Annotated in this window: 102 protein-coding genes and 3 pseudogenes; 52 read left to right on the top strand and 53 right to left on the bottom strand. The window is 66.9% G+C overall.

Annotation, left to right across the window (positions count from 1 at the left end; all coding sequences use genetic code 11):
• Positions 1 to 118: 118 nt before the first annotated feature.
• Entirely contained in the window at positions 119 to 676 is a 558-nt protein-coding gene (locus AC1DKV_RS11640) for a flavin reductase (protein WP_441623595.1), read from the bottom strand.
• A gap of 196 nt (positions 677 to 872) precedes the next feature.
• Between AC1DKV_RS11640 and AC1DKV_RS11635 the strand changes: the two genes are divergently transcribed.
• Together AC1DKV_RS11635 and AC1DKV_RS11630 are read left to right on the top strand one after the other, a co-directional pair.
• Entirely contained in the window at positions 873 to 1820 is a 948-nt protein-coding gene (locus AC1DKV_RS11635) for a LysR family transcriptional regulator (RefSeq protein ID WP_441643257.1), read from the top strand.
• 165 nt (positions 1821 to 1985) lie between these two features.
• The gene (locus AC1DKV_RS11630) at positions 1986 to 2855 is read left to right on the top strand and encodes an FAD synthetase family protein (protein WP_441623591.1); all 870 of its coding nucleotides are present in this window, start codon (positions 1986 to 1988) and stop codon (positions 2853 to 2855) included.
• Between the two features lie 48 nt (positions 2856 to 2903).
• Here AC1DKV_RS11630 and AC1DKV_RS11625 read toward each other — a convergent pair whose 3' ends face one another.
• From AC1DKV_RS11625 to AC1DKV_RS11615, 3 genes are all read right to left on the bottom strand, one after another.
• Positions 2904 to 3149, bottom strand: coding sequence for a hypothetical protein (locus AC1DKV_RS11625; protein WP_441623589.1), 246 nt, complete (start codon positions 3147 to 3149; stop codon positions 2904 to 2906).
• A 45-nt stretch (positions 3150 to 3194) separates the two neighbouring features.
• Positions 3195 to 3635 carry a MarR family winged helix-turn-helix transcriptional regulator gene (locus AC1DKV_RS11620; RefSeq protein WP_441623587.1) on the bottom strand — a complete coding sequence of 147 codons (441 nt, stop codon included), beginning with the start codon at positions 3633 to 3635 and terminating at the stop codon, positions 3195 to 3197.
• Positions 3636 to 4145: 510 nt separating this feature from the next.
• Positions 4146 to 4469 carry a hypothetical protein gene (locus AC1DKV_RS11615; protein WP_441623585.1) on the bottom strand — a complete coding sequence of 108 codons (324 nt, stop codon included), beginning with the start codon at positions 4467 to 4469 and terminating at the stop codon, positions 4146 to 4148.
• A 536-nt stretch (positions 4470 to 5005) separates the two neighbouring features.
• On the opposite strand from AC1DKV_RS11615, the gene AC1DKV_RS11610 reads away from it, so the two are divergent.
• Positions 5006 to 5638 carry a copper resistance protein CopQ gene (locus AC1DKV_RS11610; protein ID WP_477137607.1) on the top strand — a complete coding sequence of 211 codons (633 nt, stop codon included), beginning with the start codon at positions 5006 to 5008 and terminating at the stop codon, positions 5636 to 5638.
• 285 nt (positions 5639 to 5923) lie between these two features.
• Entirely contained in the window at positions 5924 to 6490 is a 567-nt protein-coding gene (locus AC1DKV_RS11605) for a TetR/AcrR family transcriptional regulator (RefSeq protein WP_441619841.1), read from the top strand.
• A gap of 214 nt (positions 6491 to 6704) precedes the next feature.
• Here the strand turns inward: AC1DKV_RS11605 and AC1DKV_RS11600 are convergent, their stop codons facing one another.
• On the bottom strand, positions 6705 to 8438 hold the full coding sequence (locus tag AC1DKV_RS11600; protein WP_441619839.1) for an MBL fold metallo-hydrolase: 1734 nt from the start codon (positions 8436 to 8438) through the stop codon (positions 6705 to 6707).
• 310 nt (positions 8439 to 8748) lie between these two features.
• Here AC1DKV_RS11600 and AC1DKV_RS11595 point away from each other — a divergent pair, with 310 nt between their 5' ends.
• Positions 8749 to 9012, top strand: coding sequence for a hypothetical protein (locus AC1DKV_RS11595; protein ID WP_441619837.1), 264 nt, complete (start codon positions 8749 to 8751; stop codon positions 9010 to 9012).
• 65 nt (positions 9013 to 9077) lie between these two features.
• Here the strand turns inward: AC1DKV_RS11595 and AC1DKV_RS11590 are convergent, their stop codons facing one another.
• The 3 genes from AC1DKV_RS11590 to AC1DKV_RS11580 are packed head-to-tail and all read right to left on the bottom strand — an operon-like array spanning position 9078 to position 11161.
• The gene (locus tag AC1DKV_RS11590; protein ID WP_441619835.1) at positions 9078 to 9515 is read right to left on the bottom strand and encodes a rubredoxin; all 438 of its coding nucleotides are present in this window, start codon (positions 9513 to 9515) and stop codon (positions 9078 to 9080) included.
• A 37-nt stretch (positions 9516 to 9552) separates the two neighbouring features.
• Positions 9553 to 10320, bottom strand: a complete 768-nt coding sequence (locus AC1DKV_RS11585) for an alpha/beta hydrolase (protein WP_441619834.1) — start codon at positions 10318 to 10320, stop codon at positions 9553 to 9555.
• A 13-nt stretch (positions 10321 to 10333) separates the two neighbouring features.
• The gene (locus AC1DKV_RS11580; RefSeq protein WP_441619832.1) at positions 10334 to 11161 is read right to left on the bottom strand and encodes a dioxygenase family protein; all 828 of its coding nucleotides are present in this window, start codon (positions 11159 to 11161) and stop codon (positions 10334 to 10336) included.
• Between the two features lie 158 nt (positions 11162 to 11319).
• On the opposite strand from AC1DKV_RS11580, the gene AC1DKV_RS11575 reads away from it, so the two are divergent.
• The gene (locus tag AC1DKV_RS11575; RefSeq protein ID WP_441619830.1) at positions 11320 to 12255 is read left to right on the top strand and encodes a LysR family transcriptional regulator; all 936 of its coding nucleotides are present in this window, start codon (positions 11320 to 11322) and stop codon (positions 12253 to 12255) included.
• Positions 12256 to 12260: 5 nt separating this feature from the next.
• On the opposite strand, the gene AC1DKV_RS11570 is transcribed toward AC1DKV_RS11575, so the two are convergent.
• Complete coding sequence (locus AC1DKV_RS11570; RefSeq protein WP_441619828.1) at positions 12261 to 13430, bottom strand: zinc-binding metallopeptidase family protein; 1170 nt, start codon at positions 13428 to 13430, stop codon at positions 12261 to 12263.
• Positions 13431 to 14096: 666 nt separating this feature from the next.
• On the opposite strand from AC1DKV_RS11570, the gene msrA reads away from it, so the two are divergent.
• On the top strand, positions 14097 to 14615 hold the full coding sequence (gene msrA / locus AC1DKV_RS11565; protein ID WP_441619826.1) for a peptide-methionine (S)-S-oxide reductase MsrA: 519 nt from the start codon (positions 14097 to 14099) through the stop codon (positions 14613 to 14615).
• 118 nt (positions 14616 to 14733) lie between these two features.
• Here msrA and AC1DKV_RS11560 read toward each other — a convergent pair whose 3' ends face one another.
• Entirely contained in the window at positions 14734 to 15564 is an 831-nt protein-coding gene (locus AC1DKV_RS11560; RefSeq protein WP_441619824.1) for a DNA-binding transcriptional regulator, read from the bottom strand.
• 152 nt (positions 15565 to 15716) lie between these two features.
• Here AC1DKV_RS11560 and AC1DKV_RS11555 point away from each other — a divergent pair, with 152 nt between their 5' ends.
• From AC1DKV_RS11555 to AC1DKV_RS11530, 6 genes and pseudogenes are all read left to right on the top strand, one after another.
• Positions 15717 to 16646: an alpha/beta fold hydrolase gene (locus AC1DKV_RS11555; protein ID WP_441619822.1), complete on the top strand. Its 930-nt coding sequence runs from the start codon at positions 15717 to 15719 to the stop codon at positions 16644 to 16646.
• Between the two features lie 23 nt (positions 16647 to 16669).
• Positions 16670 to 18535, top strand: a complete 1866-nt coding sequence (locus tag AC1DKV_RS11550) for a bifunctional 3-(3-hydroxy-phenyl)propionate/3-hydroxycinnamic acid hydroxylase (RefSeq protein ID WP_441619820.1) — start codon at positions 16670 to 16672, stop codon at positions 18533 to 18535.
• Positions 18532 to 19539, top strand: coding sequence for a 3-carboxyethylcatechol 2,3-dioxygenase (locus AC1DKV_RS11545; protein WP_441619818.1), 1008 nt, complete (start codon positions 18532 to 18534; stop codon positions 19537 to 19539). The genes AC1DKV_RS11550 and AC1DKV_RS11545 overlap by 4 nt, the downstream gene beginning before the upstream one ends.
• Entirely contained in the window at positions 19523 to 20323 is an 801-nt protein-coding gene (mhpD, locus tag AC1DKV_RS11540) for a 2-keto-4-pentenoate hydratase (protein ID WP_441619816.1), read from the top strand. The genes AC1DKV_RS11545 and mhpD overlap by 17 nt, the downstream gene beginning before the upstream one ends.
• Positions 20324 to 20453: 130 nt before the next feature.
• Complete coding sequence (locus AC1DKV_RS11535; RefSeq protein ID WP_477137606.1) at positions 20454 to 21464, top strand: Bug family tripartite tricarboxylate transporter substrate binding protein; 1011 nt, start codon at positions 20454 to 20456, stop codon at positions 21462 to 21464.
• Positions 21465 to 21534: 70 nt separating this feature from the next.
• Positions 21535 to 21663: pseudogene (locus AC1DKV_RS11530) on the top strand (4-hydroxy-2-oxovalerate aldolase); the annotation flags it as partial.
• Between the two features lie 186 nt (positions 21664 to 21849).
• Here AC1DKV_RS11530 and AC1DKV_RS11525 read toward each other — a convergent pair.
• Positions 21850 to 22926 carry a porin gene (locus AC1DKV_RS11525; RefSeq protein WP_441619812.1) on the bottom strand — a complete coding sequence of 359 codons (1077 nt, stop codon included), beginning with the start codon at positions 22924 to 22926 and terminating at the stop codon, positions 21850 to 21852.
• A 293-nt stretch (positions 22927 to 23219) separates the two neighbouring features.
• On the opposite strand from AC1DKV_RS11525, the gene AC1DKV_RS11520 reads away from it, so the two are divergent.
• Positions 23220 to 24515: a tetratricopeptide repeat protein gene (locus AC1DKV_RS11520; protein ID WP_441619810.1), complete on the top strand. Its 1296-nt coding sequence runs from the start codon at positions 23220 to 23222 to the stop codon at positions 24513 to 24515.
• Between the two features lie 73 nt (positions 24516 to 24588).
• On the opposite strand, the gene AC1DKV_RS11515 is transcribed toward AC1DKV_RS11520, so the two are convergent.
• Both AC1DKV_RS11515 and AC1DKV_RS11510 read right to left on the bottom strand, forming a co-directional pair.
• Positions 24589 to 25305, bottom strand: a complete 717-nt coding sequence (locus AC1DKV_RS11515; RefSeq protein WP_441619808.1) for a TetR/AcrR family transcriptional regulator — start codon at positions 25303 to 25305, stop codon at positions 24589 to 24591.
• Between the two features lie 154 nt (positions 25306 to 25459).
• A complete protein-coding gene (locus tag AC1DKV_RS11510) occupies positions 25460 to 26353 on the bottom strand; it encodes a LysR family transcriptional regulator (protein ID WP_441619806.1) in 894 nt (297 codons plus the stop codon).
• A gap of 86 nt (positions 26354 to 26439) precedes the next feature.
• On the opposite strand from AC1DKV_RS11510, the gene AC1DKV_RS11505 reads away from it, so the two are divergent.
• The 4 genes and pseudogenes from AC1DKV_RS11505 to AC1DKV_RS11490 all read left to right on the top strand — a co-directional run.
• Complete coding sequence (locus tag AC1DKV_RS11505) at positions 26440 to 27216, top strand: NAD(P)H-dependent oxidoreductase (protein ID WP_441619804.1); 777 nt, start codon at positions 26440 to 26442, stop codon at positions 27214 to 27216.
• Positions 27217 to 27480: 264 nt separating this feature from the next.
• Positions 27481 to 27828 carry a DUF4148 domain-containing protein gene (locus tag AC1DKV_RS11500; protein ID WP_441619802.1) on the top strand — a complete coding sequence of 116 codons (348 nt, stop codon included), beginning with the start codon at positions 27481 to 27483 and terminating at the stop codon, positions 27826 to 27828.
• 363 nt (positions 27829 to 28191) lie between these two features.
• The gene (locus AC1DKV_RS11495; protein ID WP_441619800.1) at positions 28192 to 28986 is read left to right on the top strand and encodes an alpha/beta fold hydrolase; all 795 of its coding nucleotides are present in this window, start codon (positions 28192 to 28194) and stop codon (positions 28984 to 28986) included.
• Positions 28987 to 29341: 355 nt separating this feature from the next.
• Positions 29342 to 30265: pseudogene (locus AC1DKV_RS11490) on the top strand (heavy metal sensor histidine kinase); the annotation flags it as partial.
• On the opposite strand, the gene AC1DKV_RS11485 reads toward AC1DKV_RS11490, so the two are convergent.
• From AC1DKV_RS11485 to AC1DKV_RS11475, 3 genes are read right to left on the bottom strand one after another with little or no spacing between them, the layout of a single operon-like run.
• Positions 30240 to 31724 carry an efflux transporter outer membrane subunit gene (locus AC1DKV_RS11485; RefSeq protein WP_441619798.1) on the bottom strand — a complete coding sequence of 495 codons (1485 nt, stop codon included), beginning with the start codon at positions 31722 to 31724 and terminating at the stop codon, positions 30240 to 30242. The pseudogene AC1DKV_RS11490 and the gene AC1DKV_RS11485 overlap by 26 nt on opposite strands.
• Positions 31721 to 32989, bottom strand: coding sequence for an efflux RND transporter periplasmic adaptor subunit (locus AC1DKV_RS11480; protein WP_441619796.1), 1269 nt, complete (start codon positions 32987 to 32989; stop codon positions 31721 to 31723). Before AC1DKV_RS11480 ends, AC1DKV_RS11485 begins: the two co-directional genes overlap by 4 nt.
• Entirely contained in the window at positions 32986 to 36228 is a 3243-nt protein-coding gene (locus tag AC1DKV_RS11475) for an efflux RND transporter permease subunit (RefSeq protein ID WP_441619794.1), read from the bottom strand. The genes AC1DKV_RS11480 and AC1DKV_RS11475 overlap by 4 nt, the downstream gene beginning before the upstream one ends.
• Before the next feature lie 357 nt (positions 36229 to 36585).
• Here AC1DKV_RS11475 and AC1DKV_RS11470 point away from each other — a divergent pair, with 357 nt between their 5' ends.
• From AC1DKV_RS11470 to AC1DKV_RS11460, 3 genes are all read left to right on the top strand, one after another.
• Positions 36586 to 36915, top strand: a complete 330-nt coding sequence (locus tag AC1DKV_RS11470; RefSeq protein ID WP_441619792.1) for a DUF4148 domain-containing protein — start codon at positions 36586 to 36588, stop codon at positions 36913 to 36915.
• Positions 36916 to 37261: 346 nt separating this feature from the next.
• A complete protein-coding gene (locus AC1DKV_RS11465; RefSeq protein WP_441619790.1) occupies positions 37262 to 38374 on the top strand; it encodes a catalase family peroxidase in 1113 nt (370 codons plus the stop codon).
• Positions 38371 to 38916: a cytochrome b gene (locus AC1DKV_RS11460; protein ID WP_441619788.1), complete on the top strand. Its 546-nt coding sequence runs from the start codon at positions 38371 to 38373 to the stop codon at positions 38914 to 38916. Before AC1DKV_RS11465 ends, AC1DKV_RS11460 begins: the two co-directional genes overlap by 4 nt.
• Positions 38917 to 39124: 208 nt before the next feature.
• Here AC1DKV_RS11460 and AC1DKV_RS11455 read toward each other — a convergent pair whose 3' ends face one another.
• From AC1DKV_RS11455 to AC1DKV_RS11425, 7 genes and pseudogenes are all read right to left on the bottom strand, one after another.
• Complete coding sequence (locus AC1DKV_RS11455; RefSeq protein WP_441619786.1) at positions 39125 to 39361, bottom strand: hypothetical protein; 237 nt, start codon at positions 39359 to 39361, stop codon at positions 39125 to 39127.
• Positions 39362 to 39865: 504 nt separating this feature from the next.
• Positions 39866 to 39997, bottom strand: a pseudogene (locus AC1DKV_RS11450) (AraC family transcriptional regulator); the annotation flags it as partial.
• 84 nt (positions 39998 to 40081) lie between these two features.
• A complete protein-coding gene (locus AC1DKV_RS11445) occupies positions 40082 to 41071 on the bottom strand; it encodes a Bug family tripartite tricarboxylate transporter substrate binding protein (protein ID WP_441619784.1) in 990 nt (329 codons plus the stop codon).
• A gap of 40 nt (positions 41072 to 41111) precedes the next feature.
• A complete protein-coding gene (locus AC1DKV_RS11440) occupies positions 41112 to 43064 on the bottom strand; it encodes an acyl-CoA synthetase (RefSeq protein ID WP_441619782.1) in 1953 nt (650 codons plus the stop codon).
• A 2-nt stretch (positions 43065 to 43066) separates the two neighbouring features.
• Positions 43067 to 43873 (bottom strand): enoyl-CoA hydratase/isomerase family protein, encoded by an 807-nt coding sequence (locus AC1DKV_RS11435; protein ID WP_441619780.1) that lies wholly within the window; start codon positions 43871 to 43873, stop codon positions 43067 to 43069.
• A 29-nt stretch (positions 43874 to 43902) separates the two neighbouring features.
• Positions 43903 to 45087: an acetyl-CoA C-acyltransferase gene (locus AC1DKV_RS11430; RefSeq protein ID WP_441619778.1), complete on the bottom strand. Its 1185-nt coding sequence runs from the start codon at positions 45085 to 45087 to the stop codon at positions 43903 to 43905.
• A gap of 280 nt (positions 45088 to 45367) precedes the next feature.
• A complete protein-coding gene (locus AC1DKV_RS11425; protein WP_441619777.1) occupies positions 45368 to 45976 on the bottom strand; it encodes a TetR/AcrR family transcriptional regulator in 609 nt (202 codons plus the stop codon).
• 313 nt (positions 45977 to 46289) lie between these two features.
• Between AC1DKV_RS11425 and AC1DKV_RS11420 the strand changes: the two genes are divergently transcribed.
• The 5 genes from AC1DKV_RS11420 (at position 46290) to AC1DKV_RS11400 (ending at position 51934) form a co-directional block, all read left to right on the top strand.
• Positions 46290 to 46796, top strand: coding sequence for an SRPBCC family protein (locus AC1DKV_RS11420; RefSeq protein ID WP_441619775.1), 507 nt, complete (start codon positions 46290 to 46292; stop codon positions 46794 to 46796).
• Between the two features lie 150 nt (positions 46797 to 46946).
• Positions 46947 to 47447, top strand: coding sequence for a (2Fe-2S)-binding protein (locus AC1DKV_RS11415; RefSeq protein WP_441619773.1), 501 nt, complete (start codon positions 46947 to 46949; stop codon positions 47445 to 47447).
• Positions 47440 to 49815 carry a xanthine dehydrogenase family protein molybdopterin-binding subunit gene (locus AC1DKV_RS11410; RefSeq protein ID WP_441619771.1) on the top strand — a complete coding sequence of 792 codons (2376 nt, stop codon included), beginning with the start codon at positions 47440 to 47442 and terminating at the stop codon, positions 49813 to 49815. Before AC1DKV_RS11415 ends, AC1DKV_RS11410 begins: the two co-directional genes overlap by 8 nt.
• On the top strand, positions 49812 to 50741 hold the full coding sequence (locus tag AC1DKV_RS11405) for an FAD binding domain-containing protein (protein ID WP_441619769.1): 930 nt from the start codon (positions 49812 to 49814) through the stop codon (positions 50739 to 50741). Before AC1DKV_RS11410 ends, AC1DKV_RS11405 begins: the two co-directional genes overlap by 4 nt.
• Positions 50742 to 50746: 5 nt before the next feature.
• A complete protein-coding gene (locus tag AC1DKV_RS11400) occupies positions 50747 to 51934 on the top strand; it encodes a thiolase family protein (protein WP_441619767.1) in 1188 nt (395 codons plus the stop codon).
• Positions 51935 to 51972: 38 nt separating this feature from the next.
• Here the strand turns inward: AC1DKV_RS11400 and AC1DKV_RS11395 are convergent, their stop codons facing one another.
• Positions 51973 to 52776, bottom strand: coding sequence for an SDR family NAD(P)-dependent oxidoreductase (locus AC1DKV_RS11395; RefSeq protein ID WP_441643433.1), 804 nt, complete (start codon positions 52774 to 52776; stop codon positions 51973 to 51975).
• Positions 52777 to 53160: 384 nt separating this feature from the next.
• Here AC1DKV_RS11395 and AC1DKV_RS11390 point away from each other — a divergent pair, with 384 nt between their 5' ends.
• The gene (locus AC1DKV_RS11390; protein ID WP_441619763.1) at positions 53161 to 53415 is read left to right on the top strand and encodes an RNA-binding protein; all 255 of its coding nucleotides are present in this window, start codon (positions 53161 to 53163) and stop codon (positions 53413 to 53415) included.
• A 124-nt stretch (positions 53416 to 53539) separates the two neighbouring features.
• Here the strand turns inward: AC1DKV_RS11390 and AC1DKV_RS11385 are convergent, their stop codons facing one another.
• The 3 genes from AC1DKV_RS11385 to AC1DKV_RS11375 form a co-directional block, all read right to left on the bottom strand.
• Positions 53540 to 54175 carry a 3'-5' exonuclease gene (locus tag AC1DKV_RS11385; RefSeq protein WP_441619761.1) on the bottom strand — a complete coding sequence of 212 codons (636 nt, stop codon included), beginning with the start codon at positions 54173 to 54175 and terminating at the stop codon, positions 53540 to 53542.
• A 315-nt stretch (positions 54176 to 54490) separates the two neighbouring features.
• Entirely contained in the window at positions 54491 to 56014 is a 1524-nt protein-coding gene (locus AC1DKV_RS11380; RefSeq protein WP_441619759.1) for an amidase, read from the bottom strand.
• A gap of 57 nt (positions 56015 to 56071) precedes the next feature.
• Entirely contained in the window at positions 56072 to 57067 is a 996-nt protein-coding gene (locus AC1DKV_RS11375; RefSeq protein WP_441619757.1) for a Bug family tripartite tricarboxylate transporter substrate binding protein, read from the bottom strand.
• Positions 57068 to 57240: 173 nt separating this feature from the next.
• Here AC1DKV_RS11375 and AC1DKV_RS11370 point away from each other — a divergent pair, with 173 nt between their 5' ends.
• The 5 genes from AC1DKV_RS11370 to AC1DKV_RS11350 all read left to right on the top strand — a co-directional run bounded on the left by AC1DKV_RS11370 (position 57241) and on the right by AC1DKV_RS11350 (position 61907).
• Positions 57241 to 58149, top strand: coding sequence for a LysR family transcriptional regulator (locus AC1DKV_RS11370; RefSeq protein WP_441619755.1), 909 nt, complete (start codon positions 57241 to 57243; stop codon positions 58147 to 58149).
• A 130-nt stretch (positions 58150 to 58279) separates the two neighbouring features.
• Positions 58280 to 58630 carry a RidA family protein gene (locus AC1DKV_RS11365; RefSeq protein WP_441619753.1) on the top strand — a complete coding sequence of 117 codons (351 nt, stop codon included), beginning with the start codon at positions 58280 to 58282 and terminating at the stop codon, positions 58628 to 58630.
• A gap of 16 nt (positions 58631 to 58646) precedes the next feature.
• Positions 58647 to 59888: an NAD(P)/FAD-dependent oxidoreductase gene (locus AC1DKV_RS11360; protein ID WP_441619752.1), complete on the top strand. Its 1242-nt coding sequence runs from the start codon at positions 58647 to 58649 to the stop codon at positions 59886 to 59888.
• A gap of 583 nt (positions 59889 to 60471) precedes the next feature.
• Entirely contained in the window at positions 60472 to 61200 is a 729-nt protein-coding gene (locus tag AC1DKV_RS11355) for a MotA/TolQ/ExbB proton channel family protein (RefSeq protein ID WP_441619750.1), read from the top strand.
• Between the two features lie 29 nt (positions 61201 to 61229).
• Positions 61230 to 61907: a DUF3016 domain-containing protein gene (locus tag AC1DKV_RS11350; protein WP_477137605.1), complete on the top strand. Its 678-nt coding sequence runs from the start codon at positions 61230 to 61232 to the stop codon at positions 61905 to 61907.
• A 111-nt stretch (positions 61908 to 62018) separates the two neighbouring features.
• Here AC1DKV_RS11350 and AC1DKV_RS11345 read toward each other — a convergent pair whose 3' ends face one another.
• Positions 62019 to 62927, bottom strand: coding sequence for a LysR family transcriptional regulator (locus AC1DKV_RS11345; RefSeq protein ID WP_441619746.1), 909 nt, complete (start codon positions 62925 to 62927; stop codon positions 62019 to 62021).
• 129 nt (positions 62928 to 63056) lie between these two features.
• Here AC1DKV_RS11345 and AC1DKV_RS11340 point away from each other — a divergent pair, with 129 nt between their 5' ends.
• From AC1DKV_RS11340 to ycaC, 3 genes are all read left to right on the top strand, one after another.
• Complete coding sequence (locus tag AC1DKV_RS11340; RefSeq protein ID WP_441619744.1) at positions 63057 to 63932, top strand: pirin family protein; 876 nt, start codon at positions 63057 to 63059, stop codon at positions 63930 to 63932.
• 113 nt (positions 63933 to 64045) lie between these two features.
• Complete coding sequence (locus AC1DKV_RS11335) at positions 64046 to 64723, top strand: isochorismatase family protein (protein WP_441619742.1); 678 nt, start codon at positions 64046 to 64048, stop codon at positions 64721 to 64723.
• A 28-nt stretch (positions 64724 to 64751) separates the two neighbouring features.
• On the top strand, positions 64752 to 65378 hold the full coding sequence (gene ycaC, locus AC1DKV_RS11330) for an isochorismate family cysteine hydrolase YcaC (protein ID WP_441619740.1): 627 nt from the start codon (positions 64752 to 64754) through the stop codon (positions 65376 to 65378).
• 138 nt (positions 65379 to 65516) lie between these two features.
• Here the strand turns inward: ycaC and AC1DKV_RS11325 are convergent, their stop codons facing one another.
• The 4 genes from AC1DKV_RS11325 to AC1DKV_RS11310 form a co-directional block, all read right to left on the bottom strand.
• Positions 65517 to 66989 carry a patatin-like phospholipase family protein gene (locus tag AC1DKV_RS11325; protein ID WP_441619738.1) on the bottom strand — a complete coding sequence of 491 codons (1473 nt, stop codon included), beginning with the start codon at positions 66987 to 66989 and terminating at the stop codon, positions 65517 to 65519.
• A gap of 270 nt (positions 66990 to 67259) precedes the next feature.
• Complete coding sequence (locus AC1DKV_RS11320) at positions 67260 to 68507, bottom strand: acyl-CoA dehydrogenase family protein (RefSeq protein WP_441619842.1); 1248 nt, start codon at positions 68505 to 68507, stop codon at positions 67260 to 67262.
• Between the two features lie 458 nt (positions 68508 to 68965).
• Positions 68966 to 70096 (bottom strand): porin, encoded by a 1131-nt coding sequence (locus tag AC1DKV_RS11315; RefSeq protein ID WP_441619736.1) that lies wholly within the window; start codon positions 70094 to 70096, stop codon positions 68966 to 68968.
• Between the two features lie 79 nt (positions 70097 to 70175).
• A complete protein-coding gene (locus AC1DKV_RS11310; protein ID WP_441619734.1) occupies positions 70176 to 70874 on the bottom strand; it encodes a hypothetical protein in 699 nt (232 codons plus the stop codon).
• Positions 70875 to 71121: 247 nt separating this feature from the next.
• Here AC1DKV_RS11310 and AC1DKV_RS11305 point away from each other — a divergent pair, with 247 nt between their 5' ends.
• Positions 71122 to 73935 carry a winged helix-turn-helix domain-containing protein gene (locus tag AC1DKV_RS11305; protein ID WP_441619732.1) on the top strand — a complete coding sequence of 938 codons (2814 nt, stop codon included), beginning with the start codon at positions 71122 to 71124 and terminating at the stop codon, positions 73933 to 73935.
• Between the two features lie 40 nt (positions 73936 to 73975).
• Here AC1DKV_RS11305 and AC1DKV_RS11300 read toward each other — a convergent pair whose 3' ends face one another.
• The 9 genes from AC1DKV_RS11300 to AC1DKV_RS11260 form a co-directional block, all read right to left on the bottom strand.
• Positions 73976 to 74800 (bottom strand): SDR family NAD(P)-dependent oxidoreductase, encoded by an 825-nt coding sequence (locus AC1DKV_RS11300; protein ID WP_441619730.1) that lies wholly within the window; start codon positions 74798 to 74800, stop codon positions 73976 to 73978.
• 27 nt (positions 74801 to 74827) lie between these two features.
• Positions 74828 to 75244, bottom strand: a complete 417-nt coding sequence (locus tag AC1DKV_RS11295) for a MaoC family dehydratase (RefSeq protein ID WP_441619729.1) — start codon at positions 75242 to 75244, stop codon at positions 74828 to 74830.
• A gap of 15 nt (positions 75245 to 75259) precedes the next feature.
• On the bottom strand, positions 75260 to 75700 hold the full coding sequence (locus AC1DKV_RS11290; RefSeq protein WP_441619727.1) for a MaoC family dehydratase N-terminal domain-containing protein: 441 nt from the start codon (positions 75698 to 75700) through the stop codon (positions 75260 to 75262).
• Positions 75701 to 75734: 34 nt separating this feature from the next.
• Positions 75735 to 76922, bottom strand: a complete 1188-nt coding sequence (locus tag AC1DKV_RS11285; protein ID WP_441619725.1) for a lipid-transfer protein — start codon at positions 76920 to 76922, stop codon at positions 75735 to 75737.
• Between the two features lie 39 nt (positions 76923 to 76961).
• Positions 76962 to 78101: an acyl-CoA dehydrogenase family protein gene (locus tag AC1DKV_RS11280; RefSeq protein WP_441619723.1), complete on the bottom strand. Its 1140-nt coding sequence runs from the start codon at positions 78099 to 78101 to the stop codon at positions 76962 to 76964.
• Between the two features lie 10 nt (positions 78102 to 78111).
• The gene (locus AC1DKV_RS11275) at positions 78112 to 78444 is read right to left on the bottom strand and encodes an enoyl-CoA hydratase/isomerase family protein (RefSeq protein ID WP_441619721.1); all 333 of its coding nucleotides are present in this window, start codon (positions 78442 to 78444) and stop codon (positions 78112 to 78114) included.
• A complete protein-coding gene (locus AC1DKV_RS11270) occupies positions 78438 to 78965 on the bottom strand; it encodes an enoyl-CoA hydratase/isomerase family protein (RefSeq protein ID WP_441619719.1) in 528 nt (175 codons plus the stop codon). The genes AC1DKV_RS11275 and AC1DKV_RS11270 overlap by 7 nt, the downstream gene beginning before the upstream one ends.
• 122 nt (positions 78966 to 79087) lie before the next feature.
• Positions 79088 to 79270, bottom strand: coding sequence for a hypothetical protein (locus AC1DKV_RS11265; RefSeq protein WP_441619717.1), 183 nt, complete (start codon positions 79268 to 79270; stop codon positions 79088 to 79090).
• Positions 79255 to 80064, bottom strand: a complete 810-nt coding sequence (locus AC1DKV_RS11260; protein WP_441619715.1) for a Bug family tripartite tricarboxylate transporter substrate binding protein — start codon at positions 80062 to 80064, stop codon at positions 79255 to 79257. The genes AC1DKV_RS11265 and AC1DKV_RS11260 overlap by 16 nt, the downstream gene beginning before the upstream one ends.
• 268 nt (positions 80065 to 80332) lie before the next feature.
• Here AC1DKV_RS11260 and AC1DKV_RS11255 point away from each other — a divergent pair, with 268 nt between their 5' ends.
• From AC1DKV_RS11255 to AC1DKV_RS11195, 13 genes are read left to right on the top strand one after another with little or no spacing between them, the layout of a single operon-like run.
• The gene (locus AC1DKV_RS11255) at positions 80333 to 81511 is read left to right on the top strand and encodes a CaiB/BaiF CoA transferase family protein (RefSeq protein WP_441619713.1); all 1179 of its coding nucleotides are present in this window, start codon (positions 80333 to 80335) and stop codon (positions 81509 to 81511) included.
• Positions 81512 to 81546: 35 nt separating this feature from the next.
• The gene (locus AC1DKV_RS11250) at positions 81547 to 82755 is read left to right on the top strand and encodes an acetyl-CoA C-acetyltransferase (RefSeq protein WP_441619711.1); all 1209 of its coding nucleotides are present in this window, start codon (positions 81547 to 81549) and stop codon (positions 82753 to 82755) included.
• A 41-nt stretch (positions 82756 to 82796) separates the two neighbouring features.
• Positions 82797 to 83204, top strand: a complete 408-nt coding sequence (locus AC1DKV_RS11245) for a Zn-ribbon domain-containing OB-fold protein (protein WP_441619709.1) — start codon at positions 82797 to 82799, stop codon at positions 83202 to 83204.
• A complete protein-coding gene (locus tag AC1DKV_RS11240; RefSeq protein ID WP_441619707.1) occupies positions 83201 to 84349 on the top strand; it encodes a thiolase family protein in 1149 nt (382 codons plus the stop codon). The genes AC1DKV_RS11245 and AC1DKV_RS11240 overlap by 4 nt, the downstream gene beginning before the upstream one ends.
• 14 nt (positions 84350 to 84363) lie before the next feature.
• Positions 84364 to 85110, top strand: a complete 747-nt coding sequence (locus AC1DKV_RS11235) for an SDR family oxidoreductase (protein ID WP_441643432.1) — start codon at positions 84364 to 84366, stop codon at positions 85108 to 85110.
• An 11-nt stretch (positions 85111 to 85121) separates the two neighbouring features.
• Complete coding sequence (locus AC1DKV_RS11230) at positions 85122 to 85925, top strand: enoyl-CoA hydratase/isomerase family protein (protein ID WP_441619703.1); 804 nt, start codon at positions 85122 to 85124, stop codon at positions 85923 to 85925.
• Between the two features lie 20 nt (positions 85926 to 85945).
• The gene (locus AC1DKV_RS11225) at positions 85946 to 87100 is read left to right on the top strand and encodes an acyl-CoA dehydrogenase family protein (protein ID WP_441619701.1); all 1155 of its coding nucleotides are present in this window, start codon (positions 85946 to 85948) and stop codon (positions 87098 to 87100) included.
• A 54-nt stretch (positions 87101 to 87154) separates the two neighbouring features.
• Complete coding sequence (locus AC1DKV_RS11220) at positions 87155 to 88069, top strand: SDR family oxidoreductase (RefSeq protein ID WP_441619699.1); 915 nt, start codon at positions 87155 to 87157, stop codon at positions 88067 to 88069.
• 10 nt (positions 88070 to 88079) lie between these two features.
• Entirely contained in the window at positions 88080 to 89312 is a 1233-nt protein-coding gene (locus tag AC1DKV_RS11215) for an acyl-CoA dehydrogenase family protein (RefSeq protein ID WP_441619697.1), read from the top strand.
• 52 nt (positions 89313 to 89364) lie between these two features.
• Positions 89365 to 91062 (top strand): long-chain fatty acid--CoA ligase, encoded by a 1698-nt coding sequence (locus AC1DKV_RS11210; protein ID WP_441619695.1) that lies wholly within the window; start codon positions 89365 to 89367, stop codon positions 91060 to 91062.
• Complete coding sequence (locus AC1DKV_RS11205; RefSeq protein WP_441619693.1) at positions 91059 to 91217, top strand: hypothetical protein; 159 nt, start codon at positions 91059 to 91061, stop codon at positions 91215 to 91217. Before AC1DKV_RS11210 ends, AC1DKV_RS11205 begins: the two co-directional genes overlap by 4 nt.
• Positions 91214 to 91663, top strand: a complete 450-nt coding sequence (locus AC1DKV_RS11200) for a PaaI family thioesterase (RefSeq protein WP_441619691.1) — start codon at positions 91214 to 91216, stop codon at positions 91661 to 91663. Before AC1DKV_RS11205 ends, AC1DKV_RS11200 begins: the two co-directional genes overlap by 4 nt.
• A 38-nt stretch (positions 91664 to 91701) precedes the next feature.
• Complete coding sequence (locus AC1DKV_RS11195) at positions 91702 to 93258, top strand: acyl-CoA synthetase (RefSeq protein WP_441619689.1); 1557 nt, start codon at positions 91702 to 91704, stop codon at positions 93256 to 93258.
• Between the two features lie 119 nt (positions 93259 to 93377).
• Here the strand turns inward: AC1DKV_RS11195 and AC1DKV_RS11190 are convergent, their stop codons facing one another.
• Together AC1DKV_RS11190 and AC1DKV_RS11185 are read right to left on the bottom strand one after the other, a co-directional pair.
• A complete protein-coding gene (locus AC1DKV_RS11190; protein WP_441619687.1) occupies positions 93378 to 95240 on the bottom strand; it encodes an alkyl/aryl-sulfatase in 1863 nt (620 codons plus the stop codon).
• A gap of 43 nt (positions 95241 to 95283) precedes the next feature.
• Positions 95284 to 96255, bottom strand: a complete 972-nt coding sequence (locus AC1DKV_RS11185) for a Bug family tripartite tricarboxylate transporter substrate binding protein (RefSeq protein ID WP_441619685.1) — start codon at positions 96253 to 96255, stop codon at positions 95284 to 95286.
• Positions 96256 to 96621: 366 nt separating this feature from the next.
• Here AC1DKV_RS11185 and AC1DKV_RS11180 point away from each other — a divergent pair, with 366 nt between their 5' ends.
• Positions 96622 to 96792: a tyrosine-type recombinase/integrase gene (locus AC1DKV_RS11180; RefSeq protein ID WP_441619683.1), complete on the top strand. Its 171-nt coding sequence runs from the start codon at positions 96622 to 96624 to the stop codon at positions 96790 to 96792.
• Between the two features lie 85 nt (positions 96793 to 96877).
• Here the strand turns inward: AC1DKV_RS11180 and AC1DKV_RS11175 are convergent, their stop codons facing one another.
• From AC1DKV_RS11175 to AC1DKV_RS11135, 9 genes are all read right to left on the bottom strand, one after another.
• Positions 96878 to 98221 (bottom strand): amidohydrolase, encoded by a 1344-nt coding sequence (locus tag AC1DKV_RS11175; protein WP_441619681.1) that lies wholly within the window; start codon positions 98219 to 98221, stop codon positions 96878 to 96880.
• Between the two features lie 164 nt (positions 98222 to 98385).
• The gene (locus tag AC1DKV_RS11170) at positions 98386 to 99939 is read right to left on the bottom strand and encodes a class I adenylate-forming enzyme family protein (RefSeq protein WP_441619679.1); all 1554 of its coding nucleotides are present in this window, start codon (positions 99937 to 99939) and stop codon (positions 98386 to 98388) included.
• A 97-nt stretch (positions 99940 to 100036) separates the two neighbouring features.
• A complete protein-coding gene (locus AC1DKV_RS11165) occupies positions 100037 to 102025 on the bottom strand; it encodes an alkyl/aryl-sulfatase (RefSeq protein ID WP_441619677.1) in 1989 nt (662 codons plus the stop codon).
• 22 nt (positions 102026 to 102047) lie between these two features.
• Positions 102048 to 103502 (bottom strand): aldehyde dehydrogenase family protein, encoded by a 1455-nt coding sequence (locus AC1DKV_RS11160; RefSeq protein WP_441619675.1) that lies wholly within the window; start codon positions 103500 to 103502, stop codon positions 102048 to 102050.
• Between the two features lie 18 nt (positions 103503 to 103520).
• Complete coding sequence (locus AC1DKV_RS11155) at positions 103521 to 105170, bottom strand: GMC family oxidoreductase (RefSeq protein ID WP_441619673.1); 1650 nt, start codon at positions 105168 to 105170, stop codon at positions 103521 to 103523.
• Positions 105171 to 105755: 585 nt separating this feature from the next.
• On the bottom strand, positions 105756 to 106706 hold the full coding sequence (locus AC1DKV_RS11150) for a TIGR03571 family LLM class oxidoreductase (RefSeq protein WP_441619671.1): 951 nt from the start codon (positions 106704 to 106706) through the stop codon (positions 105756 to 105758).
• A gap of 27 nt (positions 106707 to 106733) precedes the next feature.
• Positions 106734 to 107204: a RidA family protein gene (locus AC1DKV_RS11145; protein ID WP_441619669.1), complete on the bottom strand. Its 471-nt coding sequence runs from the start codon at positions 107202 to 107204 to the stop codon at positions 106734 to 106736.
• Between the two features lie 39 nt (positions 107205 to 107243).
• Positions 107244 to 108278 (bottom strand): quinone oxidoreductase family protein, encoded by a 1035-nt coding sequence (locus tag AC1DKV_RS11140; protein WP_441619667.1) that lies wholly within the window; start codon positions 108276 to 108278, stop codon positions 107244 to 107246.
• A 181-nt stretch (positions 108279 to 108459) separates the two neighbouring features.
• A complete protein-coding gene (locus tag AC1DKV_RS11135) occupies positions 108460 to 109911 on the bottom strand; it encodes an aldehyde dehydrogenase family protein (RefSeq protein WP_477137604.1) in 1452 nt (483 codons plus the stop codon).
• A gap of 237 nt (positions 109912 to 110148) precedes the next feature.
• On the opposite strand from AC1DKV_RS11135, the gene AC1DKV_RS11130 reads away from it, so the two are divergent.
• Both AC1DKV_RS11130 and AC1DKV_RS11125 read left to right on the top strand, forming a co-directional pair.
• On the top strand, positions 110149 to 110988 hold the full coding sequence (locus AC1DKV_RS11130) for a helix-turn-helix transcriptional regulator (RefSeq protein WP_441619665.1): 840 nt from the start codon (positions 110149 to 110151) through the stop codon (positions 110986 to 110988).
• Positions 110989 to 111300: 312 nt separating this feature from the next.
• The gene (locus AC1DKV_RS11125) at positions 111301 to 112146 is read left to right on the top strand and encodes a class II glutamine amidotransferase (RefSeq protein ID WP_441619663.1); all 846 of its coding nucleotides are present in this window, start codon (positions 111301 to 111303) and stop codon (positions 112144 to 112146) included.
• Positions 112147 to 112178: 32 nt separating this feature from the next.
• Here the strand turns inward: AC1DKV_RS11125 and AC1DKV_RS11120 are convergent, their stop codons facing one another.
• On the bottom strand, positions 112179 to 112541 hold the full coding sequence (locus AC1DKV_RS11120) for a hypothetical protein (RefSeq protein ID WP_441619661.1): 363 nt from the start codon (positions 112539 to 112541) through the stop codon (positions 112179 to 112181).
• Between the last annotated feature and the right edge of the window lie 204 nt (positions 112542 to 112745).

The raw sequence follows: 112745 nt of genomic DNA, 5'->3' as shown, positions 1-112745 counted from the left end.
CTGCTTCCCGGTGCGGATCATGGCTGTCTTCTACTTGAGTGAATCGACTTCGCGGGGATGCGATGCGATCTGGTGCTGCGGTGATGGTGCGGTGGCTGTGCGCGCCAGACGCCTGCGCTCAGGCAGCGACGGGTTGCGTGGTGGCATAGGCGCGCTGGCAATAGACCAGCGGCGAAACGGCGTCGGCGTGGCTGGCCGCCAGCACATGCGCGATGAATATGCTGTGGCTGCCGACCTCGTAGGACTCCGCCACGCGGCAGTCCAGCGTCACGCTGGCGGCCTGGCTGCATGGCGCGCCGGTCTGCAAGGTGCCCCAGTCCCCGTTGGCGAAGCGCTCCGGCATGGGCAACGCACCGGCCCCGGCGAACACTTGCGACACGGCGGACTGCGCGGACTGCAGCCAGTTCACGCTGAGCACGCCGTTGGTCTTGATGACGGCATTGGCGTAGCTCTTGCGGTTGATGCAGACCAGCACCGTGGGCGGGTTGTCGCAGACCGAGCACACCGCCGAGCAGGTGACACCGGCCACGCCGGCAGCACCGTCGGTGGCGATCACGGTCACCGGCGTGACGGCCTTGGCGAGTGCTTCGCGGAAGGCCTGCGCCGTGATGCCGGGATGCGCGTCGGGCGTCTGGTCATGCGCGGTGTCGTGGGCTGCAAAGGGAAAGCCTGGCATGGTAGATCCTCCTTTCGTGGACATTGCCCGATGCTGGGGAAGTCTTCGCACCATCATCGGGAAGAACACTGCATGTCTGTCTCTGGTGCGCTTTTGTGTGTGCGTCCGGCGCGCATCTCGCGGCTTCCTGTGTTCAAGGCCGTGCGTTGAAAGTAGACTAAATGGAATGCCGGCCTTCTACTATCGAGACGAAGTCATGGACACTATTCCTTCGCGGAATGAAGACGAACTGGGCCTCCATCACCTGCAGGTATTCGAGGTCCTGCTAGCCGAGCGCAGCCTGACCAAGGCCGCGCGCGTGCTCAATCTCACGCAGCCTGCGCTGAGCAAGACGCTGGCGCGGCTGCGGCTGTATTTCGGCGATCCCCTGTTCGTGCGCGTGGCGCTGCGCATGGAGCCCACGCCCAAGGCGCTGGCGCTGGCCGAGCCGGTGCGCGGCATCCTCGAGCGCATGCGCGCGCTGCGCTCGGACCACGTGCCGTTCGATCCCGCCAAGGCGGAGCGCACCTTCAGTTTTTTCATCACCGATGCGGGCGTGGCGCAGATGCTGCCGCCGATCATCAACCACCTCGGCATCGCGGCGCCACGCGTGCGCGTGCAGGCCGTGAACTGCGATGCGCAGCACATCGACCTGTGGCTGGAGTCGGGGCTGGTGGATATCGCGGTCGGCTCGTTTCCCAACCTCACGCAAGGCGTGCGGCGGCAGCCGCTCTGGCGCGAACGCTACGTGGCGGTGACGCGCGCCGGCCATCCGCGCCTGGGCCCGACGACGGACCTGGCGGAATTCGCGGCGGAGAAACACGTGCTGGTCACGGCGGCCGGCACCGGGCACGAGCACCTCTCCATCGAGCGCGCGCTGGAGGCTGTCGTGCCGCGCGAGAACATCGTCTGCCGCGTGCCGATGTTCACCGCGGCGGCGATGATCGTCAGGCATTCCGATGCAGTGGTGATGCTGCCGATGACGCTGGGCACAGTGCTGGCGAGGGACATGGGGCTGCAAATGGTGGAGTCGCCGCTGACGCTGCCCAGCATCGAGATCGCGTTGTACTGGCACGATCGCGTGCACCGCGAGGCGGGCAACCAGTGGATCCGCTCGGTGCTGCGCACGCTGTTCCAGCGGCAGGATGCGGCGCGGCCGGAATAGGGGCGACGCCTTACAGGTAAACCCTTCGGCGAGCGCCGGTTATAGTCTTTATGCTCGGGCCCGCGCTGGAAGCGCAGCGTTTCACGCCATAGCATTCGCTGCATGCGTCCCGGGCGTGTTGCCCCGGTCGTTCACGCGGATGCCTACCGTGCGGGAGACGAATCCATGAGAGTCATCACCGAAGCAAGCGAATTCGCGCCACGCGGCGCGGTTGTGTCCATCGGCATGTTCGACGGCGTGCACCGCGGACACCGGCGCGTGCTGTCGCTGCTGCGCGCGCGCGGCCGGCAGGCCGGGCTGCCCGCCGTGGTGGTGACGTTCGATCCGCACCCGCGCGCCGTGGTCCATCCCGACGGGCCGCCGCCATTGCTGTCGAGCCTGGACGAGCGCCTGGCCCTGCTGGCTGCCACCGGCGACGCCGATGCCTGCCTGGTCCTGCGCTTCGACAGGCAGCGCAGCGCGCAGGCCGTGGAGGACTTCGTGGGCACCACGCTGGCCGGGCAACTGGGCATGCGCGCGCTGGTGGTGGGCGAGAATTTCGCATGCGGACGGGGCCGCAAGGGCAAGGTCGACTACCTGCGCATGCTCGGGGCGCTGTGGGGATTCGCGGTGGAGCCCGTGCCGCTGCGCGGGCCGGCGGAGGCCGTCGCGGGCAATCATTGCTCGTCGAGCGAGACGCGCCGCCTGATCCAGCTTGGCGAAGTCAGGGCAGCCGCGGCACTGCTGGCGCGACCGCACGAGATCAGCGGTGTCGTTGCCGCGGCGCAGGCGCCATCGGCGCTGCAGGTGATGTTGCCGCAAGGCATGTGCATGCCGGCCGCGGACGACTACGCCGGCGCGGTGCGGTGCGCGGGGCGCGCGCTGCCATGGACTCCGGCGATCCTGCGCGTGATCCCGGCATCCGCTGGCGGCATGCGCGCGGTGCACCTGCTCACGCGCGAAAACATCGATGCAGCCTGCGGCGAGCGCATGACGCTGCGTTTCTTTCACCGCGCCAACGAACTGGCGCAGGTGGAGGAGCTGGCCGCGGCGTGAGCGGCCGCGCGGCGCATCGCGATGATTGCCGCCAACCGCGTTGCGCCCTTACAGGGCCGCACCCTGTGCGGGCGCGGGCTTCGCGGCGAGCGTGGCCGACCGGGCTTGCGCTCCGGCGGTGCTGTTCCTGGTGATGAGGCTGGTGATCTCTGCATCGGCCTGCTTGGCGTAGCCGCAATAGACGTCGGTGCTGTATGCGGTCTTCCTGACCGCGCCGGGCTGTGCGCGGTCACGCTTGGTGGTATCCATGTCGGCCTGCATGGACAGGCCGGTCTGCAGCGAGCCGCGCGCCACGTAGTCTTTCTGACCTGTCAGATAATGGCCTGAAAAAACCCGAGCTCAGGCCGCGAACGCGAACTTGTCGAGCAGGCGCAGGAATTCTTCAAACTCGGCCGTGCTGAAATCCTTCAGGCGCGCGTTCAGCACTTCGGGAGCGATCTCGGGAATCCGTGCGGCCACGGCGCGGCCCTTGTCGGTCAGTTCCAGGTTGACCACGCGGCGGTCTTCGATACTGCGCGAGCGGGCCAGCAATCCCTTCTGTTCCAGCTTGTCCAGCATGCGGGTCATGAGGCCGGAGTCGATGACCAGGAGCTTGCTCAGCTCAAACGGCGTGGTCGCCGTCCCGCGCGAGAGCGACAGCACGATGCCCATTTGCTGGGCGGTGATGTCCAGTTCCTTGAGCGCCGCATCCATTTCCATCAGCACGAGGTTACGGGCCTTGTTGAGGAAGAACCCGACACTTTGCGTGAGGTTGAAGCTCTCGTTGGTGTAATGCCTCATCGTCTTTCCCCCTCGTTCGTCGTTGCGCTGTCTGGATAGTATTTGCGCAGTCAGATAATTGCAAGGTCAGAATCTACGTTTCATTCGTTGGCGGGGGGTGTGCCGGAGTATGAGGCCGTCATGGCACCTGGATGCCCGGTGCCGCTGGCTACGGCGCCTGGCCCGGCCGGCGAAGCGGCTGGCGGGAGAATCCCCGAAACATGGCGATGACGGTGCCGGGGGTGGCGCAACCGAGGGCCTGCGCGACCGCTTCGCGGGTTGTCCGAAGACGGCGATCCGGCTAGGGAAGTCGTGCCGGGCACGGCCGGAGACGCGAGCGGCGAGAGCGTATCTTCGCCGGCGAGCGCGAATCCGCCGCTGGCGGTTGGCTGGGGAAGGGGGATTGGACGGAAGAAGGAAGCCTGGCCTCCGGAAGAATACCGGCGGCCAGGCCTGGATCGCCGCGCCGCGCGCGCGGCGATCCAGAATGCAACCTGGAATCGCGGTGTCCGCGAGATCAGCGCGACGCCCTTATTGGGACTTTGCGCCGTCAGTGTACGGGTCGGGCTTGCCGGCCTTGGCGCCGTCGGTGTAGGGGTCGGGCTTGCCAGCCTTGGCGCCGTCGGTGTACGGATCGCGCTTGCCCTGCGTAGCGTTCAGGTCGGACCGCGTGGATTGCTTGGCACCGTCCGTGTAGGTATCGAACTTGCCGGATTTCGCGCCGTCTGTGTAAGTGTCGAATTTGCCGGTTTTGGCGCCGTCGGTGTAGGGATCGGCTTTCTTTTGCTGGCCATAGCTCGCGCCAGAGGCCACAGCGGCGGCGACCAGTAACGTCATTGTGAGTACTTTGCGCATCGTTTGCTCCAGGAGTAATGACAGAATGCATTGGGACCAGCCATCGGCGCCTAGCCGACGGTCGTCCTAGCCTATGCTGTGTGTCGCACAGTTAAATCGTAGGAGCGAAACCGGGGAGGCCGTAGGAAAACGTTGTAAGTGCTTGTTGCTTGATGCGCGAACCGCCATTGGCACCGCTTGATGTGCCTCTTGTGGAATATAAAGGGGTACCAAGGGAGGCTGAAGCGTTTCATGCGGTGCATGGATGGCCGTTGATCCGATTCCGTAAGAGGCTTCCCAAAGATTCTTCTGAAAACTCCTTGACTATCTATCTACCAGTAGGTAATATTCTGCTCATGGAAGCCACTGCTCCGCCCCAGCAAGAAAGCTGAAGCAGGAAAGAGGATCCAGCGCAGTACCGGGGACACCCCGTTTTTTTTGGCCAGACAGTCTATCTACTAGTAGATAACAGCCAGGGGAAGCGAAGGACTCCAGAGCGCCTTACCGATTCGATGTCCGCCCCAAGCGCGGATCCTCAAAGTGAAATGGAGAACATCATGAACGCCAAGCTCATCGCCAAGACCCTCATCACCGCCGCTACCCTTGCCGCCGCTTTCGCTGCCGGCCAGGCACAAGCCTCGGGCCCCAAGGACAGCAGCTTCGCCGGTGACAAGTACGGCTATGTGTTCCGCACCGACGCCCGCAACGCTTTCACCGACGGCGCCCGCAACGGCAGCCGCGATGCCTTCACCGACGGCGCCCGCACCGGCAACCGCGATGCCTTTACCGACGGTGCCCGCACCGGCAAGTTCGACCCGTACACCGAAGGTGCCCGTATCGTGGCCGGCCTGGACCGCGTCGGCGTGTCGGCCAGCCCGGCGCGCAACGGCAGCCGCGATGCCTTTACCGACGGCGCCCGCAACGGCAACCGCGACGCCTTCACCGACGGCGCCCGCACCGGCAACCGCGATGCCTTTACCGACGGCGCCCGCACCGGCAAGTTCGACCCGTACACCGAAGGTGCCCGTATCGTGGCCGGCCTGGACCGCGTCGGCGTGTCGGCCAGCCCGGCGCGCAACGGCAGCCGCGACGCCTTCACCGATGGCGCCCGCAGCGGCAACCGCGATGCCTTCACCGATGGCGCCCGCACCGGCAAGTTCGATGTCTTCACCGAAGGCGCCAACGCCTGAACACAGTCGGAGATGGTTCCGGATCGCGACAGGGGGTAGCCGGCAAGTGCCGGCTATCGCACCCGGTGGGGCGTCCGGCTGGCAATTGCTACTAGTCTGGAGTGCATGATGAATCTACGAGACAGCTTCCTGATCGTGGTCGGCTGGGTCGGGCTCTGCCTGGTCAGCGGCTCTATGGTCACGGTGGTCGCCCAAGTGCTGCCTTCCTGAGCAGCCTGGGTGGCTTTTTGCGACTGCACATGGAATTGGCTTGAGGATCTATCGACAGATAGATAAGATCACGCTATGAAAACGCAATCCGTACGCGAACAACTGCTCGAACATACGCTGGTGCTGATCCGCCGCCGTGGTTTCAACGGCTTCAGCTATCGCGATCTTGCCGAGCTGGTCGGGGTAAAAACCTCGAGCATCCACTATTACTTCCCCGCCAAGGACGACCTGGTGCTGGAAGCGGTGAAGGAATACAGCGCACGCGTCACAGAGCGGATCCGCAACATCGACGCCAGCCTGCCGCCGCATGCCCAAGCCGAGGTGTACCTCAGCTTCCTGCGCAATGCCGCCTGCGGTGACCAGATCTGCCTGGCTGGCATGTTGTCGACCGAAACCCTGTGCCTGCCCGAGACGGTACACGCCGAGCTCAAGACGTTCTACCGCATGAACGAGAACTGGCTGATGGGGTTGATCGAACGCGCGCAGAAGGACTACGACAAGGTCTACCTGGTACCGCCGAAGGCGCTGGCGCAAGTGATCTACGGTGCTTTGCAGAACGGCCTGGTAGTGGCACGCCTGTTCGGCGCGCCCGAACGGCTGGAGGCGGCAGCGCAATTGCTGATGGCTTCGCTGTCGGAGTAGAAGTCAGACCAGGCTAGGAGTCAAACCTCGCACGCCAGTCAAGCAGGAAGGGAAACAGGCAGGACGGCAGACAAGCAGGAAGGCAGGCGCTGAGTTGCGTAGTGTCGCCTGCCCGGTACTACCCGGGACAAGAAGGTTGTCGGAGTTCAGGCGCTGAACCCCGACAGCCTTTTTTCATTTGCGGCGCGCGCGGGCGCCTCCGGCAAGACTCACGCTACTTGCGTTCCACCGCGCGCCAGAACCCGCCATCCTCCACCACAGCCCCGTCGACGACCAGTTTGTTCAGGTGCGCGAGCAGGGAGCGCTGTGCCACCGGCAGCATGCGCTCCGGCACATCGTCGTACACGCGCAGCAGCAGGACTTCGAGCGCACTGTCGCCAAGGTCACGCAGCGCGTTCAGCACCTTGGCCTCGCGCTGCAGCCGGTGCCGGATCAGCGTGCGGATCGCATCGGCTGGCTTTGCCATCAGGAACCCGTGTCCCGGCGCCAGCCACTCCAGGTCCTCCTGCTGCAACGCGGCCAGCGATGCCAGGTAGGCGTGCATGTCGCCGTCGGGCGGATTGATGACAACGGTGGAACCCTGCATCACGTGGTCGCCGGTGAACAGGGTTTTTTCCTCCTCCAGCAGGAAGCACAGGTGATTGGAGGCATGGCCCGGCGTGTGGACTACGCGCAGGGTGCAGTCCCCGCCCAGCGCCAGCCGTTCGCCGTGCTCCAGGACGCGGTCCGGCCGGAAGGTCTGGTCCTGGCGCGGTGTGTCCGGCGCGGGCCGGCCGAGCACGGGCGCGCCGGTGGAGGCCTTCAGCTTCGGCGTGCCCGGGGAGTGGTCGAGGTGGGTATGGGTGGCCAGGATCCAGCGCACCGGTCCGGGCGCCGCGGCTAGCACGGCGGCCAGGTGAGCCTCGTCGTCCGGGCCCGGGTCGATCACCGCCCATTCGTTGGTGGCGGGATCGCCCACGAAATAGGTGTTGGTGCCGGGACCCGTCATCACGCTGCCGTTGCCGGCGGTCACGCGCCATACGCGGTCGGACAGGCGCATGGCCAGGCCGGTCGCCAGCTCGTAGCGAGCATGGCCTTCTCCATGCGGGTCGATGCGCTCGATCTCGGCATAGGGCGGCTCGCTCGGCAGCACGGGGCGCAAGCCACCGCTGCCCTGGGCCAGGCGCGGCATGATGCGCGCCACGCCACGCAGCTGCGCGGCATGGTCGAAGCACGCTTGCGCCGTCTCGAAGCGGGCAATCGCGGTGAGCGTGCGCCGGGTCACCGGCACGAACTTGTAGCCCTTGGCGGCGTCGAGGGCGTCGCTCGGGCGCACCCAGATATGCTCCATCGCTTCATCGCCATCGTGCACGGCAGTCTGGCCTGCCGGCGCCAGGGCGACGAAAAAGCGGGTATCGAAGCGCTTGGGCAGGCCGGGCGGCGTGAGCCAGTGGCTGTGATAGGCGAGGCGGTCCACCGCCAGGCGCACGTCGAGGCGCTCGCAGATCTGCGCCATGCCGGGCCCGCCGCTGCGGGCGGACTGGCGCAGCCAGCCATGCTGTTGCGCATCGCGCGCCTGCAGCGCATCGAGCCCGACCAGCGTGCCGGCGGAATCGCTTGCGAACAGCAGGCCGGCTTCTTCGAAGCATTCGCGCACTGCCGCGAGGTAGAAGTCCAGTCCGCCGTCGGGGACGCCGAGGCGCTGGCTTGCCGCCGCGTCGTCCAGGCCGGCACAGAATGCATGCAGGCTCCGGTCCTGGGGGTCCAGCGTGCCGCCGGGAAAGACGAAGGCGCCGCTGCTGCGATCGTCGTTGCGCTCGGGACGGCGCACCATCAGGACTTCCATGCCTTTGGCACCGTCGCGCACGACCAGGATGCTGGCTGCGTGACGCAGGGAGGAGGGACGTGATGCCGGGGGGGATCTGGGTACGGAATGTGGGGCGTTGCCGCTCTTTTGTTCTTCGCTCATGTCTGGCGGATGTCTCGGTGTGCTGGCAGGGTCAGGCCATAGTGTAGCGGCATCGCCCGGTTATGCCACCGAGGGAAAGCGAGACATGGCTCGCGATGCCTTGCCATGTAATGTGTGGTGCCACGGCGCCGGCTCGCGCATGCCGGGCCCGGCGCGCCTCGGCGATGTCCCGGCTGGCGCGCGAGAAGGCGGGGCCGCCGCGTCTGTCCGCAGTGGTCCGGGGAATCGATAAAGGCGGAGGCATGCTTTGCCGCCTAACATGCAGTCAAAAGCCGGCGCCGATCCGGCCGGATCCACGGGAGGAGGGAAGATGAACCGCAAAGGCCTGATCGATGCAGCCGAAGTCCTGGAAGACCTGGCGGCCGGCCTGCAGCCGGACCACGGCCGCCTGGCCGCGGGGGCCCATGCCCTGGGCGCCATGCATGCCGATCATCCGTCGTGGCGCGATATGACGGACGCCGCCTTCGGCCTGCAGGCGCTGGCCGCCGGCGGCGCGCTGGACCTGGACCAGAAGGGGCGCGCCCGCGCCGCCCGGCTGGCCGAGGTGGTGCGCAGCCTGGTGGACTCGCTCTAGGCGGCAGGGCAGGCGGCAGGCCAGGCGGCACAGGGTGCGCTGCCGGCCCGGCCTGGCTGGACTGCCTAGAAGGCCACCATCGCGAAGTCCTCCTTGCCGACGTCGCACAACGGGCAGCGCCAGTCATCGGGGATATCCTCCCAGCGCGTGCCGGGCGCAATCCCTTCCTCGGGCAGCCCGGCGGCTTCGTCATAGACCCAGCCGCAGATGATGCACACCCACTGCCTGAACTCGATGGCGTTGGAGGGCGACGTCGGTTCTTGCTCCACGGCGGCGTCTTGCGTCGCAGCCGGCGCGGGCGCAGCCGCGACAGCGGGCTCGTCCAGGCTGAATACCAGCGGCGCGGCCGTGCCTTGCCCGGGTGCGGCCAGCTTTTCCTGCAGCAGGGTCAGGAGCCGTTGCGCCTCTTCGGCGGTGAGGTCGATCCAGTACGGGTCTCCCGCACCGTCGTTCAAGCGCGCGGGGGAAAACTGCAGTTCTACTGCGGTGCCTTTCTTGTACATGCCTATGGAAATGAATGCGCGGCCGCCCGGTGGCAGGTCACGCGCGGGGCGGAGCGGAATTGGCGGTGGAGCGACCCCTGCCCGGGTCGGATAGCCCCAGCGGCCCGGCCAGCCATTGCTGGAAATCGGCGACGACATTCTCGTTCAGTTCGTGGCCGATCGGGTAGCGCCGCAAGCTGTGCGCGACGCCGAGTGCATCCAGCCACTGGCCGGCGCGTTGCGCCCAGGTCACGGGCAGCTTGTTGTCGAATTCGCCATGGGCGATGAACGCGGACAAGCCGGCGAGCGCCGCGCGAGGCGCGATATGGGGTTCGATCTCGGGCAGGATGCGGCCGCTCAGCACGGCGAAGCCGGTCACGTCGGCGGGCGCGCTGAGCGCCACGCCGGCGCTCATGATGCCTCCCTGGCTGAAGCCGCCGATCACCGTGCGCACGGGCGGTGCGTCATCTTCCGCGCCCTCCGCGCGGTCCAGCGCATGCAGGGCCCGCACCAGCGTGATCAGCTGGCGGCGGCTGCGGTCCGCTTGCGCGGCGTCGATGGCGGGCGCGCCGCCCTGGAAACTGACTTCGAAGAAGCCATACTGGCCCGGCGCGAACGTGAGCGGCCCGCGCACGAGCACGACCTGCACGCGCGGATCGGTCAGCGCGGCCAGGCCGGCGAGGCTGGTCTCGTTGCTGCCGACGCCGTGCAGCAGGATCAGGCGACCTGCGGGTGCGGCGGCAGGGTGGGCCTGACGCAGACGGTAGCGCAGCCCGCTGGCGGAATCTTCGGTCTGGGGGCCGATCTCGGCACTGCCTGGCAGCATGGGATCTCCTTGGTCAGGCCGCGACCGGCGCGGCGGCGGCCTGCGGCTGGCCGAAGACATAGGACTCCATCGACAACACGCCGTAGTCGATGCCGCCGTCGATCACCTGCAGCGCTTCGCCGGCCACGGCCGCGCCGACGGCCACCAGCAGCGGCAGGAAATGCTCGTCGGTGGGATGCGCGCGGGCGGCATCCGGCGCCAGCCGCCGATAGTCGAGCAACGCGGCGGTATCGCCGTCCTGCATGGCCTTGCGTACGGCTTCGCGCACCCAGGCCGTGAACCTGGCGACGTAGGGCGCATCGGTGCCGTCGCGGCCGCGGAACTCGTAGAGGTTGTGCGTCATGCTGCCCGAGGCCACGATCAGCACGCCCTGGTCACGCAGCGGCGCGAGCGCGCGCCCCAGCGCCAGTGCGCCGGCCGGGTCCAGCGGCTGGGGCAGCGAGACCTGGAACACTGGCACATGGGCATCCGGGTACAGATGCCGGACCGGCACCCAGGCGCCATGGTCCAGGCCGCGCTGCGGATCGGCACGGGCAGGGATGCCGGCCTCGCCCAGCAGGGCCACGGTGCGCATGGCCAGGTCGGGATGCCCCGCCACCGGATAGCGCAGCGCGTACAAGGCCGGGGGGAAGCCGCCGAAATCGTGGATGGTTTCCGGGCGTTCGGTGGTCGTCACGCCAACGCCGCCGCGCGTCATCCAGTGTGGCGACACCACCAGCACGGCCTTCGGCGTGGGCAGGGCGCGGCCTAGCGCGGTCAGTTGCGGGCCTGCCAGGCCAGGCTCGATGGCAAAGGTGGGTGCGCCGTGCGAAACGAACAGGGCGGGAAGTGCGGCTGACATGAATACGCTCCGATGGGCCGCGGCACGCCGGCTTGCGCGGGCGTCATGGCCGATTTCGATGGCGCAAGTGTATTAGCTTCGCTGGCCACGATAAACGGCAATCCATGTGATATATAGTCTCGAAAATCGGGACAATCGAATCAAGAGACGAGGACGCCATGGACCGGGCCCTGGAAATGAGTGTGTTCGCCGCGGTGGTCGAGGCGGGCAGCTTTGTCGGAGCGGTGGAGGGCCTGCGCATGTCGAAGGCCGCGGTGTCGCGCCATGTGGATGCGCTGGAGCAGCGTCTGGGCGTGCGGCTGTTGCAGCGCACCACCCGCCGCCTGTCGCTGACCGAGGAAGGCAGGATCTTCTACCAGCGTGCCAAGGAAGTGCTCGGCGCGCTGGACGATGCCGAAGCCGAGATCACCTCGCGCACGCGCGAGCCGAGCGGGCTGATCCGCATCAACGTGCCGCTGACCTTCGGCATCATGCATCTCGCGCCGCTGTGGAGCGCCTTCATGGAAGCGCATCCGCAGGTCGATCTGGACATTACCCTCAACGATCGCGTGGTGGACCTGGTCGACGAAGGCTATGACATGGCCGTGCGCATCGGAGATATGCCAAGTTCGGCACTGATCAGCCGCCGGCTTGCCGGCACCCGCATGACCCTGTGCGCCTCGCCGGCCTACCTGCAGCGGCACGGCGAGCCGCGCCATCCGCATGAACTGGCGAAGCACCGCGTGCTGGCATACGCCAACTGGTCCGGCCGCGACGAATGGCACTTCGAAGGCCCGGATGGCAAGGTGAGCGTGAGCACCCGCGCGCGCGTCTATGCCAACAACGGCGACACCTGCCGCGCCATCGCGCTGGCGCACGGCGGCATCATGCTGCAACCCAGTTTCCTGCTGCAGGAAGACTTGCGCAGCGGCGCGCTGGTCGAGCTGATGCCGGCATATCGGGCGGGCGAACTGGGGGTCTACGCCGTCTACCCGACGCGCAAGCAGCTGCCGCTCAAGGTGCGGCGGCTGGTGGACTACCTTGTGCAGGCATTCGCCAGTGTGTCGTGGGAGAGCGGGCCGGGCGGCGACGCTTCTTCGGCGGGGCCGGGCTAGCCGGACTACCCGGCGGCGCCCGCTGCCGTGACCGATGTGGCCGCAGTGGCCGCAGTGGCTGCAGTGGCTGCAGTGGCTGCGGCTTCCGCAACGATCGCCTCAGGCGCCGCGGCCACCTTCGGCTGTGGTCCGGCGGACACCACGTCATGCACGAAGCGCAGCTTCTCGACCGCCTTCGGCGAGAGCGCGAACGGGTAGCCGTCGGCAAGGCCCAGGCTGCGGTTCAGGCTGTTGAGTACATAGGTCAGCGGATACCAGCGGTTCATCAGGCTATCGAAGCTGGATTCCTCCACCGGCGTCTGGTCCGTCAGTACGGGCTCCCCGGCGGTACTCGGCTTGAGCGCCAGCCCGCAGGCCGCGGCGGTGTCCACCGTATCGACGATATGGAGGTAGTGCGCCCATGTCTCCGCCCAGTCCTCCCACGGATGCATGGCCGCGTAGGCGCTCACGTGCGCCTGCTCCCAGCCGTCCGTCGCGCCTTGCTCGTAATGCGCCGCCAGCGTGTCGGCGTAGTCCACGCGCTCATCGCCGAACAAGGCGCGGAACGGCACGATCCAGTGCGTGCCGGCAACCAGCCGGTCGAAATAGTAGTGGCCGATCTCGTGCCGGAAGTGGCCGAGCAGCGTGCGGTAGGGCTCGCCCATCTCCGAGCGGGTCTTCTCCCGGTGCGCGTCGTCGGCCTCCGCGATATTCATGGTGATGAGCCCGTTGTCGTGGCCCGTCATCACGCGCTCGTCGCCGACGTCCTCGAGGAAATCGAACTGCAGGCCGCCCTCCGGATCGGCTTCGCGCGAAACCACCGGCAGGCCGAGCGCGGCCAGCGTGTAGAGCGCCCGCCGTTTCGCCGTCTCCAGCCGCCACCAGTAGAGGCGGTTGTTCGGCGTCGCCAGGAACGGCGTCGTGCGGGTCAGTTCGCACGACTCGCAAAGCGTGTCCTCGGAATCCGCCGGAATCATCCAGTTGCAGACATCCTGGACCGCGTAGTTGTGGCACTGCTTGTAGAGCGCGCCGTCGGCCCCCTCGTTCAGGCAGCGCCAGAGCCCGTCGCCGGCAGGCTCGAACGCGCACACCTGCGAAATCGCCGGGACATAGCCGAGCAAGGCATTGCACCGCTCGCAGGACACGTTCTCGAAGAACACCAGGTTGCTGCATTTTCCGCAGTGGAAAGTCTTCATGGCTCGTCCCTGTGATCCTTGTGACCCTGCGACCCTGCCGATCCGGCCGCACCGCCAAGCAGCCGGTGCCGTTCGTACCCTCCGGCCGATCTTGCCGCAAGTGTGCCGCGTGTGCCGCGTGTGCCGCCAGCGCATGTCACGTCCGCCGGGCAAAAGGCCGGCACCAGCCGGCACGCCAAGTCCGGGCTGCAAGTTTTACATGGCGGCGTTACAACCGCGTGGGCCAAGATCGCGCAGCCGGGTCGTCGGGTGGCCCGGCAGCGATCGCGGCTATCGCAGCTTATCGATGCTATTGCTGGGGGGAATCCCTGCCGGTCCTGGCGGTGCGGTCGGCCGGCTGCGTGCTCTGCGGGTCCCGCTGGCCGGGCTGGGCGGTCTTGCGGCCTTCACCGGGCTGTTCGATATGGTTTCGTTGCCGGGAGCCGCCGCGTTCCGCCGGGCTCCGCACTCCATGCGGGGGATTCATGGTCATCTCCGTTTGCTGTGGCTTGTGCATGGCTGGCCGGGGGCGTCGCCGAAGGCGCGCTGCCGCCATGCTATCCGGATCGAGCAAGAGGCGTGCCACGAAAGAGGTGGCCGCGGCGGGGGGCGGGAGGGCCGGCAGAAAGCCGTCCGGCGTGAGATCATGGCCGCCTGTTTTCTCAACTTCGGCAAGGGGAGTATCGAATGACCATGGCAAAGGAAAAAGCCATCCTTGCGGGCGGCTGCTTCTGGGGCATGCAGGATTTGCTGCGCCGCTATCCCGGCGTGCTCGCCACGCGCGTCGGCTATAGCGGCGGCGACGTCGCCAACGCTACCTACAGGAGCCACGGCACGCATGCCGAGGCGATCGAGATCGTCTTCGATCCGCAGAAGATCAGCTACCGCCAGATCCTGGAATTCTTCTTCCAGATCCATGACCCGACCACGCGCAACCGTCAGGGCAACGATGTCGGCACGAGCTATCGCTCGGCGATCTTCTACGCGGACGACAAGCAGAAGCAGGTAGCCGAAGCCACCATCGCGGATGTCGACGCGTCGGGAGTCTGGCCGGGCAAGGTCGCAACGGAACTGGCCCCGGCGGGACCGTTCTGGGAGGCGGAGCCGGAACACCAGGATTACCTCGAACGCTACCCTTCGGGCTATACCTGTCACTTCGTCCGGCCGAACTGGCGGCTGCCGGCAAAGGCCGGGGCCGGCGGCTGAGGCCGCGGCTACAGATACAGCTACGGCACCTTCAGGCGCATGAAGAACCGTGAAGGTGCATGAAGGCGGCCCAGGGCGCCTTTGCGAAGGCCGCCGGGCCGGCATGGGTGCGTGGCACTCAGTCGGCTTCGCCGCGGCGCAGGACTTCGCCTAGCGCGGCTTCGATCTTCGCCGCGATTTCCTGAAGCGGCCCGGCAAAACGCCGGATGGCTTCCTGCGCGTCGATGGCAGCCGACAGATACACGACATTGAGGCTGCCCAGCACGCGCTCGCCGTGCCGCAGCGGTACGGCCAGCCCGCCGATCTTCCTTTGCTCGGCCCAGTCGCCGCGATTGGTGCTGAAGCCGTCGGCACGCACGCGTTCCACCAGCTTGCGTATGAAGACTGCATCGTTGGCCAGGGCGGCCTGTTCGGCACCGCCCGCGCCCGCACGCAACATGTTCAGCATGTTCTCGCGCTGGACCTCGCTGCAGTAGGCCAGGTAGGCACGCCCGGCCGACGTCAGCAGCAGCGGCAACCGCCGCCCCACCATGGCGCGGTGGAACGACAGCGGACTGAAGCGATGCGTGGTCTCGCGGATGATCATCGCGTCCCCGTCCGGCGTGACAAGGTCCGAAGGCCACGCCACGCGCTGCAGGAGTTCTCCCATCAGCGGCGCGGCCACCGTCGAGATCCACTCGTCATCGGTGAACCCTTCGCTCAGCCCGCGCACCTGCAGCGTCAGCCGGTAGCTTTCATCGGAATCGCTGCGCCTCACCAGGCCTTCGGTCATCAGCGTCTCCAGCAGGCGGCGCACCGTGGTGCGGTGCAGGCCGGTTTGCTCGCTGAGTTGCTGCGCGGTGGCGCGCCCGCTCTCCATGCGGTTGAGCGCCTGCAATACCGCCAGCCCGCGCGACAGGCCGCGCACGCTGGCATACGTCGAAGATCTTGCCGTTGTCGAGACAGGCACAAAAATCCTTTATAAATCAACGATGTGCATTCCTTGCACATGTTGAACGTTTTTTTGTCGCCTGACAAGCCGGTCACTAGACTCGCTTCATCACACAGATCAGCAAGTTCAGCGGCCGCCCGGGCCGACATGACGATAAATCAGGAGCAAAGATGTCCAATGCCGTTTCCCCCGCTGTCAATCCGTCCACCGCCCGACTGCCGTACGAGAGCATCTGGGGCGAGTTGCGCGGCGTCACCTTCAGCCAGGGCTGGCTCGACGCAAACGGAATCCGCACGCGTTACCTGCACGCAGGCAGCGACGACAAGCCCGCGCTGATCCTGCTGCATGGCGTCGGCGGCCATGCCGAAGCTTATGTGCGCAACCTGCAGGCGCATGCCGGGCACTTCAATGTGTGGGCCATCGACATGATCGGCCACGGCTGGACGGACAAGCCCGATGGCCCGCGCGAGGTGTCGGCCTACGTCGATCACGTGATCGGCGTGCTCGATACCCTGGGCATCGGGCGCGCGTCGTTCTCCGGCGAGTCGCTGGGCGGCTGGGTGGCATCGCGCCTGGCGATCGATCATCCGGAGCGCGTCGAGCGGCTGGTGCTGAACACGGCGGGCGGCTCGCAGGCCGATCCGGTCGTCATGGAGCGGCTCAAGACGCTGTCGATGCGTGCCGTGGAAGACCCCGGCTGGGACTTCATCAAGGCACGCGTGGAATGGCTGATGGCCGACAAGCGCAAGGCCTTCGACGACCTGATCGCCACGCGCCAGGCCATCTATGCCCAGCCCGGCATGGTCGAGGCCCAGCGCGGCAACATGGTGCTGCAGGACATGGAAACGCGACAGCGCAATATCCTGCGCGCGCAGGACTACGGCCGCATCCAGGCACCCACGCTGGTGCTGTGGACCTCCGACGATCCCACCGCCGACGTGTCCGAAGGACGCCGCATCGCGACCATGATCCCGGGCGCGCTGTTCACCGTGATGGACGGCTGCGGGCACTGGCCGCAGTTCGAGGATGCCGAGACCTTCAACCGCATCCATCTCAACTTCCTGCAGGGCAGGGCGGTGCCGGAAGCGACCACCGTCTGACCTGAAAAAAGCAAGGAGGAGACATGAGCAACGCCATCGAGATGGCGGCGGGAGACGGCCGCCCCCAGGATCTGACGACTGACGTGGCCATCATCGGCGCCGGCCCGGTCGGACTGATGATCGCCAATATCCTCGGCCTGCAGGGCGTGCGCGTCGCGCTGGTCGAGAAGCTCGACGAGATCATCGACTACCCCCGCGCGATCGGCCTCGACGACGAGGCCCTGCGCGTGTTCCAGTCGGTGGGTCTGGCCGAAGTGCTGCTGCCGCATACGACACCGCACCACTGGATGCGCTTCGTCACGCCGGGCGGCCGCTGCTTTGCCTCGATCGAGCCCCGCACCGATGAATTCGGCTGGTCGCGCCGCAATGCCTTTATCCAGCCGCTGGCCGATCGCGTGCTCTACGAAGGGCTGGCGCGCTTCCCGCACGTCAGGATCCTGTTTGGCCAGACCGTGTCCGGCTTCACCCAGGACAACAGCGGCGTGACGATACGCACGACCGGTGCCACGGGCGCCGAAACGGTGCTGCGCGCGGGTTACCTGGTGGGCGCGGATGGCGGCAACAGCTTCGTGCGGCGCAGCCTCGATATTCCGTTCGAGGGCCGCACCAAGCCGAACCAGTGGATCGTCGTCGACGTGCGCAACGATCCGATCGGCACGCCCCATATCTATATGCATTGCGATCCGGAGCGCCCCTATGTGTCCGCGGCGCTGCCCCATGGCGTGCGCCGCTTCGAGTTCATGGTGATGCCGGGCGAAACCGAGGAAGAGTTGTCGAGGCCGGAGAACCTGGCCGCGCTGATGCGCAAGCTGGTACCGGAGCCGGACAAGGTCGACTACATCCGCAAGCGCGTCTACACGCACAACGCCCGCCTGGCACGCAGCTTCCGCTCCGGGCGCGTGCTGCTGGCCGGCGACGCGGCCCACATCATGCCGGTGTGGCAGGGGCAGGGCTACAACAGCGGCATCCGCGATGCGGCCAACGTGGCCTGGAAGCTTGCGATGGTGGTCAAGGGCCAGGCGCAGGAGCGCCTGCTCGATACCTATGGCATGGAGCGGCGCGCGCACGCCCGCTCGATGATCCACCTGTCCGAGGTGGCGGGAGACATCTTCGCCCCGGCCAGCCGCACGGGTGCGCGCCTGCGCGACGGGTTCACGCGGGTCATGAACGCCTTCCCGCCGGTCAAGCAGTATTTCGTGGAGATGCGCTTCAAGCCGATGCCGCGCTATGAAAGCGGGGTGGTGCTGTTGCCCGAGCGCGATGCCGCGCCGGGTTTCCTGGCGCGGCGCCTGGAGCGCGCCGGCAACTCGGCATTGGGCCGCCTGCTCGGACTGATGTGCGAGAAGCGCGAGTCGCTGGTCGGGCGCATCGTGCACGGCCGCGATCCGGCCGGCAACTCGCCGGTGGGCCGGATGTTCATCCAGCCGATGGTGCGCACGGAGCAGGGAAGCGTCATGCGCCTGGACGACGTGATCGGCAACCGCCTCGCCATCGTCGGCTGGGGCACCGATCCCACCTTTGGCCTGACGCCGCAGGCACGGGTGGTGTGGGAGCGGCTCGGTGCCTGCTTCGTGATCGCCAAGCCCGACCCGCAACTGGCCTACCGCGCCGACGTTCCGCCCGGGGTCATCGCCGTGGGGGACGTCCAGGGCCGGCTCAAGGACTGGTTCGGCAGGCAGCCCCATGCCATGGTGCTGCTCAGGCCGGACCGCTTCGTCGCCGGGACGTGCTCGCCGCAGGAGGTGTCGCAGTCGATCATGGCGCTGGCCGACAAGCTGGCGCTGGTGCCCGCCGCCGGCACGGCGCACGCGGACGGCGCGTGCCTGCCCGCGCGCGGCATGGCGCCGGATGGCCAGGTCCTGGCGCTCGCCGGAGGGAGCCCGGCATGACGATCCATCTGGAGTGCCTTTCGCACACGCCGCTGCACGGTTATTTCGACCCGGACCCGGCCATCGTCGCCGAGGTGGAGGCGGTGCAGGCGGCAGCGCGCGCCCGCGTCCGGGCCTTTGATCCGGAACTGGTGATCGCCTTCGCGCCCGACCACTACAACGGTTTCTTCTACGACGTGATGCCGCCGTTCTGCATTGGCGCGGCGGCCACCGCGATCGGCGATTTCAAGAGCCTGGCCGGGCCGCTCGACGTGCCGCGCCAGACCGCGCTGGCGCTGGCCGATGCGGTGCTGGCCGCCGATATCGATGTCGCCGTGTCGTACCGCATGCAGGTCGACCACGGCTGCGCGCAGGCGCTGGAGGTCCTGACCGGCGGCCTCGACCGCTATCCCGTCATCCCGGTCTTTATCAATTCCGTCGCGCCGCCGATGGCCTCGTGCCGGCGGGCACGCTTGCTGGGTGACGCGATCGGGCGGTTTGCCGGGCGCCTGGGCAAGCGGGTCCTGGTGATCGGATCGGGCGGCATCTCGCACGAGCCGCCGGTACCCGAGATCGAGCCCGCCATCGCCGCGGGCCACGCAGAGAACGTCGAACGGCTGATCGCGGGGCGCAATCCTTCGCCCGAATCCCGCGCCGCCCGGCAGGCACGCACCATCGCCGCCGCCAGCGCATTCTGCGCGGGCGACAGTGCGCTGCACGCGCTCAATCCCGAGTGGGACCGGGCCTTCCTTGCCTTGCTGGCCAGGCGCGAGCTGACGGCGGTAGACGGCATGACCGACGAGGCCATCACGCGCGAGGGCGGCAAGTCCGCGCACGAGATCCGCACCTGGATCGCGGCCTTCGGCGCGCTGGCGGCGGGCGGGCGCTACCAGGCCGAGATCGACTACTACCGTCCGATCCCGGAATGGATCGCCGGCTTTGGTGTCATGCACGGCCGCTGCGCCACGCAAGCGGCATCTCTTCATCAACCCGAACGCTTCGATTGCCATGCAAATGACCACTAGCCAGCAGACCGTACTCGCGCTCGCCGAGCGCCTGCGCCGCGCGGAAGCCGACCGCGTCCCCATCGGGCCCTTGCGCGACGAGATCGCGGGCGGCGGTGCCGGTGTCGCCTACGCGATCCAGCGCGCCAACGTCGACGCCTGGCGCGAGCAGGGCCGCCGCGTGATCGGGCGCAAGATCGGCCTGACCTCGCTGGCGGTCCAGCGCCAGCTGGGCGTCGACCAGCCGGACTTCGGCACCTTGTTCGCCGACATGGTCTATGGCGACGACGAACCCATTCCCGTGGCCCGCACCCTGCAACCCAAGGCCGAGGCCGAGGTGGCGCTGGTGCTCAAGCACGACGTGCCCGCCATCGACGCGACGCTGGTCGATCTCATCAATGCGGTCGACTATGTGCTGCCCGCCATCGAGGTGGTCGGCAGCCGCATCGACAAATGGAATATCTCCTACGTCGACACCGTGGCGGACAACGCTTCCAGCGGGCTGGTGGTGCTGGGTGCGGTCCCGGTGCCGCTGGCGGGCCTGGACCTGAAGACCGTGCAGATGGAGATGTTCCGCGCGGATACGCGGGTATCGGCCGGCACCGGTTCAGACTGCCTCGGCCATCCGCTCAACGCCGCGGTATGGCTTGCCCGCAAGCTGGCATCGCTGGGCGATCCGCTGCGCGCCGGGGACCTGATCCTGACCGGGGCGCTTGGCCCGATGGTGGCGGTGGAACCCGGGCAGGTCTACGAAGCACGCATCGCCGGCGTCGGCACCGTTCGCGCCCGCTTCGCGCAAGACTGATCCCCGGCCTTCGCCTAGATTCGCCGGGATTCACCGGGAACCCCGCAGCAGCTTCACTTCGCAACACCCTCATCACGGGCACAGAGGCCGCGGTAGCGGCTCGCCCGACCAAAACGACAGGAGACAAGCCGTGCAGACCCAGACCCAGACCCTGACCCAGACTCTGAGCCTCAAGCCGCTCTTGCTGAGCGACATCGTCGCCACCGTCGCTTCGCTGGCCGCGCCCCTGGCCATGGCAGACACCTATCCGAGCCGGCCAGTCACCCTGGTCGTGCCGTTCCCCGCCGGCGGCGTCACCGACATGATTGCGCGCCAGCTCGCGCAGCAGATGCAGACCGGCCTGGGCAAACCGGTGGTGGTGGAGAACCGGCCGGGCGGCGGCGGGCAGATTGCCGCGCAGGCGGTCAAGCGCGCCGAGGCGGACGGCTACACGGTCTTCATCGGCGCCACCGAGATGTTCGCCATCAACCCGGGCCTGTACCGCAACTTCTCCTATGATCCGCTGAAGGACTTCAAGCCGGTCACCGCGCTGGCCGGCTCGCCGCTGGTGCTCGTGGTGCCGGTGGGCAGCCCCGTGAATTCGGTGAGCGACCTGGTCCAGCTCTCGCGCAGCAAAGGCAGCGGCGTGAACTATGCCTCCCAGGGCATCGGCTCGATCGGCCACCTGCTTGGCGGCCTGTTCGCCGACAAGTCCGGCGGCCACCTGACCCATGTCGCCTACAAGGGCTCCGCTCCCGCCTTGCAGGACGTGATGGCCGGCCAGGTGGACATGATGTTCGATCCCGTCATCACCACCTCGCCGCTTATCAAGGGCGGCAAGGTCAAGCCGCTGGCGATCGCGTCGCAGCGGCGCTCCGCCCAGTTGCCCGAGGTCAAGACGCTGTCGGAGCTGGGTGTCAAGGGGCTCGACGCGGGGGTCTGGTTCGGCATGGTGGTCAAGGCCGGCACGCCCGACGCCATCATCAGCCGACTGAACGAGGAAGCGCTCAAGGCGCTGAAATCGCCGGAAATCGTCAGGCGCTTCACCGATCAGGGCCTCGAGCCCATGCCCATGACACCGCCGCAGTTCGGCGCCTTCCTCAACAGCGAAAACGCGCGCTGGGCGCCGCTGGTCAAGGCCAGCGGGGCCAGCGTCGAGTAAGCCCTGGCGGAGAATCCACGATGACACGCAAGCTCAAGGCCGCCATCGTCGTTCAGGCAATATCGGCACCGACCTGATGGTCGAACCGGGGCGGCGCGGGATGGTGGGCGGGCAGGAGGACATGATCGTCGACGTGGCGCTCGACCTGCTCGAAGGGCGTGCTGGCGGCGAAGGTGCCGGCTCGCGTCGCGCAGCCTGAACCGGGCAATGGTGCCGTGGGCGGCGCGTCTGTCGGGCGGACGCGTTCGCGCTGCGGCGATGCCAGGAAAAAAGGCCGGCATGCATGCCGGCCAAACGTCCTTGCACCCGGTAAGGAAATGACAAGGTCGATATGATCTTTGGCGGCGGGCCCCGAAAGCCCCGCCGGGTCATGCCGCCGCAGGCATCAGAAGCGGTGACGCATGCCAAGCATGGCGCCGGTCTGGTTCTGGCCCGCGATCGTGTTGGTCGCGCTGGTCACGCCGTAGCTTGCCTTGCCCTTGTTGTTCACGTAGCCGAGCAGCAGGTAGGCGTCGGTCCGCTTGGACAGTGCATAGTCGGCGTTGATCACGAACATCCACGAATCGTTGTTGTCCTTGCGGGCATCGGTGTAGTACGCCGCACCGGTCAGGCTGAGGGCCGGCGTCAGCTTGTACAGCGCGCCAAGCCAGTACAGGTTGTCCTGCCGGGTGACGTTGGCAGTGGTGGCATCGTCGCGCAGCCAGCGGTAGCCGGCGAACAGCTTGGCATTGCCGAACGCATAGGCGCCGCCGATGGCGACACGCTTGGCGGCGGCGCCGGAAGTGGCGACGCTGCTGCCCTGGTACTGGTCATAGGCGATACCCACCGAAGCCGGGCCATTCTCATACGCCAGGCCGCCGCCAAAGTTCTTGCCGACCTGGAAGCTCCCCGGGACTTCGCCGCCGTTGGCCACATTGCTGTCCCGGCCGAAGCTGTAGAAGCCGGTGGCGGTGAGGCCGCCGAACCTGCCGGTGTACTTGACGGCGTTGTCGGCACGGCCGTTGAAGCCCTGGGTATCGACCGAGTTGAGCGAGTAGCTGGTGCCGACGGCCATCGGGTCGTAGGCGCCGAACAGGTCGTACAGCGAGTTTTGCTGGCGGCCCAGTGCCACGGTGCCGAAGTTGCCTTGCAGGCCGACATAGGCCTGACGGCCGAACAGGCGGCTGCCCTGGCCGGATTTGCCGGTGTCGAGGTCGATGCCGCTTTCCAGCACGAAGATGCCCTTCAGGTTGTTGCCGAGGTCTTCGGTGCCACGGATGCCCCAGCGCGAACCGGAGAGGCCGCCGGAGGTAACGCCGGTGACCGACCCGCCACCGTTGGCGCCTTGTACATGGCTCTGGAAGCTGATGCCGGCATCGGCAATGCCGTAGAGCGTCACCGCGGAAGCGGCCTGGGCGAAGGCGGACCCGGAGGCGGTGCAAGCTGCCGCAATTGCGGCAAAAGCGAGGAGATTTTTTTTCACGGACATTCTCGGTTTCTATTTGAGCGAGTAGTTGCCTGCTGCCTCTGGCAGCGAGCGGAGGCGTTCCACCCGTATGGCTCCGAGAGATTAAGACGTCTATGTGACAGCAATAAGTAAATGGTTATGAAAAATACAAACACATTGTTTCTTTAAGTGAAACTATGTGACCGCACGCCATCCGCTTCCGCAACGCACCTCCGGCGCACCTCCGGCGGCCCGGTCCCGGCCCCGGTTCTTGCCTGCCAAAGAGGGACCGGCTAGTGTGAGGTAGACCCAGGCCGGGAGAGGGCATCATGCTGGAAGACAGATACGGGCTGACACTGACAACGACATCGACGGCCGCCCGGGACGCCTATGTGGCGGGCGTGGATAGCGTGCTCTCAGGGGTGGCGGGGTACCGGGAGTCCCTGGGGCAGGCCATCGCGGCCGATCCCCGCCTGGCGCTGGCGCACGCCGCCCAGGCGCGCGGCATGTTCCTGGACGCAGAGATCGCGCCCGCGCGCGAGGCCGCCGGCCGGGCGCGCGAGCTGGCGGCCAATGCCTCGGCGCGCGAGCAGAGCCATGTGAACGTCATCAGCCTCGGCGTGGAGGGCAAGCCCGCGCAGGCGATGCAGGCCATGCTGGCGCATTTGCAGGCCTGGCCGCGCGATGCGATGGTGCTGGCGCCGGCTACCAGCGTGTTCGGCCTCTATGGCTTCAGCGGCGATCCGGACCACGAAGAGCAGCTCTACCAACTGCTGGCCTCGCTGGCGCCAGCCTATGGCCAGGACTGGTGGTTCGACGCGGTATATTCGTTCGCCGCCTGCGAAACCGGGCGGCTGGAACAGGCATGGACGCTGATCGAGCACAGCTTTGCCGCCAATTCCCGCAACGCCCACGCCGCGCATTTCCGGGCTCACGTGATGTACGAGCGCGGCGAGACGGCCGCGCTGCTGGACCACCTGGAAGGCTGGCTGCCGGCGCTGCCCAAGCGCAGCCTGACACACTGCCATCTGTCATGGCACGTAGCGCTGGCGGCGCTGGCGGCGGGACGGCTCGAGCGCGCCTGGGAGGCCTATCGCGCCGGCGTCCATCCGGGCGGCGCGTGGGGCCCGCCGATCAATGTCGTCACCGACGCGGCGTCTTTCCTGTGGCGCGCCGAGCTTGCCGGCGAGCCGAGAAACGCAACGCTGTGGAATGAAGTCCATGCGCACGCGCTGCGTTCATTTCCCAAGGCCGGGCTGGGCTATGCCGACGTGCACGCGCTGATTGCCTGCGTGGTCCATGGCGACAGCGTCTGCCTCGAGCGACGCCTCGCGGAGATCCGTCAGCGCATCGCCGAGAACCTGTACCCGCCCGGCGAGGTGGTCGTCGCCCTGGCCGACGGCTTTGCTGCCTACGCAGCCGGGGACTGGAACGGCGCGATCCGGCACCTGGAGCGCGCCTTGCCGCAAACGGTGAGGATCGGCGGCAGCCGCGCCCAGCGCGACCTGGTGGAGCTGACGCTGGTCTCTGCGTTTATCAAGGACGGCAGGGCGGACGAGGCCAGCGCATTGATCGGCCGCCGCGACGTGAGGCACCCCGTGGTCGGCGTTGCGGGGTACGGCTGAGCATGGCACGCCTTCCTGCCTGACGCTCAACGCTCGGCGCGCCTGGCGCAAGTGCCGGCGCGCACAGCGTTCGCTACGACCGCGCGGCGGCCCGCTGCCGTGTCCGCGGCTTCGCGGCAGCGGCGGGCGCCGCCGCGGCGCTGGCCGCTGCCTTCTCCCTGCCCGCGGCCAGCAATCCCGTCAATACGAACTGCTGCACGCCTTGCCGCCATTGCGCCAGCGCGACCTTGGGCCGCGTGGTGGGCCCGGTGGGCTTGGCGCTGAAGAACATGCCGACGCCGTGCATGGCGGACCAGGCGCAGCGCACCATCATGTCGTCGAACTGCTCCGCGAGGCCGTTTTCTTCGAAGTAATCCTGCACCGCCCCAAACAGGAGCTGGTACGACGCGCTGCCCGCTTCGAGCAGTTCGGGATAGTTCTCCTTGCCGACGATCTGCGGGCCGAACATCAGGTAGAACAGGGCCGGATGCCTGACGGCGAATTCGATGTAGCCGTCCATGACCGTCAGCAGCCGCTCCCCGGCGGCCATCTCGGGCGACAGCCGGGCCCGCCGCACGGCGACCAGCTCGCGGAATCCATCGGCGGCAATCGCGGCAAGCAGGCCTTCCTTGTCGGCGAACTGATTGCGTGGCGCGCCGTGGGAGACGCCGGCGAGCCTGGCAGCCGAGCGTAGCGTCAGTCCATGCACGCCTTCGGATGCCAGGATCTCCCTGCCGCAGCGGATCATCTCTTCGCGCAGGTTGCCATGGTGGTAGCTCTGGCGGGGCGGGGGTGGGCTAGCGTTTGTCATGGTGTTGCCGTTTGCGGTGTCGTCAGGCCTCCATGTTAGCGCCAATGGGCATTGCCGCAGGAAAGTCCCCGGCCAGCCAGGGAGCCGTCTGGCGACCCGGCGCCTGCTGTCGCGGCAAGCCTCTCCCTACCCGGCATGCCAGGCATTGCACGGACTACACCGAACTTGCGATGTGCTCGCGCAGCCATTGATGCGCGGGGTCGCGATGGGAGCGCTCATGCCAGAGCATGGACATCTCGTAGCCAGGTACTTCGAGAGGTGGCTCGACAACCCGCAGTGCAGGGTTGTCGCGAACCAGGCGCGCAGGCAGCATCGCCACGAGATCGGTGCTCGCCAGCACCGACATCAGGAACAGGAAGTGCGGAACGGAAAGCACAACCCGGCGCGTCAGGCCGGCCTCCGAGAGCGCCTCGTCCGTGATGCCGCGGAAGCCCCCGCCATCCGGCGACACGATGGCGTGATCGAGTCCGCGGAATTGCGAAAGCGTTGGCCGCCTTCTCAGGCGCGGATGGCCGGCGCGGCCAGCCAGCACATACCGCTCCGTGAAGAGCGCGCGGCAACGCAAGCCCGACGGCGCCTCGTCGCTGGTATGGAACGCGAGATCGATCTCCCCCTGTTCCGCTTGCCTGGCGATGCGCGAGGGCGCGAGCTCGAGCACGGCAAGCCGGGCGCCGGGCGCCGCCGAACGCAGCCCGGCCAGGGCAGGCAGCAGGACTGTCGATTCGCTGTAGTCGGATGCGGCAACGCGCCAGGTATGACTGGACCCGGCCGGATCGAAGGGGCTGGCGGGCGACACCGCGCGATCCAGCGCAGCCAGTGCCTGCCGCAACGGTTCGCGTAGCTCCTCGGCCCTGGCGGTGGGGCGCATCCCGCGTGGCCCCGGCAGCAGCAATGGATCCGCGAAGATATCCCTGAGCTTGGCGAGATGGACGCTGACCGATGGCTGGGAGAAATTCAGGCGTTGCGCGGCGCGCGTCACGTTGTGCTCCGAGAGCAGGACATCAAGCGTCACCAGCAGGTTGAGGTCCAGCCGTCGCAGATTATTCATCGTAATACCTGGAATATTGATTATTCATTTCCAATATACCTGACAAAGGCCTACCTTGCGATCTTCCAGCAACGGAGGCTACTGCCATGAATGTTCTGCTCGTCTATGCCCATCCCGAACCCAGGTCGCTGAATGGCTCGCTCAAGGATTTCTCGGTCAGGCGACTTGAGGATGCCGGGCACCTCGTCCAGGTGTCGGATCTGTACGCAATGAAGTGGAAGGCATCGCTTGACGCGGCCGACAGCATGGACGGGCAGGGCGATGCCCGCTTTGACCCGGCCCTCGATTCCAGGCGCGCATTCGAGAATGGCCGGCAGAGCGAAGACATCGCGCTCGAACAGGACAAGCTGCGGTGGGCGGATGCCGTCATTCTGCAATTCCCCCTGTGGTGGTTTTCGATGCCCGCCATCCTGAAGGGCTGGGTGGAGCGCACCTATGCGTACGGCTTCGGCTATGGCGTGGGCGAGCACTCCGACGCCCGCTGGGGCGACCGCTACGGGGAAGGCACGCTGGCCGGAAAACGGGCGATGCTGATCGTCACGGCGGGCGGATGGGAGTCTCACTACGGCCCGCGCGGTATCAATGGCCCGATGGATGATGTGTTGTTCCCCATTCAGCATGGAGTGCTGTACTACCCCGGCTTCGACGTCCTGCCACCGTTCGTGGTCTACCGGACAAGCCGGATGGACGAAGCCCGGTTCGCAGGGATCCGCGACGCGCTAGGGCAACGTCTGGACGATCTCTGGAAGACCGCGCCGATACCATTTCGCCCGCAGAACGCGGGCGCATACGACATCCCGGAACTCACGCTGCGACCGGATATTTCACCCGATCGGTCCGGCTTCGCGGCGCACCTCGCATAGCGCTTGCCGACGCGTCAGCGTTCCGGCCGGGGGCGTCCCGGCCGGCTGGCTGGCATTCCAGACGCCGGAACCGGCGCAAAGTGCTTGACTCGTTGTGTCGCGTTCCTGTGGGACTGCGCGGGCGAACGTGACGGGATTGTAATGAGTTGGTCAGGAAGAGGTCAGTGGGCGAAACCAATACTGGGTACAGCTTTTCATCATCTCGATAAAAGCGCCGCGGCTCCGGCGGTACCGGGCGATCCCTACTGATAGAGGTAAATCATCATGAAAGCACTCGTTCGCACCGTACTGATTTCCTGCGCCCTGGCGGTGCCGGCCCTGTCCTTCGCGCAAAGCGTGCAGGCGCCCCTGACCCGCGCCGAAGTGCGCGCCGATCTGATCCGGCTGGAACAGGCAGGCTACCGGCCGGGCGGCGGCGACGACCCGACCTATCCCCAGGACATCCAGGCCGCCGAAGCCAAGGTGCAGGCAGAAGATGCGGCGGCGGCCAGGACGGCGGCAAACACGCAACCGCAGGCGCAGAGCCATCTGCAGGCGAACGCCAGCATGCGGATGAGCGCCGGCCAGCCGCGCATCGATGCCGTGCGCAACCCCTTCTATTACGGCGCGTAATGCGCCGGCACAAGTGCTGCCAGCATGCGCCGGCGACGGCGGGCGGGTCGTGAACATCCCGCCGGGCTGGCAGCCGCGCCGCCTTCCCCGGCATCGCCGCGCATGCGCGCCGAGGGTCCTGACACCTTCGTATAGGACGCCGAGACTTCGGGCTGGCCCGGGCGCGGCCGGCTCAGATCCCGGTCATACGCACAAGCTGTCCTGCGTGCGCCGGCATCATCCGAAGGTATCGGGAGATGCAACCAGGGTGCGCCGGGGCAGTCCGTTGGTAGGTATTGGCCCCGGGATCTTGCCGGCTTAGATTTCATTCGCGGCTGCGGTGTGCATGTCCGTTTTCCCAGTCATCGTCCAAAGGAGTCTCACGTGAAAATTTCGTCTCATGTCGCATCGGTCCTGGCAGTGTCCGCTTGCTTCCTTGCATCGGCCAGCGCAATGGCACAGGATGCCAGGACGCCCCACGCGCCGGTCAGGAATATCGTTCTGGTCCACGGTGCCTGGGTGGATGGGTCTGGCTGGAAGCCGGTCTATGACATCCTGACAAAGGACGGCTTCCACGTCAGCCTGGTGCAGGAACCGTTGACCTCGCTTGAAGACGATGTCGCGGCGGCCAAGCGTGTCCTCGACCTGCAGAACGGGCCGACGATCCTGGTGGGCCACAGCTATGGCGGCTCGGTCATCACCGAAGCCGGGGTGCACCCGAACGTGGCCGGACTGGTCTACGTCGCCGCGCATGCGCCGGATGTCGGCGAGGACGAGGCGGCGCTTGGCAAAGGCAAGCCCAGCTTCACGTCGAAACAGGCCGGCGCCATCGGCAAGACCGACGACGGCTACACGTACCTGAACCCGGCTGTCTTTGCGAAGGACTTCGCTGCGGATCTGCCGCGCAAGACGGCCGAGTTCGAAGCACACGCCCAGATCCTGACGGCCGCCAAGGTCTTCGGCGCGCCGATGACCGCGGCCGCGTGGAAGACCAAGCCGAGCTGGGGCATCGTGGCCGCCGACGACAAGATCATCAATCCGGATCTGGAGCGCTGGTATTACACGCGTGCGCAGAGCCACATGACGGTCATCGCCGGCGCGAGCCACTCGGTGTATGAGTCGCGCCCGAAGGAAGTCGCCGCTGTCATCGAGGAGGCGGCCAGGCACGCCGCGCTGTGATCCCCGGGGACGGAGCCATCGACAGCCTGCAGATGCGACCATGAGGTCCGGGCGCGTGGCCGCTTTCTGCGCGATCGCCCTGAAGCCATCGAATTCGGCCGTCCCTATTTCGCCGGAGCGGACCGGCTCGCCGATGTGCCTTCTTCCATGCATGGCCCCGGCTCCACGCCATCAGCGATCTGTGGCCTATACGTACATATGATTCCACCCGGCAACCGCGGCACATAAGATGCTGGCAAAGGGTTGGGCGTAACCGCGATCGGTGCGCCAGCCCGATGCTCAGCCAGGTCGAGGTAGTCGCTTGTACAACAATCAGAGCTTGCAAAGGAAGGAAATCGCCCCGCTTTCCAGGGCTTGGGAACTGCTGGACCGCTACCGCCACCGGCTCTACCTGGCCGGCATCGGCGGTGCCCTGCTGGCCTTCCTGATGGGCTTCCTGCTGATCCGCGAGTCTCTCAAGCCGCTCGCCGAGATCGCGCACCACGCGCTGGCGGTGACGGTGGCGCGCCTGAACACCCGTCTCGACGTGCCACACGCGCCGCGCGAACTCGATGTCCTGCAGAATGCGCTCAACGCCATGCTGGGTCGTCTCGACCACGGCTTCGCGCGTTTGTCGCAATACACCGCCGACCTTGCGCATGATCTGCGCACACCCCTCGCCAACCTGCGCGGCACCGCCGAGGTGGCCCTGGCGCGCCCGCGCACGGCCGACGAATACCAGGCCGCGCTGGAATCCAACCTGGAAGAGTGCGGTCGCCTGGAGCGCATGATCAGCAACGTGCTGCTCTTGGCGCGCACCGAACATCCCGAGTTCGTGGTGCAGCAGCAGGAATTCGAAGTGCCGGCGGAGCTGGCGCGGATCGCCGACTACTTCGAAGGCGTGGCCGAGGACGCTGGCGTGAAACTGCAGGTGGGCGGCCACGCGCACCTGCGCGCCGACGTGGAACTGTTCCGCCGCGCCATTGGCAATCTGCTTGCCAACGCCATCCGCTACACCCCGCGCGGCAGCGGGATTTCGCTGTCCGCCACGACCGGCGCGCAGGTCGTGATGGTCACCGTGGCCAACGCCGGCACCCCCATCGACCGCGCCTTGCTCGAGCGCATCTTCGACCGTTTCTACTGCGTCGATCCCGCGCGCAGTTCCAGCCAGCGTGCCACCGGCTCGGCCGGCCTGGGCCTCGCCATCGTGCGCAACATCATGCATCTGCACCGTGGCAGCGTGCGCGCCGAGAGCGATGCCGCCGGCACGCGCTTCATCCTGAGCTTCCCGGCGCCGTAGCCGCCGGGTCTTGCCAGCCGCCGCCGAGCGCCTTGAGCAGCCGTACGCTGGACTGCATGCGCCGTCCCTGCACCTGGACCAGCGTGCGCTGGTGATCCAGCGCCAGGGTCTGTGTCGTGACCACGTCCAGGTAGCTGGCGGCACCGGCCTGGTAGCGGTTGTTCGTCAAGGCCAGCGAGCGCGCGGCGGCCTCGCTGGCGCGCTGTTCGCTATCGGCCTCGTGCGCCAGGCCCTGCAGCGCGGACAGATTGTCTTCCACATCCTGGAAGGCGGCTAGTACGGTCTGGCGGTATCCGGCCACGCCGGCATCATAGGCGGCGGTGGCGCCCGCCAGCTCGGCCTTGCGCCGGCCGCCGTCGAACAGCGTGCCGACCAGTTGCGGGCCAAGCGCCCAGAACAGGCTGGGCGCGCCCAGCCATGGCGCGAAGAAGGAGCTTTCCAGTCCGGCGCCGGCCGACAGCGCGAGAGTGGGAAAGAAGGCGGCGTGGGCTTCGCCGATTCTGGCGTTGGCCGCCGCCACGCGGCGCTCGGCGCCAGCGATGTCGGGCCGGCGCTGCAGCAGTTGCGATGGCAGCCCCACCGGAATGTCGGGCACGCGCAGCGGGCCGGCCTGCGGCGGCAACGAGAAGCTCGATGCCGGCGTTCCGGTGAGCGCGGCAATGGCGTGTTCCAGCGTCTGGCGCTGGATCGCGAGCTCGTCGGCCTGGCTGCGCGTACCCTCCACCTGCAACTGGGCCTGGGCTACCGCGGCGTCGTCTGCCGCGCCGATGCGCTCCTGCGACTGCACCATCGCCAGCGCGGCGGTGTAGGCCTGCAGGGAGGCATCGAGCAACTGCCTTTGCAGGTCCAGGGCGCGCAGGCCGAAGTAGTCGACTGCCAGTTCACTGCTGACTGCCAGTCGCATCGCCTCCAGGTCTGCCTGGCTTGCCTGTGCGTCGGCATGAGCCGCATCGGTGGCGCTGGCCACGCGACCGAACAGATCGGGCTCCCACGAAGCGGACAGCGCGGTGCTGTAGTCGTTGACGGTCTTGCCGGCAAGCGAGTGCCCCAGTACGTTCTGCGAAGTGCGCGCGCGTGCCACGGCTACGCCGGCGGCGACCTGGGGGAAGAAGGCGGCACGCTGTACGTTCACCATGGCGCGGGCCTGCTGCAGCCGCGCCGCGGCCTGCTTCAGGTTCTGGTTGGAGACCTGGACCCTGTCCTCCAGCGCATCGAGGCCGGGTTCCTGGAACACGGCCCACCAGCTTCCGCGCGCAACCATGTCGGCCGGCACCGCCACCGCCCAGCCCTTGTCCGCGCCCGCGGCACCTGAGAAATGCGCCGGCACGGCGGTTGCGGGCGGATGGTAGACCGGTGCCGAGGCACAGCCGGCCAGGGCGCATATCACGCAGGCAGCGATGGCCTCGCGCGCCAGGCGCCACGAACGCGGTGCGCGCGACGGCATTGATGATGTCTTCATGGCGCTCTCCCTGGTCCCTGTCGCCGGGCGGCGGCGACCGCCGCTGCCTTGGCTGGCGGCATCGCCGCGGGCGTTGCCGTATCCGTGGCGCCGGCGGCGACGACATGCACCGCCTCGCCCGCGCCGATGGCGTCGCCCGGGTTGTTGATGACGCGATCCGTGCCGCTGATGCCCGCCACGACTTCGACATAGGTGCCAAAGTCGCGCCCGAGCGTGACGCTGCGCAGCGCAACCTTGTTGTCGCTGCCGGCAATCGCGACGATGACGCCCGCGGGCCGGAACAGCAGCGCGCTGACTGGCAGCTGAAGGGCCGGCATGGCCGATCGCAGCATCAGGTGGGCCTCGGCGAAGGCGCCGGGCAGCAAGGTGCCGTCAGCGTTGTCGACATCCACTTCGGCGCGCAGCGTGCGCGTAGCCGGATCGAGCGAATCGGTGGTGCGTGCCACGCGCGCGGCAAAGCGGCGGCCGGGATAGTCCTGCACGGTCAGGTAGGCCGGCGTCTGCGGCGTCACGGCGGCCGCGGCGGATTGCGGCACGTCGACGAACACGCGCAGGGTCTGGGTCTGCTGAATATGGAACAGCTCGCCCTGGGCACCGGCCACGCCCGGAGTGCCGCTGGCCGTGACCAGGGCCCCCACGTCCACGCGGCGGGCGGTGATCACGCCATCGAATGGCGCCTTGACTTGCTCGTAGGAGACCAGCTCCTGCAACCGCGCCACATTGGCCCGGGCCGAGGCCAGCAGCGCGCCCCTGGTGGCCAGGTCGGCCTGCTTGGTGTCGGCGTCCTGCCGGGAGACCGAGTGGGTCTGCACCATCTCTTGCCAGCGCTGCGCGGTGACCTTGGCCAGGTCCAGGGCGGCCTGCGCCGAGGCCAGGTCCGCCACCGCCTGCCGCAGCTGCGCGTCCAGCTCTGGCGTGCGGATCACCGCCAGTAACTGGCCGGCCTTGACGCGAGCGCCGATGTCGGCATACCAGCGGTCGACAAAGCCGCTGGTGCGCGCGTAGATGGCGGCGTCGGCATACGGCATCACCGAGCCTGGCAACAGCAGCGCCTGCTCGGCGGGCGCCGGGTGCGGCGTCACCACCGACACGTCGACGGCATTCTGTGCGGTGACCTGGCGCGCCAGCACGGTGCCGGCGCGCAGCCGTGGCACGATGCCGGCCGCCAGCAGCAACGCCACCCCACCGGCCAGCAGCGTGGGTGCCAGCCACGCGCGCCGGCGGGATGCGGTTTGGGGCGGGCAGCCCTCGTTTGGCGTGTTCATGAAGACTCCTTGGATTGCTGTTGGGGCGTAGCGGTGAGCGCGGTGCCAGCGCCGGCGACAGGCCCGGCCGCCGGCGCGCCTTTGCGCCTGGCCAGCCAGGCATGCACCGCGCCAAATACCACTGGTACGAACATGAGCGTGGACACGGTTCCGAATGCCAGCCCGCCGATGACGGCGCGGCCGAGCGGGGCGTTCTGCTCGCCGCCGTCGCCAAGGCCCAGCGCCATCGGGAGCATCCCGATCAGCATGGCCAGCGCGGTCATTAGCACCGGCCGGAAGCGGGCGAAGCCGGCGTGCAGGGCGGCCTCGGGCGGGGCCATGCCGCCCTGCATCGCGTCCCGCGCCGCGTTGATCACCAGGATGCTGTTGGCGGTGGCAATGCCGATGCACAGGATGGTGCCGGTCAGCGCCGGCACGCTCAGCGTGGTGCCGGTGGAGAACAGCATCCAGGCGATGCCCGCCAGCGACGCCGGCAACCCGCTGACGATGACGAACGGATCGATCCACGACTGGAAGTTCACCACCATCAGCAGGTAGACCAGTACAACCGCCAGCACCAGCCCGGTGCCGAGCCCGCGATAGGATTCCCGCATCGACTGAACCTGTCCCCGCAGCACGATGGAAGAGCCGGGCGGCAACTGCGCGCGGGCGGCATCCACCAGCCGGCTCGCGTCGGCGGCGACGCCGCCGAGGTCGCGTCCCTGCACGGAGGCGAAGATGTCGAGCACCGGCTGCACGTTGTAGTGCGAGACCACCGCCTGCTGCGAGCTGCGCGACATGGTGCCGAGCGTGCCGAGCGTGCCGAGCTGGCTCTGCGCGCCGGTGCCGGCGGCGCTGTTGCCCACAGGCAGGTTTGCCAGCGTCTGCAGCGAATGGATGTCGTACTGCGGCACCTCGGTCAGCAGCGGATAGCTGACGCCGTTCTTGGGGTCCAGCCAGAAATTGGGCGTGGTCTGCGCGCTGCCGGAAAGGGAAATCAGCAGGTTCTGCGCCACGTCATGCTGGGTCAGGCCCGCCTGCAGCGCCTTGGTGCGGTCGACGTTGATGTCCAAGGTGGGCGCGTCCGCCGGTTGCTGGATGCGCGCATCGACCAGTCCACGCACGCTGCGCAGCTGCGACAGCAGGCGGTTGGCGACGACGCGATTCTCGTCGACGCGGCTCCCAACGATCTGGATGTCGATCGGCGCGGGCAGGCCGAAATTGAGGATCTGGCTGACGATGTCGGCCGGCAGGAAAGAGAAGGTGACGCCCGGGAAGGCCGCGGTAAGCCGGTTGCGCAGCATCGCGACGTAGTCCGCGGTGGGGCGGTGGCCCGGCTTGAGGCTGATCATCACGTCGGCGTCTTCCGGGCCGATGGGGTCGGAGGTGTCGTAGGTCAGGTTGATGCCACTGACCGGCACGCCGATATTGTCGAGGACGCCGCCGCGCTCGCCGGGCGGGATCGCGTCCCTGATGCGGCTCTCGACCTGATCGGTCAGCGCCGCGGTCTGCTCGATGCGCGTACCCGTCGGCGCGCGCAGGTGCAGGCGGATCTCGCCGGCGTCGACAGCGGGAAAGAAGTCACTCCCGATGAACGGCAGCAGCGCCAGCGAGCCCAGGCAGAACAGCAGGCACAGCGCCACGAAACGGCCCCGCTGCGCCATGGCCCACGACAAGGCGGCGCGATAGCGCTTGCGCAGCACCTCGAAACGCCGCTCGAAGCGCTGCTGGAGCCGTGCGAGAGCGGCGAAGCGGCCGTGGGGCCGGGCGTCGCCCGCGGCGCGCGCGCGCAGCAGGTACATCGCCAGCGTCGGTATCAGGGTGCGCGAGAAAAAGTAGGAGGCGCACATGGCGAACACCACCGCTTCGGCCAGCGGCACGAACAGGTAGCGCGCCACGCCGGACAGCAGGAACATCGGCACGAACACGATGCAGATCGACAGCGTGGAGACGAAGGTGGGCACGGCAATCTCGCCGGAGCCGTTGAGGATGGCGTCGTGCAATGGCTCGCCGTTCTCGATGTGGTGGGTGATGTTCTCTATGGCCACGGTGGCATCGTCGACCAGGATGCCCACCGCCAGCGCCAGGCCGCCCAGCGTCATGATGTTGATCGTCTGGCCCAGCGCGGAGAGCGCGGTCAAGGAAGTCAGCACCGCGAGCGGGATCGACACGGCGATGATTAGCGTGGCACGCCAGCTGCCCAGGAACAGCAGGATCATGGCGGCGGTCAGGCTGGCGGCGATCAGCGCTTCGCGCACCACGCCGGAGATCGCGGCGGTGACGAACACCGACTGGTCCGACAGCGTGCTGATATGCAGCGAAGGTGGCAGGGCGGCGCCGATCTGCGGAAGCATGGCCTTGACCCGGCTGATGATGTCCAGCGTCGAAGCGCTGCCGGTCTTCTCCACCTGCAGCAATGCGGCGCGCTTGCCGTCGCTGCGCACGATATTCGTTTGCGGCGCGTAGCCGTCGCGCACATGGGCCACGTCGCGCACGTAGATCACATTGCCGCCGACGCTCTTGACCGGCAGGTCGTTGAGCGCGTCCACGGTATCCGTGCTGCCGTTCATGCGCACGTTGTACTCACGCTCGCCCATTTTCGCGGTGCCGCCCGGCAGCGTGAGGTTCTGCGCGTTGACGGCGCTCACCACGTCCGCCGGCGTCAGGCCCTTGGCCTGCAGCGCGGCGGGATCGATGTCGATCATGATCTGGCGGACCTTGCCACCGAAGGGCAGGGGCACGGCGGCGCCCTGCACGGTGGCGAGCTGGGTGCGGATGAAGCTGTTGCCCAGGTCGTAGAGTTTCTGCTCCGGCAGCGTGTTGCTCGACAGGCCGAGTTCCAGCACCGGTACGGTCGAGGCGTTGTAGCTGATGATGTTGGGCGGCAGCGTGCCGGGCGGCAGGATGCGCAGGATCGAGGCCGAATTGGCGGCCGCCTCGGCGATTGCACGGTTGATGTCGGCGCCGGGATGGAAGAAGACCTTGACCACCGACACGCCGTTCAGCGATTGCGATTCGATGTGCTCAATGTCCTCCACGTCGGTGGTCAGCGCGCGCTCGTAGCTGGAGGTGATGCGGTGTGCCATGTCCTCGGCAGAGAAGCCGTTGTAGGACCACACGATGCTGACCACCGGGATATTGATGTCGGGAAAGATATCGGTCGGCGTGCGTTCGATGGCCAGTGGGCCCAGTACAAGCAGCAGCAGCGCGAGCACGATGAACGTATAGGGTCGCCGCAAGGCGAGTTTGACGATCCACATGGTTGGTTCCGGGCGAGAGATCGAAGGGAGGCTGCCTTCGATCGATAGGCGGGCAGCGCTTGGTGATGTCGCCAGTGTGGTGGCTGCGCATTTACCCGGTCCTGACCAATGCATTACGGAATTGTCATGTTGCGCGGGCGGCGCAGGCAGGATCACTCGGCGCGCACGGATGCCACGGATGCCATCGAGGCCAAGGTGACAAGCTTGTCATCAATTGGTCAGCCTGAGGTCACCGGGCGAGACCAACAATGGTTACAACTTGTCCGTCATCCCGACGCAAGTTCCACAACCGCCACGCGCAAGCGGGCCATCCCGTCGAAACACCGGAACACCGGAACACCGAAAGAGGTAACCATCATGAAAGCACTGATCCAAGCCGTACTGCTCGCCTGCACCCTGACAGTCCCGGCACTGTCGTTCGCCCAGAGCGTGCAGGGCCCCGTGACCCGCGCCGAAGTGCGCGCCGACCTGATCCGCCTGGAGCAGGCCGGTTACAGCCCGCACGGCGACGACGCGAACTATCCGCAGGATCTGCAGGCGGCCGAGGCCAAGGTGGCGGCCGAGACCGGCAGCGCAAGCACGGGCACCCCGATGCACGCGCAAGCGCAAGGCCAGGCGCGCCTGCACGCGTCGCTAGGCACGCCCGCTATCGACCAGGTGCGCAACGCCTTCCAGTTCGGCGCATGAGCGCCGCACGCTCGTGCGCGCCGCGCGCCCCGCTTGCCGCCACGCGCGGCAGGGCCGCGGTGCCGGTGCATGCGCTGGAGCGATACGCCAGTCTCCAGCGCTATTGCGCCGCTGCTGGAGTGCGCTGCGAGCAGGGTGGGCCGATGCGCCGCTCACCCGCAGTGCGAATCTGCAATGACCAGGCATGCGGGAAAAATTTCCTGCCGGGAACCTAGCAGAATCCTGATAACGGGCTACGCCCCGCACAAGCCGGAGATCACACCAGCTTTGTGCCGGGCCCGGGCCGCCATCGGTAGGAACTCGTATACAACGCACGAACTCGTGCCGCGCACGGAAAGGATTGGCTATGACTGACAACGTTGGAGGCCCCTTGGGGCAAAAACCCAAGCTGAGCGCCGGTGCGGTGGCGATCCGATATGGCGGCATCGGGGTGGCGACACTCGTGCTCGCCGGCGCCTTCGCCTATGCGGGCGGCTGGCTCTCACCGGATCGCCTTACGCAGGACAAGGTCGTTTCCGGCTTCGAAGCGGCGAACGGAAAGCACGCAGGGTTCCGTCGCAATCATGCGAAGGGCCTCTGCGCGACAGGCTGGTTCGATAGCAACGGTTCGGGATCAGCGCTTTCCCAGGCCAGGCTGCTAGCCCGCGGGCGCGTGCCCGTGGTCGGGCGAATCGCCTTCGCCGGCGGCATGCCATTCGTTGCCGATGGACCCAGTCTCGTGCGAAGCCTTGCTCTGCAATTCAAGCCCGACGGTGGACAGGAATGGCGCACGGCGATGGTGGATATCCCCGTTTTTCCCTTCAGCACGGTGCAGGCGTTCTACGATCAGATGATGGCGTCGATTCCCGATCCGAAAACCGGCAAGCCCGACCCTGAGAAGGCGAAAGCGTTTGCTGCGGCTCACCCGGATTTCGTGGCTGCCGTCGGCATCGTGGGCCATCGCGCCGTCTCGTCTGGTTTCTCGAACAGCACCTATAACGCACTGGATACCTTCCTGTTCGTGGACAGGGCGGGCATCCCGGTACCGGTTCGCTGGTCCGCCGAGCCTGTCCAGCCATTCGCGCCGGTCGGCAAGCAGCAGGGCGCCGATCCGAACTACCTGTTCGACGCGCTGATCTCGGAGGTGGCTCAGCATCCCGTGCAGTGGAAGATGGTGGTGACCGTCGGCCAGCCGGGAGACCCCGTCAACCCCGACAAGGCGTGGCCCGATGGCCGGCAGAAGGTCGACATTGGCACGGTCACGCTCGACAAGGTGTCGAGCGAAGACAGTGGTACCTGCACCGACATCAATTTCGATCCAACGATCTTGCCGGCCGGAATCGAAACGTCCGCCGACGACATCCCGAGCGCCCGCTCTGCAGCCTATTCGCGTTCCTTCACCGTTCGCGAGAACGAGCGTCGCGAGAAGCCGACCAGCGCAGTCACACCGCAAGAAGTGAATGCAGGAGCAAAATCATGAGAACCACCATCCAAGGCTTCTCGGCGCCGTCGCGGATCCTTCACTGGCTGATGGCAGCGCTGATCCTGGCCATGTTGTTCATCGGCATCGGCATGGTAGCGACCGTCTCCGGCCGCTATGCCTTGCTACTGTCGATTCACAAGCCGCTCGGCGTTGCCATCCTGGTGCTCGCGGCAGTACGCCTGGTGAACCTCCTGATCAACCCGCCCCCGCCGCTGCCGGCCGCGCTTTCGCCGCTCCAGCGTCTGGCGGCACGGGCTTCGCATGCCATGCTCTATGTCCTGATGTTCGCGATACCGCTGATCGGTTGGGGCATGCTCTCGGCGGGCGGCTACCCGATCGCGCTCTATGGGCAAGCACAACTGCCGCCCATCCTGCCGCACAGCGCCGCCTTGTATGCGACGCTGCGCAATGCGCACACCATGCTTGCATTCTTGCTGTTCGCAACCGTTCTGGTTCACTTCGCCGCGGCGCTGTATCACGGGCTGATCCGGCGCGACGGTGTACTGGAAGGCATGACTACCTGGAAGCCTCAGCGATAGTCGCGCCAACCCTCCTTGCAGCTACCACGTGAGAATGGCGAGCGTTCCCGAATCAGGGGCTCGCCGCTCGCGCCGCGGGCGTGCAGATTCCTCGCTGGTCGTGGCGCTGGCTTGGTCTCGTCAGGGACGATGGGTGCTGCCCCGACGTATCGGAGGCGATGATCGGCTTCGCGATGGGTGGATTGCCGCTGGGCAGGATCACATGCCGTCAGAGCCGTACCCAGAGCGCGACGACGACGGCCATCGCGCAACTTGCGGCACAGATTCCGATCCAGGCCACTGCCAGCAGGACGTCGCGCGGCTTGTCGATGTTGAAGGTGTAGCCGTACTTGTCGCCGCTGTGGGTGCTGGTGCGCGGATCGCTGGCGTTGGCCAGGGTAGCGGACAGGATGCTGGCGCCGATGAGGCCGGCCGCGGCAAGGAGGCGTTTGTCGCGAGTGGTCATGATGTTCTCCAGTCGGGTAGCAGGATGGTGCCGGCGCGGAGGTCCGGCGGGTAAGGCGCGGCGTTGCGCAACACAGCTTGCTTCGCGGATCTGCCTGCTTCTACAACTCGGCTGGAACAGGGAGCGCCTGGCATTCGGGTGTGTCGAGCAGGCTTGCTTTGCCTTGCTGGAAGAATAGATTGGTCCTTGCGTGTGCGCACTCGTGCATGGGTTCGTTGTACTAACGCATTGGTAGCGGCAAGTCATCCTTTGGTTTAGGTGTGGCCGCGATAGGCCATCGCTACCCGCCGATGACCTGTGCGGAATCGGCAAAGCACCTGTACCCGCGCCGTGGCCTGGGCCAGGCGAAGGCGGTGCATGGAGCCGGCAGCCAGCGCGTAGCCAGCGCAGCTTGCCACTGCGTGGCGTTCGTCGGGCCACCGCGGTGGCATCGAGCACTGCCGCCAGGATCATGGCCTCGGCATTGCACGGCCGCGGGCGGCGTGGCGCACGGTGTCGCGCAATTCACGCAGCCGTACGCGCGAATGCGGCTTTCATCTTCCAGCTATGGGGGGTCTCGCCGAAGAAGCGCTTGAACACGGTGGTGAAGTGCGATTGCGAGCGCAAGCCGCAGCTCAGCGCAACGTCGAGGATGTTCTGGGAATCGGGGGGCAGGGCCCGGATTCCCGGGGAACGCGCGCGCGCTGACTGCCCGCACGCCCCCGGGATTGGCCGGGTTGCCTATTGCAGCGTGATATGTTTCTCGGTGACGACCTTGGCCCAGCGGTCCGCGTCCTTGCGGATCTGCGCATCGAACGCGGCGGGCGCGGTGCCGCTCGGCTCGGTGCCCAGCTCCAGCAGCTTGGACTTGACCTCGGGCAGGGCGACTGCCTTCGCGACCTCGGCGCTGAGGCGGTTGACCACCGCGTCCGGCGTGCCCGCCGGGGCAAACAGGCCGAACCAGCCTACGTCGGCAAACTGCGGATAGCCTTGCTCGACGAAGGTAGGCACGCTTTCGAGGCCTTTCCATCGGCGTGGACCGGTCACGCCGATGGCGCGGACGGTGCCGGCCTGGACATGTGGCTTGATCGCGAGCGGGTCGACGAACAGGCCATTGATCTGCCCGCCGATCAGGTCCTGGATCGCGGGCGCCGAACCTTTGTAGGGTACGTGCATCATGTCGAGCCCGGTGGCGGAAGCCAGCAGTTCGCCCCAGAGGTGCGAGCCGGTGCCGGCGCCGAAGGAACCGAAATTGAGCTTGGTGGACGCAGCCTTGCCATAGGCCACGTAGCTTTTCAGGTCGGTCACCGGCAGCTTGCGGTCGACCACGAACACGACCGGCGATGCGGCGATTTCCGCCACGCCCCTGAAGCTCTTGATGGCGTCATAGGGCAGGTCCTTGAACAGCGCCGGCTGGATGCTGTGCGCCGAGTTGTTCATCAGCAAGGTGTAGCCATCCGGCGCGGCCTTCGACGCGATCGAGTAGCCCACTATGGTCTGCCCTCCCGGGCGGTTGTCCACCACGACCGGCTGCCCCATCTGCCGCGACAGGGCCGCGCCGAGGGTCCGGGCGATGATGTCGGTCCCGCCGCCGGCGGCATAGGGCACGATGATGCGGATCGGATGCGTGGGGAAATCCGCGGGCTTCCCGGCGCGCGCGGGGTGGGGCGCCAGCATCAGCAAGCTGGCGGCCCCGGCCGCGAGGTACGCGGCCGTGTTGGACCTGGTCATGGTTGTCTCCTGTTTTTTTTCGATCTACTCGTTTTTCGATCTACTCGTACACCACCGAGTACTTGATGGTCAGCGTGGCGAAGGCCGCGTCGATGGTCGACATGGCGGCATTGCGCTCGGCCGGGCCCATGGCGGCGGGCAGGACCAGGGTCGAAGTCAGTCCCAGGTCGCCGCGATCCTCGACACGGATGTCCTGCACCGGTACCGGCGCGTCGCTTGCGGCATCCGCGAGCATCTGTTGCTGGGCGCGCCGGATGGCGTCGCCGCGCAGGACATTCTTCTGGATCTTGCCGACCGCTGTCTTTGGAATCACGTCGACCAGGTAGAACTGCTTGGGCACAGCGGCGCGCTCGGGAATCACTTCATAGGCATAGTGCTTCAGGCGGCCGAGCGGGTAGTCGCTGCCCGGCTTGAGCGCGATGTAGGCAACCGGCAGTTCGCCGGCATGCGCGTCCGGGATGCCGATCGCGGCGGCATCGAACACCGCCGGATGGCGATAGAGCGCCTCCTCGATCATGCGCGGATCGATGTTGTTGCCTCCACGGATGATCAGGTCCTTGGCCCGGCCGGTCAGCCAGAAGTAGCCTTCCTGATCCCGGTAGCCGAGATCGCCGGTGTTGAACCAGCCGCCCTCGAACCAGATACCACGGTTGTGCTTCGGATCGAGATAGCCGGCAAAGATGTTGGGGCCGCGCACGATCACCACGCCGGGCTCGCCGGGCTCGCAATCGCGCACGATGCGGTTATCGGCCACCTTGACCGCCTTCATCTGCTGGTAGGCCTTGCGAAATCCGATCGAGCCCGTGCGCGCCTCGCCGTAGCGCGGGTTGCAGGCGCTCAGCGCGGTGCCTTCGGTCAGGCCGTAGCCTTCCATGATGACCGAGCCGGTCTTCTTGCCGAAGGCCTCGGCGATCGCGGTCGACAGCGGCGCCGTGCCGCAGGTCGCGGCCTGCAGCGAACTGATGTCGGCACCGTCGATCGGGATGTTCAGCAGCATGTTGACCACGCTTGGCACCATGCTGATGGTGGTGACGCGGAAGCGCTCGATGATGCGCCAGATGTTGCGGATCACCGAAGGGTCGCGCCAGCCGCCGGAGGTCAGCATGACTACCGAGGCCCCGCGCGCCAGCGGCATCAGGCAGTTGGTCAGCACGCCCGTGACATGGAACATCGGCACGCCGCAGACGCGCACGTCCTCGGGCTGGACGTCATATTGCATGCCGCTGACCCAGGCCATGAAGACCTCGTTGCCATGGGTGTGGAGAGCGAGCTTGGGTGTGCCCGTGGTCCCGCCGGTATGGAACATCGAAGCGGTGTCCGCGGGAGCGATCCGCCGCCCGCTGTCGAGCGACTCGGCGCTCAGGCGCGGCAGCTCGGCCAGGAGGTCGACGATGCCGTCCTCACTTGCGGGACCGCCGCCTGCCTTGATCCAGTGCCGGACTTCGGGCAGGTCCTGCCGGATCAGCATGGCTTTGTTCCATGCCTCGATATCCGCGTCGGGGCCGTAGACAATCACGGCCTTCGCCCCCGCATTGCTCAGCAGGGCACGGATGATCTCCGGCTCCAGCATCCAGTTGACGGGGCAGGCGATGCCGGCGGCCTCGCTGCCCCAGATTGCGTATTGCGACTCCGGCGCTACTGGCATGAGAATGCCGATCACGTCGGTCGGGCCGATCCCGAGCGAATGCAGCAGGTTGGCGGTCTGGGTGATGCGCCCGAACAGCTGCCCGTGGGTGACCGTGGTGGCGCGGTCCAGCTCGTCACCCGAGGCGAAGTGGTACAACGCCGGGGCGTCGGGCGCGCGATCGCGCGCCAGGCGCAGCAGATCGTAGGTGCTGTCGGGCAGCTTGCGCCCGGCCAGCGGCGTCTGCTCGAAGCGCTCGATGTCGGCCAGGGTCGCGACCTGCAGGCGGGGATGGTAGATATCCTGCGCCGGGTCCGCGGCGCCAGGCGCGTGCGCGCCGGCGGCGGTTGCCAAGGTTGCTTGCGTCATGATCAGGATCCCCGGTAGGCCGGACGGCGCCTGTTCAGGAAAGCGTCGCCGCCTTCGTGCATGTCATCGGTGCTGAAGAGCGTGGCGAAGGCGAGCTGTTCCATCATCAGCGCCGTGTCCAGGTTCGTGTCCTGTCCGTTGTTGATCATCAGCTTGGCCATGGCGATGGAGTGCGGCGACTTCTCCGCGATGCGGTGCACGTAGGCCTTGGCCTCCTCGAGCAACTGCGCGGCGGGCACCACCTTGTTGACCAGGCCGATGCGGTAGGCCTCGTCGGGCTTGATGATCTCGCCGGTGAAGATCATTTCCTTGGCGCGCGTTGCGCCGACCAGCCGGACCAGGCGCTGGGTGCCTCCGCGCCCCGGGATCAGGCCGACATTGGTTTCGGTCTGCCCCATCAGGGCATTGTCGGCGGCCACGCGCAGATCGCAGGCCATGGCCAGTTCCAGGCCGCCGCCGAAACAGGGTCCGGCAATGGCCGCCACCACCGGTATGGTGCTGTGATGGATCAGCGCCCACAGGTCAGACGAGCCGCTGGTGGGGCCGAACGCGTCGATCGGGCGGCGCTTGAGCATCTCGACGAGGTCGCCCCCCGAGACGAATGCCTTGGTGCCGCCCCACAGGACGATGCCGCGGATTGTCTTGTCGGCCATCAGCGACGACATCGCCGCGTAGATGTCATTGCGCAGCGCGCCGTTGAGGGCGTTGTACTTCTCGAGCCGGTTCATCGTGACGATGCCGCAGCTGCCATCCCGGTCGACGAACACGGTGTCGTATTCGGTGATGCCGGTGCTCGGGTTCTTGGTCATGTTGCTGTCTCCTGGCTTGTTGGCGCTTCTTAGTGGATGAATTCGAACAGGCCGGCGGCACCCATGCCGCCTGCCGCGCACATGGTCACCACGCCGTACTTCGCCTTGCGGCGGCGCCCCTCCAGCAGCAGGTGGCCAACCTGGCGCGCGCCGGTCATGCCATAGGGATGGCCGATCGCAATCGCGCCACCGTTGACGTTGACGCGTTCCTCGGGCAGCCCCAGCTGGTCGATGCAGTACAGCGCCTGGCAGCCAAAGGCCTCGTTGAGTTCCCACAGGTCGATATCGTCGACGGTCAGCTCGTTGCGCTCCAGCAGGCGGGGAACGGCGCGCACCGGCCCGATGCCCATTTCGTCCGGCTCCACGCCCGCGGTCGCCAGGCCGATGAAATAGCCGAGCGGCACCAGGCCGCGCCGTTCGGCTTCCTTCTCTGACATCACCACGAGCGCCGCGGCGCCGTCCGACAACTGGCTGGAATTGCCGGCGGTCACCTGGTATCCCTCGCCCTTCACCGGGGGCAGGGCGCTGAGCTTCTCCAGCGTGGTGTCGGGGCGGTTGCCTTCGTCGGCTTCGAGCAGGCATGCCTCCGAGACGGTTTGCCCGGTCGCCTTGTCGGTCACGCCCTTGGTCGTGGCAAGCGGCACGATCTCATCCTTGAACAGGCCGGCCTGCTGGGCACGGTCGGTGCGCTGCTGGCTGCGCACGGAGAAGGCGTCCGATCGTTCGCGCGACATGCCATAGCGCTTGGCCAGGATCTCGGCGGTATCGATCATGTGCAGGTACACATCCGGCCGGTGCTGGGCAAGCCAGGCTTCCTGTTGCGCCGTCTTGAGCGTCACGGGCTGCGACAGGCTGATCGATTCGACGCCGCCGGCGACCATGACCGGCACCTTGTCGATCAGTACCCGCTGCGCAGCGAAGGCGACCGCCTGGAGGCCGGACGCGCAGAAGCGCGTGAGGGTCGTCCCGCTCACCGATACCGGCAGGCCGGCGCGAATGCCGCCGGCACGGGCGACATTGCCGCCGGTGGCCGCCACCGGCTGGCCACAGCCGAAGATGATGTCTTCGACTTCGGCACCGTCGAGCCTGGCGCGCCGCACGGCATGTTCGATGGCATGCCCGGCCATGGTGGCGCCATGCGTCTGGTTGAACGCGCCGCGGCCGGCCTTGCCGATGGGGGTACGGGCGTAGGAAACGATTACTGCGCGAGACATAGACTCTCCTTGGATGGTGGCTGTCGCGGGGGATTCCCGATCCCGGTCCGCAACGAATATAGACAGTGGATACATTAAGGCGGACCGATCCGGCTGGACGCGATGCCTGGATGGCATCGGCTGGCCGCGGAAGACTGCATCGGCTCATCAGTGTATCCACTGTCTACATGCTAGTGAGCGGATCTGGAGAGGTCAAGCGCTCAGCGTCGTTGCGCGGGTTTACCTCGATCTTGCGGTGAGCAATGGACGGGGGAAGACGGCGGCCGCCGGCCGTCGGCGGCTATCGGGATGCCTGCACGGCATCCACGATTTCGCTCGACAGCGTTTCCGAGCGCGCCGCGCGGGCGAGTACCAGGCCACCGACCATCGTGGCCAGCATCAGGATCGCATCCTTGCGCGAGGACTCACTGTCATCCCCCGCGATCAGCCGGATCAGCGAGCCGACGCGGGCCTCGAATCGCTTCCGGGTCTTGGCATCGAGTCGCGAGACATCCGTGCCGAGGGCGGCGATCGCGCAGCCGCTTTCCGGATGGTCGCGGTGCTTCTTGCTCATGTAGGCTTGAAGGATGGCACGCTTGCGCTGCTTCGCCGGCGCCGCGGACGCGGCCGCATCGAGAAAGGCCATGGTCTGGTCGAAGGCAGCGTCGACCGCGTCGGCGATCAGGGCATCCTTGGAATCGAAGTGCGCGTAGAAACCGCCATGGGTCAGGCCGGCGCTCTTCATCAACTGCGCCACGCCAATGCCGTTGACGCCGTGTTCGCGAAACTGGGCCGAAGCCGCCGAGATGATCTGATTGCGGGTTTCGGCCTTGTGATCTGGCGAGTAACGCACGATGGGGACTCCGTCATGATGAAGGGCAGCGACGCCCGTTGAAATGACGGCCATCATACATTCATGATGATGATGCCGGTGAGCCGGCTGTCATCGCTGTGCAATCTATAGTATGACGGGCATCATGGAATAACCAGGCCGAAGTGACGGATGCGGTGGAGCGGCGATCGTGCCTGGCTCTTCCTAGGGTAAGCACCGAGGTGGAAGTGAATTGCATTGCTTGACGACCCCGGATCGCCTGCCTAGGATGTAGACACCGGATAGATATTGCCTGCGTCGCCGCTGGCGCCGGCCGGATACGGTTGTGGCGAGAGCCGGAGCGGCGTGGCCAACCCGGGGCGAGTGACCCGACAGCGTGGAGGAATGAGATTTGGAACTGACTGGAAGGCAAGTCATCAAGGCGCCCAGGGCGGAGGTCTGGCGGCGCCTGAACGACCCTGGCACGTTGCAGCGGTGCCTGCCGGGGTGCGAGCACTATCAGAAAGCCGAGGGCGACGCCTATGACGCGGTGATCGTTGCCGCCATCGGTCCCATCAAGGCCCGCTTCAAGGGTACCGCCCGCTTCTCCGACCGGCAGGAGGGAATCGGCTATCGCATAGAGGGAACCGGCACCGGGGGCATGGCAGGCTTCGGCAAGCTCGACGCGGATGTCCGCCTGGAGGACATCGATGGCGGCACGTCCCTGCACTATGCCGCAGTTGCACAGATGGGCGGCAAGCTGGCGCAGATCGGTTCCCGGCTGGTGGGGGCGGTCGCCAACAAGTTCCTGGCGGATTTCTTCTCCCGTTTCGAGACACTGGTGATGGAATCGGGCGAGGGTGGTGCCGCCGTGGCGGCTTCCCCGCCGCAGGGCGCGCCAGTCGCCGCGGCGCAGTGATCCGTGGCCTGCGATGAGACGGGGATGAGGAGGCAGCGTGCCGGAGGAAGCTGGTTTCTTTTTTTTCATTCTTTAGTATGATGGTCATAATTCCATAGCGTGCGGCCGCCTCGCGGGCGGCCGGCACATAAAGGAGGCAAGGTGGCGCAAGTGAAGATACACAACACCATCAATGGCGTGAGCGCAAGCACCGAGACGGAGCCGAGGCAGCTCCTGGTGCACATGCTGCGGGACGCCATGCGCCTCACCGGCGTACACATCGGCTGCGACACCTCCCAGTGCGGAGCCTGCACCGTGCTGCTCGACCAGCGCACGGCAAGGTCCTGCACGGTGCTTGCCGTGCAGACCGACGGGAGCGCGATCCACACCATCGAGGGCATGGAGGACGATCCCACGGTGAACGTGCTCAAGGCAGCCTTCAATGAATGCCACGGCCTGCAATGCGGATTCTGTACGCCAGGGATGCTGCTTGCCGCGCGCGCGCTGCTGCTGCGCGTGCACTGTCCGTCGGAGGCGCAGGTGAGGGAGGCGCTGCACGGAAACCTGTGCCGGTGCACCGGCTACCAGAATATCGTCGACGCCGTCCTGCTGGCGGCGACAAGGCTTGCGCAGGGCAATGCGGTGGCCGTTGAGGAGCATTGCCATGAGTGAAGCCCCGCAAGACGCCACGACGCGCTATATCGGCAAATCCGTCAGGCGCCGGGAAGACCGGCGCCTGATGAGCGGGCGCGGCAGGTTTACGGATGACTTCCAGTTCCCCGGGATGGTATTCGCCGCCTTTGTCCGGTCTCCCTTCGCCCATGCGGACGTCCGCCATGTCGACACGGCGCAAGCGCTCGCGCTGCCCGGCGTCGTGGGCGTATTGACCTACGCGGATATCCAGGGAAAGGTCGGCGATATCCGTCCGAACTGGGTCGTGGGGGACTCGAAAGTGCCGGCCCATCCGCCGCTTGCCGCGGGGCGGGTGCGCTACGCCGGCGAGGCTGTCGCCATGGTGCTGGCAGGCACGCGAGAACTCGCGGCCGATGCCGCCGAGCTGGTGGCGGTCGAGTACGGGGAACTGCCAGCCGTGGCCGATGCGCAGGCGGCACTGTCTGCGGGCGCGCCGCAACTCCACGCCAATGTGCCGGGCAACCTGATCGGCGTCTACCGCGTCAAGGGCGGCGACTATGACGACGCGCTCAGGCAGGCCGACCGCGTGGTGTCGATCCGCCTGGTCAACCAGCGGCTGATACCCAGCCCGCTCGAGCCGCGCGCGCTCTGCGCCAGCTATGACCCGGTCGACGAGCAGCTGACTTTCATCGTGCCTACCCAGGTGCCGCATATGTCGCGGCGCTGGCTCTCGGAAGCCCTGGGCTGGCCGGAGCACCGGATCCGGATCGTCGCGCCCGACATCGGGGGCGGGTTCGGCGCGAAGATGCACTTCTATGCCGAAGAGGTGCTGGTAGCGTTTGCGTCCAGGCATTTCGGCCGGCCGGTCAGCTGGACCGAGTCCCGCAGCGAGAGCCATGTGGCCACCACGCACGGCCGCGCCCATGTGGAATATGTCGAAGCCGCGGTCAAGGATTCCGGCAAGGTACTGGGCATCAAGGTGCAATCGTTCGCCAACCTCGGGGCCTATCTTTCCAATATGGCCACCGGTATCCCGACGGTCAACACGGCCAGCTACGTCACGGGCAACTACCAGATCAGCTCGGTCGACGTCGAGGTCAATCTCGTCACGACCAACACCACGCCGGTCGACGCCTATCGCGGCGCCGGCCGGCCGGAGGCGGCCTATATCGTCGAGCGGATGATGGATGCGGTCGCCGGTGAGCTGGATATCGATCCGGTCGAGCTCCGGCGGCGCAACCTGGTGCAGGCCGACCAGTTCCCCTATCAGCCGCATAACAATGCGCGCGGAAAATGGGATAGCGGCAACTACCAGGCGTGCCTGGACAATGCCACCGAACTGGTCGACTACACCGGCTGGCGCCTGCGCCAGGCGGAGCTGCGGCAGCAAGGCAAGTACATCGGCATTGGCGTGACCTGCTACCTGGAACTGGTGGGCATGGGCATCTCCGCCCTGTTGCTGAGGGTCGGCTTCGATCGCGGCGGGTGGGAGAGCGCCCATATCCGGGTGCACTCCGACGGCAAGGTAACGCTGTTCAGCGGATCGATGCCGCAAGGGCACGGCCATGCCACCAGCTACGCGCAGATCGTGGCCGAGGTGCTGCAACTCCCGATGGAGGACGTCGATGTCGTGCAAGGCGACACCGACCGCGTGCTCGCGGGCCACGGGACGTTCAATTCCCGCTCGATGCCGGTCGGGGGCTCGGCGGCCTACCTGGCCGCGGGCAAGATTCTCGCGAAGGCCCGCAAGATCGCCGCGATCATGCTGGAGGCGCCGGAGGAGGATGTCCGCTACGCCGACGGCCGGTTCTCGACAGCGGCGGCGGACACCACCGTTGCGTTTTCCCGGGTGGCGCGCATGGCTTATGTCGCGAGCAAGTTGCCCAGGGATGTCGAGCCCGGGCTGGAAGAACGCGTGTTCTACGAGCCCACCTCGATGGGGGCGCCCAACGGTTGCCATGCGGTGGTCGTCGAGGTGGACATCGAGACTGGCATGGTAGAGATACTCGACTACGTCGCGGTAGACGATGTGGGGGTACTGATCAATCCCATGCTCTGCCACGGCCAGATGCACGGCGGTATTGCGCAGGGCATCGGCCAGGCCCTCTTCGAGGAGGCGAGGTACGACGAGGCGGGCCAGCTTTTGTCGGGATCGCTGCTCGACTACGGCTTCCCGCGGATCGAGCAGGTTCCCCGCATGCGCACCAGTTTTCACGTCTCGCCCTCGCCGACCAATCCACTCGGGGTCAAGGGCATCGGCGAGGCCGGCTGCGTCGGCGCGCCGCCGGCGGTGGTGGCGGCGGTATGCGACGCGCTGAAGCCATTCGGCATCTCCCATCTCGATATGCCCCTGACGCCGCCCAAGATCTGGCGCGCGATCCACGAGGCCAACAGGAGCGAGGCATGATCCCGTATCCGTTCGACTATGTCAGGGCAAGCAGCCTGCCCGACGCGCTCGCACTGCTGTCAGGCGATGCGGACGCGAAGCTGGTGGCCGGAGGCCATTCGCTTCTGCCCCTGATGAAGCTGAGGCTGGCCAGGCCGTCCCTGCTGGTGGACATCGGCCGGCTGCCCGAGCTGAAGGGCGTGGAAATCCACCAGGATCACATCTCGATCGGCAGTGCCACGACCCACGCCGAACTGGAGTCGGACAGCCAGCTGAGGGCATTGGCCCCGATGTTTGCCCGGGTTGCGGGCGTCATCGCCGATCCCGCGGTGCGTAATCGCGGAACCATCGGCGGGGCGCTGGCAAACGCCGATCCGTCGGCGGACTGGCCGGCTGCCATGCTCGCGCTGGAGGCCGAAATGGAGCTGGCCGGCGCCAACGGCACGAGACGTGTGCCGGCGCACGCGTTCTTCGTGGGGTTCATGTCCTCGGCCGTGCAGCCCGACGAGATCCTCGCCCGCATCCATATTCCCATGCCGGCCGCGCTGCGGGTCGGATACCGGAAGTTCCGCCATCCATCGTCGGGCTATGCCGTGGCCGCCGCCGCCGTCGCGCTGCGGTTCGCGGGGAGCCGGTGCGTGGGCGGCACGATCGGGATCACCGGCGTCGCCGACACGGCTTTCCGGCCTTATGCCGCCGAGGCTTTGCTGGGCGCCGGCTTCACGGGCGGGGCCGATGACATGGATCGCATCGCAATGGCGGCGTTTGCCGGCGTGACGCCGCTGACGGACAGCTTTGCCGATGCAGCGTACCGGCTTCAGCTCGGCAAGGTCATGCTGAAACGGGCGCTGGCGGATGCCATGGAGATAACGGGCCCGGGTGCCTGGCAGGCGCACCGTCCGCCCGGAGATTTTGCGAAACCGACAAGCAAGGAGTCAACGGAGTGAATGCGATGAAAGCAAGAGAAGTCGTGCTGTGCCAGCCGGTTCGCACAGCCATCGGGGCCTACAACGGCGCGCTCAAGGCTACGCCTGCGACCGAGCTCGGCGCGACGGTGATCGGCGAGACCTTCCGTCGTTCTGGCCTCGACCCGGCCCTGGTCGGCAGCGTGGTGTTCGGCAACGTGGTGCAGGCAGGCAACCGGATGAATCCGGCGCGGCAGGCCGCCATCGGAGCGGGCCTGCCGGTTTCGGTGCCCGCGATGACAGTCAATCGGGTATGCGGCTCCGGCGCGCAGGCCATTGCCACGGCGGCCGACGAAATCCGCCTCGGCTATATGGACGTGGCGATCGCCGGCGGCATGGAGAACATGGACCAGGCGCCCTACCTGATGCCTGCCGCCCGCTGGGGAAGCCGCATGGGCGATGCGGCGCTGCATGACAGCATGCTGCGGGACGGCCTGGTGGATGCGTTCTCGGGCGAACACTCCGGCTGGCATACCGAGGATCTGGTGGAGCGCTGCAAGATCAGCCGCGATGAACAGGACCGCTGGGCCGAACGCTCGCAGAGCCGTTTTGCCCGCGCCCAGGCGCAAGGCCGTTTCCTCGCGCAGATCGTCGGCGTGCCGGTGAAGGCGAAGGGCGGCGCGGTGATGTTCAGCGTGGACGAGGCGAATCGCCCGGACACCACGTTCGAGGTCCTCAGCCAGCTGCGGCCGGCGTTCCGCAAGAACGGCACCATCACGGCGGGCAATGCGCCGGGGCTCAATAGCGGCGCGGCAGCCATGCTGGTCGCCGAACGTTCCGTGGCCGAGGAAAGGGGACTGGCGCCGATGGCGAGGCTGGTGGCCTATGGCGTCGGCGCCGTGGAGCCGGGCCTGTTCGGCCTCGGCCCCGTGCCGGCCGTGCGCCAGGCCCTGGAGCGTGCGCAATGGGCGCTGGGCGATATCGAGCGGATGGAAATCAACGAGGCATTCGCGGCGGTGCCGCTGGCGGTTGCCGCCGAACTGGGCCTGCCGCACGACATCATCAATGTGGATGGCGGCGCCATCGCGCACGGCCACCCCATCGGCGCGACCGGCGCGATCCTGACCACGCGGCTGCTGCACTCGATGCGCGCGGACGGGATACGCCGGGGCATCGTGACCCTGTGCATCGGCGGCGGCCAGGGCATCGCCCTCGCGGTCGAGGCCCTGGCCTGAGCAGGCAGGCGAGGTGGCGAGGCGGCGAGGGACCGCTATCAGGCGCCCACGCCAAACCTTGCCGCCGGCGCGCTGCGCGAAAGGTTCGGGAACAGGGCCGTACGCGCGGATTCGTAGGCGTTCCAGTCGGCCACGTCGGGCAGTGACGGCACCGTGAAGACCTCGCCCTGGTCCAGCCCGGCGAGCGCCGCGTCGACCATGTCGTCCGCCGACATCACCCAATCCTGCGGCAGATTGTCCGCCGGCTGGCCGGCGACATCCCAGAACTCCGTGCGGGTCGCGCCGGGCAGCACGGCCTGCACGCGCACCCCCTTGTCGGCAAGTTCATGCTTGAGCGACCGGGTCAGCGCCAGCACGAAGGCCTTGGACGCGCCGTAGACGCCGTTCAGCAGTTCGGGGGAAATCGCCACGACCGAGGCAATGTTGATGATCGTGCCGGTACCGCGTTCCACCATGCCGGGAACGGCCGCATAGGTCAGCCGCGTCAGCGCCACCACATTCAGCTCGATCATCGACTGCATCTTGTCCACGTCAGAAGCCAGCAGCGGCGCGACCGCGCCCACGCCGGCATTGTTGACCAGCGTGGTGATGCTGGCATCGGTGCGCAGCAGCGTTTCGATGCGGCGGACGTCGGCTTCCGCGCCCAGGTCGGCCGTGACGATCTCGACCGAACGGCCAGTCTCGTCGGTCAGGCGCTGCGCCAGCGTCTCCAGGCGCTCGCGGTTGCGCGCCACCAGTACCAGGTCGTAGCCGCGCCGCGCCAGGCGGTCCGCGTAGATGGCGCCGATGCCGGAAGATGCGCCAGTGATCAGGGCCGTACCGGGTTGTGTGGTATTCGTCATGTCTTCTGCTCCAGTCTTGCCGTGGCCGACACCATGTCGGCCAGCACAGGAGCTAGAGTAGGCGCCAGGCCTGATGGCATCAATGTCGTAGATCCAACGTTTTAGGACATGGCCCCGCCAAGCTATCGCAGGAGGCAATTGCGCGGCACGAGCGGCCGGCACATGGCGGCGGTACCGCCCTGGACCGGCTGGCGCCGGGCTTTCGCAGGCCGGATGGCACTTGCCCCGGCGCACCCGGATGGCCTTCGCCTGCAATGCAATGCGGGTGGCGGGCAAGGTTGCAATGCGGACAAGATCGCACTAACTTTTATTTGTTCGCCACGGTCGGTACGACGATTCGGCCGCGAAAGTTCCGCGCGCAACTGTCTCGAAGGAGTAGCCAGCATGACACGTGTTCTGCTAACGAACCTGAAGCCCGACATCTCCGACGAGGATATCCGCGCCTTCCTGGCCAAGTACGGCCTGCCGCCTTGCGATGAGATAGAACATGTGCCCGGGGATGGCACGCGCCCCGCAGCGGAACTGGTCTTCCATGCGATCGACGCCGACACCTTGCGCAAGGCGCTGCCTCGAATTCATCACATCTTCTGGAATCAGCGCGAGCTCAGCGCGCTCATCCTGTCCGATCGATTTACCTGAACCCGGCGCAGCGGCTGGTCACGACCAATGCGTGGCATGTCCGCTGTGAAGGCAGCCAATCTGGTCTTGCCTGACGGCCTGAAGACTGCAGCGAGGCTGGTCGCCGGCACTCAAGGACGCTGCCTCAGGCGGTATATGGCCCGGGTGGCTGGCCTTCACCCAGCGAGCGCAGGAGTGTCGGAACCTTGGCCCTGCTGGTGGCCTGCACTTTTGTGATGAGGGTATGGTCCACGCGATTCACGCCGTACGTCTGGGCGATGTCGGATCGCAGTCGGTGCCACAAATGACAGGTCATCTCCGCGTCGACCATGGCCCGGTGAGCTCGCCCGGGTTTGGGCAATTGCAGCATGTCCACCAGCGTCGATAACCTGTGATTGCCGGCGTGCGGGTAGAGCCGCCTCGACACGAGCATCGTGCAGGCAAAGGACTGGTCGGCGGCCATGCCGAGAAGCCCAAGCTCAGACTGCCAGAAGCGCCGGTCGAAGCCGGCATTGTGTGCGACGACAGGGTGGTCGCCAACGAACTCGGCTGCTTCGCGCATTACCTTTGACGCGGCGGGTGCCGACGCGATCATGTCGTTAGTGATGCCCGTCAGATTCACGACATCGGAAGGGATACGCCTGCCCGCATTCATCAGGCTTTGATAGCGGTCGACGATCTGCCCGTCGCGCAAAAGGATGACGGCAATTTCCGTAGCCCGGTCACCTTGACGCGGCGACAGCCCCGTCGTTTCGAAATCCAAAACCGCAACTGTCTGCACGTTGCCTTTCCCTGTAAGTCTTTAGGCTCCAATCTCTGCTGTCGGATGCAGCCTCGTCATCGCCCAGCCGTGCGTCAGCTGCCGGGAACGCACCATGTTCGATGGCTCCCTGCATATCGTCGAGGGCTTCCTCAAGCCCTGCGACGAATTCCGGCACCGTGCGAATGCTACACGAGAAGCTGCAAGCCTATGCCGAGAGGGGCGGTCGCCGATCCTCTGGCGAATCCACAAGAGGCCCGTTGACTTGCCCTGGCAGGGGGATCGGGTCGCGCAGCAGCGGGTGACAACGGTACGACCGCACGAGGCGCTTGCCACTTATACCGCGGAGACGCCGCTCGCCTGTGCCGCGGCGCCGAAGATCGGCGGCGCAGTGACGATGGAACGAAGCGCGGGCTCGGCAGGCCTGAGGGCGGCGAGGTCGGGAACGGGACGGCGCAATGCCGCCGATGCGGCAAACGCCGTTTCCATCGCCTGGGCCACGCCCAGGGTTTCACCGTCGCCCCGGAACCGGCCGGTCACCTGCAGGCCGAACGGCATGCCGAGGTCGTCGGTGCCGCAGGGCAGCGAGATGGCAGGGTGCGTGGTCAGGGTCACGACATACGTCAGGGCCAGCCAGCGGTAGTAGTTCTCCTGTTTCTCGCCGTTGATGGTATCCGCGTACAGGCTGGTCCACGGGAACGGCGAGACCGGCGTGGTGGGCGACAGGATGACGTCGTAGTCCCGATAGGCCTGCTGGAAGCGCTGCAGGATGCGGTTCTGCTCGGCCTGCGCCCACGCGCTATCGGCCAGCGACATCTTCGCGCCCATCTCGTAGTTCGCACGGGTGTTGGGGCCGAGGCTGGCGGGATCGCGCTGGTAGGCCTCGTGCATGCCGGCGACGAAGCTCTCGGCGCGCAGCACGTCGAAGCAGCGGTGCACATCGCCCAGGTCGAAGGTCACCTCATCGCACTGCTTGAACAGATGCCGCATCGCGGCAATCTTCGCGCGGAACACGCGGCGGATACCGTCGTCCACCGCGCAGCAGCCGAAGTCCTCCGTCCAGCCGACCCGCAAGGCCGACAGGTCCACGCGTGCCGGCGAGAGGAAAGCGGCCGGATTTACCTCGTAGCTCAGCGGATCGGTGACCGATACACCCGCCGAAGCCGCAAGCTGCAGGCAGGCATCGGCGACTGTGCGGCCCATTGGGCCGACCACGGAGATCGGGGTCCAGCCCAGCAGCTTGCGCGAGTTGGGTACGATGCCTGGCGAGGGCCGGAAGCCGACCACGCCGCACTTGGCCGCGGGAATGCGCAGCGAGCCACCGGTGTCGGAGCCGGTGCAGACCGGCAGGAAATCGGCCGCCAGCGCGGCGGCCGAGCCGCCGGAGGACCCGCCCGCATTGAGGTTCGGGTTGAAGGGGTTGCCGGTCGCGCCCCAGACGGCGTTGCGGGAGTTCGCGCCGGCGCCCATTTCCGGGATGTTGGTCTTGGCAACGACGATGGCGCCGGCCGACCGCAGCCGCGCTACCAGCACGTTGTCCTCGGTGGGCAGATGGCCGCGAAACAGCGGCGAGCCGTAGGTGGTGAGCAGCCCCGCGGTTGCCTCCAGGTCCTTGACGCCAAGCGGCAGTCCGTGCAGCAGGCCGAGTGATTCGCCGCGCATGACCGCCTGCTCGGCGGCCCGGGCTTCCGTGCGTGCCCGCTCGTAGCAGGTCGCCGTGATCGCGTTGATGGCCGGGTTGTAGGTTTCGATGCGGGAAATGCACGCGTCCAGCAATTCAACCGGCGAGATTTCCTTGGTGCCGATCAGGCGGCGAAGTTCGACTGCGGAAGCCGAGGTCAGCTTGTCTTGCTCGTTCATGAAGTAGGGTCTCCTCGGGCCGTTTCGTCCTGGAACCGGCGGCCCGCGTCTGGAAGGTCAATCGAGCTTGATATTGGCGCGTTGCGCGATGGCGCGCATCTGCGGCATTTCCTTTTCGATCATGCTGGTGACTTGCTTGCCCGGCGCGTAGGAGGGCTCGATGCCGTTGTCAGCCAGTTTCTTGCGCGTAGCCGGATCGGCGATGGCCTCGGCCAGCGCCTTCTCCAGCTTTGCCTTGACTTCGGGCGGCAGGCCTCGCGGCGCGACGAGCGCGATCCAGGTGCTGGCGTCCATGCCGGGATAGCCGCTTTCCGCCACGGTCGGCACGTTCGGCAGCAGCGACGAGCGCTTTGCCGTGGTGACCGCGATAGCCTTGATCTTGCCGGACTTGAGTTGCGGGATGGCCGCGGCCACGGTGTCCACGCTGAAGGGGATCTGGCCGCCGATCAGGTCGGTCATGGCCGGAGAGCTGCCCTTGTAGGGCACATGGAGCATCTTGATGCCGGTGAGGTTCAGGAGCGCTTCGCCGGCGAAATGGGCGGTCGTGCCGGCGCCGAACGAGCCGTAGGAGTACTTGCCGGGGTCTGCCTTTGCCGCGGCGACGAACTCCTTGAGGTTGTTGACGGGAACGTCGTGGTTCGCGAGCAGTATCAGGCCGGTCGAGCCGATCAGGCCGATCGGCTCGAAGCTCTTCTGCGGGTCATAGGGGAGCCGCGGGTAGACAGCGGGGTTGACCGTGAACGTGGTGCCGGACGTCGCCATCAGCGTGTAGCCGTCCGGCGCGGACTTCGCGACATAACTCGCGCCGACAACGGTGCCGGCGCCGGGACGGTTGTCGACTATCACGGTCTGGCCAAGCCGTTCTCCCAGTTTCTGGCCGACCAAGCGGCCAACGACATCGGTGGCGCCGCCTGGCGGAAACGGCAGGACAAGCTGGATCGGTTTCGACGGGTAGCTTCCCTGCGCGGCGGCGAGGGCTGGCGCCAGGCCGGCCCCGGCGGCAAGGCCGCAAGCCATGAGGAGGGACAAGACGGGGCGGGCAGGGGATCGCATATTGATGCTCCGGCAGGATGGGTAAGCGACGCGCGACAGCGGTGCGCCGGGTAACACCATCATCGTACGATCAAGTTGGAATGAAATCGTAGCAATGTTTAGAACTATTGATTGCCAAATCGGCAATCCGTAGAATTGACCGCATCCCTGTTCATTTGCGCCGAGGCGCCCCCATGTCCTACCGCATCCTGCAGGAAACCGCCGTGCGCTACTTTCTCGAGGTGGTGCGCACCGGCACGGTCAAGGACGCTGCCCTGAAGCTGAACGTCGCGCCGTCGGCGGTGAGCCGGCAGATCGCCAAGCTGGAAAGCGAGCTCGATACCCTGTTGTTCGACCGGCGGGCGAGGGGGCTGGTCCCCAATGCGGCAGGAGAGTTGCTGGCGGCACACGCCAAGCGCACGCAACAGGACATCGACCGCGTGGCGGGCGATATCCAGGCGCTGCGCGGCTTGCGCGTGGGGCGGGTGCGGCTGGCGAGCGTGGAGGGCATCGCGCACGAATTCATTCCGTTGCTGGCGGCGAGCTTCAGGGAAAAGTACGTCGGGATCCGCTTCGACCTCGACGTCTGCCCGCAAGGCGACATTGCCCGGCGCATCCGCGATGGCGAGGCCGACGTGGGCATCACGCTGAGCGGGCTTCCCGAGCCGGAGATCGAAGTGGAGCTGCGTCATCCGGCCCCCGTGCTCGCCATCATGGCGCCCGGCCATCCGCTGGCTGGACAGCGCCAGATTTCACTGTCGCAGGTCGTCGAATATCCGCTCGCGCTGCCGCCCAAGGACAGCTCGCTGCGGCAGTTGCTCGACACCAGCTGCAGTCGCCAGGGCCTGCGCTACCAGACCGTCTTTTCCAGCAACCATCTGGACTCGCTGGCCGGATTCGCGGCAGCGGGGGGCGATGTCATCACTTTCTACGGCGAGCTTTCCGTGCGGGGCCGCCTGAAGGCCGGCACCGTCGCCGCCGTGCCGTTGCGCGACCGGGAGCTGAACGAGCGCTATATCGAGATCCAGACCCTGGCCAAGCGAAACCTGCCGCCCGCGGGGCGGGCCTTCGTCCAGCACCTGACGGAGGCCATCACGGCGTGAGCGGTGAATGATTGCCTTATCGGCAATCATTTATTCGATTAATTGCTCGCGACGCATATTCCGTTTAGCCGGGCCAGCGTGGAGAATCGGGGCACGGATTCTCTCCCTCCTGCTACCCCTACGGCTCGCCATGACCCAGATCGCAAATCTGCCCTTTTCCAAGATCCGCATCGCCAACGGCCTCGCCTTCCTCTCCGGCGAGTTGCCGCTCGAGGCCAACGGCAGCATTCCCGAGGGCATCGAGGCCCAGACGCACCTGGTGCTCGCGCGGATCGCGGCTACGCTTGAAGAGGCCGGCCTGACGCTCGGCGATGTGGTCTCGGCAACGGTCTATCTCACCGACAAGACGGATTTCGCGGGGTTCAACCAGGCGTATCGCGAGCATTTCCAGGATCCGCTGCCGGTCCGCACCACGGTCTGCTGCGACCTGGTGCTGCCGGCCCGCCTCGAAATCTCGGTGGTCGCCGCGACCCGCTCCTGAAACACGGACTACCGGCATGACAACGGACATCGTGGTACTTGGCGCCGGCATGGTCGGCGTGTGCACGGCAGTCGCGCTGCGCCAGCGCGGGCATGCGGTCGTGCTGGTCGACCGGCAGGCGCCCGGCAGGGAAACGTCATATGGCAACGCGGGCATCATCCAGCGCGAAGCGGTTCAACCCTATGCTTTTCCGCGCGAATGGATGGCCGTCCTTCGCGTGATCACCCGCCAGGGCAACGATGTCCACTACCACCCCGGCGCGCTCGCGGGCCTGCTGCCGACGCTGGCCCGCTACTGGCGCGAGTCCGCGCCCAAGCGGTATGCGGGCACGGTGACAGCCTACAGCGCGCTGATTCGCCACTGCCTCACCGAGCACGACAGGCTCATCGCGCTGGCCGGCGCGCAGGACCTTGTGCGCAAGTCAGGGTGGCTGCAGGCTTATCGCAGCAACTCGCCATTCGACCATGCGGCGCGCGCCGCGAGCGCGGTCGCGCGCGAGCACGGGCTCGATTGCCGCATCCTCGACCGGGCCGGGCTTGCCGCTGCCGAGCCGGCGCTGCACGGGACGATGGCCGGCGCGATCCACTGGCGCGATCCCTGGACCATCGCCGACCCCGGCGAGCTGGTCAGCCGCTACGTCACACTGTTCGAGAAAGAGGGCGGCATCGTCCGCCGCGGCGACGCCACCACGCTGAAGCCGGCCGGCACCGGCTGGACCGTGGCAACCGAAGACGGCCCCCTCACGGCGGCGCATGCCGTGATCACGCTAGGCCCTTGGGCGCCAGCCTTGACCAGGCCTCTCGGCTATCGTTTTCCGCTGTTCGTGAAGCGCGGATATCACCGCCACTATGCGGTCGAATCGATGCCGGAGCTGCCGCTGCTCGATGCCGAGCATGGCCTGATGCTGGCGCCGATGCAGCGCGGCTTGCGCCTGACCACGGGGGCTGAGTTCGCCCACCACGAAGCGCCGCCGACCCCCGTCCAGTTGCAGCGCGCCGAGCGCTACGCCCGCGAGCTGGTCCGGCTCGGCGCGCCGGTAGAGGACACGCCCTGGCTCGGCGCCCGGCCGTGCGTTGCCGACATGAAGCCCGTCGTGGGCAGGGCGCCACGCCATCGTGGGTTGTGGTTCAATTTCGGGCACGCCCATCAGGGCTTCACGCTGGGCCCGGTCACGGCGCGCCTGATCGCCGAACTGCTCGACGGCGTGCCACCCTATATCGATCCCCGCCCGTACGACCCGATCCGCTTCGGGGGCTGACGTCTGCAGACGGTGCGCCGCCCGCACCGGGAGCCAGTGCCAGGACTCGTCCGCGCATCGACGCTGTCGGCGCCAGAGAACGCAATTAACGCCCCAGAGAATTACCCACTGACAACACGCGCACGTTGTGCGCGGGCTTGCAACCGTCCTGGCTCTGCCTGGTGCCGGGGGCTGCCCAGGCGCATGTGGCACGGCAGCAAGCAGGCGAGCACGAGACAGTTGGCGACGGTCGTTTGCGTGATGCGAATGATTATGACAATCATCAGTAATTGACGGCGCCATCAACTAGACTTAGCCGCATGTATCGCCTGCCGAGCATCCGCGAGCTGGGAGGAGCCAATGCCCGCCTTCGCCGTTCCTGTTCTCGCCCCCCGCTTGCTCCCGAAGACGCGCGCACAACGCATCACCATTGTCGTGCGTATCGGAAGCGCCGCCCCTGTTGCGTACGCCCAGCCGGCAGAGGCCACGGAGCCATCCGGTACGCCATCCGCGCCGGCATCGGCGGCCATGCTGCCTCAGGTCACCGTGCGTGGCGACACTTCGCCCGACGTATCGCCGCCGCCTCATGCCACCAGGAATCACCATGCAGAACGTTGGAATCTTCCACCTCTGGTCGCAAGGCGACTTCGTCATACGCGCGGCCGCCATTGTTCTGCTCGCAATGTCACTGCTGTCGTGGATCGTGATTCTCAGCAAGGCGTGCGATCTGGTTCGCCTCAGGAAGAATGTGCATGACGCAGAAGGGCGCTTCTGGCACGCGGACGATTTCGACCACGCGCTGGACACGCTGGGCGCCGGCCAAGTCAATCCCTTCCGCGCGCTCGCCCTGGCCGGCAAGGACGCCATGCAGCGCCACCACGCACACCAGCCGCAACTGCATGCCCAACTGGATATCTCGGACTGGCTGACCCGCTCGCTGAAGATGTCGATCGAAGAAGCCGTGGCCCGTATGCAGGCGGGCCTTGCCATCCTGGCATCGGTAGGCTCCACCGCACCGTTCGTGGGTCTGTTCGGCACCGTATGGGGGATCTATCACGCGCTGATCGGCATTGGTGCGTCGGGCATCCCGACGGTAGACAAGGTGGCCGGCCCCGTTGGCGAGGCCTTGATCATGACCGCATTCGGCCTGGCCGTGGCCATTCCCGCCGTGCTGGGCTACAACGCGCTGAGCCGTGGCAACAAAGGCGTGATCAGCAAGCTCAACCGTTTTGCGCACGATCTGCACGGCTACTTCGTGACCGGAACACGCCTGCACCCCAGCGCTTCCCGCCGGGCCGAGGACGGGCCGGTGCGGCTGGCTGTCAGGAACTAAGCGGGTTTGGCGGTACCAGAGGGACACCCATGCAATCTGGCACGCTCCACGCCATATCCATGGCGCCGGTGCCTGCCGCCGCGCCGTGGTCTATCCTGAAGGCAGCCCGGCCTCGCCGGCTGGACGCCGGGCGCAGGATGGCCGTCATCTGTTCGGTATTGCCAGCCGTGCTGACCAGAAGCGAGGCAGGTGCCATGCTCAGGAACACCGTTTCAGCGCTGGCCGCGATCTTGGCGCTGGGGCTGCCGGCGTTCGCCGGCGCCGCCGCTCATCCGTCCGGCACGCTGGCCGTGACGTTCATCCATCCCGAGACCTATACCGATGCCTCATGGTCGCAGGGATACGGCAGCGACCGCCAGGTGCTTGAGGAAATCAACCAGCATCTGGCCCGGCTCGCCGCCCGCTCGCTTCCCGAAGGCTACGCGCTCACGATCGAGGTGCTCGACATCGACCTGGCCGGCTATGTCGACTGGCGCTACGCGTCGCAGATCCGGGTGATTCGCGACGCCACATGGCCGCGCATGAAGGTCAGGTATGTGCTCAAGCATGGCGACGAGGTCGTCGCCAGCGGCGAGGAGCGCATGTCCAACATGAACTTCAACTGGGGCGTCAATCTGTACGGCTACTCGGACCGGCTGCGCTACGAGAAAGCCATGCTCGACGACTGGTTCGAGCGGAGGATTGCCAAGGTCACTGGCCACGCCTGACCGGCCAGGGCAGGGCGTTCCAGGCCGGACGCGCGGCGGTCCCGGCACCGCGCGCAAGCGGATGCGCCATCCCTGGCGTCCCGGGCTGCGCACATGCCCTGGCCCGCACGACTATGCCTCGTCGATCTCGCCGAAGCGGGCGGCGAGGAAGTCGATCAGTGCTCGTACTGACGGCAGGAGGCCGCGGCGCGACGGATACACGGCATGAATGACACCGCCCCGCGGCTGCCAGGCGGGTACGAGGTGGACCAGGTGTCCTTGTCTGAGCTGATCCGTGATCAACATGGACGGCAAGCACACAACCCCGATCCCCGCCGTTGCCGCGCGAAGAAGCGTGAGCATGTCGTCTGTCACGAGCCTGGGTACATGCCGCACTTCGGCGAAGGCGCCTTCCGGGCCTTCCAGGCGCCATACGTGGCTGGACTGGGCCGGGCCCAGGTCAAGCGTGGGAAGGTGCGCCAGATCCGCGGGAGACCGCGGCTCGGCCTGGCCCGCCAGGAGCCGGGGACCCGCCACCACGCACCATGCACGCCCGGCCAGCACCTTCATCACGAGATCGCTGTCGTCTAGCGGCGGTACCCGTACCCGGATGGCAACATCAACGCGCTCTGCAATCACGTCCACGCGCCGGTTGGTGGCCTCGAGATGCACGGTTACCTTGGGGCACGCAGCCATGAACTCTGCCACCATCTCGCCAACTCTGGCGTGAAGCAGGGCCACCGGGCAGGTGACGCGGACAATGCCCTGGGGCTCCGAGCGGGTCAGGTCGATCGCCTGCTGTGCCGCTTCAGCCTCCACCAGCACCGCCTTGCAATGCCCGTAGTAACTGTGTCCGATCTCGGTCACCGAAAAGCGCCGCGTGGAGCGCTGGATCAGGCGCACGGCGAGTCGCTCCTCCAGCAAGGCAATGCGACGGCTGAGCTTGGACTTCGGGATCCCGAGTGCGCGACTGGCGGGCGCGAAACCTTGATGGTCCACCACCTGGGCAAAGTAGAAGAGATCGTTCAGGTCCTGTTGCATCGCGGCATCATCATCGTCCTATGGATAGAACACAGAGGATAAACGACGCTGCCTACCGGTATGCGAGCGGCATGCCTATGCTTCCTATCACCGCAGCCGGACAACCGGCCGACGAATCAGGAGCATCGGATGAAGAAGGTTCTGGGTATATATGGCAGTCCACAAGGCCACTGGGTCGGCGATGGCTTCCCCGTGCGCACGCTCTTTTCGCAGGCGAACCTTGGCAATCGCGCGAGCCCTTTCCTCATGCTCGACTACGCGGGCCCGGCTCACTTTGCGCCGACCTTCGGGCGCCGCGGTGTGGGCGAGCATCCGCATCGCGGGTTCGAAACGGTCACCATTGTCTATCAAGGTGAACTGGAGCACCGCGATTCAACTGGGCAGGGCGGAAAGATCGGCCCGGGCGATGTGCAATGGATGACTGCCGCAGCGGGGATCCTCCACGAGGAGTACCACTCGGAGGCGTTCGCCAGGCAGGGTGGCACGCTTGAGATGGTGCAACTCTGGGTCAACCTGCCAGCGCGCGAAAAAATGAGCGAGCCGGGCTACCAGACGCTGCTTGACGCAAATATCCCGCAAGTTGCGCTACCTCGAGGCGCTGGATCGGTGCGCGTGATTGCAGGGGAATTTGGTGGCGCCCTCGGGCCGGCGCGTACGTTCACGCCGATCGACGTCTGGGATGTACGCCTGCTGCAAGGGCATGGTGCCGAGTTCACGGTCCCCTCAGGGCGGAACGTGCTGATGATCGCGCTGCATGGCAACGTAACGGTCAACGGAACGCAGTCGGCGCACGAAGCCCAGCTGGTCGTCCTCGAACAGGCGGGCACCGGCTTCACGCTCGAAGCCGACAGCGACGCCACGATCCTGCTGCTCTCCGGCGAGCCGCTGGACGAACCGGTGGTGAGCTACGGGCCGTTTGTCATGAACACGCAGCGGGAGATCGAACAGGCTCTGTCGGACTATCGCAGCGGTCAGTTCGGGCGGATTCCCGCCAGCGTCGACTGATACCGCCGCCGATGTAACCCCGTTCCTGGCGTGTGGCAGGTCGTCACGCGCCATCGCCCGGCAGCCGGGCCGTTTCCGGCATGCCCAAACAACACTGTTCCAGGAGATTTACCATGAGCGCTCCCGTCAACTTCAACGGCAGGGCTCCGAAGATCGACCCTTCGGATACCGCCATGCTGTTGATCGACCACCAGAGTGGTTTGTTCCAGACCGTGGGCGATATGCCCATGCCCGAGTTGCGCGCACGCGCCGCGGCACTGGCCAAGATGGCCACCCTGGCCAAACTGCCGGTCATCACCACGGCGTCGGTGCCGCAAGGGCCCAATGGTCCGCTGATTCCGGAGATCCACGAAAACGCACCCCACGCGCGCTACGTCGCGCGCAAGGGCGAGATCAATGCCTGGGATAACCCGGAGTTCGTCGCGGCGGTGCGAGAGACCGGTCGCAAGTCGCTGATCATCGCCGGCACGATCACCAGTGTCTGCATGGCGTTCCCCTCCATCAGCGCGGTCGCGGATGGCTACAGGGTCTTCGCCGTGGTGGATGCCTCCGGCACTTACTCGAAGATGGCGCAGGAAATCACGCTGGCCCGCGTGGTACAGGCGGGGGTAGTACCGATGGATACCGCCGCGGTCGCCTCCGAACTGCAGCAGACCTGGAACCGGCCGGACGCGCAGGAATGGGCGGATGTCTATACCCGGATCTTCCCCGCCTATCAGTTGCTGATCGAAAGTTACACGAAGGCGCAGGACGTCCTGGCGCACCACGAAACTCTCGATTCTCAACGTTGATCCGAACACTTTCCTCCAGGAGTTGAAGATGACCAAGACCTACAAGCGGCTGGACAAGAACGACGTCGCCGTTCTGATGGTGGATCACCAGGCTGGGCTGCTCTCACTGGTGCGTGATATCGAGCCGGACAAGTTCAAGAACAACGTGCTGGCACTGGCCGACCTGGCCAAGTACTTCAAGCTTCCCACTGTGCTGACCACCAGTTTCGAGGACGGTCCGAACGGTCCCCTGGTGCCGGAGCTGAAGGCGATGTTTCCGGATGCGCCGTTTATTCCCCGGCCTGGCCAGATCAATGCGTGGGACAACGAGGATTTCGTCAAGGCGGTCAAGGCCACGGGCAAGAAGCAGTTGCTGATCGCTGGCGTGGTGACCGAGGTATGCGTTGCGTTTCCTGCGCTGTCAGCCATCGCGGAAGGCTACGACGTGTTCGTGGTCACCGACGCATCCGGTACGTTCAATGAAGTGACGCGACATTCCGCATGGAACCGCATGGCCGAAGCCGGTGCGCAACTGATGACCTGGTTCGGCGTCGCGTGCGAACTGCATCGCGATTGGCGTAACGATATCGAAGGGCTGGGCACGCTGTTCTCGAACCATATCCCGGACTACCGGAACCTGATAACGGCCTACACCACGGCGAAGGCATCCAGATAGACTCCGCCGATCGCTCAGAAACTGGCGATCTGCGGCGGGAATGGGGCCGCGCCCCGATCGGCCGACCGGGGCAGCAAGTTGCCCCGGGGCCGCGACTGCAAAGGAGGAAATCAAAGGAGGAAGTACTTCCAGGGTGCGCTACTTGCCTGCCGGTACGGCCGGCGCCTCCTCCGTGCGCGGTTGGTCAGCTACGATTCTGGCGCCGACATCGTTCAGCAGTCGCTGGAAATCGGGCGACGTCATGATGATCTTCCCGGCGGCGGCACGCAGGCGGTCGACGGCCTCGGCCGGCAGCGAGAACGACGTCGGGAGTTCATTCAGGTAGGCCAGTTCCTCCTTGTCGGCCAGCTGCGCGAACGATACGTCGATTGCATAGATTGTCGCGTCTGGCGTGCGTAAGGCGGTGGTTACCGCGGCGTCCTTGTTGGCGGCAAAGGCACGGGACTCGCGCACCCGGCGCATGGATTGCCACCGCGCCTGGTTGTCCTTCAACAACTCGGTCGCCTCGTAGGAATAATGGTCAATCGGAACGCCGGTGGCTTTCACCAGGATCTCCAGCGTGCCCGGCGGGGATTCCGATTTGTCCCATGCTGTTTTGGGCGTGGACAGGGAGTTGACGACAAAGACGACGATTCTTCGCGTATGGTCGAGCGGCGAAGGCTGGCGGATCAGATGCAGCGCCTCCATAATCTCCAGCGAATCCAGCACGCTACGCATGCCGAGGTTGTCTGAAACGCCGCCATCCACGATATGGATGTAGGGCCGGTCGGCGCTGTCTCCGAATTCCGCCTCCTCCCTCAGATGGCGGGTCGCGCGCGCAGCCGGCCTGGGCGGGTCGCTGGCGTCGAGAAACGGCTTGATCCAGCCGGGAGGGGCGTAGCCGCAATGGCCGCCATAGTTGTTGAGCGTGATCGGCGTGAGCACCACCGGCACTGCCGACGACGCCGCTGCGGCGCGGGAAAGCCGGATCGCACTCAGATCGGAACAGAGCACGTCGAATGTGGTCTGTGTAAAGGGCAGGCGGGCTCCTGTGGAAATGTCCGTGGCCGAGGCGATGATGAACGGACCGTTTCCGCGATTGAGGTCGCCGAACGTCGCGCCATGGAACAGGATCTCGTCATACAGGTCTGCCGCCAGTTCCGAGCGGCCCCAGCCGCTCGACCACAGGGACGGCCAGTAGGCAGGATTGAACGTGCGCAACGTAATCGTGCCTTGCACATCGCGCTTGAGGAAACGTTGTTCGTAGTCATCAAAGAGTTTGTCACCGTAGAGCCCATAGGCGAGCGCCGTGAAGCTTCCGCCCGACACACCGGTGATGACGGCGACATGGTCAAGCAGGCGAGACTTGTTCCCCTTCGGGCCGACAACTTCCGTATTGCGCAGGAACTCGAGGACGCCGTACGAAAAGGCGGCCGCACGTGTTCCCCCGCCAGAGAAGGCCAGGATTACCAGGTTTTCGTTGTCCGTTGAGTGTTGCGGGCGGGTAAGGAAGCGATAGCCGGTGTTTGGGTCGGCGTTGGCGATCGGCGGGTTGACCGGCCGGCTGGCGCAGCCGCCAAGCAGGAGCAACAACGCAAGCATCAGCACTGCAGGCGTCGGCAATCGTGTCATGGATCCTCCGAATCAGACGATGCAAGCCTCGCTATCTCGAGGGAGTGTGCAAACCGGGCTTTCTGGAAATCGGTTGATACCAGCAATTAGCATAGTCGGAAAAAACCGTGCGACCGCCACAGCGGGCGAAGAATGGTGGCGCAACCGCATGGAGAATCCGACGCTAACCTGGTTGGCGTCCCTCGGTTATCGGAACAATATGTCGTTATCCGCACTCCTTCGGCTTGTTCCGGGCTACCCTGCGGCAATGCCGGGCCGTCATCTTGCCTGTTACCGGCTTCCCGATGCGGACAGCGAATCGTAGTCCGGTGAGCGCATCAAGTCGTGCAACTGGCGGCGCCGCACGCCCATATTGCCGCCATCGAACAACGGGAAGGCCAGCGCATCCTGCAACATGCCAGCCAGGGGAAGGGCATGGTCATAGCTGTCGATGCCCACGACCCGCATCAGGTCGGTGATCACGCGGACTGCCATTTCCGAGCAGAAGACCTTGGCGTGCAACGCGAGTTCAAGCGCGCCGGGAGCGCCTGCGTCTATCGCGCTGCAGGCGCGCAAGCTCAGCGCACGGCACGCCTCGATGGCCATCTTTGCATCTGCCAGCGCATAGCCGACCGCCTGGTGCTCGATGATGTTGGCAACTCCCGCTCGCTTCTCTGTCCTCGCAAAGTGCAAGGCAAAGTCAAACGCTCCCCGCATTACCCCGACTGACATGATCCCGACCAACGCTGCCGTGCCGGAGAAGCTTGCCTCGACCAGGTCCTTGCCACCACCGACGGTGCCGATCACGCTGTCCTTCGGCACGCGGACATTGTCCAGGCGGAACTGCGGCGTATAGTGCGCCCGGTGTCCCATGGACTCGGTGCAGCCGTCGGGCACGATGCCCTCTCCCGGTTTCGCCACCGCCAGGATGCTGATTGCATGGTCAGGATCGGCTTGTGGATCCGTCCGGCATACCACGCACAGCAGGTCCGCGCCCTTGTTATCCCAGCCCGTCGCCGACGATACCCACTTCTTGGTGCCGTTGATGACCCACTCGTCGCCTTCCATGCGCGCCGTCGTGCGCACGCCCGCGCCGGGGGCGGGAGAGGAGAAATTGGCGCTGCCGCCGGGTTCGGAGTTCGCAAGTGCGGCCAGCGGGGCGCCTTTCCGTGCGAGGAATGGCGCGAAATAGCGCTCGTGTTGTTCAGGCGTGCCGGCTAGCACCAGCGGGAACAGGCCGAGCAGTGTGGCAAACATGGTGAGCGGCACGTTGACATCCACCGCGTAGAACTCCTCGGCAACGATTGCCATGTCCAGCATGCCGGCCCCTTCGCCACCGAATGGCTTGGGAATGATGCGCCGCAGGAAGCCCGCCTCGATCAACTGCGCATACATAGGCCTGGTTGCGGAGAATCGCGCCTCGGGTGTGTGCAGGTGGTGCGTGGCCGGCGCCACCTCGGACAGGACCTGCTGCGCAAAGCGCCTGGCGGATCGCCTGAGGTCGCATTGCTCGGCGGTGGGCGTGAAATCAATCGGCATGGCGGCTCCTTGTGACGGCAGGACGTGGCAGGACGTGGCAGGACGTCTATCGATTCGTAGTATCAGGCCGCCACGAAGGCAACGCTGGCGCCCGCGCATGCGTCTGACAGAAGTTGTCAGGGGCCCTCGCGTCGAGATCCTCCGCGGGACTGGCCGCGCGGCAGGTCAACGGTCTGCCTTGGTCCTGACAGAATCATTCTGCGGCGAAATCGGAGCGAACCATACTGCGCGGTTTCGCAGCCGGGTCTTCCCCGATCGCCAAAGTGTTGTCGGCGAGTTATTGCGCTGGTGTTGGCCAGCATGGAACCGCGGTACAGCGCTATCCGGCCCGTCCTTTGTGCTGGCCACGCGAGAGGATGGCGAGCGCGGTCGTGTCAAAAAAATCCCCGGTCGATGCCGGGGCGCAATGCACTGTCGCGAGTGGGCGGCGACAGGGCTGGAGATACCGATGATTCAGGTCAGAAGACGTGGCGGACGCCGACGGCGACGCCGAACATGCCTTTCTGCCCGGGCGTCTGGAAGTAGCCAGTGGCGAAGCTATCCTGGGTGCCGTCGAAGTTCAGGCCGGCATTGTGCGAGTAGGCCGTAGTCAGGTAGACGTCGGTACGCTTTGACAGGGCGTAGTCGGCGATGAAGTTGACCTGCCATGGATTGGCCGGATTCGTGGGGAGTGCCGTCGCCGTCGGCGTCACCGTCTTGACGTCGGCGTAAGCGTAGCCAAGCGTGAAGCCGAGGGCTGTCGTAGCCTGGTAGTTCGCGCCGATCCAGTAGTAGTCGTCACGCAGGAAGGTGGCGCCATTGCCGAAGTCCATCTTCGCCCATCGGTATCCGGCCATCACCTTCAGCGCGCCGGTAGCGTAGCTGGCGGCCGCGCCCGCCTTGCGGCTGCGTCCCGCTTGCCCGGACACGAGCGCAGGGTTCCACTGGTCATAGAAGGCCGTGAGGCCCAGCGTGCCGTCGAGATACGTCACCGACGCGCCGTAGCCGGCGTTGTCGCTGGCGTGGCCCGGCGTTTCGGTGGGCAGCGCGATGGGCGTGAGGCCGATCGCCGGTGCGCCGACGCCGAACGAATAGTGTGCCGCCATGCTGACCGGGCCCCACGCGTTGGTGTACTTCACCACATTGTCTTCGCGGTAGTTCAGGCCGGCCATGAAGACGTCGGGTTCGTAGAGGGTCGCGAAGCGGGTCGGGCTGAAGTTGACTGCGCCCTCGAACATGCTCGTGTACTGGCGGCCGAAGGTTACCTTGCCATACTGGCTGCCGATGCCCACATAGGCCTGGCGGTTGAACGCGCGGCTCTGTGCGGCAATGCCGGTGTCGATGCCGAAGCCGCTTTCCAGCACGAACAGCGCCTGCATGCCGCCGCCAAGATCCTCGGTGCCGCGCATGCCCCAGCGAGAGCCCGAGAGGCCGCCGTTGGTTGGCATCGAAAGGCGGCTGCCGCCCTGTTGCTGCGGCCCGGCAGCCACCCGGTTGACATATTCGATCGGGGCGTCAATGACGCCGTACAGCGTGACACTCGTTTGCGCTGCAGCGTGGCCGCTAAGCAGCGCCGCGGCAGCCGCCAGGGAAATGGCCGTTCTTTTCATTGCAGATGGTCTCCGTCCAATTTGTTTATTGCGCTTCCGGCTCTCCTCCGACCCGCCGGAAGTCATGTGACCGCACTCTTCATCGCTGGCACGGCGCCGGCGCTAAATCAGGCGGCTCTTCGCATTGGAGCGCGACAGCGGGGGGGCGCATGCCACCGAAATCGGGGGGGAGGGTTTTTACGGCCGCTGGCGATCCGGTTTCATGCGCAACAAGACGTTCGAGCTGACGCAGGGTCAGGCCGAACTGTTCGAAGACCGCGTCCTCGAGTTGGCAGCGATCGGAGAAGCCATAGCGGGTGACCATGGCATGGGAGGGCCGCCCCAGGCCAGGGAGGTCGAGCAGCAGGCGGAGGAGGCGGTGCGCGCGGACGGCTTCGCGGAAGCTGGAGCCTTCGGCGAACAGACGTCGTGACAGGGATGCCTTTGAAATGCCGGCAATGCCGGCAAACCAGTCCAGGTTCCAGTCTTCGAGTGGTTCGGTGAGGACCAGGCTGGCTAGCCAGCGCGTCAGCGGTCGGGATGCGGACGACCCTGGCCCGGGGTGGGCAAGAGCGTCCATCGCGACATCGATGCAGGCGGCGCCCTCATGGCCCAGTTCGATCGCGATCGGCGTGAAGGGCCGCAGCGTCAGGCGCTGGGTCGGCCGCAGCAGCCGGCTCCGGGCGCCGTGGCTGCAGCGGATCGTGCCCGCATCGGCGGAGATGATCGCCGTGGATGGGAACGCGAGGTTACGGATGGTGGTGCGCACGGACGTGTGCGCGCGGAGGAGCAACTGCATTGGAATCTGCTGGCATGTGCGCCGCACGGCGCGTGTCGGGGCAGCGCCTCGCGAAGCCGGGCGCCGTCGTCATCGGTCCATGACCTTGCCGGTGACCTTACCGGCTGCGTGGGCCTGCGTTCCAACCGCCTTCGGGGGGGCGCGCGACGGGCAGTGCCGCCCGTGTTGGATGAACCCGATCCACGCTGTAGAATCCAGCGTACACAAGCATCCTTCCCCGACCTCCCATCCGGGGCATCAATCGAGCATGCCAGAGACTCCCGCGAAGCCCGGGCCGCCATCGCCAAGGGCGACGCTCAGGCCAGTTATCGCCAGCAAGCTGGTGCCTCCGCACATTGGCCGCAAGACCGTGCCGCACGAGCCCTTGCTGGCGCGCCTGATGGCGGAGCGCCGCCGTCGCTGCTTCCTGCTGCAGAGCCCGGCCGGCTACGGCAAGACGACGACGCTGGTGGCATGGGGGCAGGCCTTGACTCCGCTGGGCTATCACGTCACGTGGCTGTCGCTGGATGCCGACGACAATGAGCCGTCCACGTGGGTGGACTACCTGCTGTCCAGTGTTGCGATTGTCGACCCGGCGATCACGCGCGACGCCATGCTGCTCGAAGGCGTCGGTACGGACCAGGAAGCCATCGAGCGCACGGTGATCGCACTGGTGCGAGGCATCGCCCGCTACCGCCGCGAACTGGTGATCGTGCTTGACGACCTGCACCACATCACCGACAGCCGGATCTGGGAAGCCCTGCAATGGTTGCTGGACTATGCGCCTTCGAACCTGCACCTCGCTTTTGCATCGCGCTCGGCGCTGCCCGTGTCGCTCGAACGTTTGCGCGCGGCCGGCCAGACGCTGGAGTTCGGCCTTGCGGACCTGCGTTTCTCGCCGGAGGAAGCCGAGCGCTTCCTCCGGGTGCAACTCGGCGATATTGAGCCGGCCGCCGCCCGGCGGTTGCACGCGCAGACCGATGGCTGGGTCGCCGGCCTGCAGCTATTGAGTGTCGCGCTGAAGAAGAAGCGCTCCGCCTTGTCCGCCGATGATCTTGATGTGACGATCCGGGAGTACGTGCGCGACTCGCAGACGTTCGCCGCCTACTTCGAGCGCGAGGTGTTGTCGCGGATGACGCCGGGCGAACTGGAACTGCTGACGCCAGCCGCCGCCTGCGACCGCTTCTGCGCCTCGCTATGCGCAACGCTGACCGGACGTGATGCCGAAGGGAAGGGCGGGGAAGAAGGGGCCCTGCTGGAGCGGCTGGAGAACGACAACCTGTTCATCGTCTCGACCGAGCAGGACGGTGCCGAGACCTGGTACCGGCTCCATCCCTTGCTGCGCGAGACGCTGCTGGTCCGCTTCCAGAGCTGGAGCACGGGGACGCGCCACGCCATCCATGCGCGGGCGTGGCAATGGTTCCTGGGCCGCGGACACCTCGACGAGGCCGTGCAGCATGCGCTCAAGGCTGGCGAGCCCGCGCGCGCGGCCGAACTGGCCGAGCGCTGTGCGCATTCGCTGTTTGCGCGCGGGGAACTGGCAAAGCTTGTCGCCCTGGTGCGGCTCCTTCCGCCCGAGCAGGTGCAGGCAAGCGTGCCACTGCGCATGTGGATGGCGCGCCAGCACCTTTACCACCGCGATTTCGCGGCCTGCGCGGCTGGCATCGAGGCGCTCCAGCGCGATCTTCCCGCCCAGGCCATGGCGGATCGCTTCACGCTCGTGGCCCTGCGGGCCGTGCTCGCCGTCCAGCGCGACGATGTGGAAGGCGCGATGGCGCTGCTTCCGCAATTGCTGGCGCCGCCGCCCGCGACCGACGGCATCACCCTCGCGGCCTGCAATAACCTGCTGTCGTGGATCTACATGCAGCGTGGGGAGTATGAGCGCGCGCGCGCCATCCAGCTCGACGCGAAGCGCCCCACCATCGACGGCGCAGCGCTGATGGGAACCTCGGCGGGTACCCTGCAAGGCCAGTGCATGGTCGGCCTGAGCCATGCGCTCGAGGGTCAACTGCTGCAGGCCGAGCGCATCTACCGTTCTGTACTGCGTGAAGCCGAGGCGCGCGGGCGGTCCTGCAACGACCCGGCGTGCATGGCGGCGTCGCTGCTGGGCGAGGTGCTGTACGAACAGAACCAGAACGAAGCGGCGCGGGAACTGCTGGAGAGTCGCGTCGACCTGCTGGAGCGTGTATCAATTCCGGATTCGGTGCTGCGGGTGATGATCGTCCTCTCGGGCGCCCACTGGCATGCCGGCAACCGGCTGGAAGCCTTCGCCTACCTGGATCGCCTGGAGGAATACGCGAGCGGCCTCGGACTGGACCGCTTGCTGGCCTACGCCCTCGGGGTGCAGGTCCAGCGGCGCCTGCTGCTGGGAGAGCTTGACGCGGCGAAGGCCTGCCTGGCGCGCCTGCAGGAAGTCGAGGCACGCCGCCCCCGAAGCGGGGCCGAGCGCTTCAGTGGCCCCGACTTCGCGCTGCGCGGGGCCACGGTCCGCTGGCTGCTGGCGACCGGAGACATGGAGCAGGCGGCGCTGATACTCAATCCGCTGATCGCACACTGCGAGGCCCACGGCCGCATGCACAACGTCGCCGCCCTGCAGCTGCAGCGTGCCGTCGTCGATGCGAAGCTGGGGCGTTCCGCCGCTGCCCGCGCCAACGTCGTATCGGCCCTGCATCTCGGTCATCGCCTCGGGCTGCTGCGCAGGCTGCTGGATGCCGAGCCATCGGCGATGGATCTGGTTGGCGAAATCGCGCGGCAGGAAACGCTCGACCCGGTGCTGACCTTCTACGTCGAGCGGCTACAGGCGGCGTTGCCGCCAAAGCCCGCCACGGACAACGCAAGAGCCCGCAAGCGAGCGGCATCCGTCGGCGTTGCCGCGCTCAGCGAGCGCGAGACCGATGTGGTGCGCATGCTGCCGGAGTTGATCACGACCAAGAAGATCGCGCGGGCGCTCGGCCTTTCGCCGGAGACGGTCAAGTGGCACCTGACCAATATCTACGCCAAGCTCGGCGTGAGCGGTCGCGACGAAGCGCTGGAGCGCCTGCGCGACGTGGACTGGGGAACGGACGACGACACCGGCGGCTGACAGGCAAGGGGCCCGCCGCCGGTGCATGGGCGGCGCTCCCTTACTGCGGACCGCCTGCCACGGCCACCACCTGGCCCGTGATGTAGTTCGACTCAGGCAGGCAGAACAGGTACACCGAGCCCGCCGCTTCCTCCGGCGTGCCGCCCCGGCCCAGCGGACAGCGCTGCGCATGGGACTTGATCAGTTCCGGATTGATGCCCACGCGGATGTCGCGGCCTTCGATCTTGACGGTGGCGCCGGCCTTCGCGTCGGCTTCGGTCATCCGGGTGTGGATCAGGCCGAAGGCGACGGCATTGACGTTCACCTTCAGCCGGCCCCATTCGCGGCTCAGCGCACGCGTCATGCCGATCACGCCGGCCTTGGCCGACGAATAGTTGAGCTGGCCGGCGTTGCCGTTGAGCGCAGACGTCGACGACACATTCACCACCTTGCGGAACACCTCGCGCCCGGCGGCGACATCGGCCTGGTGCTGCGCCTTCAGGTGCGGATAGGCGGCCCGCAGGATGCGGAAGGGCGCCGTCATGTGGCAGTCGAGGATGGCGTACCACTGCTCGTCCGTCATGCGCTGGACCACGTCATCCCAGGTGTAGCCGGCGTTGTTGACGATAATGTCGATGCCGCCGAACGTCCTGATCGCGGTGCCGATATAGCGCTCGGCGAAATCCGGCGCCGCCACGCTGCCTACGCAGGCCACGGCTTCGGCGCCGTTCTTGCGCAGCATCTCGACCGTCTCGTGCGCCGGATCGGCATCGAGGTCGTTGACGACGAGGCGTGCGCCTTCGCTCGCCAGTTTCAGTGCGATGGCCTGTCCGATGCCACGGCCGGAGCCGGTGACGAGGGCGACCTTTCCATCAAGCTTTCCCACGATATTTCCTTGTTCAGTATTTGGGTTTCACAGCGCGACGACCGCATCGCCGAGGACCTTCGCCTCGCCATACTGGTTCGTGGTCTGGATCTCGAGGCGCGCGCGGCGCTCGCCTTCGGCTTCGAAGGTCTCCACCACGCGGCCGGTGCAGGTGATCTGGTGGCCGAGGTGCGTGATACCGGTGAAGCGCACGCTGAAGTCGCGGATCTGGCGCTGGTCGACCCACTGCGTCAGCAGCCGGCCGAGCCAGGCCATCGACAGCATGCCGTGCGCGAACACATCGGTCATGCCGGCCTTGCGGGCGTAATCGAGGTCGATGTGGATGGCGTTGTGATCGCCCGATGCGCCGGCGAACAACGCCAGCATGGTGCGGTTGACCGGGGCCAGCGCCAGCGGGGGGAGGGTGTCGCCGGCCTTGACGGCGGCGAGGTCGGTCTTGCTCATGAGCTGGTCTCCTTGTCAGCCGTTGCGGTGCACTAGTACGCTGCGGAGGTCGGCGATGTGGTCGCCGTTCTGGTTGGTGACGCGCGTCTCGCGCACGAGGAAGGACAGCGCGCCGCCTTTCTTGTCATAGATGTCGCCGATGCGGCTCTCGAAGCGCAGCGTGTCGCCCGCATAGGCCGTGCGGTGGTAGTGGAACGATTGCTCGCCGTGCAGGACGCGCGACGGCTCGATGCCCACTTCCTGGCGCCAGGCGGTGGTCGGCTGGGTGAATTCCAGCGAGAACAGAAAGGTCGGCGGCAGCGGCAGGGTCGGGTGCCCGGCGTCGCGTGCGGCGGATTCGTCCGTGTAGATCGGGTTCGTCTCGCCGATGGCCTTGGCGAAGAAGCGCAGTTGCCCCGCCTCGGCGGTGGCGTGGAAGCTCGGCAAGACCTTGCCGATATGCGATTTGTCCAGCATCTCGATGTCTCCTTGATGTCCGTGAGCGCAGGGGTCAGGCCACCTTCTTGAACGCGGTGACCACGCAGGCGCCGCCCAGGCCGAGGTTGTGCTGCAGCGCGACCTTGGCGTCTGGCACCTGGCGGTCGCCGGCCGTGCCGCGCAGCTGGTGGACCAGCTCGTAGCACTGCGCCAGCCCGGTCGCGCCGAGTGGGTGCCCCTTCGACAGCAGGCCGCCCGACGGATTGACCACCCAGCGACCGCCATAGGTGTTGTCGCCGTCCTCGACCAGCTTCTCGCCTTCGCCGTCCTTGCACAGGCCAAGCCCTTCGTAGGTGATCAGTTCGTTCTGTGCGAAGCAGTCATGCAGCTCGATCACGTCGATGTCTTCCGGGCCGATGCCGGCCTGCTCGTACACCGATTGCGAGGCGGACTTCGTCATGCCAACGCCGACCAGGTCGATCATGGTGGGCGATTCGAACGCATCCGGCCGGTCGGTGGTCAGGGCCTGGCCGGCGATGACCACATCCGTGCGCAGGCCGCGCTTGCGGGCAAATTCCTGCGACACCACGATGGCGGCCGCCGCGCCACAGGTGGGCGGGCAGGCCATCAGGCGCGTCAGCACGCCTTCCCACACGGCCGGTGCGGCCAGCACTTCCTCGGGCGAGACCACCTTGCGGAAGATCGCCAGGGGATTGTTGGCGGCGTGACGGCTGGCCTTGGCGCGGATTTTGGCGAAGGTTTCGAGCTTGGTGCCGTACTTCTCCATATGGGCGAGACCAGCCCCCGCGAACATGCGGATGGCGCCTGGCAGATCGCAGTCCGGCTGGATCCGCTCGACGATTTCCAGGGTGCGGCTCATGGCGCGCGGACGGTCACCCCAGTGGCTGGCCAGCGCGCCCGGCTGCATTTCCTCGAAGCCGACCGCGATGGCGCAGTCCACGGTGCCGCTCTGCACGGCCTGGCGGGCGAGGAACAGCGCCGACGAGCCGGTGGCACAGTTGTTGTTGACGTTGACCACCGGCACGCCGCTCAGGCCCACGCGATACAGCGCGGCCTGGCCGCAGGTCGAATCGCCGTACACATAGCCGGCGTAGGCCTGCTGCACGTCGGCGTAGGACAGGCCGGCGTCTTCCAGCGCCTGGACGATGGCCTGCGCACCCATCTCGTCATAGTGGGCGCTCATGCCGGGCTTGGCGAACGGGATCATGCCGACGCCGGCGACAAACACATTGCGTGTCATGGGACTTCTCCTTGCTTCTGGAATGCGGGATTGTTGGAATCAGAGCTTGCGCGAGATCAGCTCGCGCATGACTTCGCTGGTGCCGCCGTAGATGCGGTTCACGCGCGAGTCGACGAAGGCGCGGCCGACCGGGTACTCCATCATGTAGCCGTAGCCGCCATGCAGTTGCAGCATCTCGTCCAGGCACTTGCCGAGCGTCTCGGTGGCATACAGCTTGGCCACGGCGGACTCTTCCAGCGTCAGGCTGCGGCGCATGTGCTCGCCGAGGTAGTGGTCCACCATCAGGCGTACGGCGATGGCCTGCGCCTGGATGTCAGCGAGCTTGAAGCGCGTGTTCTGGAAGTCCCACACGGTCTGGCCGAAGGCGCGGCGGTCCTTCACGTAGGCAAGCGTGTGCTCCAGCACGGCTTCGAGCCGCGCCGCTGCGCCGACGGCGATGGAGAAGCGCTCCTGAGGCAGCTCTCTCATCAGATACGCGAAGCCCTTGCCTTCCTCGCCGAGCCGGTTGGAGACCGGGACGCGGACGTTGTCGAAGAAGAGTTCGGCGGTATCCTGCGCATGCTGGCCCACCTTCTCCAGCTTGCGGCCACGGCGAAAGCCGGCACGGTTGGTCTCGACCACGATCAGGCTGATGCCCTTGGCCCCGGCGGTGGGGTCGGTCTTGCAGACCACGACGACGAGGTTGGCGGTCAGGCCGTTGCTGATGAAGGTCTTGCTGCCGTTGATCACGTACTCGTCGCCGTCACGCACGGCGGTGGTGCGCACGGCCTTGAGGTCGCTGCCGGTGCCCGGTTCGGTCATGGCGATGGCCAGGATGGTCTCGCCGGAGCAGGCGCCCGGGAGCCACTTCTGCTTCTGTTCTTCGTTGCCGATGCGGGCGATGTACGGGGCGATGATGTCCGAGTGCATGCCGATGCTGAGGCCGGAGAGGCCGCAGCGTTGATATTCCTCGACCATCACGGCCGAGTGACCGTAATCGCCGCCACCGCCGCCATACTCGGTAGGCAGGGTCACGCAGAGCAGGCCCTCGCGGCCGGCCTTCAGCCAGGTCTCGCGGTCGACCTTGCCGGCCTTGTCCCACTCGGCCTGCTTCGGCGCGCACTCGCGCTCAAAGAAGCGGCGGGCCGTGGTGCGGAACATCTCATGGTCTTCGCGATAGATGGTACGGATCGGTTGCAAAGCAGTCTCCTTACTTGGGTTCGGTATGGATGGGGGCCGGCTGGCGGTCCCAGTCAAAGCGGGGTGGCTCGCCGGCCAGGAAGGCGTCGACGGCGGCGGCGTGATAGGGGGCGGCGGCGGCGATCGCCTGTGCGCTGCACTCCAGGTCCGCCAGCGGGGCGTATTGCGACTCGAAGCTCTGGTTAAGCAGCCGCTTGCTCAGGCCCATGGCCTCGCGCGGGCCGGCGAGGAAACGGCGGGCGAACTCCCACGCCTGCTGCGAGAGGTCATCCGGCGAATGGATGGCATGCACGATGCCAAGCTGCTTCGCCTCCATGGCATTCACGCGGCGCGCGGTCAGCACAGTTCCTTCGCCACCGACATGCCGACCGCGCGCGGCAGCAGGTAGAACGCGCCGAGGTCCGGCACCAGTCCCACCTTGGCGAACGACATGCAGAAGAACGCGCGCGACGACGCCAGCATGAAGTCCGCCGCGAGCGCCAGCGAGAAGCCGGCACCGGCAGCAGCGCCGTCCACGGCCGCGATGACGGGAATCTCCAGGTTGCGCAGGCGCTGCATCCACTGGTGGGCGGACTGCACGCGGCGGCGCATCGCGTCGGGTGAGCGAGCCTCCGCGTCGGTGCTGGCGCGGACTTCCTGAAGCGACTTGAGGTCGCCGCCGGCGCAGAAGCTGCCGCCGGAGCCGGTCAGGATCAGGGCACGCACGCTGCGGTCGCCCTCGATGCGCGCAATCATGTCGGCGTAGTCCGCGCGCAGGTCGAGGGACAGCGCGTTACGGGCGGCGGGGCGCTGGTGCGAGAACTCGGCAACGCCGTCCTCGATGAGGAGCTGCGCGTCGCGCAGGCGGATCAAATCTGCAGCCATGGTGTCTTGTCCTGGTTTGGCGAGTCGTCGGGAGTCGCGCTGCGCGGGCTCCCGGGATGCATTCGATATTGGGGAATGGCAAGGGGTGCCAGCCCACCGGCGTTGGGGGGGGGCAGGCCGGATCAGTCGACGCCCGCACCCACCGTCTTCACCACGGTTTCCCAGCGGGCAAGATCGGCGCCGATGCGTTCACCCAGCCGGTCGGGCGGCAGGTATGCCGGCATGAACCCTTGCGTGCGGAAGTGCTCGCGGCTGTCCGGGGCGGTGACGATGGCCTTCAGCGAGCCGGTCAGGCGTGCGGCCACGTCGGCGCGGAGTGCGGCGGGCGCGCGGCCCAGCCCATCACCACGTAGCCGGGGACGCTTTCCGCCACGGTCGGCACGCCGGGGAAGTCGGGCGAACGCTGCGCGCCGGTGGTCGCCAGGGCGCGCACCTTGCCGGAACGGAGCTGCGGCAGCGACGTGACGGGCACGTCGAACATGAAATCCACGTTGCCCGCCATCACGTCGGTCAGGGCCGCGGCGCTGCCCTTGTATGGGATGTGGTTGAGCTTCACGCCCGACTGGCTGGCGAGCAGCGCGCCCGACAAATGGTTCGACGAGCCATTGCCGGCCGACCCGTAGGTCACCTGGCCGGGCCGCGTGCGCGCCGCCGCGAGCAGGTCCTTCAGGCTCCGGTAAGGCTGGTTTGCCCCGGTAACGAGCACGTTCTCGTACTCGCCGACCTGCGCTACCGGCGTGAAGTCGCGGCGTGCGTTGTAGCCCACATTCGGATAGATGGCCGGATTCACGGTCAGCGCGCCAACCGTGGCGAAGCCCAGTGTGTAGCCGTCGGCGCTGGCGTGCGCCACCTTCTGCATGCCGATCGAGCCACCCATGCCCGGCACGTTTTCCACCACCAACGGCTGGTGCAGGTCCTGGCTCAGCTTCTGGCCGACATAGCGCGCCAGCACGTCCGCCGGGCCGCCGGCGGGAAAGGGCACCACGAGGCGCAGCGGCCTGGACGGCCAGGTTTGCGCCTGCGCGGCCACGGGCGGCGCGCCGAGCGCAAGCGCCGCCGCAATCAGCGTGACTGCCCTGGAAAAGTCGGTCCCTCTCATGTGATGTCTCCTGTCTGTCGCCCTGGCGGAGCCGGCTGGCGCGCCTGATTCGCGGCGTATGCGGTGAAGCGGGATGGTCGGGCGCGGCGGGGCCGTGCAGCCCACCGGCGATGGGGGGTGTGCCCGGCACCGGCGCGGCGCGCGGGCGGAAATCCCCCCCCAACGTCGGTGGGCGGAGCCCCCACGCCGGCTGGTCTACTTGCCTCCAAGGCTGCAGTCCGCTGCGGCATTCGCTGAGTGATCCAAGAGAAGGAAGAGGGGGGAAGTGATGGGCGTTCTTTCAGGTATTCGCGTACTGGAATTCGAGGGCATCGGCCCCGGGCCGTTCGCGGCGATGCTGCTGGCGGACATGGGCGCGGACGTGATCCGCGTGGACCGGCCGGTGGCTGCGGCGGACCTGGGTCCGAAGATCGAGGGCCAGCGCATCAACGTGGTGGCGCGCGGCCGCAGCTCGGTGACGCTCGACCTGAAGCGCCCGGAGGCGGTGGAGGCTGCGCTCGCCCTGATGGAGAAGGCCGACGTGGTGATCGAGGGTTTTCGCCCCGGCACGATGGAGCGGCTTGGCCTCGGCCCGGCGCAGGCGCTGTCGCGCAATCCGCGGCTGGTGTACGGCCGCATCACCGGCTGGGGCCAGACCGGCCCGCTCGCCGCCAGCGCCGGCCACGATCTCAACTACATCGCGCTGTCGGGCGTGCTGTCGGGCATCGGTCGCGGCGACGATGCGCCGGTGCCCCCGCTCAATCTGGTGGGTGACTACGGCGGTGGCGGCATGCTGCTGGCCATGGGCGTGCTGGGCGCGCTGATTCATGCGCAACGCACCGGCACGGGCCAGGTGGTGGACGCCGCCATGACGGAAGGCGCCGCGCAGCTTGGCGCCGTGGTGTGGGGCCTGCTCGCCTCGGGCCACTGGCGCGAGCAGCGCGGCAGCAACCTGCTCGACGGCGGCACCCCCTGGTACGACAGCTACGCCACGCGCGATGGCCACTACATGGCCGTGGGCGCGGTGGAGGAACGCTTCTACCAGGAACTGGTGGAAAAGCTCGGCCTTGCCGGCGCGAACCTGCCCGACCGGAACAACCGTGGCAACTGGCCGGTGCTGCGCCAGCACTTCAGGATGGCATTCCTGTCCCGCACACGCGACGAATGGTGCGCCGTGTTCGACGGCAGCGACGCCTGCGTGGCCCCGGTGCTGAAGTTCTCCGAGGCGCCGCGGCACCCGCAGAACGTCGCCCGCGGCAGCTTCGTCGAGGTCGACGGCGTCACGCAGCCCGCCCCCGCGCCGCGCTTCTCGCACACGCCGTCGGCAATCCGCCGCAGCGCCCCGGCCCGTGGCGAGCACGGCCTGCAGGCGCTGCAGGCATGGGGCTTCGCCACTGACGCCATCGATCGCATGTCCGGCCTTGGGCTGGGCTTCGCCCCGGCCGACGCCGAACGACAGGCGGCCTGAGCGCATTCCTTCCAACGCAATCTGAATTTCCTGCCATGAGCCACGCTTACATCGTCTCTCCCTTGCGCACGCCGGTCGGCAAGTTCGGCGGCGCGCTCGCGCCGCTCTCCGCGGCGGATCTCGCGGCCCACGTGCTGCGTGCCGTCCTGCAACGCTCCGGCGCGCCGGAGGATTCCATCGACGAAGTCATCGTCGCGCAGTCGTACCAGTCCAGCGAGGCGCCGTGCATCGGCCGCTACGCTGCCTCGCTCGCCGGGCTGCCGGAAAGCGTCTCGGGCTACGCGGTGGACCGCCGCTGCGGCTCGGGGCTGCAGGCCGTGATCAACGCGGCGATGCAGGTGCAGAGCGGCGTGTCCGGTGCGGTGCTCGTCGCTGGCGTCGAGAGCATGAGCAATATCGAGTACTACAGCACCAGCATGCGCTGGGGCGCGCGAATGGGCGACGCGGCCATCCACGACCGCCTTGACCGTGGCCGCGTCAACTCGCAGCCGGTAAGCCGCTATGGCGTGATGGCCGGCGGCGCCGCCGAGACGGCCGAGAACCTGGCCCGCGACTACGGCATCGCCCGCGCGGAGAGCGATCGCTATGCCGCGCGCAGCCACCAGCTTGCCACCGAGGCGTGGAACGCTGGCCGCTTCGAGGAGGAGGTGGTGCCCGTGCCGGTGCCGCAGCGCAAGGGCGCCCCGATCCTGTTCCGCCGCGACGAAGGCATTCGCGAGGATGCCAGCCTGGAATTGATGGCCAAGCTGCCCGCGCTGCTGCGCGACGGCACGGTGACGGCCGGCAACGCCTGCCAGCAGAGCGACGCCGCGTCCGCCTGCCTGGTGGTGTCCGAGGACTACCTGAAGGCCCACCGGCTCGAGCCGATGGGGCGGCTGGTCGGCTGGGCCGGGGCGGGCTGCGACCCGCTGCGCATGGGCATCGGACCCGTGCCGGCCGTGGCGCGCCTGCTGCCGCGCATCGGCATGACGCTGTCGGACCTCGATCTGATCGAGGTCAACGAAGCCTTCGCGGTGCAGGTCCTCAGCGTGCTGCGCGCCTGGGGCATCAAGGACGTTGAGGCGGATGGGCGCATCAACGTCAACGGCTCCGGCATCTCGCTGGGCCATCCCATTGGCGCCACCGGCGTGCGCATCCTCGCCACGATGCTGCACGAGATGCGCCGGCGCGGCGCGCGCTACGGCCTGGAAACCATGTGCATCGGCGGCGGGCAGGGCCTGGCGGCGGTGTTCGAGCGCGTCTGAGCGGCGCGCTGCAAGTGATTCACGCATTCAAGGAGGAAAACATGACCCACGCTGAAGGCAACGCGCCGCGCGGCGCGTCCGAGCAGCCCTGGCAGGAGCAGGACGGGCGGCTGGTGCTGCTGGCCTATCGTCGCAATGGCGGCGACACGCTGCACTTCCCACCGCTGCCGTTGACGTCGCCGCAGGCCAGTGACACCGAGCTGGTCGCGCTGCACGGCACGCCGACGCTGTACAGCTACACCGTGATGCACCCGTCGCCCAAGACCGGCCTGCCGCCGATGCCACTGGGCCTGGCCGACTATCCGGAAGGTGTGCGCATCTTCGGTCGGCTGGTGTACCCGAACGGCCGCCGGCCTGCGATCGGGGACACCTTGCGGACATGCCTGGTGCATACCGCCGAGGGTCCCGTCTATGCATTCGAACCGGTGAGCACGGAGGGGAGCCGATGAACAAACCGATCTACGTTGCGGGCGTCGCCATGACCCCGTTCGGCCGTCACGACGGCTCGATGCAAGACCTGGCGCAAAGCGCCGTGCTCGGCGCCGTGGCCGACGCCGACGTCGACATGGCGGAAGTGCAGGCCTTCTACGCCGCCAACGTCTTCGGCGGCATGGTGCTGGGGCAGGTGCTGCTGCGCGACCTCGGCGTGACCGGGCCGGCCATCTACAACGTCGAGAACGCCTGTGCCAGCGGCGCCACCGGCGTCCACCTGGCCTGCCACGCGCTGGAAGCCGGCCGCTATGACACCGTGGTGGTGTTCGGCGTGGAGCAACTGACCGCGCTCGGCGGCGGCGCGCTGCCGCTGCAACGCAACGACTACATGACGTCGCTGTACGCCCGTGCCGGCATGACGCTGCCGTCGGTCTACGCCATGCGTGCGGCGCGCTACCTGCACGAGTTCGGCGTGAAGCCGGACGTGCTGGCCGAGGTCGCGGTGAAGAACCGCCGCCACGGCGGCCTCAATCCGTATGCGCAGACCCGCACCGGTGTCAGCGTGGACGAGGTGATGGATTCGCGCATGGTCTTCGATCCGCTCACGCTGCTGCAATGCTGCCCGTCGGCGGTGGATGGTGCGGCGGCGCTGGTGCTGACCACCCGCAAGCCGGCCACGCGCAGCAAGCCGGTGCGCGTGCTCGCCTCGGCGGTGCAGTCCGGCCGGCAGGAAATCGGCACCGAGGACATCCTCGCCGCCGAAATCACCGCGCGCACGGCGCGGCTGGCGTACCAGGAGGCCGGCGTCAAGCCTGCCGACATCGACATGGTGGAGCTGCACGACGCCTTCACCATTGCCGAACTCATCTACTACAGCGCGCTTGGCCTGTGCGAGCGCGGCGAGGCGCACGAACTGCTGAAGTCGGGCGCCACCACGCTCGGCGGCCGGGTACCGGTCAACCCGAGCGGCGGCCTGCTCGCCAAGGGGCACCCGCTGGGCGCCACGGGCGTGGCGCAGATGGTCGAGGCCGTCTGGCAACTGGAAGGGCGTGCCGGGGAAAGGCAGATACCGGGCGCGTCGCTGGCGCTGACGCAGTGCACGGGCGGCGGCATCGCCGGCGTGGACCACGCCGCGTCGGCGGTGCACATCCTCGGCCACTGATTGAAGGAGATTTCATGGACAAGCAGATTGCCGTCGTTACCGGCGGCGCACAGGGCATCGGCCTCGGCATCACGCGGGCCCTGCTCGAAGCGGGCCACGCCGTCGCCGTGTTCGACCTGAACGGCAAAGCCCTCGAAGGCCTGGGGGCCGAGCTCGGCCACCATGCCGAGCGCCTGATGGTGCTGCGCGTGGATGTGACCTCGGACGCCGAGGTGCAGGCGGCCGTCGCCCAGATCAAGGCGCGCTGGAAGACGCCCGACATCCTCGTGAACAACGCCGGCATCACGCGCGACAAGCGTTTTGTCAAGATGACGGAGGAGGACTGGGACTTCGTCATCGACGTTAACCTGAAGTCGCAGTTCCTGTGCGCGCGCGCCGTGGTGCCCGGCATGATCGAGCAGGGCTATGGCCGCATCGTCAATATCTCGTCGCGGGCATGGCTGGGCGGCTTCGGCCAGGCCAACTATTCGGCCGCCAAGGGCGGCGTGGTGAGCCTGACCCGCTCGCTCGCCATTGAGCTGGCGCGCCACGGCATCACCGCCAACGCCGTTGCGCCGGGCATCATCGAGACGCCGCTGTTCGCCACGCTGACCGACGAGCAGGCCGAGCGCCTGAAGTCGAGCGTACCGGTGGGCCGCATTGGCAAGCCGGAGGACATCGCCCAGGCGGTGCTGATGTTCGCCGGCCGCGCGGCGTCATACATCACCGGGCAGACGCTGTACGTCTGCGGCGGCCGCTCGCTGTCGAGCCCGAGCGTCTGAGGGAGAGGCAGATGACTATTCACTACCAGCAGACGGGTCACGTGGCGGTGCTGACACTGGACGCGCCCGAGTCGCTCAACGCCCTGACCGTCGAAGAACTAGTAGCGCTGCGCGAGCGGCTGGCGCAATGCCAGGACGACGACAACGTGCGCGCCATCGTCATCACCGGCGCGGGGGACCGGGCCTTCTGCACAGGGGCCAACCTGAAGGCGACGCTGCCGCCGTCCACCGGATTTGCCGCCGGCGCCTTCAAGAGCCGCGCCGGCGAGGCGCAGCAGGGCGGCTACACCCGCCTGCTCGATCTCACCGACCTGCAGATCTGGAAGCCGATGATTGCCGCCATCAACGGCTACTGCCTCGGCGGCGGGCTGGAACTGGCGCTGCAGTGCGACCTGCGCATCGCCGCCGCGTCGGCCAGCTTCGGCCTGCCCGAAGTCAAGGTGGCCAGCGTGCCCGCGGTGGGTGGCATGCAGTACCTGTTGCGCGCGGTGCCCGCCGCCCATGCGATGAAGATGGCGATGACCGGCGAGCGCATCGGCGCCGACGAGGCGCTGCGCATCGGCCTGGTCAGCGACGTGGTGGCGGCCTCCGGCCTGATGGAACTTGCGATGGCGCTGGCCACGCGCATTGCGGCCAACGGTCCGCTCGCCGTCCAGGCCGTCAAGCAGCTCGCGGTGCAGACCTCGCACCTGGCGCCGCGCGAGTTCGTCGCGCAGGCCAACCTGCAATGGGGGCTGCTGCGCGACAGCGCCGACCGCATCGAGGGCCGCACGGCCTTTGCCGAGAAGCGGCCGCCGGCATACCGCGGCGCCTGAGCAATACGGAGACAGCATTCATGAATTTCAACTTGACCGAAGAGCAGGAAATGATGGTGGCCGCCGCCCGGCGCATGGTGCAGACCCGCATCGACCCGGTACTGCGCAGTCATCCGGCCAACCAGCCGCTGCCCAAGGCGGCCATGCTGGAGATCTTCGCCGCCTTCGCGGAGCTGGGCATCACGGCCCCGCGCGTGCCGGCCGAAGCCGGCGGCGGCGGGCTGAAGATGCTCGACTACGGCATGATCTTCGAGCAGCTGCCGCCGGTGGTGGCGCTGTCGCTGGCCTCGCATGAGGGCACCATCCTGCGCATCCATCTCGGCTGCCCGGACCCTATCCGCGAGCGCTACCTGCCCGACCTGATCGCGGGCCGCAAGATCGCCTGCACGGCCAATACCGAGGCCAATGCCGGGTCGGACTCCGGCGCCATCCGCACCAAGCTGGAAGTCGACGGCGACGACGCTTACCTGACCGGCCGCAAGATGTGGATCACCAATGCCTCGATCTGCGACGTGGTGAACGTGTCCTGCACCACCGGCACGGACGAGAAGGGCCGCCCCGTCACGCGCCGCGCACTGGTCGACCGCAGCGAGGTCGATTTCGAGGTCCGCGAGACGGCCATCACCGGCCTGCGCCAGGGTCACCTGAGCGAGCTGGTGTTCGAGCGCACCCGCGTGCCACTGAGCCACGTGATGGGCGAGCCGGGGGACGCGGCAAAGACGCTGACGATGGCCTGGAATGGCAACCGTCCGCTCATCGGCCTGATGTGCGTGCATCTGGCGCAGAAGGCGCTCGACCTGGCGCTGGACTACACGAAGTCGCGCCAGCAGTTCGGCAAGCCGCTGGCGGCCCACCAGCTGGTGCAGCAGGACCTGGCCGATATCGAGACGGCCATCGTGTCGTCGCGCCTGCTCTGCTACTACGCACTCGACTGCATCGACCGCGGCCTGCGCGCGAACGGCACCTCGGCCATGGCCAAGCGCTATGCCACGCAGGCATGCGAGCGGGCCATCCACCTGGCGATCCAGCTGCACGGCGCGATGGGCATCAGCGAGGAACTGGGGCTGGAGCAGATGTGGCGCGATGCGCGCGTCTTCCAGGTGCCCGATGGCATGAACGGCATTCTCGCGCTGATCCAGGGCCGCGAGCTGACCGGGACGGCGGCGTTCCGCTGATCCAGCGATTTCTACCCAATACCTGCAGCACACAGAGAGACAGAGGGAAACACCATGAACGACAAGATGATGGAAGGCAAGGTCGTGATCGTCACCGGCGCGGGCCGTGGCATCGGGCGCGAGATCGCGCTGGCAATGGGCCGCAACGGCGCGAAGGTCGTGGTCAACGACGTGGGCGTGACGGTGACCGGCGACGCGAGCCAGGAAGACCCGGCGGAGGAAGTGGCGGGCCAGATCCGCGCCGACGGTGGCGAGGCCATCATCAGCCGCGAGAGCGTGGCCGAGGCCGACAGCGCGGCGCGCATCGTCGAGGCTGCCGTCGACCACTTCGGCCGCATCGATACCGTCGTCAACAACGCCGGCATCCTGCGCGACCGCATCTTCCACCAGATGACGCCGGACGAGTTCGACGCCGTGCTGCGTGTGCACCTGTACGGCTGCTTCAATATGAGCCGCGCCGCCGCCACGCATTACCGCAACCAGAAGAGCGGCAATTTCGTCCACATGACGTCTACCTCGGGCCTGATCGGCAACATCGGCCAGGCCAACTACGCCGCCGCCAAGATGGGCGTGGCGGGGCTGTCCAAGGCCATCGCGCTGGACATGGCGCGCTACAACGTGCGCTCGAACTGCATCTCGCCGTTCGCCTGGAGCCGCATGGCCGGCGCCATTCCCGAGACGCCGGACCAGGTCGAGCGCATCGCCAAGGCCAAGACCATGTCGCCGGCGGACATTGCGCCGCTGGCCGTGTTCCTGGCAAGCGATGCGGCGTCGGCTGTCAACGGCCAGATCTTCACCGTGCGCCGCAACGAGATCTTCCTGATGAGCCAGCCGCGCCCCGTGCGCGCCATGCAGCGCAGCGAAGGCTGGACGCCGCAGACGCTGGCGTCGCACCTGCTGCCGGCGATGGCGCCGTCGTTCTTCCCGGTGGAAGTCTCGGGCGCCGTGTTCGCCTGGGATCCGGTCTGAGGAGCCGACAATGGAATTCACGGTTCCCGGCGAATGGGTGGACTTCGGCGATGCGCTGCTGAAGTTCATCGACCGCGAGGTGGTTCCTCTCGAACAGGAACATCGCGCGCTGCTGTCCAGCGAGCGCACCTTGTACACGGAAGACGGGCGCTTCAGCCCGGAAGTGCTGGCGCTGCGCCGCCGCGTGCGGCTGCGCTCGGCCGAAACAGGCTTCTATACCGCGCTCGCGCCTGAGTCGCTCGGTGGCGGCGGGCTGGGCGCGCAGGCGGCGGCCTATGTGCAGGAGCGCCTCAATGCACACTGCGGCCCGGATCGTCCGCTAGTGCAGACGGTGGTGCTGCCGTCGCCTTTCACCAACGGGTTGTCACCGGTGCTGCGCCACCTGGACCCGGCCGTGCTGGCGTCGGTGCGCGACGAGCTGGCAAGCGGCGAGAAGACCATGTGCTTCGGGCTGAGCGAGCCGGATGCCGGCTCCGACGTGTTCGGCATGCGCACCCGCGCCGAGCGGGATGGCGACCATTGGGTGCTCAACGGCACCAAGCAGTGGATCACCAACGCCCCCTACGCCGACTACGCGATGGTCTTCGCGGTGACCGACGAGGCGAAGGCGCGTGCCCATAAGGGCGGCATCACCGGCTTCTTCCTGCCGACCGGCACGCCGGGCTTCTCGGTGCCCAGCGTGATCCCGACCATGGGCCACCTGGGCGGCGATATCGCCATTGTCTCGCTGGAGAACGTGCGCGTGCCGGATTCGCACCGGCTCGGCCCCATCGACCAGGGCCTGTCGGTGGCCCTCGATGGCGTGAACGCCGGCCGCCTGAGCATGGCAGCCTCCGGCCTGGGCCTCGCCCAGTGGGCGCTGGCGCAGGCGCTGGAGTACGCTAAGGTGCGCAAGACCTTCGGCACACCGATCAGCGGGCATCAGGCCGTGCAGTTCATGCTCGCCGAATGCGCGATGGACATCTATGCCACAAAGTCGATGATCCGCCACTGCGCCTGGCTGGTGGACCAGGGCCAGCCGGCCACCAAGGAGGTGTCGATGGTCAAGGCCTCGTCCACGGAGATGGTGGGGCGCGTATTCGACCGCGCCATCCAGATCCACGGCGCCATGGGCCTGACCAACGAACTGCGGCTGGAGGCGGGCTACCGCCACGCGCGCACGCTGCGCATTCCGGACGGCACATCGGAAATCCAGCGCCGTACCATCGCCCGCCAACTGCTCGGCGGCGATACGGCAATCTGAACGCATAGGCGGTACGCAAAATCCGCACATAAATACAGGAGGAGACCTGGTGATGCATTCCCCTATCATCGAACGCCCGACCGGCCCGCTCGACCTCGACCGCAGGTACGCGAAGGCCGGCCTGCCCGTGCGCATCCACACCCCTGATACCACCGTCTTCGAGAACCTGGAGTTCGCCGCCCGGCGTTATCCGCGCAAGACCGCGATCCAGTTCTACGGGGCCGCCCACACCTATGGCGCGCTGCTGCGCGAGGTGGAAGGCATGGCGGGGTACCTGCAGCAAGCCTGCGGCATCCAGCCGGGGGACCGCGTGATGCTGTTCAGCCAGAACTGCCCGCAGTTCATCGCCGCGTACTTTGCCATCCTGCGCGCGCAGGCGGTCGTGGTGCCGGTCAACGCCATGCTGCTGGAAGACGAACTGCGGCATATCGCGACCGACAGCGGCGCGGTGGCCTGCTTCTCCGCGCAGGAGATTGCGCCGCAACTGCTCCCGCTGCTTGGCGAGACGCCGCTGCGCCATGTGATCGTGCACGCCTATGGCGACGCGCTTGGCGATGACGACGCCGGCCTGGCCATTCCCGACTGGGTCCGCGTGCGCAGCACCGCCGGCAACCTGCCGCCCGGCGCCACGGGCTGGCTGCCGGCGCTGGCCGAAGGCCATCTGCCGCGTCCCTACACGGGCAAGCAGAGCGACCTCTGCATGCTGCCCTATACGTCGGGCACCACGGGCGCGCCGAAGGCCTGCACGCACGACCACCGTACGGTGATGAGTTCGGTGTCGGCCTCGCAGATCTGGCGCAAGACGAGCACCGAGGCATGCTACCTGGCCGTCGCGCCGATGTTTCACCTGCTTGGTCTGCAGAACGGCATCAACGGCCCGATCTTCATGGGCGGCACCATCGTGCTGCTGCCGCGCTGGGACGCTCGCACTGCCGCCGATCTGATCGAACGCCACCGCGTGACGTTCTGGGGTGCGCTGCCGCCGATGCTGGTGGATTTCTTCAGCCAGCCCGGCATCGAGAAGCGCGACCTGAGCAGCCTCTGCGTGGTCGGGGGCGGTGGCGCCGCCATGCCCGAGAATACCGCCGCGCTGATGCGCGAGCGCTATGGCCTGCAGTACCTGGAAGGCTACGGCCTGACGGAGACCGCTTCGTTCCTGTTCGCCAACCCGATGCACCGGCCCAAGCCGTCCTGCCTCGGCGTGCCCACCTATGGGGTGGAGGCCTACGTGATCGATCCGGAGACCCTGCAGCCGGTGCCGCAAGGCGAAGTAGGCGAGATCGTCGTCCACGGTGCGCAGATCATGCATGGCTACTGGAACAGCCCCAAGGCCAACGCCGAGTCCTTCATCGAACTCGACGGCAAGCGCTTCTTCCGTACCGGCGACCTCGCCAGCATGGACGAGGACGGCTACTACTTCATGCGCGACCGACTCAAACGCATGATCAACGCCGCCGGCTACAAGGTCTGGCCGGCAGAGGTCGAGGCCATGCTCTATCGCCACCCCGCCATCCAGGAAACCTGCGTGATCTCGGCCCGCGACAGCCATCGCGGCGAGACCGTGAAAGCGGTGATCGTGCTCAAGGCCGGACAGGAAACCACCACGGTCGAAAGCCTGCTGGCCTGGTGCCGCGAGCATATGGCGACGTACAAGGCGCCGCGCATCGTCGAGATCGTGCCGGCCATCCCCCGCACCGCCACCGGCAAGCTGGCATGGCGCACGCTGCAAGAAGCGGAACTGCGCAAATGAGCGCCATGGAGACCGAGACGCAATTCGACGACATCGTGACCGGTGGCAATACCGATGCGCCTTCGATGATGAGCGGGGAGACGGCGGCCGACACGATCCTTGGCCGGCCCGCGGTGCCGCCGGCGTGGGCACGGAACGGAGGGAAGCTCCGATGACATCCGCTTCCATGGCCCTGGAGGGCGCACAGGAAGACGTTCCGGCCGGGTTCGAGCCGCTGATCACGTCCGCCGGATTCCTCCATACCTGCGGCCAGTTCTACATGCACACGGACCAGCCCGTCGTGGGCTTCCGCGTGGGCCGGGAGCACCTGAACCTGATCGGCATCGCGCATGGTGGCTTTCTTGCCACGGTGGCGGACGTTGCGCTGGGCGCGGTGGTGCGGCGCGACCTCGCCGTGGCCGCCGCGCCGACCGTGCACCTCAGCATCGACTATGTGGGCGCGGTGCAGCCAGGGGACTGGGTGCAAGCGCACGTCCGGATCCTCAAGGATGGCCGCAAGCTCATCAATGCCGATTGCGATGTGCGCGTGGGCGAGCGCGTCGTGCTGCATGCCAGCGGGGCCTTCTTCGTCAAGGTGAGGGCGGGCAAGGCCGTCGCCTGACACCTTCCGGCCGCAGGATTCGCAACAGGAAAAAAGAAATGCACCTCACACTCAGCCTTCAGCGCGCCGTGCAACTGACACCGGATCGCACGGCAACCATTTTCCACGACCGCCGCCGCACCTATGGCGAGATGGCCGCACGCGTCGCGCGGCTGGCTTCCGGGCTGCGTACCCACGGCATGGCGACGGGCGACCGTGTCGCCATGCTCGCGCTCAATTCCGACCGCTATCTTGAGTACTTCATGGGGGTGTGGTGGGGCGGCGGCGTGGTGAACCCCGTCAATATCCGCTGGAGCGTGCCCGAGATGGCGTATTCGCTCGACGATTGCGACACACGCATCCTGATCGTCGACGACCATCACCTGCACCTGGTGGATGCGATCCGCGCGGCGTCGCGCTCCGTCAGCGTGGTGATCCACGCTGGCGACGGCGAAGCGCCTGCCGGCATGCTGTCGTTCGAAGGCCTGATCGCGGCCAGCGAGCCGGTGGCGGATGCCGGCCGGGGCGGGGCCGACCTGGCTTCGGTGATGTACACCGGCGGCACCACGGGCTTTCCCAAGGGCGTGATGCAGACGCACCTGAACCTGTGGTCGAGCGGGATGCAACGGCTGGCGGAAGCGCCGCCCGTGCGCGATGCCGCCGTGCTGCACGCCGGGCCGTTCTTCCACGTGGCGAGCCTGGGGCGCGCCATCGTACAATGGCTGGCCGGCGAGACCCACGCCGTGATCCCGTCCTTCGACGCGGCCGACGTGCTGCGAGCGATCCGCGAGGACGGCGTCGCGGAGATCGCGCTCGTGCCCACCATGATCCAGGCGACGCTGTCGCACCCGGACTTTGCCATCACCGACTTCTCCCGGGTACGGCGGCTGACCTACGGCGCCTCGCCGATTTCCGCCGCGCTGCTGGAGGAGGTCATGGCGCGTTTGCCTGGCGTCGAGCTGAGCCAGTCGTATGGCCTCACCGAGGCCTGCCCGGGCGTCTCGTCGAACCCGCCCGCCAACCACAGTGAGGCTGGACGCCAAAGTGGCCTGTTCCGCTCGGTGGGCCGTGGCGGCCCGGCCGTGCTGGTGAAGATCGTCGACGAGGCCGGCAACGAGGTGCCGCGCGGCACGGTCGGCGAGATCATTGTGTTCGGACCGAACATCATGGCCGGCTACTGGAACAAGCCGGAGGAGACCGCCAAGGCGCTGCGCAATGGCTGGCTGCATACCGGCGACGGCGGCTATATGGACGAGCAGGGCTATCTCTTCATCGTCGATCGCATCAAGGACATGATCGTCAGCGGTGGGGAGAATGTCTATTCGGCCGAGGTGGAGAATGTCATCGCCAGGCATCCGGCGGTCGCCGCCTGCGCCGTGATCGGCGTGCCGCACGAGAAGTGGGGCGAGGCGGTCCATGCCGTAGTGGTGATGCGACCGGGCATGACGGTGGATGAGGATGACGTCCGTCGGCACTGCCGGGAGTTCATCGCCGGGTACAAGGTGCCCAAGACCGTGGAGTTCCGTATGGCGCTGCCGTTGTCGGGGGCGGGGAAGGTGTTGAAGAAGGATCTGCGGGCGCCGTTCTGGGAAGGACGAACGCGGGCGGTGAACTAGACGGAACGGGCCGCGATAGCGGCCCGTTTTTCTTTCAGCCGGGCATGACGATGGCCCAGCGTTTGCTCGTTTGCTCCCCCTCCCGCAATACGTCGCAATACGGGAGGGGGAGCAAACCGTCAGGGTTCGACCACGTTGAACATCGGATCGAAGTCCTCCAGCATCCCGAGCAGCTTCACCACGCTTGCCGTATCCCCCTCGACCTGGATGGCACCCGTCTCGACGAGATGGCTGAACATCGCAGGCAGGCCGTCACCGGCCTGCAGCGCGGCCAGTGCCTCGCGTCCCAGTGACACGCTCGCCGTGCATGCCCCACGCGCCGCGCCGGGCAGGTAGGTCATGGTGGCGTTTTCCAGCCGCATGGCCCAGCATTCGCCCGTCTCGGGGTTGCGCCATTCGATCTCCATCTGTTCGCCGTTGGCCTGGTCGCCATCCAGGCGCACGGCAAAGTAGTCGAGCAGCAGTTCTAGCGGCAGGACCGACACCAGGTCGCGGCTGACATTCCTGCGGCGCAGCTTCGGCACGCCCTTGCGCAGTTCCTGCGCCCCCAGCAGGAAGGCATTGCGCCAGGTCGACGATTCGGCCGCGAAGCCGAGCTGCTCCAGCGCGTCCGCGCACAGGGCGCGGGCGTCCTGGTTGGCCGGGTCGGCGAAGACCAGGTGGTTGCTGACCTCGGCCACCCAGCGGTACTCGCCGCGCGCGAAGTCGGCGCGGGCCTTTTCCAGCAGTGCCTCGGCGCCGCCCATATAGGCCACGTAGCGCGGGCCGGACTGCTCGGGCGGCAGCGTGTGCAGGTGGGCGGGGTTGCCGTCGTACCAGCCGAGATAGCGCTGCACGATGGCCTTCACGTTGTGCGAGATGGTGCCGTAGAAGCCGCGGTTGGCCCACGTGCTGGCGAGCGAATCGGGCAGCTTCATGACCTCCGCCACCTCGATGCCGGTCATCCCGCGGTTCATCAGGCGCACGGTCTGGTCATGCAGGTGCTTGTACAGGTCCCGCTGCTGGCGCAGGTAGTGGCGAATGCGCTCGTTGCCCCAGGTGGGCCAGTTGTGCTGGGCGAACACCACGTCGGCGGTCGGCGCGTAGCGGTCGAGTGCTTCGTCCAGGTAGCGTGACCAGACGCGGGCGTCGCGCGCCTGTGCGCCGCGCAGGGGGCAGAGGTTGTGCATGGTCTGCACGCCGATCTCGGCCGTGTTCAGCGCGCGCAGGCCGGGGAAGTGCATGAACATCTCCGACGGTGCCTCGCTTTCCAGCGCCAGGTGGAAGATGATCTCGACGCCGTCGATGACGTGCGTCTCGACTTCCTGCTCGATGGTCATGGTCGGCGGGATCAGCGTGCCGGTGCCCACCGGGATGCCCTTGCCGATGCCGCAGTCGACCTGGCCGCAGGCGTGCTTGGGCAAAGACAGCCCGCCCTGGAACATGCCACGCCGCATCATGGCATTGCCGGCCAGTACGTTCTCCGACACGGTATGCCACATGAAGCCCTGCGGTGCGATGATCGGTACCTTGCGGGCCACGGCATCGGCTTCGTCCAGCACGCCGCGCGCGCCGCCGTAGTGGTCGGCGTGGCTGTGCGTGTAGATGAGGGCGCTGACCGGGCGGTCGCCACGGTGCTTGCGGTACAGGGCAATTGCTGCCTCGGCGGTCTCGGCGACGGTCAGCGGGTCGATGACGATCACGCCAGTGTCACCCTCGATGAAGCTGACGTTGGCGACGTCGAAGCCGCGCACCTGGTAGACGCGCTCGGTCACCTTGAACAGGCCGTGGGCCATGTTCAGGCGTGCCTGTCGCCACAGGTTGGGGTGGACGGTGGGTGCGGGCTGCGGATCATCGAGGAAGGCGTAGTCGGCCATCGACCAGACCAGCCGGCCCCGGGCGTCGCGGATCTCCGCGTCGGGAATGGTACCGATGAAGCCGCGCTGGGCGTTCTCGAAGTCGATATCGTCCAGAACCGGCTGGACCTGAGAGGTTGCGTTCATGGGAAAGCCGTGAAGTGTGACAAGGGGAAAAAGCAAGGAAAAATCAGTCGGCGGCCTTGGCGCCGGAGGACTGGATAAGCTGAGCCACGACTGGCTCGTTGGCTTCGAAGTCGCGGCGGAATTCCACGGCGCTGTTGCCGACCGGTTCGAGCGAGTAGGTCTCCAGGCGGGTCCTCATGGCCGGGGAGCGGGCGGCGGCGCGGGCTTCCTTTTCCAGACGGGCCAACACGGCCGGGGGCGTCTTTGCCGGCGCCAGCATGCCGACCCATCCGGCCGGGGCGAGTTCGGCATCCTGGAAACCGGCCTCGGTCATGGTCGGTACATTGGGCAGGCCCTTGGCCCGCGTGCTGCCCATCACGGCAAGCGGTTTGATCTTGCCGGAATCCATGTAGGGCCGCAGCGCTACCAGTGTCCCCACGCCCCAGGTGATCGCGCCGGCGGCGATGTCCTGTGCCATCGGCGATTCGCCCTTGTAGGGGATGTGCGCCATGTCGAGCTGCCTGCTGCGGCTCAGGTAGGCACCGACCAGATGGGCATAGGTGCCTTGCCCGTACGAGCCGTAGCTGACCTTGCCCTTGTGCCGGGCGGCCCATGCCAGCAGGCCCTTGACGTCGTTCGCAGGGACGTCGGCGGAGGCGGCGAGCACGAGATTGCCGACGCACAGCTCCGACACGAAGGCGAAGTCGCGCCGGACGTTGTACGGCACGGAGGCATAAAGGTAGGGCGTATTGATGAGCGGTGCGGAGTGGGAGATGAGCACGGTGTAGCCGTCAGCTGTGGCACGCGCTACGTTCTGCAAGGCCAGGATGCCACCGCCACCTGGCTTGTTCTCCACCACGATGCTCTGACCCATCTGCCTGCCCATCTCGTTGGCGAACGAGCGGGCCACCGCGTCGAGCGCGCCCCCCGCGGGCGCCGGGACCACGAAGGTGATGGGACGGCTGGGATACTCCTGGGCGAAGCCGGCGCTGCTGAATGCCAGCGCCAGGACTACGGAAAGTGTCTTGATGCGCACGAAGTGGCTCCTCGCTTGTGTTTCGGTTGGCATGGCTGCCGCGTGGCGGCAACCGCTTCCCGAAGCGTAGGGCCGGCCCCTGGCGTTCATCCCACCGGGGTTGGGGGGCGGGGATTTCCCCAACACCGACCGCGAAACGCCCGCGCCGATCTTTGCGAAAACACGTAGACCACAAGTCAGAAGAGTTGATTTGAATACGCACCGCAAACTGGTGGTGACACACAACTTCATTGACCTGCAGCGTTATCGTGTCGTTTCCAGCGGGAAGGTGCCGACCGGAGCGGTTGCGCTGGCGATGGCGTTCGAGTACGACGGCGGAGGCCTGGGTAAAGCCATATCCCCGGGCGGCCCCTCACCCGCCATGCAGTGGCCGAGGCATGCCAGCTCGCGCGTCAGCGTAGTGGCATCGAGAAACCCGCTACGCCGCATTCGTTGCGGCATGCCTTCGCGACGCACCTGCCGGAGGGCGGCACCGATGTGCACACGATCCAGTTGCTGATGGGCCATCGCAGCCTTGCCACCACGGTGCGCTCTTGAAGATCGCGACCAGCACCGTGCGCGAGCCGTGCTGCCCGCCGACAGCTTGCTTACTGGCGCGCAGCAGCCGCACGCCGACAGCCCCTCAGTTTGTCTTGGCCTGCGCCAATGCAGACAATACAGCAAGGCTCATCGCGCCGACGCCCGCCTTGATCGTGGGCTCCGGCACGGGAGCGAAGAAGGGGGAATGGTTCGAGGGCAGCGCCGTCTCCCCCGGCTTGCGCGAAGCGTGGTAGCGCTGCGGATCGTAGGCGCCGATGAAGAAGTACATCGACGGCACGCCGGCATTGACGAACTCCGAAAAGTCCTCGCTGCCAGTGATCGCCGGCATGCGCGTCACGCCCTTGCCGTAGGCGCTGCGCAACACGGCCTCGGTACGGGTTACCAGTTGCGCATCGTTGATGACGGCCTTGCCGCCCTCAGTAATGCGCACCTCGGGCTCGGGGGCGCCAGCCATGTCGGCCACCGCCTTGGCGGTCCGGTTGACGCCTGCCAGCATCTGCTCGCGCACCTCGGGTTTATAGGACCGGATGGTCCCGCGCAGGACCACGTCGTCGGGGATGATGTTGCCTACGGTGCCGCCCTGGATAGCGCCGACTGTGACCACGCCGAATTCCTTCGGGTCCTTCTCGCGGCTGATCACGCTTTGCAGGTCTACCACGAAGCGTGATGCCATCATGACAGGATCGATCGTCCTGTTCGGGGCGGAACCATGCCCGCCGCGGCCTTTGAAGCGGACTTCCAGGTCATCCGAATTGGAAGTGAGCGGGCCGGCATCGAAACCGATGAAGCCCACCGGCATGGGCGCCGTGTGAAGGGCAAAGGCGTAATCAGGCTTGCCGAAGCGCGTGAACAGGCCGGCCTCGAGCATGGCCTTTGCCCCGGAAACCAGTTCTTCCGCCGGCTGCGCCACGAACATCAAGGTGCCATGCCATTGCGCTTTCATCGACACCAGCGTCTGCGCGGTGCCCACCCAAGCCGCCATGTGCACATCGTGCCCGCAGCTGTGTGCGACCGGCGTGGGCTTGCCCTTCCAGTCAGTGACTGCTTTGCTGGCGTAGGGCAATCCCGTCTTCTCCTCCATCGGCAAGGCGTCGAGTTCGGTGCGCACCAGCACCGTAGGCCCTGGGCCATTACGGAAGATCGCCACCAGGCCCGTCTTGCCGATGCCCTCGGTGACGTCGAAACCGAGCCTGCGCATCTCGCTGGCCAGCCTCGCGGCGGTGCGGGTCTCCTGGAATCCGAGCTCGGGGTGCGCGTGCAGGTCCATGTAGAGGGCGTCGAGCGCGGGGTAGGCCGACACCAGGTTGCCATCGATTGCGGTCTTGAGCTTCGCCACATCGATCTCGGCCTGGGCGCAAACCGTGCTGGCGAACATACTCAGCAACACACCGCCGGCAAGCTGCGATATCCGGGAAGAAAAGGTCATGCAAACGTCTCCGTTGATCTTGGTAGCGGGAGCGCGGCGATCGGCAAACACCGGCGTCACGTTAGTGCCTGGAGCACTAGGCTAGCTGATCGCTGTGGCGGATTCGCCCCCCGGAATGGGTGGCTGGGGATTGCCCTTACGTCAGGGCCACATGCCGCATGCCTTCACACGGCGCGCCAATGCCCCTCCCAGAACTTGTCGCGAATCTGGCGCTTGAGCACCTTGCCAACCGCGCTGCGCGGCAGGTCGGTCCAGAACTCAACCGACTTGGGCGCCTTGACGCCGCCGAGCACCTGCTTGCACTGCGCCATCAGCTCTTCGGCCATGACCTCGTGTCCGGGCTTGACCTGCACGATCGCCTTGACCGCCTCGCCCCATTTGGGATCGGGTACCCCGATCACCGCGCAATCGAGCACGGCCGGGTTGTTGAGGATGACGGCCTCGATTTCCGACGGGAAGACATTGAAGCCACCACTGACGATCATGTCCTTCCTGCGGTCGACGATGGTGATGAAGCCGCGCTCGTCGCGGATGCCGATGTCGGTCGTGTGATGCCAGCCGAACGTCGATACCTGCGCGGTTTCTTCCGGCATCTTGTAGTAGCCCTTCATGACCATGGTCGAGCGGACCACGATCTCCCCTTTTTCACCGGGGCCGAGGAGGTTGCCGTCGTCGTCCATGATCTCGACGCACGCCAGCGGCGTGCCCTTGCCGGCCGAGCGCAGCGCGGCGTCGTCGAAGCTGCCGTTCGGCAGCAGGTAGTCCTGCGGCCGCTTGAAAATCACCGGCATGCCGCATTCGCTCTGGCCGTAAACCTCGTGCACGACCGGGCCGAAGCGCTCCACCGCCTCGCGCATCCGCTCCGGGGCGATGGGCGCGCCACCGACCAGCAGGCATCGGAGCGAGGACAGGTCCGCGGTGGCAATGGCCGGGTCCGCCAGCAAGGCGTAGAGGACGGTGGGCGGGAGGAACATATGGGTGATGCCCTCGCGCTGGATGACCTCCAGCACGGTCTTTGGATCGAAGCCTGGCAACACCACGGTGCGGCCGCCCCGGATCGCCCCTGCCAGCGTGACGATGGCGGCCGCATGCGTGAGCGGCGCCACCGCCAGCACGCGCGAGGCGCGCTCCAGTTGCAGCGATTCGTAGACGTTGATCAGGGCGATCTCGTATGAGCGGTGGGTATGCTCCGCGCCTTTCGACGGGCCGGTAGTGCCGCCGGTGGGCTGCAGCAGCATGGTCTGGTCCGGATTCTCCGGCGGCGCGCGAAACGGCTCACGGTAGGCGTCGAGCCAGTCCTGCAGGCAGTCGCCATGCGCCGAGGGTTGGTCGATGCAGATGAACTTGCGCACCCGTGGCAGGCCGGCCTTCAGCGCCAGCACGGCGTTTTCGTACGCGCTGTGGAACAGGATGGCCTCGCAGTCGGCGTAGTCGAGCACGGCGATGTTGGTCTCTACCGCGTTGCGCGTGTGCACCGAGATCCAGGCCATGTCGGCCCGGTTGGCAGCGATCTGCAGCAGGCTGATGCGATAGTCGTTCGGCGCGTAGATCGCGATATGCGCGCCGGGCGACAGCGCCTTGTCGGCGTTCAGGCCATGGGCCACGGCATGCACGAAGCGCCTGGCCTGGGCAAAGGTGACGTGCGTGGCGCCGTCGATGAAGGCGAGGTCATCCGCGAAGCGTGAGGCGGCGGCGTCGAAGTAGTCTGCTAGGCGCATTGGGTTCTCCTTTGTGCTTCGCCGGCCCAGCCGCGGGGTAGGGCGGGCCAGCTGATGGTCTGGATGGGGGCTCGCCCGCCGTGGCGGGACGGCGTGCTCAAGGTGTGACGATATTGAATTGGGTGTCGAAGGTATCGAGCATGCCGATGAACTCGCCCAGCTTCTGGCCCTGACCCTCGAGCTTGATCTGGCCCTTACTGACCGCGGTCGGGAAGTCCAGGCGACGCAGGTTGATCTCGTCCAGCGTGGCCTTGGCCAGGCGCACGGTGACGTCGGCGTTCGGGTTCAGTTCGCCGCGCCGGTATGTCAGCACGCCGTTGTGCAGCGTCAGCGCGAAGGGCTGCTTGCTGTCCTCGAACACCCAGTTCAGCGTCATGTCGTGGCCCTGTGCCTTCCCGGCGTTCATGCGCACGGCAAGGTAGTCGAAGAACAGGCCAGGTTCCATCGCCTGGATCATGTCGAGGCGGGTGGCGCCCATGTCGTACTTCGGGACACCGTTGCGCAGTTCCATGGCTGCCGTCAGGTAGGCGTTGCGCCATGTGGCATTTTCAGTCTGGTAGCCGAGTTGCTCCAGCGCCGCCGCCTGCAGGTCACGCGCGGCCTTGTTGTCGGCATCGGCGAATACGACGTGGTTGCCGAGCTGCACGGCCCAGCGGTAATCCCCCTTGTCCATCGCGCCGCGCATCAGGCGCAGCACGGCGTCAGCACCGCCCATGGCGGCTACATAGCGCCTGGCGGCATCGGTTGGCGGCAACGGGTCGAGGTTTGCCGGATTGCCGTCGTAGAAGCCGAGGTAGCGCTGGTACACGGCACGCGAGTTGTGGCTGAGCGAGCCGTAGTAGCCGCGCGTGTACCACTTGCGGTCGAGGTCGCCCGGAAGCTTGTCCATCTTCTCGGAGATCTCGGCCGGTGTGTAGCCTTTGTTGATCAGGTTCAGCGTGCCGTTATTGAGGTATGCATACATGTCACGCTGGTCGGCCAGCATCGTGCGGATGCGGTCGGCGCCCCAGGTCGGCCAGTTGTGCGACACGAACATCACGTCGACCTTGTCGCCGTAGCGCTCCAGGCTCGCGTCGATGTAGGTGGCCCACGCCTTGGGGTCGCGCACCAGCGCGCCACGCAGCGTGAGAATGTTGTGCATCATCGGCGTCGTGTTCTCCGACATGCACAACGCCCGCAGCTCAGGGAAGAAGAAATTCATCTCGGCAGGCGCTTCCGTGCCCGGCGTGAGCTGGAACTCGACCTGGACACCAGCGATCCGGTGCGTCTCGAACGTGTTCCGGATCAGCACGGTCGGCGCAAGCAGGGTCTGCGTGCCGTGCACCGGCAGGCCCTTGCCGAGCCCGCCGTCGATCTGCCCGAGTTCGCCGTGCGGCAGCAGGACGCCGTACTGGAACTGCGCGCGGCGCATCATGGCGGTTCCGGCCAGGACTCCCTCGCTGATGGCTTCCTCCATGAAGCCGGCCGGGGCATAGATCTTCACCTTGCCGGAACGCACGTCAGCCTCGTCCACGACGCCGCGCACGCCGCCGAAGTGGTCGCCGTGGCTGTGGCTGTAGGCCACCGCCACCACCGGCTTGCGCGGGCGATGCTGGTAGTACAGTTCCAGCCCTGCGCGGGACGTCTCGGTCACGGTCAGCGGGTCGATGATGAACAAGCCCTCGTCGCCCTCGATGATCGTCATATTGGCCGCGTCAATGCCGCGGACCTGGTAGATGCGCGGCGCCACCTCGAACAGGCCGGCGTTGCGGTTCAACTGGGCCAGCCGCCACAGGGCAGGGTTGATGGCGTCGGACACCTTGTCGGTATCCAGGAAAGCGTAGGAGTCCAGGTCGATCACGACCTGCCCGGCCGCATTGCGGATCTTGCCCTTGAATGGCGCCACCAGGCCGCGCGTGACCGACTCGAAATCGGTGCGGTCGGTAAACGGCAAGGCCTTCACGGCCTCGGCGTTCTTCGCGGCGGTGATGGTGCTCGGCGGCAGGCTGCCTTGCGGGTTGGCGGCCAGCACGGGCTGGAACAGCGTCGCGCCGATCAGCGACGCCATCACGGCCAGACGGCAACGCGCGGTTGAAAAGCGATTCATACATCCCTCCAGTAAGTCTTCTCTATGCGGCAGGCGGGGCGTTCACCGCCGGATCAGCGACGCGATGAACTGCCGCCCCTGCTCGGTGTACGGCGGGGGCAACGGATCCAAGGCCTTTGGCGGGCAGCGATAGACGGCTCGCGCGTGGCTGAACGTGCGGAACCCGTCCCGGCCGTGGTAGACGCCCATGCCGCTTGGGCCGACGCCGCCGAACGGCAAATCCTCGACGCCGCCGTGAGCGAGCACGCCGTTGAGCGTCACGCCGCCCGACGTGGTGCGCGTCGAGGACGCGCGCTTCTTCCGTGGGGTCGGTGCCGAAGTAGTACAGGCCGAGCGGATGCGGATGCGCCTCGATGTACGCAAGCACCTCGTCGATGGAGTCGTAGGGCTTCACCGGCAACAGCGGCCCGAAGATCTCGTCCTGCATGATGGCCATGTCGTCGGTCGGGTCGATGACCAGCGCCGGGGCCATGCGGCACACCGTGCCTGCGTCATCAAAGGACTCGTTCGCCGGGCTCAGCTCGACGACGCGGGCGCCATGACGGGCCGCGTCGGCCAGGTAGCCCTGCAGGCGCCGCAGGTGCCGCTCGTTGACGATGGCCGTGTAGTCGGGGTTGTCGCGAAGCGTGGGATAGCACCGCGCCACGGTGTCGCGGGCCGCGTCGATGAAGGCTTCCACGCTCGCTTTCGGCACGAATACGTAGTCGGGCGCCAGGCAGATCTGGCCTGCGTTGCACAGCTTGCCGGCCATGATGCGGGCCGCGGCCTCGCGCAGGTCCGCCGACTGCGAGACGATGGTCGGCGATTTGCCGCCGAGTTCCAGCGTGACCGGCACGAGATTCTGCGCCGCGGCGGCCATTACCTTGCGCCCGACGGAGCCCGCGCCGGTGAACAGGAGATGGTCGAAACGCTGGCGGGTAAAAGCTTCACCAACGTCCTGGCCGCCTGTCACCACCGCGACCTCGCGCTCGTCGTAGGCCGAGCGGATCAGCCGCGCCATCAGCTCCGCGGTGGCCGGGGTGAATTCCGATGGCTTGATCACCGCGCGATTGCCCGCGGCGAGGATGCCGGGCAAGGCCATGAAACACGCGGCCATCGGGAAGTTCCACGGCCCCATGACGCCCACCACGCCCCGCGGCTGGTATTGCACCCAAGCCTCGCCACGCGGCACCGGGCGCGGCTCCGGCTGCATCCATTGCTCCACTTGCGCGCGTGCGTGCTTCAGCGCGTTCAGCGGGGAAAGCACCTCGGTCACGCGGGAGAAATCATGGCTGCGGTGGCCGAAGTCGGCGCCGATGGTCTCTACGATCTCCTGCTGGTGATCCACCAGCAGGCCGATCGCGCGGTCCAGCCAGTCGATGCGCTGCGCCGCACTGGCCGGTCCGGCTGCCAGATGCGCCGCCCGCTGGCACGCGACGATGGCGGCGATCCGGGCGTCGATGCCCGCGCTGGTGCAGGTGGGGGTATTGTCTTGCATGCTGTCTTCTCCTTGATCTCAGCCGGCCGTGCCGGAACGGCCGAGGATCAGGTCGGCGGCCTTCTCGCCGATCATGATGGCGGGGGCATTGGTGTTGCCGCCGATGATCGTCGGCATGATCGAGGCGTCGGCCACTCGCAGGCCCTCCACCCCGCGCACACGCAAATCCGGATCCACCACGGACGCAACATCCCCGCCCATGCGGCAGGTGCCCACGGGGTGGAAAGCCGTATCAGCCTGCTGGCGGATCATGGCGCGGATGGCGTCGTCGTCGCTGCCGTCGGCCGCGAGGTGGCCATGGTGCAGCGGCTTCGCGCCGAAGCGGGACAGCGGCGCCTGGTCCAGGATGCGCTTGACGATGCGCACGCCTCTCACCAGCACATCCATGTCGCGTTCATCGGACAGCATGTTCAGGTCGATGGCGGGCACCTCGCCGGGATCGGCGGACTTCAGGCGCAGCACGCCCCGGCTGTATGGGCGCAGCACGCAGACGTGGCACGAGTAGCCATGGCCGTACGGATGCTTGCGGTCGACGATGGCCGGCGCAAAGTGAAGTTGAAGGTCGGGATCGGCCAGTTCCGGCTGCGACTTGATGAACGCACCCGCCTCCACGAGATTGCTGGTCCACATGCCGGTGCGCACGCGCCGGTAGTAGCGGCGCAGTTCCATTGCCATGCGCAGGCCGCCGCGCAACGAGATGCCGAACAGGTCGGCGGTGGTCAGCCGCGCCGACAGCAGCGCGTCGACGTGCTCCTGCAGGTTGCGGCCCACTTCGGGCGCGTCGTGGATGACGGCGATGCCATGCTCGCGCAGATGGCCGGCCGGCCCGATGCCGGAGAGCATCAGCAGTTGCGGCGAGCCATATGCCCCGGCGCTCAGGATGATCTCGCGCCGGGCCCGCAGCACCTGCTCCCGGCCATCGCGCATCACGGCCACGCCGGCGGCGCGCTTGCCGTCGAACACGATGCGCAGCACCTGCGTATCCGTCAGCACATGCAGGTTGCCGCGTCCGCCGGACAGGTCGCCCTTGCCGCCCCGGCTGCCGTGCAGGTAGGCGCGGGCGGCATTCCACCGTTCACCGTTGCGCTGGGTGACCTGGAACATGCCCGCGCCTTCCTGGCGCGGACCGTTGAAGTCGTCGTTGCGCGGGTAGCCGGCCGCCTGCGCGGCCTCGATAAACAGGTGCGAGAACGGCGTGGGCGAGCGCACGTCGCTGACATGGAGCGGACCATGGCCGCCGTGCAGCGCGTCGTCGTCGCGGCCCGCCAGGCGCTCATTGCATTCGGCGCGCCGGAAGTACGGCAGCACGTCCTGCCACGCCCACCCGTCGCAGCCGAGCGCCGCCCAGCGGTCGTAGTCGCCAGGCGTGCCGCGGATGTAGATCATGCCGTTGATCGACGAGCTCCCACCCAGGCCCCGGCCGCGCGGCTGGAAGCTGCGGCGCCCGTTGAGTCCGGCCTCGCGCTCGGAGCGGTAAAGGTAGTTGCGCTGGCTGCGACGAGTGACGGTAACGGCCGCCGCCACCGGCGTCGTGACCAGTGCACTTTTGTCGTGCGGCCCTGATTCGAGCAGCGCGACTCTTCCGCTGCCTGCGTCGGCCAGACGGCCCGCCACGGCACAGCCGGCCGATCCGCCGCCAATCACGATGTAGTCAAACTGACTTTCCATCAGGTGCATTCCTTGTCCTCGTGAGATGTCCAGGCTCCGCAGCCCTTCACTGACCTGGCATGCGGATGCCTTCATACGCTCGACCATCCAGTGGCGTGTCATGGAACGGCAGCCTAGATGCCGCGCCGGTCCTGGTTGCGCACTTCCACCTGCCTCGGATAGACACGGCAGCAGGGAGGTCGCCCACTGGAAGATCCCGTTTCGCGTAAGAAGCGGGCGCGCGAATTCTTGCTGCGATCGGCTTCCCCGGCCGCCAACGCCAGAATTCGCACAGTAAGTGCGACTAGCCGGATACGTGTCTCTTGCCCCCGGCGTCACAGACGGATTGAAGCATTCGAGATAGGGGCGATACCCACCGGGCTTGGGGGGGGAATTGTGTAATGCGCCGAACGGGGCAATGTCGCGACAAGGGTGCTGGAATATCGTCAGCGAGCCACATTACGAATTGACCGGCTGCGCCAATCTCTGTGGCGTTGCTTCAGGCGCGAGGGCGGAACCTGATCCCGGAAACGGCGCTGGAGGCAGCGCTGGAGGGCGATGGAGCGCAGGCACAAGCTTTCGACATTGCCGGTGCCGCGCTGCTCATCAACTGACTGCGTGGAACGCCGGCAGGACTTCCGCGGCGATTTCTTCGATCACCTCGCGCGGCGGGCGCCCCGAGGCCGGTAAGTTCAGCGATACATGATGTGTCCCGCTTTCACGCATGTCCCGCAGCACGTCGACCAGGCCGCGCCGCCCGACGTGGTAGCCCAGTGGAATGGGCGTTGCGGGCGCGTCCGGGTTGGCATCCAGGTCCAGTCGCATGGCCACACCAAAGCCTCGGAACGCACCGGGCACGGCGCGCTCGACCGCGGTGCGCCACATCCGGTGCCTGGCGTGCTGGTCCTGCGGCTCGCGGTGATAGGTCATCCAGCCGCAGGCGTTCCGTGCGATCCAGTCGACGCTCTGGCCGCCTGAGCCAACGGCCAGCAGCGGGATGGCGGCTGGCGACGCCGGCAACAGGAAGAACGCCGGCGAATCGGGACCTGCGTGGTCAGGCGCGACTCGTGAGGGCAGGTTGACCGCCGCCGCGACGGTCTCCCAGTTGCGCCGGAACAGTTCCCTGCGTTGCTCGGTGTCCTTGCCGAACGCGGCGTACTCCGGTGGCCGGTCGCCGGAGCCCAGGCCGAGCATGAAGCGATTCTGCGACAGTGCATTGGTCGAGATGGCACCCTTGGCAATATGCAGCGGATGCCGCAGTGTCAGGACGATGGCGCCGCTGGCCAGGGCGATCTGTTCGGTCCGCGCAGCCAGCGCGCCGAGGAAGACCCAGGGATCGAGGTGGCCGACTGGATCCGGATAGTCGGCACTGTTGAGCGGCACGTCGCGGATCCAGAGCACACGAAATCCGAGCGTGTCGGCCAGGCGGGCCAGCCCAAGCTGCTCGCTGAAGTCCGCCACGGTTTGCCCGGCCCGGAGCATCGGCAGTGACAGGCCCACGGAGAGTTGCCGGTCACTGAAGACCCGCCCGAACGTGCCTGCGTGCTTGTTGTCCATCGCGCATTCCTCCTTTCGCGCAGCGCTTCACGGCGCCTTCAGCTCGGCGGTGACGGCGACCGCCACGGGCAGCCGGCCCGGCAGGTTGCGCACCCCGCACAAGGAACGCGCATGGCCGGCCCGGCCGGCGAATACCGCCGCCAGCAATTCCGAGGCGCCGTCGAGCACATACGGATGGCGCTCGAAATCGTCGGTGCACGCGACATAGCCTTCCACGCGCACGATCTGCCTGACACGTCCGAATCCCCCCAGGTAGCGATGCATCTGGGAAAGGGCATTGAGGGTGGCCAGCCTGGCGGCGAGCCGGCCTTCCTCGACCGTCAGCTCGCCACCGACCAGGCCGACCAGTTTCGGCTGGCCGGCGACCATCGGGCCCTGCATCGATACGAACAGCATCGCACCCGCCTCCACCACCGGCAGGTAGGCGCCCAGCGGCTGCATCGGTTCGGGCAAGGCAAGGCCAAGCGCCGCCAGGCGCTCCATCACGTCGTCAGCCATGGTTGGGCTCCCGCGTTATTGCATGACGCCGGCAAGGCATCATGCCACCCAAGGCAGGAGCACAATGCTGCCCCGGGCGTGTTGGCCGGCGATGCGCCGGTGTGCCTCGGCAGCCTGCGACAAGGGCAGCACGCTGTCAACCTGCGGCTTGATCTTGCCCTCCCGGATCGGGGCGAGCCAGGCGTCAAAGTCCTCGATGTCGCCCACCAGCGTGCCGCGCAACTGCTTCTGCGCGAAGAAGAAGTCGCGGATATCGAAGGTGACATCCGTGCCGGCCATGAAGCCCATGGCCACGATGATGCCGAGGGGCTTCACCGCGGCAATCGTGCGGGGCAGGATGTCGCCACCCAGGTTGTCGATCGCGACATCGACGCCGCGGCCATCGGTCCAGGCGTGCAGTGCTTCAACGAAATCCTCTTCCCTGGCATTGATGACCAGTTCGGCGCCGAGGTCTTTTGCGAGCGCGGCAGAGGCGTTGTCCTGCACGGTGGTGGCCACGCGCGCGCCGAGGGCACGGGCTACCTGGATGGCCATCATGCCGGTGCTCGACGCGCCGGCATGAATCAGCACCATGTCGCCTTCGGTGACTTCGCCGACGATCTGCACCGAGCGGATGGCGATCAGCAGCGCCACCGGCAGTGCCGCAACCTGCTCGACCGGCAGGCCGGTGGTGTCGCGCAGCAGCCAGGCCTCGGGCACGACGATGTACTGGGCATAGGTGCCCGGGATCTGGATGCCGGGGATCGCGTAGCTGGCCGCCGCGGTCACCGGGCGGATGCCGGCCTCGGCCGCAGCGGTCGGGTAGCCTGGCATGGAGATCACGCGATCGCCGGGCGCGAAGCGGGTTACGCCCTCGCCAAGCCCGGCCACTTCCCCGACTGCGTCGGATCCCAGGATGTGGGGGAACGGCAGCGCCGGGGCGATCTGCCCGAGGCGCACATAGTGATCCAGCCGGTTCACGCCGACGGCCAGTACCTTGACCAGCACTTCGCCCGGGCCGGGCGTCGGGGTAGCCATGTCTTCCAGTTGAATCTGCTCGGGTCCGCCAAAGGACCGGATGACTGCTGCTTGCATCTTGGAACTCCAATATCAGTGAATCGGTGCCTCGGTTCGAGGCACCTGGTGTCTTTGTCCTGTGTCTTTGCCCTGTGCTCTACGACCGGGGCCAGGGACAATGCCGCGACGGTGGACGAGCTTGACCAGAACCTGGCCCGGAGCGCACCACGCCGCGGCGTAGCAAGGCCTCGTCCCACGCTTACGCGAGCAGCACCGTGATGGCCTTTTCTTCGGTGTAGGCCAGCACGCCGGACAACCCGCATTCGCGCCCGATGCCGCTGGTCTTCATGCCGCCCCAAGGCAGCCGCGCATCGATCGGTGCCCAGCAATTGATGCCGATGGCGCCCGCCTTGACCGCATGCGCGACGCGATGGGCCCGTGCCAGGTTGCTGGTCCAGACGGTGGCGGCAAGCCCGTAGCGCGTATCGTTGGCCAGTGCGATCGCCTCGTCTTCGGAATCGAAGGCAATCACGACTCCGACGGGACCGAAGATTTCCTCCTGCGCGATGCGCATGCTGTTGCGCGCCTTCGCAAAGATGGTCGGCCTGGCGAACCAGCCGCGCGTGTGCGGCGCGACGCCACCAGCCAGCAACTGAGCGCCTTCCCTGATGCCCTCCGCGATATAGGCGTTGATGCGCTCGAATTGCTCGCGCTTGGCCACGGCACCCATCTGCACGCCTTCCGCCGCAGGATCGCCGACCGCGATCGATGCCGCCACCTCCGCCAGCGCCGTGGCAAACGAATCGGCAAGGCTGCGGTGCACCAGGATGCGCGAGCCAGCGGCGCAAACCTGTCCTTGGTTGAAGAACAGGCCCATCGCGCAGCCTTTCACAGCGGCTTCCAGCGGCGCATCCTCGAACACGATCTGCGGGCTCTTGCCGCCGAGTTCCAGTGATACGCGCTTGAACAGCGGCCCGGCAATGCGCTGGATCTCGCGCCCGACCTCGGGGCTGCCGGTGAAGGTGATCTTGTCCACGCCGGGGTGCTCGCACAACGCGCGGCCCACGACCTCGCCAGCGCCGGTCACGACGTTCAGCACGCCGTCAGGGAACCCGGCTTCCTTGCACAGCGCCGCAAGATGCAACGCGGACTGCGGCGTCTCCTCGGCCGGCTTCAGCACCAGGGTGCAGCCGGCGGCCAGCGCCGGCCCGATCTTCCAGCAGGTGATCATGAAGGGCGTGTTCCACGGCACGATCGCCGCCACCACGCCAACCGGCTCGCGCCGGGTATAAGAGAGCGTCTGCATGCCCATGTAGCCAGGCGTGGGGATGCTGCGGCCTTCGATCTTGTCGGCCCAGCCCGCCGCGCTGCGCAGCGTCGCGATGCCGTTGGGCAAATCGAGCACCGCCGGCTCCGCCAGCGGCCGCCCGATCGATTGGGCGTCGTACTGGCCGAGTTGCGCCGCGTCGCGTTCGCACAGGTCTGCAAGCTTGCCGATCAACCGGCCACGTTCCGTGCCGGACATGCGCGACCAGATTCCGCCGTCCAGCTGAGCGCGCGCAGCCTGTACCGCACGGTCCACATCCTCGCGCGTGCCGGCGGCCATGGTAGCGATGACGCTCTCCGTCACCGGGCTGGTGACGTCGAGGGTAAGACCGCTGGAGGCGGCCACGGCCTGCCCGTCAATGAAGTGCCGAAGCATCGGGATCATCTTTTGTCTCCTGTTGGCCAGCCGCAATGTCTGGCGGCTGTCTGCCCGCGGGATCGAGGGCGAGCCGGCAGTCTCCCAAGGTCGCCGCAGTCCGGCCATTGCGAAGATTCGCAGTGCTGTTCCGCCGGCCAGCGGAGATCGGATAATTGACCGACCGCACGGTCGGTTATAAGATCGGTCGCGTTACGTGGCCGGCTGATCGCGCGTAGGGCGAGAACGGCGCGCAAAGGAGGCGACATGATCACGCAAAGCTATGAAGCAGTGCTGCTGTGCGCACAACGGGAGCTGCGCGATACGCTGCTGGCAAGCGGCCGTGCCCCGGCCAGGCCGGGCAGTCGTGAACTGGCTGCCGAGATGCTGCTGAACCTCGATGACGCGCAAGCTTGCTGGCGCGTGGCCGCGCGATGGCTGCGGGCGAGCTTTGCCGTGGATCGGGTCGACGCAGGCTTCCACACGCCCGGGCAGCGCTACTACATCCCCTCGGCGCAGGCGCTCGCGTCCGACGATGTGCCGCAGATGGCCGGCACGCCCATCGATACCCACGAAGCGGGCGTCGCTTCGCTATGGCTCACTGGCGAGCCGATCGCCTTCCGGGAAGTCGACAGCGATGCGCGGCTGAGCCGGTCGCTGCGCCGGGTCCTGACCCATGCGCACACCGCGTCCAAGCTCGCGACATGCGTGCGCCACCAGTCCAGACCGGTTGGCCTGATCTGCCTGGACCAGCTCGACCGGGTACGCAACTGGTCGGAGCAGGACGCGCTGCAGCTCAAGAGCGTGGCGGCCGACATTCTCGGCCCCATTCTCCATGCCGCGCGCCAGCTGGCTGCGCAGCGCGACGCGGCGTGCGGGGAGGGCGCGGCACCGCCTGCCGACGCCAGCCAGCTGACTGCGTCGGAGGCCCGCGTCGCGCGCCTGGTTGCGCGCGGCCTCAGCTACAAGGAAATCGCCCGCGAGCTGGAGCGCTCGCATTCCACCGTCGATCATCACCTGCGCAGTATCCGGCAGAAGCTTGGCGTTTCCTCGACGTCCCGCCTGATCCGCGTGCTTGCCGGGATTTTCCCGCAGCATGCCAACTGAGCGACAGGATGGTCCCTGTCCGGACCTTGAGACACTGGATACCCCTTGCAAGCCGGGTGGCCTGATGGGGCACCAGCACCGCAGCGAGATTTGTCCACCATTTGTCCATCATTTGTCCACCGCATGACCGGATAAGCCTGTGGACAAGCCGGGCGGGGACAGATAGCCAACGGCCTCCGAGGATTTGATCAATGTTCCGGCAAAGAGAGTAGCCGCAACCGAACCGCCGGATCTGGCACGAATAGTACGAATGCTCCTATAACTGGAAGGTGGACCGGAAGGCACCGGCCTCACTTGTCTAGGAGGAGCATCATGTGCCGCTGGCTGGCCTACTCGGGCAAATCCGTTCCGCTGGAAACGGTGCTGTTCCAGCCGGAACACTCGCTGATCGACCAGAGCCTGAATTCGCGGCTGGGTCAAACCACTACCAATGGCGACGGGTTCGGTGTCGGCTGGTACGGGCGTCACTCGGAGGTGCCGTTCCGCTACCGCTGCCTGCACCCGGCCTGGAGCGACACCAACCTGCGTGAGACGGCGCGGGCCGTGCGGGCGCCGCTGTTCGTCGCCCACGTGCGCGCGGCCACCGGCACGCCGACGCAGGAGACCAACTGCCATCCGTTCCGCTTCGGCCGCTGGCTGTTCGTGCATAACGGCCTGATCCGCGAATACCCCCTCGTGCGGCGCGACCTGATGATGGCCGTGGCGCCGCACCTGTTCCGCTGGATCGAGGGATCGACCGATTCCGAGGTCATGTTCTTCCTGGCCCTGACCTTTGGCCTGGAGCGCGACCCGTGCAGCGCGCTGGAGCAGATGGCCGGGCTGATCGAGGACGTCGGCCACCGCCACGACGTGCAGTATCCACTCAATATGACCGTCTGCGTGACCGATGGCCGGCAGATCGTGGCAGTGCGCTATTCGAGCGAGGCAGACTCGCGCTCGCTGTTCCACAGCACCTCGTTCCGGCAGTTGCGCGCACTCTACCCGGATGACCCGCGCGTCATCGCCGCCGGCGACGATGCCTTCCTGGTGCTGTCCGAGCCGCTGATCAATGTGCAGGGGGTGTGGGAGGAGATTCCCGAGGCGAGCATCCTGGTCGCCCGGGGCGGTGAGATCGAGCACAACCGCTTCCTGCCGCGGCTGCCGAACCAGTCGAAGTAAGGGGGCGGTCGGAGGCGAATCGGGAGCGGGATTCAGCGCCACAAGGGCGGGCAGGCGGTGGTGGACTGCTTGCCGGGCTGGCAGCTATTTGGGATAGACGCGTGAGTGCCGTTCTGGATGCTCGGCCACGGCCCAAAGCGCCGCAAGGTGCTCGCGATGACGATTCGCATGGTGTCCCCGGAGCGATTCGTCGAAATTTTCAGAAAAGTCTTGCCAGCCAACTGCGCGCGCCTTAGTATTCGGTCCCTTCGCAACACGAAGCGCGGCTGCAAAGCAGACGGGACAAGGGTTGCGGGGGCAAAGGTGAGGTTGGCGGTGCTATTGCTATAGGCGCGGCGAACCGGAGCAAAAAAAAGTTTTGCAAAACCTTTGATAAAACGTAGAAAGTAATTCATAATCTCGTTTCTCTGCTGCTGAAAACAAAGCAGCGACGCGGTAAGCAAAGCGAATCGCGGCAAGTTCTTTAACAAACAAACAACCGATAAGTGTGGGCGCTTGATAGCGGATGCCCGGTGCGCAAGCACTGGAGCTTACAAGTTATAAAGTGCTCGCACAGTAAAACATGTTCGGTTCTTCTTCGGGAGGATCGAGTCAGTTTT

The organism is Cupriavidus sp. 05T41 (genome assembly GCF_056396525.1).
This window is presented reverse-complemented; position numbering and strand designations above follow the sequence as displayed.

What these genes read in the sequence shown, in the direction of transcription:
- AC1DKV_RS11640 (WP_441623595.1), bottom strand. Translation starts at nt 676, where the DNA reads ATGCCAGGCTTTCCCTTTGCAGCCCACGACACCGCGCATGACCAGACG.
- AC1DKV_RS11635 (WP_441643257.1), top strand. Translation starts at nt 873, where the DNA reads ATGGACACTATTCCTTCGCGGAATGAAGACGAACTGGGCCTCCATCAC.
- AC1DKV_RS11630 (WP_441623591.1), top strand. Translation starts at nt 1,986, where the DNA reads ATGAGAGTCATCACCGAAGCAAGCGAATTCGCGCCACGCGGCGCGGTT.
- AC1DKV_RS11620 (WP_441623587.1), bottom strand. Translation starts at nt 3,635, where the DNA reads ATGAGGCATTACACCAACGAGAGCTTCAACCTCACGCAAAGTGTCGGG.
- AC1DKV_RS11615 (WP_441623585.1), bottom strand. Translation starts at nt 4,469, where the DNA reads ATGCGCAAAGTACTCACAATGACGTTACTGGTCGCCGCCGCTGTGGCC.
- AC1DKV_RS11610 (WP_477137607.1), top strand. Translation starts at nt 5,006, where the DNA reads ATGAACGCCAAGCTCATCGCCAAGACCCTCATCACCGCCGCTACCCTT.
- AC1DKV_RS11605 (WP_441619841.1), top strand. Translation starts at nt 5,924, where the DNA reads ATGAAAACGCAATCCGTACGCGAACAACTGCTCGAACATACGCTGGTG.
- AC1DKV_RS11600 (WP_441619839.1), bottom strand. Translation starts at nt 8,438, where the DNA reads ATGAGCGAAGAACAAAAGAGCGGCAACGCCCCACATTCCGTACCCAGA.
- AC1DKV_RS11595 (WP_441619837.1), top strand. Translation starts at nt 8,749, where the DNA reads ATGAACCGCAAAGGCCTGATCGATGCAGCCGAAGTCCTGGAAGACCTG.
- AC1DKV_RS11590 (WP_441619835.1), bottom strand. Translation starts at nt 9,515, where the DNA reads ATGTACAAGAAAGGCACCGCAGTAGAACTGCAGTTTTCCCCCGCGCGC.
- AC1DKV_RS11585 (WP_441619834.1), bottom strand. Translation starts at nt 10,320, where the DNA reads ATGCTGCCAGGCAGTGCCGAGATCGGCCCCCAGACCGAAGATTCCGCC.
- AC1DKV_RS11580 (WP_441619832.1), bottom strand. Translation starts at nt 11,161, where the DNA reads ATGTCAGCCGCACTTCCCGCCCTGTTCGTTTCGCACGGCGCACCCACC.
- AC1DKV_RS11575 (WP_441619830.1), top strand. Translation starts at nt 11,320, where the DNA reads ATGGACCGGGCCCTGGAAATGAGTGTGTTCGCCGCGGTGGTCGAGGCG.
- AC1DKV_RS11570 (WP_441619828.1), bottom strand. Translation starts at nt 13,430, where the DNA reads ATGAAGACTTTCCACTGCGGAAAATGCAGCAACCTGGTGTTCTTCGAG.
- msrA (WP_441619826.1), top strand. Translation starts at nt 14,097, where the DNA reads ATGACCATGGCAAAGGAAAAAGCCATCCTTGCGGGCGGCTGCTTCTGG.
- AC1DKV_RS11555 (WP_441619822.1), top strand. Translation starts at nt 15,717, where the DNA reads ATGTCCAATGCCGTTTCCCCCGCTGTCAATCCGTCCACCGCCCGACTG.
- AC1DKV_RS11550 (WP_441619820.1), top strand. Translation starts at nt 16,670, where the DNA reads ATGAGCAACGCCATCGAGATGGCGGCGGGAGACGGCCGCCCCCAGGAT.
- AC1DKV_RS11545 (WP_441619818.1), top strand. Translation starts at nt 18,532, where the DNA reads ATGACGATCCATCTGGAGTGCCTTTCGCACACGCCGCTGCACGGTTAT.
- mhpD (WP_441619816.1), top strand. Translation starts at nt 19,523, where the DNA reads ATGCAAATGACCACTAGCCAGCAGACCGTACTCGCGCTCGCCGAGCGC.
- AC1DKV_RS11520 (WP_441619810.1), top strand. Translation starts at nt 23,220, where the DNA reads ATGCTGGAAGACAGATACGGGCTGACACTGACAACGACATCGACGGCC.
- AC1DKV_RS11515 (WP_441619808.1), bottom strand. Translation starts at nt 25,305, where the DNA reads ATGACAAACGCTAGCCCACCCCCGCCCCGCCAGAGCTACCACCATGGC.
- AC1DKV_RS11510 (WP_441619806.1), bottom strand. Translation starts at nt 26,353, where the DNA reads ATGAATAATCTGCGACGGCTGGACCTCAACCTGCTGGTGACGCTTGAT.
- AC1DKV_RS11505 (WP_441619804.1), top strand. Translation starts at nt 26,440, where the DNA reads ATGAATGTTCTGCTCGTCTATGCCCATCCCGAACCCAGGTCGCTGAAT.
- AC1DKV_RS11500 (WP_441619802.1), top strand. Translation starts at nt 27,481, where the DNA reads ATGAAAGCACTCGTTCGCACCGTACTGATTTCCTGCGCCCTGGCGGTG.
- AC1DKV_RS11485 (WP_441619798.1), bottom strand. Translation starts at nt 31,724, where the DNA reads ATGAAGACATCATCAATGCCGTCGCGCGCACCGCGTTCGTGGCGCCTG.
- AC1DKV_RS11480 (WP_441619796.1), bottom strand. Translation starts at nt 32,989, where the DNA reads ATGAACACGCCAAACGAGGGCTGCCCGCCCCAAACCGCATCCCGCCGG.
- AC1DKV_RS11475 (WP_441619794.1), bottom strand. Translation starts at nt 36,228, where the DNA reads ATGTGGATCGTCAAACTCGCCTTGCGGCGACCCTATACGTTCATCGTG.
- AC1DKV_RS11470 (WP_441619792.1), top strand. Translation starts at nt 36,586, where the DNA reads ATGAAAGCACTGATCCAAGCCGTACTGCTCGCCTGCACCCTGACAGTC.
- AC1DKV_RS11465 (WP_441619790.1), top strand. Translation starts at nt 37,262, where the DNA reads ATGACTGACAACGTTGGAGGCCCCTTGGGGCAAAAACCCAAGCTGAGC.
- AC1DKV_RS11460 (WP_441619788.1), top strand. Translation starts at nt 38,371, where the DNA reads ATGAGAACCACCATCCAAGGCTTCTCGGCGCCGTCGCGGATCCTTCAC.
- AC1DKV_RS11455 (WP_441619786.1), bottom strand. Translation starts at nt 39,361, where the DNA reads ATGACCACTCGCGACAAACGCCTCCTTGCCGCGGCCGGCCTCATCGGC.
- AC1DKV_RS11445 (WP_441619784.1), bottom strand. Translation starts at nt 41,071, where the DNA reads ATGACCAGGTCCAACACGGCCGCGTACCTCGCGGCCGGGGCCGCCAGC.
- AC1DKV_RS11440 (WP_441619782.1), bottom strand. Translation starts at nt 43,064, where the DNA reads ATGACGCAAGCAACCTTGGCAACCGCCGCCGGCGCGCACGCGCCTGGC.
- AC1DKV_RS11435 (WP_441619780.1), bottom strand. Translation starts at nt 43,873, where the DNA reads ATGACCAAGAACCCGAGCACCGGCATCACCGAATACGACACCGTGTTC.
- AC1DKV_RS11430 (WP_441619778.1), bottom strand. Translation starts at nt 45,087, where the DNA reads ATGTCTCGCGCAGTAATCGTTTCCTACGCCCGTACCCCCATCGGCAAG.
- AC1DKV_RS11425 (WP_441619777.1), bottom strand. Translation starts at nt 45,976, where the DNA reads ATGATGGCCGTCATTTCAACGGGCGTCGCTGCCCTTCATCATGACGGA.
- AC1DKV_RS11410 (WP_441619771.1), top strand. Translation starts at nt 47,440, where the DNA reads ATGAGTGAAGCCCCGCAAGACGCCACGACGCGCTATATCGGCAAATCC.
- AC1DKV_RS11405 (WP_441619769.1), top strand. Translation starts at nt 49,812, where the DNA reads ATGATCCCGTATCCGTTCGACTATGTCAGGGCAAGCAGCCTGCCCGAC.
- AC1DKV_RS11400 (WP_441619767.1), top strand. Translation starts at nt 50,747, where the DNA reads ATGAAAGCAAGAGAAGTCGTGCTGTGCCAGCCGGTTCGCACAGCCATC.
- AC1DKV_RS11395 (WP_441643433.1), bottom strand. Translation starts at nt 52,776, where the DNA reads ATGACGAATACCACACAACCCGGTACGGCCCTGATCACTGGCGCATCT.
- AC1DKV_RS11390 (WP_441619763.1), top strand. Translation starts at nt 53,161, where the DNA reads ATGACACGTGTTCTGCTAACGAACCTGAAGCCCGACATCTCCGACGAG.
- AC1DKV_RS11380 (WP_441619759.1), bottom strand. Translation starts at nt 56,014, where the DNA reads ATGAACGAGCAAGACAAGCTGACCTCGGCTTCCGCAGTCGAACTTCGC.
- AC1DKV_RS11375 (WP_441619757.1), bottom strand. Translation starts at nt 57,067, where the DNA reads ATGCGATCCCCTGCCCGCCCCGTCTTGTCCCTCCTCATGGCTTGCGGC.
- AC1DKV_RS11370 (WP_441619755.1), top strand. Translation starts at nt 57,241, where the DNA reads ATGTCCTACCGCATCCTGCAGGAAACCGCCGTGCGCTACTTTCTCGAG.
- AC1DKV_RS11365 (WP_441619753.1), top strand. Translation starts at nt 58,280, where the DNA reads ATGACCCAGATCGCAAATCTGCCCTTTTCCAAGATCCGCATCGCCAAC.
- AC1DKV_RS11360 (WP_441619752.1), top strand. Translation starts at nt 58,647, where the DNA reads ATGACAACGGACATCGTGGTACTTGGCGCCGGCATGGTCGGCGTGTGC.
- AC1DKV_RS11355 (WP_441619750.1), top strand. Translation starts at nt 60,472, where the DNA reads ATGCAGAACGTTGGAATCTTCCACCTCTGGTCGCAAGGCGACTTCGTC.
- AC1DKV_RS11350 (WP_477137605.1), top strand. Translation starts at nt 61,230, where the DNA reads ATGCAATCTGGCACGCTCCACGCCATATCCATGGCGCCGGTGCCTGCC.
- AC1DKV_RS11345 (WP_441619746.1), bottom strand. Translation starts at nt 62,927, where the DNA reads ATGCAACAGGACCTGAACGATCTCTTCTACTTTGCCCAGGTGGTGGAC.
- AC1DKV_RS11340 (WP_441619744.1), top strand. Translation starts at nt 63,057, where the DNA reads ATGAAGAAGGTTCTGGGTATATATGGCAGTCCACAAGGCCACTGGGTC.
- AC1DKV_RS11335 (WP_441619742.1), top strand. Translation starts at nt 64,046, where the DNA reads ATGAGCGCTCCCGTCAACTTCAACGGCAGGGCTCCGAAGATCGACCCT.
- ycaC (WP_441619740.1), top strand. Translation starts at nt 64,752, where the DNA reads ATGACCAAGACCTACAAGCGGCTGGACAAGAACGACGTCGCCGTTCTG.
- AC1DKV_RS11325 (WP_441619738.1), bottom strand. Translation starts at nt 66,989, where the DNA reads ATGACACGATTGCCGACGCCTGCAGTGCTGATGCTTGCGTTGTTGCTC.
- AC1DKV_RS11320 (WP_441619842.1), bottom strand. Translation starts at nt 68,507, where the DNA reads ATGCCGATTGATTTCACGCCCACCGCCGAGCAATGCGACCTCAGGCGA.
- AC1DKV_RS11315 (WP_441619736.1), bottom strand. Translation starts at nt 70,096, where the DNA reads ATGAAAAGAACGGCCATTTCCCTGGCGGCTGCCGCGGCGCTGCTTAGC.
- AC1DKV_RS11310 (WP_441619734.1), bottom strand. Translation starts at nt 70,874, where the DNA reads ATGCAGTTGCTCCTCCGCGCGCACACGTCCGTGCGCACCACCATCCGT.
- AC1DKV_RS11305 (WP_441619732.1), top strand. Translation starts at nt 71,122, where the DNA reads ATGCCAGAGACTCCCGCGAAGCCCGGGCCGCCATCGCCAAGGGCGACG.
- AC1DKV_RS11295 (WP_441619729.1), bottom strand. Translation starts at nt 75,244, where the DNA reads ATGAGCAAGACCGACCTCGCCGCCGTCAAGGCCGGCGACACCCTCCCC.
- AC1DKV_RS11290 (WP_441619727.1), bottom strand. Translation starts at nt 75,700, where the DNA reads ATGCTGGACAAATCGCATATCGGCAAGGTCTTGCCGAGCTTCCACGCC.
- AC1DKV_RS11285 (WP_441619725.1), bottom strand. Translation starts at nt 76,922, where the DNA reads ATGACACGCAATGTGTTTGTCGCCGGCGTCGGCATGATCCCGTTCGCC.
- AC1DKV_RS11270 (WP_441619719.1), bottom strand. Translation starts at nt 78,965, where the DNA reads ATGGCTGCAGATTTGATCCGCCTGCGCGACGCGCAGCTCCTCATCGAG.
- AC1DKV_RS11260 (WP_441619715.1), bottom strand. Translation starts at nt 80,064, where the DNA reads ATGAGAGGGACCGACTTTTCCAGGGCAGTCACGCTGATTGCGGCGGCG.
- AC1DKV_RS11255 (WP_441619713.1), top strand. Translation starts at nt 80,333, where the DNA reads ATGGGCGTTCTTTCAGGTATTCGCGTACTGGAATTCGAGGGCATCGGC.
- AC1DKV_RS11250 (WP_441619711.1), top strand. Translation starts at nt 81,547, where the DNA reads ATGAGCCACGCTTACATCGTCTCTCCCTTGCGCACGCCGGTCGGCAAG.
- AC1DKV_RS11245 (WP_441619709.1), top strand. Translation starts at nt 82,797, where the DNA reads ATGACCCACGCTGAAGGCAACGCGCCGCGCGGCGCGTCCGAGCAGCCC.
- AC1DKV_RS11240 (WP_441619707.1), top strand. Translation starts at nt 83,201, where the DNA reads ATGAACAAACCGATCTACGTTGCGGGCGTCGCCATGACCCCGTTCGGC.
- AC1DKV_RS11235 (WP_441643432.1), top strand. Translation starts at nt 84,364, where the DNA reads ATGGACAAGCAGATTGCCGTCGTTACCGGCGGCGCACAGGGCATCGGC.
- AC1DKV_RS11230 (WP_441619703.1), top strand. Translation starts at nt 85,122, where the DNA reads ATGACTATTCACTACCAGCAGACGGGTCACGTGGCGGTGCTGACACTG.
- AC1DKV_RS11225 (WP_441619701.1), top strand. Translation starts at nt 85,946, where the DNA reads ATGAATTTCAACTTGACCGAAGAGCAGGAAATGATGGTGGCCGCCGCC.
- AC1DKV_RS11220 (WP_441619699.1), top strand. Translation starts at nt 87,155, where the DNA reads ATGAACGACAAGATGATGGAAGGCAAGGTCGTGATCGTCACCGGCGCG.
- AC1DKV_RS11215 (WP_441619697.1), top strand. Translation starts at nt 88,080, where the DNA reads ATGGAATTCACGGTTCCCGGCGAATGGGTGGACTTCGGCGATGCGCTG.
- AC1DKV_RS11210 (WP_441619695.1), top strand. Translation starts at nt 89,365, where the DNA reads ATGCATTCCCCTATCATCGAACGCCCGACCGGCCCGCTCGACCTCGAC.
- AC1DKV_RS11205 (WP_441619693.1), top strand. Translation starts at nt 91,059, where the DNA reads ATGAGCGCCATGGAGACCGAGACGCAATTCGACGACATCGTGACCGGT.
- AC1DKV_RS11200 (WP_441619691.1), top strand. Translation starts at nt 91,214, where the DNA reads ATGACATCCGCTTCCATGGCCCTGGAGGGCGCACAGGAAGACGTTCCG.
- AC1DKV_RS11195 (WP_441619689.1), top strand. Translation starts at nt 91,702, where the DNA reads ATGCACCTCACACTCAGCCTTCAGCGCGCCGTGCAACTGACACCGGAT.
- AC1DKV_RS11190 (WP_441619687.1), bottom strand. Translation starts at nt 95,240, where the DNA reads ATGAACGCAACCTCTCAGGTCCAGCCGGTTCTGGACGATATCGACTTC.
- AC1DKV_RS11175 (WP_441619681.1), bottom strand. Translation starts at nt 98,221, where the DNA reads ATGACCTTTTCTTCCCGGATATCGCAGCTTGCCGGCGGTGTGTTGCTG.
- AC1DKV_RS11170 (WP_441619679.1), bottom strand. Translation starts at nt 99,939, where the DNA reads ATGCGCCTAGCAGACTACTTCGACGCCGCCGCCTCACGCTTCGCGGAT.
- AC1DKV_RS11165 (WP_441619677.1), bottom strand. Translation starts at nt 102,025, where the DNA reads ATGAATCGCTTTTCAACCGCGCGTTGCCGTCTGGCCGTGATGGCGTCG.
- AC1DKV_RS11160 (WP_441619675.1), bottom strand. Translation starts at nt 103,502, where the DNA reads ATGCAAGACAATACCCCCACCTGCACCAGCGCGGGCATCGACGCCCGG.
- AC1DKV_RS11155 (WP_441619673.1), bottom strand. Translation starts at nt 105,170, where the DNA reads ATGGAAAGTCAGTTTGACTACATCGTGATTGGCGGCGGATCGGCCGGC.
- AC1DKV_RS11150 (WP_441619671.1), bottom strand. Translation starts at nt 106,706, where the DNA reads ATGGACAACAAGCACGCAGGCACGTTCGGGCGGGTCTTCAGTGACCGG.
- AC1DKV_RS11145 (WP_441619669.1), bottom strand. Translation starts at nt 107,204, where the DNA reads ATGGCTGACGACGTGATGGAGCGCCTGGCGGCGCTTGGCCTTGCCTTG.
- AC1DKV_RS11140 (WP_441619667.1), bottom strand. Translation starts at nt 108,278, where the DNA reads ATGCAAGCAGCAGTCATCCGGTCCTTTGGCGGACCCGAGCAGATTCAA.
- AC1DKV_RS11135 (WP_477137604.1), bottom strand. Translation starts at nt 109,911, where the DNA reads ATGATCCCGATGCTTCGGCACTTCATTGACGGGCAGGCCGTGGCCGCC.
- AC1DKV_RS11130 (WP_441619665.1), top strand. Translation starts at nt 110,149, where the DNA reads ATGATCACGCAAAGCTATGAAGCAGTGCTGCTGTGCGCACAACGGGAG.
- AC1DKV_RS11125 (WP_441619663.1), top strand. Translation starts at nt 111,301, where the DNA reads ATGTGCCGCTGGCTGGCCTACTCGGGCAAATCCGTTCCGCTGGAAACG.
- AC1DKV_RS11120 (WP_441619661.1), bottom strand. Translation starts at nt 112,541, where the DNA reads ATGAATTACTTTCTACGTTTTATCAAAGGTTTTGCAAAACTTTTTTTT.